Here is a 110891-nt window from a genome sequence, read left to right as displayed (position 1 = left end):
CACCCTTCTGGGAGAGACCGAAGAAGGCGTCCGCCCCGTCGAGCGCCTGGGCCAGGGTACGCCGGTCGGTGACGGCGGCGTGACCCGACTTCCACTGGTTCATGCCCTCGGTGCGGCCCTGGTAGATCACGCCCTTGGTGTCGCAGAGGATGACGTTGTCGGGCTTGAAGCCCATCGCCTTGAGCAGTTCGGTGCAGGCGATGGACGCAGCGCCGGCGCCGTTGATGACGAGGCGGGTCGATTTGATGTCTCGCCCGGTGATGTCGAGCGCATTGATCAGGCCGGCGGCGGCGATGATCGCCGTGCCGTGCTGGTCGTCATGGAAGACCGGGATGTCCATCAGCTCGCGCAGGCGCTGCTCGATGATGAAGCATTCGGGCGCCTTGATGTCCTCGAGATTGATGCCGCCGAAAGACGGGCCGAGATAGCGCACCGCCTCGATGAACTTGTCGGCATCCTCGGTGTCGATCTCCAGATCGATCGAATCGACGTCGGCGAAGCGCTTGAACAGCACCGCCTTTCCTTCCATCACCGGCTTGGAGGCCAGTGCGCCGAGATTGCCGAGGCCGAGGATCGCCGTGCCGTTGGTGATGACGGCGACGAGGTTGGCGCGCGCGGTATAATCATAAGCCTTGCTGGGATCCTCCGCGATCGCCAGCACAGGCACGGCGACGCCCGGCGAATAGGCGAGCGACAGATCCCGCTGCGTTGCCATCGGCACCGTCGCGACGATCTCGAGCTTGCCCGGACGTCCGTCCGAATGAAACAGCAGCGCTTCCTGGTCGGTGAAGGTCGGGCGGGCGCGCTTGATCGGCGTCTGATCGGTCATGGCATTGTTCTTTTTTGTGAGCGTTTCCTTGAGGAGGCGGACCATAGGCAAGCGCCCGCGCGGCTACAAGCCGCGCGGGTGGGAACCACTCATGCTGATGGGCCGGAATGGCAGCGCGAGCTTGTCTAGAGGCGCTTGCGCACCCCGCCGACGAATTCGCCGACATAGCGATCGAGCGCGGCGGTCTGCTCGTCGACCTTGCGGACGACATCGAGGACGCGCTGGGCCGCATCGCCGGTGAAGGATGCCTCGTGGCCGACCGAACCGACGCTGGCTGTCACGGCGCTGGTGCTGCCCGCGACCGCCTGAGCATCGGTCGTGATCGTCGAGGCGATGTCGGCCTGCCGGCTGACGACGTCGGCGATGGCGCCCGAGGTCCGCTCGATCGTCGTCATCGTACCCTCGATATGGACGACGGCATCGGTCGCCGCCGCCGCCGCACGCCGGATCTCCTCCAGTGTCGCCGCGATGTCGCGGGTCGCCTTCTGGGTTTGTTCGGCCAGGTTCTTGACCTCGCCGGCCACGACCGCGAAGCCGCGTCCCGCCGCTCCGGCGCGCGCGGCCTCGATTGTCGCGTTGAGCGCCAGCAGGTTGGTGCGCGAGGCGATATCCTCGATGAAGTCGAGCACGGAGCTGACCTTGTCCGCGGCCGCGCCGAGGCCGGCGACGTCCCTTCGGGTGGAGCGGACATAACTCGCCGCATCGCGCACGGTCTGATCGGCATGGGCCGTCTGGCGCGTCAGTTCGCGGATCGAGGCCTCGATTTCCTCTGCCGCGACCGCGACGCTGCCGACACGCCGTGAGGCGCCTTCCGCCTCGCGGGTGACCTCGCCGGCGCGCAGAGCCGTGTTGTTGGCGCTGCCCACCATTTCGTTGGCTGCCTGGTGCATGCTGCGAACCGAGGAAGCCACCTCCTGAAGCGCCTGGCCGACCGTGACCTCCAGCTGCACGGCGAGGCCCTCGAGCGCTGCCTTGCGTTCCTCGTCGAATTCCCGCCGCCTCTGTTCGAGTGTTCGCTCCGCCGTGACATCGGTCATGATTCCGTCCCAGCAGATCGAGCCATCAGCCAGGCGGCGCGGCGCGGCGTCGGTCCTCAGCCAGACCATCGAGCCGTCGTCCTTGCGGTGACGCCCCTCGAAGCGCCACGGCTTGAGGCTTCTTTCGGCGGCGGCCTGGGCATTGGCCTTCGCCAGGAATTCCCGGTCCTCGGGCACCAGCCATCGCAGCCAGCTGTCAGGGTCCCGCTCGACTTCCGCGCGCGTGATGTCGAGGAACTGCTCGATCTTGGAATTGGCCAGCTTGTGCTGGATCGTGCCGTCCGGCCTCAGGATCTTCTGGTAGAGGACGCCCGGCATATTGGCGGTGCAGGCCTCGAGGCGCAGCAGCGCCTCGATGCGCTGCTGGTCGCTCCTGATGATGTAGCCGATCAGAATGGCGCCCAGCACATTGACCACCGTGGCCCTAGGCCCGGATATCGTCACGATCAGGCCCCAGGCGCGCGGGAACGAGACGTAGGCCAGAATCATCGCGACCGGCATCCAGGCTGCGACCAGGCTGAGGGCGACAAGCCCACCCAGCGACATGGTGCGTCTCAGACGCTGAAGCCAGATCGCATAAGCCAACCCGATGAGCGAGCACAGCATGAGGCCGATGACGCCGGCCTCGGCTCCCGATCCCCCGAGATGGATCCGCACGGCCGACAGGCCGATCGCCGCGATGCCAGCTGCGATCGGGCCGCCCAGCGGACCGGCGAGAACTGCGGCGATGTTGCGGAAATCGAGCAGGATGCCGGGCTCGACGATAATCGGATCAAGCATGCTGGCGCATCCGCCCGCTGCAAAGATGATCCCGATGACGACCTGCCGCAGCCTGTGATATTCGCCAAGCCGCTGCGTCGCGACCGGCACGAGCACCGCAGCGACGATCAGGTAACCAAGACCTCTGGTGAGTTCCAGTAGCATATGGGCTTGCCCGCTGCGGCCGAGGACGGCGTCCATTCATCATCTACGTCATTTGCAGCTAACGAATGCTGAACCGTGTTGCACCGCCGGCACGTGCCGCGCGCATCCACATCAAAAAGCCGTCAGGCGCGTGTGCTCCGGGCTCCGCGGTTTCCAAGCCGGAGCCGAAACGCTAGCGTCGCGCGCCATGCATAGCGTCAGCCAAACTCTTCACGAGCGGGTCGATCCGCCCGCCCCTCCCGTCGTCGCTGCCAGGGACGATGCCGCCCGGGTCACGCCGATGATGGCGCAATATGTCGAGATCAAAGCCGCCAATCCCGACTGCCTGCTGTTCTACCGGATGGGCGATTTCTACGAATTATTCTTCACCGATGCCGAGATCGCCTCGCGCACGCTGGGAATCGTGCTGACCAAGCGCGGCAAGCATCAGGGCGACGACATCCCGATGTGCGGCGTGCCGGTCGACCGCGCCGACGACTATCTGCAGCGGCTGATCGCGGCCGGCCACCGCGTCGCGGTCTGCGAGCAGATCGAGGATCCGGCCGAGGCCAAGAAGCGTGGGCCGAAATCCGTGGTGCGGCGCGACGTGGTGCGTCTCGTCACGCCTGGCACGATCACAGAGGAGCGCCTGCTTGAGCCTGGCCGCGCGAGCCTGCTCGTGGCGGTGGCGCGGCGCAAGCTCGGCGATGCCAGCGCACTCTACGGCATCGCCGCGATCGACATCTCGACCGGTCGCTTTAGCGTGATGGAGGCGCCGCAGGAGCGGCTCGCGATCGAATTCGCCCGCCTCGAACCGCGCGAGATCGTCTGCCCCGACGCGATCCACGACGATCCGGATATGAAGGAGTTCTGGCGCGATATCGGCGTGCCAGTGACGCCGCTGGCACGCGAGGGGCTCGATGCGGCCTCGGCCGAGCGCCGGCTGAAGGAGTTCTTCGGCGTCGCCACGCTCGACGCCTTCGGCAGCTTCAGCCGGGCCGAGGTGGCGGCGGCTGGAGCTGCGTTGGCCTATGTCGCGCGCACGCAGTTCGGCGCCCGCCCGCCGCTGTCGCCGCCGGTGCGCGATGCCGGCTCCGACACCATGCTGATCGACGCAGCGACGCGCGCGAATCTCGAACTGACCCGGACGCTGTCGGGCGAGCGCGGCGGCAGCCTGCTCGCTGCGATCGACCGCACCGTGACGCCTGGCGGCGCGCGCCTACTCGCCGAACGCTTGGCCGGCCCGCTGACGAGCCCGGGGGCTATCGCCGAGCGCCACGACGCGGTCGAGGCTCTCGTTGCCGACAACGCGCTACGCGAGGATCTGCAGGCGGCGCTCGCCAGGGTGCCTGACATCGCGCGTGCGCTGGCGCGTCTCTCTCTCGATCGCGGCGGCCCACGCGATCTCGCCGCGCTGGGGGCGGGCTTGAGCGCGGCGCGCGCCATCGTCGGCATGCTGCTCGGCCGCGCCGCACTGCCTGCCGAACTGTCCAAGGCGTCGCGCGCCCTGTCGCAGATCGACCCCGACCTGCCGGCGCGGCTGGAGGCGATGCTCGCCGAGGAGCTGCCGCTGAACCGCCGCGACGGGCGCTTCGTGCGCGAAGGTCACGATGAAGCGCTCGACGAATTGCGGCTGCTGCAGGTCGATTCCCGCAAGGTCATCGCGCAATTGCAGGCGCGCTATGCTGCCGACACCGGCTGCCGCACGCTGCGGATCAAGCACAACTCGATGCTCGGCTATTTCGTCGAGGTGCCCCAGGCCGTCGGCGAGGATTTCCTGAAGGAGCCCTGGCGGGCGACCTTCGTGCATCGCCAGACGATGTCGGACGCGATGCGCTTCTCCTCGGTCGAACTGGGCGGTCTCGAGGCCAAGATCGCCTCGGCCGCCGACCGCGCGCTCAAGCTCGAACTCGGCATTTTCGCGGCGCTGACCGAGGAGGTTCTCTGCCACGCCGAACCGATCAAGCAGGCTGCGGCGGCATTGGCCGAGATCGACGTCGCGGCGGGATTGGCGGAACTGGCCAGCCGCGAAGGCTGGAGCCGGCCCGTCATCGACGACAGCGCAGCCTTCACCATCAAGGGGGCGCGCCATGCCGTCGTCGAGGCCGCGCTGAAGCGGGACGGCAAGCCCTTCGTCGCCAACGACACCGAGCTGTCACCGCCCGGAACCGGTGGCAAGGGTGGCCGCATTTGCCTGATCACCGGTCCCAACATGGCCGGTAAATCGACCTTCCTGCGTCAGAACGCGCTGATCGCGGTGCTGGCGCAGATGGGTGCTTTCGTGCCGGCGACGAGCGCCCATATCGGCATCGTCGACCGGCTGTTCTCGCGGGTGGGCGCCGCCGACGATCTGGCGCGCGGGCGCTCGACCTTCATGGTCGAGATGGTCGAGACGGCGGCGATCCTGAACCAGGCCGGCCCGCGCGCGCTCGTCATCCTCGACGAGATCGGGCGCGGCACCGCGACCTTCGACGGACTCTCGATCGCCTGGGCCGCGATCGAGCATCTGCATGAGGTCAATCGCTGCCGGGGCCTGTTCGCGACGCATTATCACGAGTTGACGGCGCTGGGGGACCGGCTTGACCGTGTTACCAATGCGACGGTGCGCGTCACCGAATGGAACGGCGAGGTCGTCTTCCTGCACGAGGTCGTGCCGGGCGCCGCCGACCGGTCCTACGGCATCCAGGTCGCCAAGCTCGCCGGCTTGCCGCCGGCCGTGGTCGAGCGCGCCCGCACCATCCTGAGCGAGTTGGAGAAGAGCGAGCGCGAGAAGCCCGTCGCCTCGCTGGTCGACGACCTGCCGCTGTTTGCGGCGCCGCTCAGGCGTTCAGCACCCGTGCCCGCCGTGCCGGCGGAGGATCCGCTGCGCCTGGCGCTCGATGGGCTCGACCTCGACGAGATGACGCCGCGCGAGGCGCTGGAGGCGTTGTACCGGCTGAAGGGGCTGGGGTGAGGCTCAAAGCGCTCGCTGCCAGTCGCGGCGGCGGTGAAAAATGCGCAGGACCAGGATGTCGTCGTCCTCGATCTCGTACACGACCAGATGACTGCCATGGGGATGAGCGCGGACGGGCTTTGAAATTTCGCTTCGTTCCGGCGCCATCGCTGGGTTTGCGGCTAGCAATTCGAGGCAGGCATCGAGAGCGTCGCTGTAACGCTCCGCCTGGGTGGTGCCGAATTGGAGAGCACCTCGAACATAGATGTCCTCGAGGTCCCGTTCCGCCTCTTGCGTCAGCCTAAGCGCCATCGGCGCCCGCCTCTCGGGCGCGCTCACGTGCCGCCTGGCGAATCTCGTCCAGGGTACGCGTACCGATGCCGCTGGCGCGGCCTTCATCAACCAGCCGCTGGAACTCCGCGATTTTTTCCTGCCGTTCCTGATCCCTGCGGATCAGGTCGCGGACATAGTCGCTGGCATTGCCATAACGGCCGCCATTGGCCTGCGTCTCGACCCAGGCTTTCATCTGGTCGGGCAGGGAAACGTTCATCGTCGCCATGTCGGCCTCCTGTCGCGGCAGGATAGCATTTTGGCAATCTTTGCCAAGATTATTTCAGCCGATCCGGCGGATGCTCGTGATCGCGCCGAAGCTCTTCGCCTGGATCCGGTCGCGGGCGCTGCGCAGCGGTTCGCTCATCACCGTCATCGAATAGGCGGTGGCGTGGAGCAGCGTGTCGGGGCCGGTCAGGATGCCGACATGGCCCTTCCAGAAGACCAGATCGCCACGCTGCAATCCCTGAAGGCCGTCGTCGAAGGTGACCAGCTCACCGATGCCGTTCTCCAGCATGTCCGAATCGCGCGGCGAGGCGATGCCGGCTGCGGCAAGCGCAAGCTGCGTCAGGCCCGAGCAGTCGAGCCCAAGGCTGGTCTTGCCGCCCCAGAGATAGGGCACGTTGAGGAACCGTTCCGCGACGGTGACGAAATCGGGCTCGGGCGCGTCGAGAGACGCCACATGAGCAGCGAAGACATAGCCGCTCGCGAACCGGCCAAACTCGGAGAGTACGACGAAATCGCCGGCTTCGCCCGCCACGCTGAGGCCCGCGCCGAGCGAGAGCGCGGCCAGTGGCGGCAGCTTCATCGAGGGGCCGGGATAGACGAAGGTCCGCAACGCGCTGACGCGATGCGTCGGGGCGAGCGCATCGCCACGCAGGGCATCGTCGGGGAGATAGCCGACATAGCCGTCGCTGCGGAGTTGAACCCAGGCCCAGCCCTCGAAGCTCTCATAAACATCGACGAGTTCGCCGCAGAGCGCCTCCGTGTCGAGAGGTGCATCCGGGCGCGGCTCGCGGCGCAGCGGCGCGGATGGCGCTACGACGCGCATCGGCATGGGATCGGCAAAGGCCCGCGCCTCGACCTGTCCGATCAGGTGGCGGGCGGCGAGATCGGGGCGGGCCGGCGTGATGCGGCGGTCGAGAATCGCAGTCATGGCAGCAATCTAGCCTCGCGGTGAGGATGCTGGAAATGGGTTGCATCAGCTTCCGCCCATTTCCCTGGCGCGCTCGACCACGAGATCGGCCAGGCGCTCGACGGCGAGCGCGCCGGCGACGGTGCGCTGGATCACGACGTTGCGGCGGTCGAAATCGTCGCGCTTGCGGGTGACCAGGCCAAGCTTGCCCATGGTGTCGAGCGCGCGGGTGATGACCGGCTTGGTGACGCCGAGCTGGGCTGCGAGGCCGCGCACCGTATGGGGTGGCAGCTCCAGATAAATCGTCAGCAGGATCGCGGTCTGTCGCGCAGAGAGATCGGAATCGCCATCCCGCACCAGATCGAGATGGACCTGCCGCCACAGCCTGAGCGCCTGAGAGGGCCTGATCTCCAATGGCATGCGAGTCTGCGGTCCCGATCGTTACGGACCCGTATCATTATCCCGCAAGCGCGAAGGCGCAATCGGGTTCTCGCGGCAGGCTTAACCGGCGGGGTAAAGCTGCTTCACGAGCGCGTAAGTCAGCCTCGCCGCCTGGCATTCGCCGCCCTCGGGCCGGCCGGGCTTGCCCGAAGGATTCCAGGCGTAGATGTCGAAATGAGCATAGGAGGCGGTCTTCTCGACGAATCGGTTCAGGAACAGCGCCGCCGTCACCGAGCCGGCGAAGCTGCCGCCGGAGACATGGTTGAGATCGGCGATCCGCGAGTCGAGCATCCGCTCGTAGTTCGGCCAGAGCGGCATGCGCCAGACAGGGTCGTTGACCGCCTCGCCCAGCCTGCCGATCTCGGCTGCCAGCCCCTCGTCATGGGTGTAGAAGGGCGGCAACTCCGGCCCCAGCGCGGTGCGGGCGGCTCCCGTCAGCGTGGCGTAGTCGATCAGCAGTTCCGGCGCCTCCTCATCGGCCAGCGCCAGAGCGTCGGCCAGGATCAGACGACCCTCGGCATCGGTGTTGCCGATCTCGACGGACAGCCCCTTGCGGCTGGCCAGCACATCGCCCGGCCGGAACGAGGACCCCGAGACGGCATTCTCCACGGCCGGCACGAGCAGCCGCAGCCGCACCGGCAGCTTGCCCAGCATGATCATGCGCGCCGCCGCGATCGCCGCAGCCGCCCCGCCCATATCCTTCTTCATCAGCAGCATGCCGGCCGAGGGCTTGAGATCGAGCCCGCCGGTGTCGAAGGCGACGCCCTTGCCGACCAGCGTGATCTTCGGATGGGCCGGATCGCCCCAGACCAGATCAATCAGCCGCGGGGCGCGCGGCGAGGCGCGGCCGACGGCGTGGATCATCGGAAAGTTGCGAGCCAACAGATCATCGCCGACGATCGCGGTCGCCGTGGCCCCGCATTCGGCGGCGAGAGTGCGGATCGCCGCCTCGATCTCGGCCGGCCCCATGTCGTTGGCCGGCGTGTTGACGAGATCGCGCGCGAGCCCGACCGATTGCGCGACCCGCGTCAGATCTTCGCCGTCTACACCCTCAGGCAACACGAGCCTTGCGGCAGCAGGAGCGGGCTTGCGGTAGCGCTCGAAGCGATAGCCCTGGAGCAGCCAGCCGAGCGCGGCGAGGCCGGGATCGCCGATTTCCCCAGCCAGCGCATAGTCGCCAGCAGGCAGCAAAGCGGCAAGCCGACCTGGCGCGAACGGGTCGCGGCGGCGTGCATCGGGCGCCTCGACCCCGAGCAGAACAGCTGTGATGGCGCCCGTCTCGCCCGGCAGGAGGAGATGCTGGCCCACGGAGGCCGAAAACCCCTGTGCCTCCGCAAAGCGCCGCGCGAGCGGAGCAAGCCCCGCCAGCAGACCCGCAAGCCCCGTCTTCGATACGCAATGGACGGGAATGGCGGCTGATGCCTGCGGAGACGAGGCTTGAACGATGAGGCTGTGCACGAGCGTCGGATACCTGGTCGGGAGGGTGCGGCCGGAGCCGGTTAAGGATGCGTTAGGGTTAACGTTTTATCACCGGAGCAACCAGATCTTCCATCGTGGCGAGGCGATGCGACCCATGTCTTCCAGTCATCCAGCTCTTTCGTCAGCACTCGCGCCAGCGCCCGCGCCCCGCTCGCGCCGGCTGTCGCGCGCGGCGCTGGGCCTTGCCGTCGGCCTCGCCGCCCTGGCGCTGGCCGGCTGCCAGGGCCGCGGCGGGGTCGGCGACATCACCGGCTCGATCGGCAAGAGCACGGCGCAGCCGCGCAGCCCAGCCGACTGGCATGCCGAGAGCGAACGTTGGGGCAAGCGCTACGACGCCAATCCGAAGGATCGCGACGCCGCCTTCTACTATGCCCGCGCGCTGCGTGCGCTCGACCAGAACGCCCAGACGCTGGCCGTTCTCCAGAACGCCGTGCTGACCCATTCCAACGATCGCGAGATGCTCGGCGCCTATGGCCGCTCGCTCGCCGACAACGGCCGGCTCAGGGAGGCCGACGAGGTGCTCTCGCGAGCGCATTCGCCGGAGCGGCCGGATTGGCGCATCTTGTCGGCGCAAGGCACCGTGGCCGACCAGCTCGGCGAGCATGCCCGGGCCCAGCAGATCTACCAGGCGGCGCTCAAGATCGCGCCGAACGAGCCGACCGTGCTCTCCAATCTCGGCCTGTCGCTGGCCCTCTCCAGGCAGTTGCCAGAAGCCGAGCGCGTGCTGCGCGAAGCGGCCGCTGCCGGCGGCGGCGATCCGCGCGTGCGCCAGAATCTCGTGCTGGTTCTCGGCCTGCAGGGCCGCTTCACTGAAGCCGAGACGCTGGCGAAGCAGGTCCAGAGCCCGGCAGAGGCTGCGGCCACGATCGCCTATCTCAAGCGCAGCGTCAGCCAGCAGAACAGCTGGGATATGCTCAAGACCGGCGGACCGAAGGGCAAGCCCAAGCCCCATGCCAGCGCGCCGGTCGCAGCCGCGCCGCAGGGCTGAGCCAGAGCGTCCGGCACAAATAGGCGTCCAGGCGACCTGTCCGGACCTTGAGAGCCCAAATGGCTCTCAAACCACCGCGCAATTCTGGCTCTTGCAAGGACCTTCGCCCCAAGGAGGCGAGAGCGATCTATGCTTGGCAGGATCGAGAACCGGAGGTTTTCCCGTCGCACGAGCATCAAGCGGCAGGTGAGCATCGATCCGCAGGAGCTATCGCGACGGCAGCAGGCCGCTCACTCCAGCTTCATCACCTGGATCACGGCCGGCATCATGATGACGACGAACAGCACCGGCAGGAAGAACAGAATCATCGGCACTGTGAGCTTCGGGGGCAGGGAGGCGGCCTTCTTCTCGGCCGCCATCATGCGCTGGTCGCGGCTTTCCTGCGATAGCGTCCGCAGCGCGGTTCCCAGCGGCGTACCATAACGCTCCGCCTGAATCAGCGCGGTCGATACCGATTTGACGCCTTCGAGCCCGGTGCGGGCCGCAAGATTCTCATAAGCCTGCCGACGCTCGGAAAGATAGGACAGCTCGGCCGTGCAGAGCGCGAACTCCTCGGCGAGCGACACCGACTGGCCGCCGATCTCGGTCGAGACCTTGCGGAAGGCGTGCTCGATCGACATGCCGGATTCGACGCAGATGAGCAGGAGGTCGAGGGCGTCGGGAAAGGCCATCCGCATCGAGGTCTGACGCTTGCCGATCTGGTTCGACAGGAAGAGCTCCGGTGCCTTGATTCCGAGATAGGCGGCCCCCACCGTTATTCCGATCCGGACGATCGTCGAGTAGCCGAAATCGTTGATCACGAAAAGATAGAGCAGGGCGAACAGGAAGAGGCCGATCGGCATCACCAAGCGGAAGAAGAGGAACGCCACCTCGGCCTGCTGACCGCGATAGCCGGCCATGGCGAGCTGCTTCTTGGCCGTTTCCGTTCCAAGCCAGTCGCCCAGCTTGAGCTGGTGGACGATGCGCCGCATGAACTCTTTCGGTTCCTGGCGCAGCGAGACCCGGTCGCTCTGGCGGTTCAGGCGTTCGCGTTCGCGGGCGCGGATTTTCTCGCGCTCCGTGGCGACGCTTTTCATACGCTTCTGGAGGCTCGACCCCTCCGTCAGCGGAATGGCGATGGTGAGAACCGTCGCTGCGGCGGCGACCGCGACGAGCAACGCCAGGAGGAATTGGCCGTCGACAGCTTTTTCCGCGATCAGGGAAATCATCGGCGCCGCCTCAGATGTTGAAGTTGATCATCTTGCGCATGACCAGGACGCCCATCAGCATCCAGATGGCGCAGCCGACGAGCGCGAATTTGCCTGCCTGCGTCAGCCACAGCAGCTCAATGTAGCGAGGGCTCGTCAGATAGACCATGCCGGCCACGGACGGCGGCAGGCAGGCAATGATACCCGCCGATGCCTTGGCTTCCATCGAGACGGCGTTGATCTTGTCGCGCATCTTGCGGCGGTCGCGAATGACGCGCGACAGGTTTCCGAGCGTCTCGGCCAGATTGCCGCCGGTCTTCTGCTGAATCGCCAGCACGATGCCGAAGAAATTCGATTCCGGGCAGGGCATGCGCTCATAGAGCTTTGCGACGGCGTCAGTGAGCGACAGTCCAAGCGCCTGGCTCTCGATGATCAACCGGAATTCGGTTTTCACCGGCTCGACCGCCTCGGTCGCGACGATGCGCAGGCAATCGTTCAGCGGCAGGCCGGCCTTGATGCCACGCGTGATGACGTCGATCGCATTGGGAAATTCGTTGCCGAATTTTTTGAGCCGACCGGTCCGGCAACGTTGCAGGAACCAGGCAGGTATGCCCAGCCCGCCGACGAACAGGCCCACCAGCGCGAGCACCGTGCTACCGCTCAGCAGGAACAGCACGAATGCCGTGCCGACCGACATGCCGGCACTGATCACGTAGAACTTCTTGCGGTTCCAGTTCAGCCCGGCCTGCAGGATGCGCTGTTCGAGCGTCAGCCTGTTGCGCGCGTTCTCACGGTTCTCGATCTCCTTCAGGCTCTGGGCGATCTGGCCGCGCTTGGCCCGGCTCTGCGCCTCGCGGTCGACGCCTCGGGCGGCCACCGGGCTGGCGAATTCCTTGCGGCGCTTCTCGGCCCGCGCCTGGCCGCTCAGCATCGGATAGAACAGGGCATAGGTGACGCCGCCGGCAGCCAGCGTCGCCAGCACGATAACGGCGATGAAGCTCAGATCCATCGCTGCCGCTCCGCGCGGCCGGTGCGTTCAGGCCGCATCGGCTTCCGCCTCCCCGAGCTCGTCGATCGCGGCGGCGAGCCTCTGCTCCTCGCCATAGTAGCGCGCGCGCTCCCAGAAGCGCGGCCGGCCGATGCCGCTCGAGCGATGGCGTCCGACCAGCTTGCCGTGGGCGTCCTCACCGATGATGTCGTAGTTGACGATGTCCTGCGTGATGATGACCTCGCCTTCCATGCCCATCACCTCGGTGATGTGGGTGATGCGGCGGGAGCCGTCGCGCAGGCGCTGCGCCTGGATGATGACGTCGATCGAGGAGCAGATCATCTCGCGCAGCGTCTTGGAGGGCAGCGAGAATCCGCCCATCGTGATCATGGATTCGATACGGCTGAGGCATTCGCGCGGCGTATTGGCATGAAGCGTGCCCATCGAGCCGTCATGGCCCGTGTTCATCGCCTGCAGCAGGTCGAAGGCCTCGGGTCCGCGCACCTCGCCGACGATGATCCGCTCGGGACGCATGCGCAGGCAGTTCTTGACGAGGTCGCGCATGGTGACCGCGCCGGTGCCCTCGAGATTGGGTGGGCGGGTTTCGAGGCGCACGACATGGGGCTGCTGGAGCTGCAGCTCGGCCGCATCCTCGCAGGTGATGACGCGCTCGTCGAGGTCGATGTAGTTGGTCAGGCAGTTGAGCAGCGTCGTCTTGCCCGAGCCGGTACCGCCGGAGATGACGATATTGCAGCGAACCCGGCCGATGATCTTGAGGATTTCTGCGCCCGCCGGCGAAATCGCGCCGAACTTGACGAGTTGGTCCAGCGTCAGCTTGTCCTTCTTGAACTTGCGGATCGTGAGCGCGGGGCCGTCGATCGCCAGCGGCGGCGCGATTACGTTGACGCGCGAGCCGTCGGCCAGGCGCGCGTCGCAGATCGGCGAACTCTCATCGACGCGGCGGCCAACCTGGCTGACGATGCGCTGGCAGATGTTCATCAGCTGCGCGTTGTCGCGGAAGCGGATGTTGGTCAGCGTGATCTTGCCGCCGACTTCGATGAAGGTGCGGGTGGCGCCGTTCACCATGATATCGGCGATGTCGTCGCGGGCGAGCAGCGGCTCGAGCGGGCCATAGCCCAAAACGTCGTTGCAGATGTCGTCGAGCAATTCCTCCTGCTCGGCGATCGACAGCACGACGTTCTTCAGCGAGATGATCTCGTTGATGATGTCGCGGATTTCCTCGCGGGCCGATTCACCGTCGAGCTTGGCAAGCTGCGACAGGTCGATCGCCTCGATGAGAGCACCGAAGATCATGCTCTTCATCTGGTAATATTCGTCCGAGCGCGGCTGCTCGGCGGGAGCAGCCGGCAGCGGCGCCCGGCGCGTCTCGGCGGCGGCCGGCGGCGGCTCGGGCGGGCGCGCCGGAGCGGCGGCAGCGCCCGGCGTCTTCATGGCCAGGGGCGGTGCGGCAGCTGCGCCGGGGGATCGCTTTCCGAACATCTCAATCCTCTTTCGCAGCCGTCAGCCGCGTAGCCGATTGGTCCGCGCTCACGCGGTCCCAAACCCTGATCCTGGTCCGGAGACGCCGCATCGCTCAGGCCTTGCGCCGCAACTTGGCGACAAGCGGTTCGAAGAGGCTGCGTTTGCTGCGCTTGGCCTCGCCGCGGCCGGTCAAACTGCTGGCGATCTGGACGAAGGCCTCGGCGACCTTGCCGGCGGGCTGGACCTCGGCGATCATCTGCCCGTTGTTGGCGGCCGTGCCGAAGAGCTGTGCGTCGAACGGGATCGAGGTCAGGACCTCGACGTTGAGCGCCTTCGCGAATTCGGCGGCGTCGATCTCCGGGCGCTTGGGCATGCCGACCTGATTCAGCACGAGCCTCGCACCGGAATCGTTTGGCCGGTTTGCGCGGGCGAGGTCGATCAGGTTCTTGGCGTTCCTGAGCGAGGCGAGTTCCGGTCCGGCGACGATGACGATCTCGTCGGCGCTGATCAAAGCGCGTCTGACCCAGCCGCTCCAGACATGGGGCACGTCGAGGACGACGCAGGGCACGGTGGCGCGCAAAAGATCGAAGAGCTGCTCGAAGGCATCCTCCGGCAGGTCCAGCGTACGGTCGAGCATCGCGGGCGCCGCCAGCAAGGCGAGATTGTCGCTGCACCGCGACAGCAGACGGTCGAGCATGTTGGCATCGAGGCGCTCCGGGGCGAACACGGCCTCGGCCACCCCTTGCGGTGGGTCTTGATTGAAGTCGAGCCCGGCCGTGCCATAGGCGATGTCGAGATCGACGATCACGGTCGAGGCGTCGAGGTTGCGAGCGATCGCCCAGGCGACGTTGTGCGCCACAGTCGAGGCGCCCACACCCCCCTTGGCGCCCATGACCGCGATGATCCTGCCGAGATTGCGGGCGCCCGGCGAAACATAAAGCTCCGACAGCGTGCGCAGCACGTCGAGCGTGCCGAGAGGCGCGATCAGATATTCGCTGACGCCGCGACGGATCAGGTCGCGGTAGAGCTGGACGTCGTTGACGTGGCCGATGACCACGACCTTGGTACCGGGGTCGCAGCTTTCCGAGAGGGTGTCGAGATGGCCGACGAGGGCGGCGGGATCGGACACCGTCTCCAGAACGATGATGTTGGGCGTTGGCGCGGCCCGGAAGGCCTCCACCGCGGCGGCCGGGCCGCCCATCTGGATGCGTGCATGCGCCTTGTCCATGCGCCGGTCGGCGATGGCCGCCTGCATCGTCGCGGCGACCGCCGGCGTCTCGCAGAAGGCCTGCAGGGTGATGCGCGGAAGCGGCGCGACGATATCCTCGGCCGCAGCGTCGCCCGAGCGCGTCTCGAAGTCCTGCCCGGCACTCATCAGCGGCCTCCGACCGTCGAATTGATCTGCGGCGTTTCCTGCCGGTACTGGGTCGACGGATCCTTGCCGTCGCGAATCTTGGCGATAGCGCCCATGCGCTTGGCGATGTCGGGGCGGCCCTCGCTGCGCGAGCGGACGAGATCGATCGGATCGGCCACCTGCGCGGCCAGCGTCGCCTGGCTGGAGCAGCCGAAGTTCCAGTAGGGCTCGTTGGTCATGTCCTCCTTCATGCTGGAGGCGCCGGTATCCGCCGGCCACTGCCCGCAATCATGCGGCAGGCCTGCCTGCAGCGAGGCGAAGGTGAGACGGATCGGCGAGGCGAGGCCCGGATCGGCGACGGAATAGGTCCGCACCGACAGCGCCGTTCCCGGCACGCCACCACGCGACAGCGCCGAGCGGATGCCGTTCAGCGTATCGTGGGCCGCCATCTCGCGCCGCGCGCCCGTCGGCACCTGGGCGACGAGCCCGCCCTTGCCCGAGCGGCGATATTCCCTGGCGAAATCCGCGACGTCTTCTTCCTGGCGGGAGTCGAGTCCGGCGCCGGAACGCCCGACGAAGACATCCAGCGAGCGCGGCGCATCCCGCAGCACGATCGGATGTCGCTCGCGCACGTCGACGGGTGCGCGCGAGCTGACGAGGTCGCCCTGCTTGGCGCAGGCGCCGAGCATCGTCGCCGCAGCGAGGACGATGCCGAGGCCGGCGTGGCGGAGCGTGGTCTTCTGTGATCGAGCCGTCATGGTCTCGTAATCCCTTACGCGTGCAGCTTCGCCATCAGGCACTTGCGCCATCAGTCGGCGATGAAGCCGACGCGGCCCTTGTAGGCTTGCGGCAGCGGCCCGCCGCTGGTTCCGTAGATCTTGTTCAGGCGCCCGAGCAGGATGGCCTGCGCGTCATGGGCATCGACGAAACCGTCATCGGGTCGCTGGACCTGGTTGGGTTCCATGGGCTTGGCGATGTAGGGCGTCGCCGTGATCATCAGCTCGGTCTCCTCGCGCTGGTAGTCGCGCGAGCGGAAGAGCACGCCGATGATCGGCAGGTTCATCAGGCCGGGAAAGCCATTGAGCGAGGATTTGGAGACCCGCTGGATCAGGCCAGCCGTCGCCAGCGTGCCGCCCGAAGGCAGCTCGACCGTGGTGTCAGACTTGCGGACCCGGAAGGCCGGGGCGTTGACGACCTGCTGGCTGCTGTTGCGGGTGTCGCTGAGGCGAAGCTGGTTCTCGAAGTCGAGCTCCGTCACCTCGGTGGCGATGCGCATGCTGATCTTGTTGTCGGACAAGACGATCGGCGTGAAGTTCAACGCCACGCCGATCGGGCGGTACTGGATGCCGAGCGTGCACAGGCCGCTGCCGTCGCAGGAATAGCCGCTGGGCACCGGCACTTCGCCGCCGGCCGTGAACTTCGCGCTTTCGCCGGAGATGGCGGTGACGGTCGGCTCGGCCAGGACGCGGGAGAGGCCGGCGCGTTCGAGGGCCCGCAGCGTGAAGTTGGACGAATTGCCGATACCGGCCGTAATCGCTGTCGCGGCGAGCGCTTGCGGCTGCAGCGGCAGCGGATTGTCGAGAGTCGGCAGGACCGAGAAATTACCGAGCTTCCACTCACCGGTCGAATTGATGCCGAGTTGCTTGATCGCCTTGCGCGAGACCTCGGAGACCACGACCTTGACCATGACCTGGTCGCGGCCACGGATCGTCAGCGAGTTGATGACGGCGCCCTTGGTGGAGGTGAACAGGCCACCGGTCACGCCGACGAAAGCGTTGGCGATATCCACGGCCTGGGTCGCTTCGGACGCGTTGGCGACGTTGCCGACGAGCAGGATCGAGTTGCCGGCGGGCTTGATCTCGATCTGCGCCTTGGGAAGCGCGCTGCGCAGGGTCTGGCGCAGGACGTTGAGATCACGGCCGACCTCGATTTCGAGCGCCGTGATCTGGCGGCCCTCACCGTCGATGACGAACATCGAGGTCGAGCCGTCGGCGATCCCGATGATGAAGAGCTTGCGCGCCGAGCGGACGACGGCATTGGCGACCTTCGGGTTGGCGACGAAGACCTCCTTGGCGTCGCGCGGCAGCTCGACGATCAGCGAGCGGCCGATCGACAAATCGAGCTTGCGGGCGATGGCATGCTCGCTCGTGCCGACGTTCAGGACAGGTGCCGGACCGCTGGACTGGGCAACCGCCTCGCCGGTCAGGAACAGGGCGAGAATGGCGGAGAGGACGATACGTTCCCGGCTCACTGGTTCGCACTCCTCATGGTGACGCCATATTTGACGATCGTCAGGGCTCCTTCGGAAGCAGTGCCGGGCGTCGTAACCTGCCCCGCATCCTTGAGGCTGCGCAGCGAGAGCGACAGGGTGCCCATCTTCTGGGCCCGGAACAGGGATTCGGCCTGGCCAGGATTGACTTCGAGGGTCGCGGTCTCGCCGATCACCACCTTCTCGCCGTTGCGCTCCTGGACATTTTGGCCGATGGCGAGCACCCGCAGATTCCGCAGGATCGTCTCGCTGAGGAACGCGTCGCCTTCGCCCTCGACGGCCGGACCCTTCATCGTCACGATGACGTCGACGCGGTCGTTGGGCAGGATGAAGCCGCCGGCCGTATTGGCGCCGCGGCTGTCGGTCGAGATCGCGACGGCGCGCATGCCGGACGGCAGCACTGCCGACAGAAAGCCTGTACCATCGGTCTTGATCAGCTTCTCGCGGCGGATCGGCTCGGCGGCGAGCATGCCGTAGCGAGCGACCTGACCCATGAGTTCCTGCTCGGCCTGGGGCGCCTCGTCCTTGCGCACGACGCCGGACGGCACGCTGGCGAGAGGCCAGTCGAGCCAGCGCATGTCTGCAGCAGCGACAACGTTACCGACGGGGATGTCGGCGGCGGCGACCAGGACCGGCACCGTCGGCGCCGCTTCGATCTGTGCTGCGGGCGCCGGCGTCTGCGACGGTTTGCTGATCAGCATGGCTGCGCCGACACCGGCAACCAGCGCGACCAGGAGAATGATGATGCGGGCGGGACTCATTGCGACTGACCCTCAGCCAAACCCAGTTGGCTCTCGCCGAGGATCGTGCGGGTGGAGTCGTCAACTTATGGTTAATCGGACGTATCTTTTTGTCACGTCCTGGAGTTCGGCGCTGGAATTGCTTCAGACGCCAATGGCGGCGCGCCAAATAGTCGTATTGGGCAGCACCAGCAGGGCGGCGAAGGCCAGCGCGATGCCATAGGGCACGCCCTCCTTCGGCGAATGCAGCCGGCGCGCCCAGGACCAGCCGCTCGCGACATCCGGCAGCGGGCCCGACCGCAGCTTGAGCATGGCGAAGGTCAGCACGCCGCCACCCAGGGCCGCGATGGTGAGATAGGGCATCAGTTGATCGAAGCCGAACCAGAGCGCGGTCACCGCGGCAAGTTTGGCGTCGCCACCACCGATCCAGCCCGCCGCGAACATGCCGAAGCAGACAGCGAGCACGAGACCCCCGGCAGCGAGATGCCAGCCGAGTTCGACCCAGCCGAAACCGAGCATGGCGGCGCAGACCGCGAAGGTCGCCATCAGGACGAGGCAGAGCCGGTTCGAGATCGTCATCGAGACGAGGTCGCTGGCCGCCGCATAGGCCATGGCAGCCGGGAAGACGAACAGCAGGGCAACGAGCGGGAGTGACATGAACATACCCTTGCGGGACCGGCGGCGTGTCTGGCGATCCTGGCGCAGGCGCCTCACCAAACCCTTACCGCAAATGGAACACTCCAGACGATCCGGAGCTTACCTTTGGGAATCAAAACGCCCCGGACCAGCCGGGGCGTTTCGCAATCGAGAGCCGCAGGCGCCGGAGCGCCCGCGTCGATCTCACTTGAGGCCAGTGTTGATGGCCTGGAACTTGGCCGACAGCGATGTGCCGACACTCGTCCAGACGGTGATGCAGACGACGGCGATCAGGGCGGCGATCAGGCCGTATTCGATGGCGGTCGCGCCGGACTCATCCTTGACGAAGCGAGCGAAAACATTGGTCATGTGAAACTCCTTTTGAACCACGGTTTGACGGCTGCCTTTGCTCTGAAGCGGCTTCGGTCAGCGACAAATGGACATTACCTCGCCCCTCTTGCCGATCAGTTAAGGCGATACAAGAATTCGCCCGATCTCGCAGACATCGTTTCGATGGTTAATGCTGGCTTTACAGGATTAATTCCTGTATATATATCTTCAGGAGAGAGAAAATGAGGGTTAAATCAAAGTTATTTCTATCTGTAATTGTAGATAAACTGCCACTTCTTTCCCTTGTTCTCTGCTGATAACATCTGCCGGCGCCGTCTTTCCCCTTGGGCATCGCATCGACGCCGCTATCAAATCCATCGTCGCGGCCGGCTTAGGGAATGATTCATCATTTTGCGCTTTCCTGAGCCGGTTGGAAATCTTGAGGCAGCGCCATGTCCACTCTCTCGGCCACGAAACGGGCGCTTGCCGGGGCCGCCTGCGGGGCGATCCTGGTCGCTGGACTGGTGCCAGCGCGTGCGGCTCCTGCGGTGAACAAGGCCGAAAGCGTCGTCGTCATGGTCGATCACGCCAAGGTCGTCAGGTTGCCCGAGAAGGCGCAGACCGTCATCATCGGGAACCCGGCCATCGCGGATGTCGCTGTCCAGAAGAACGGCATCATGGTCGTGACCGGCAAGAGCTTTGGCGTCACCAACCTGATCGCGCTCGACGCGAGCGGTACGCTGCTGGCGGAATCGCTCGTGCGCGTGGGCGCGGATTCCGATTCCGTTCTGACGGTGCAGCGCGGGCTCGAGCGGGAAAGCTATTCCTGCACGCCGGTCTGCCAGCCAGCCGTCCAGCTCGGCGACGCCCCGAAATATTTCGGCGACGTCGGCTCGCAGGCTACGACCCGCAACGGCAACGCATTGGGCGCCATAAAGCGCTAAAGCAGGTCCCGCGTGTTTCCGGCTCCCCGGGAGCGCAGGCAGGCCTGCTCGGGGAGAAGGCCTGCCCGAGGAGAAGGGATGCCGTCAGGAGATGCGGCGGGCGGATGCTGGTCCCGTCGCCACACGTCAGGCCAAGCAGGGTGAACGATCTCCTAACAGCCGCTCGACCGCGCCGAGCGGCACCCTAACGGATCGGAAATCCTTTGCCGCTATGACCTGAAGCTGTGATCGGGTGGCGCCGTGCCCGATGGCGGCCAGCGAGAGCCGGCTCGACTGCCAAGCGGCGAGGATCTGCGAAGCGACAACCGGACCAGGCGGCATGACACCTTCCCCGATCGCAACCGAAACAGACGCGGCCGTGCCCGCCAACTCCACCCGTCTCCGGCGACCGCATCTGCTCGCCCGCTTCCGCCGCGCGCAGGAGGGCGCAACTGCGGTCGAGTTCGGCTTCATCGCGCTGCCTTTCCTGATGCTGCTGGCTGCGATCATGGAAACGGCCCTGATGTTCTGGACGAGTCAGGTCCTTGAAGAAGCGGTGTCGCAGACCTCGCGCAGACTGCTTACGGGCGAATCGCAAACCCGCTATGTGGGCACCGGGCCGCAAAATACCACCAAGTTCCGCGAAGACGTCTGTGCCGTTGCGACCACTATGGTCGACTGCTCGAAACTGGTCATCGACGTCCGGACCTATTCCTCCTTCGCCGGGGCCAAGACCGGCGTCGACGGCAGCAACCCGATCAGCGCCGGCGGGCTGAACACGACCGGCTTCGGCTTCAACCAACCGCAACCCAGCCAGATCGTGGTCGTCCGTGCCGTGCTCGAATATTCGCTGTACTTCACTCAGTGGAGTTCAAGCCTCGCCAATATCGGCTCCGGCCGCCGCGGCATCGTGGCCTCGGCGACGTTCCGGACCGAGCCCTTCAACGCGCCCGCAACATGAGACCCCCGATGAACCGCGCATTCTCGGTCAAGCGCAACCGGGCCGCGCTGCGGCACCTGGCACGCCGGTTCGGCGGCAACCGTCGCGGCGTCGCTGCCGTCGAGTTCGCCATGATCCTGCCGGCGATGCTGGCGATCTATTTCGGCATCGTCGAAACCGGCCAGGCCATCATGATCGACCGCAAGGTCACGCAATTGACCCGCTCGCTGGTCGATCTGACGGCGCAGGCCAGCACGATCCCCAATACCGACATGAGCAACATCTTCGACGCGGCCCAGACGGTCATGATGCCGTTCACCACCGTGGCACCGAAGATGTCGGTCCACCACATCGTCATTGACAGCGCCGGCGTCGCGAAAGTCTGCTGGAGTGAGGAACGCAATTCAACCAAGTTCGCGCGCGGGGCGACCGTCACCATCCCGTCCGATCTGCGCCTCCCCAACACCTCGATTCTGATGGCGCAGGCGAGCTACGCCTTCACGCCGGTCGTCGGCTGGATCATCGAGGGCGGCGCGATCACCATCGGCGGCTCGCCGATCTATATGCGCCCGCGCCTCGGCAAGGCCGGCGGCACCGCCAACATCGAGCAGGTCGAGCGCTCCGGCGTCGCGATGTGCCCGGGCTTCAGCTGAGCCGCAGGACGGCCTTTATCCGTCAGATCGTCTGGTTGTAGGCGCCGACCTCCGGGTTCTGGCGCAGCACGCCGTCGATCGCGGCGAACATCTCGCGCATGCGCGCCTCCGAGACCGGGCTCTCGCAGACCACGACGAGCTCCGGCTTGTTCGAGGAGGCCCTGACGAGCCCCCAGGTGCCATCGGCATTGACGACACGCACGCCGTTCACGGTGATGACGTCGCGGATCGGCTGGCCGGCGATGGTGCCGCCGCTGGCATGAAGCGCCTCGATTGCCTTGGTGACGCGCTCGCTGACGCCGTATTTGGTCTCGTCGGCGCATTTGGCAGCCATGGTCGGCGTGCCCCAGGTCTTCGGCACGGCGGCGTAGAGCTCTGCCATCGACTTGCCCGGGTTGCGGTCGAGCATGTCGATGATCGCGATCGCGGTGACGACGCCATCGTCGTAGCCGCGCCCGACCGGCGCATTGAAGAAGAAATGGCCGGACTTCTCGAAGCCGGCGAGAGCGTTCAGATCACGCACCCGACGCTTGATGTAGGAGTGACCAGTCTTCCAGTAATCGGTCTTGACGCCAAGCGCCTGCAGCTCCGGATCGGTATCGAACAGGCCGGTGGATTTCACGTCGACGACGAACTGCGCGCCGGGATGAAGCTTGCCGAGGTCGCGCGCCAGCATGACGCCGATCTTGTCGGCGAAAATCTCCTCGCCATGATTGTCGACGACGCCGCAGCGGTCGCCATCGCCATCGAAGCCTAGCGCGATATCGGCGCCGTGCTCCTTCACGGCATCGGCCATGGCGTGGAGCATCTTCATATCTTCGGGGTTGGGATTGTAGCGCGGGAAGGTGTGGTCGAGTTCGGCATCCATCGGGATGACCTCGCAGCCGAGCGCCTCCAGAATCTGCGGCGCGAAGGCGCCGGCCGTGCCGTTGCCGCAGGCGGCGATGACCTTGAGCTTGCGCTTGATCTTCGGCCGGTCGGTCAGATCCTTGATGTAGAGCGCCGGAAAATCAGGAACGAAGACATAGGAGCCGCCGCCGACCAGGTCGAACTCGCCGGCCAGCACGATGTCGCGGAGCTGGCCCATCTCCTCGGGGCCGAAGGTGACGGGGCGCTGCGCACCCATCTTGATCCCGGTCCAGCCATTGTCGTTATGCGAGGCGGTGACCATCGCGACGCAGGGCACGTCAAGCGCGAACTGGGCGAAATAGGCCATCGGCGACATGGCGAGCCCTATGTCGTGGACCTTGCAGCCCGCCGCCATCAAGCCGGTGACCAGGGCCATCTTGATCGAGGAGGAGTAGCCGCGGAAATCATGGCCGGTGACGATCTCGGGCTTGATGCCCATGCGCCGGATCAGCGTGCCGAGCCCCATGCCGACGGCCTGGACGCCCATCAGGTTGAGCTCCTCGCCGAAGAACCAGCGCGCGTCGTATTCCCGAAAGCCGGTCGGCTTCACCATCGGCAAGGATTCATAGGCGAAGGTGTTGGGAAACAGCTCGGGCAGCGGTTTGGGGAACATCTGACCATCCATGGCAGCAGGGAGACTCCGCAGGGCGGGCTCTTGGGGTCGCATCACTATCGTCATGTTGCAACGCAAAAACGACGCCAATCGGCATAGCCGATTGGACGCCGCAGGAAAACCGCCGTGACGTTGGGTCGGGTAAGCGGCTGGGATCGAGGTTAAGGCGCGTGGCTCAACCGCGCAGGACCATGCGGCCGGTCTGGACCTCGTAGCCCTTGAGCTTGCCGAGGAAGGAGGTGCCGAGCAGGCTCATCGAGAGCGCGCCTTCGGGCAGAACGACCGCCTCGACATTGCGCACCAGGATCGAGCCGAGCCTGACCTCGCGCAGGTTGACGCGTGCGCCGCGGACCGTTCCGTTGGCGGTGCTCAGCGCCATCTTGTAGTCGGAGACCGACAATTGGATGCCAAGCGCGCGGGCGTCGCGCGCGGTCAGCGCCACCAGACTCGCCCCGGTATCGACCAGCATCTGGATGCGGAAATTGTCGATCGAGGGATGCACGACGTAATGCCCGCGATAATCGGCGGCAACCGTCAGGATCGGTGGTTCAGCCGGCTTGGAGGCGCCGGTCTTGCCCGCCTCGGTGCGAGCGCTCGAGGCCGGGCCTGCGGCTGTGACCGAGGCCGCACTCGGTGTGTCCATGCCGACGAGGCGCGCCAGCCGCGGACCGTAGCCCAGGGCGCTGAACGATGCCACGGCTGCAATACCAAGCGCCCAGATGATCGGCCTTTGGGCCATCGCGACCATGTCTCCACCAGTGACCTTGCGGAAACGATGCCCGGCAGTCCCTGCGGAAGCGTGAAGAGGCCTGCTCGGATTCGGCCGTTTGCCTGCCTTGGCCTCCTCCCGCGGGAAACAGGCTTAACGCCGGCTTGCCGCATTCCGCGACATGACGATGATCCGGGCGCTAAAGAAACGACTGCCCGACCAGTGCCTCGATCGCCTCGCGGCGCGGCACGCTGGGCTGCGCACCCGCCACCGTGCAGGCAAGCGATCCGGCCGCGAGACCGCGCTGGAGCGCGCCGGAAAAGCCATATCCGCTCGAGAGCGCCGCAGCGAAGGCGCCGGTAAAACTGTCGCCGGCCGCAACCGTGTCCACGACCGCGACGCTGGGTGCGGCAAGCCTGCGGCAGACGCCGCCATGCCAGCCGACCACGCCTTCGGCTCCGAGCGTGACGATGCAGGCGATGCCGCGCTGCGCGTCGCAGCGTCTGGCGATCGCATCGGGTTCGCGCTCGGGCCAGCCGAGGGACTGCGCCAGCACCAGCGCCTCATGCTCGTTGACGATCAGAATATCGAGGCAGCCGAGCAGCTCATCCGCAGGCGGGCCGGCCGGGGCAAGGTTCAGGATGACCCGCCCGCCCGCCCGATTCACCAGTTGCGCCGCCGCCAGGCATTCGGCCTCGGGAACCTCGCGCTGGAGCAGCAGGACGTCGCCTACGCCGAGCGAAAGGCTGGCGAGCGCGTCGGCGCGGGCGAGCGCATTGGCCCCTGCCGCGACGACGATCTGGTTGGAGCCTGCTGCATCGACCGCGATGAAGGCCGCGCCCGTGGGCGCCTCGACGCGGGCGACGAGGGACAGATCGACACCGTCCTCTGCTAGCAGTGACAGCGCGATGTCGGCGAAGGCGTCCCGTCCGACCGCGCCAACCAGCACGACATCGGCTCCGGCGCGGCGGGCCGCGAGCGCCTGGTTGGCACCCTTGCCGCCGGGGTGGAGGTCATAGGCCGGGCCGATCACCGTCTCGCCCGCGCCGGGCAGGCGCTCGACGGCTGTGACCAGATCGACATTGAGCGAGCCGAAGACGACGATCATGGCGAGACGCTTTCTGCGAGGCGGCGAACGCCGGCGACGAAGGCTGCTTCCGGCGTCGTCAGCTTTGCCGCGATCCCGGCAGCCGCCAGCGCCGCGCCATAGCTCTGCGCCAGAACGCCGTCGGCGACGAGATGAACCGTGTCGCTGCGGCCGAGAAGCGCCTGCGCGCCAGCGACCTCGTGCCCGACCAGCAGCGCCGAGAGATAGGGCCCGACCGCGCCGCCCGGCAGACGTCCGGCCAGGACCTCGGAGCGGGAGGCGAAGGCGGTGTTGAGCAGGCCGCCTGGACGGGCGGCGGCCGCCAGGCCGTCCGCGGTTCCGCGCGCCGCGTCATCAGCGGAGGGTTCCTCGGCCAGCCGCGACAGGATCGAATTCTGCCGCAGCAGGCCGTAGATTTCGCCCGTCATGAAGCTGGCGAAGCGGGTGATCCGGGCGCCTTCGATGCGCGCCCATTTCGAATGGGTGCCGGGCAGGCAGGCGATTCCATCCGCAAGCCCAAGGCCGACGATCAGCGTCTCCTCGCCGCGCATTACGTCGAAAGCACCCTCGTCGCAGGACAGGCCGGGCAGGATTGTCGCAGGCGACCCATCGGCCAGCGTCACCTTCATCCCGGCCGATGCAATCTCGTCGGGCGAGGCGGGGCATGGGACGTAATGCGCCTCGATCCAGCCATTGCGGCTGCCGACCATGCCGGCGAGCACGATGGCCGCATCGGGCGAGACCCGGCGCAAATCGCCCGCAATCGCCTCGAAAGCTGCCGGAAAGCCGCCGGCCGGAACCGACTGGATGCCCTGATCGGCGCTGCGGCGCTCCAGCACCTCGCCCGTTTCCGAGATCAGAAAGGCGCGGGCGCGCGTCGTGCCCCAGTCGAGAGCGATCAGGGGTTTGGGCATGGGCTGGGCTCCGGCAAAAATGACACGTCATCCCGGAGGCCGCGCAGCGGCAATTCGGGATCACCATCAGGATAGAGCATTCTCGTCCTGCGGTCCCGGATCGACCTTCGGTTGTCCAGGATGACCGGCGCTTTTCACGCCGCGAAGAACACTGTCTCGCCTTCGCCCTGCAGACGAATGACGAAGCGGAAGATGCCTGCCCCATCGCGCTTTGCGATCAGCGTGTCGCGCCGCTCGGCCGGGACCAGCGCCAGCACCGGATCGTCGGCATTGCCGGGATCTCCCTCGAAATAGATCCGCGTCGCCAGCTGGACCAGAAGCCCGCGGGCAAAGACGGAGACCGAGAGATGCGGCGCCTGCAAGCCGCCGCCGGGGCCCGGCAATGCGCCTGGCCGGATCGTCTCGAAGTAAAATGCACCCTCGGCCGTTGCCTCGGCGCGACCGAAGCCTGAAAAGCCGGCATTGCCGGAGGTGTTGAAGCGGCCCTGGGCGTCGGCCTGCCAGATCTCGATCATGGCATCGCTGACCGCCACGCCGTCGCCGTCATAGACATGGCCTTCGATGCGGATGCGCTCGCCTTCGACGCCGTCGCCTGCGACCTGTTCGGTGGCGAGCTCCGGTCCGCCATAGGCGCGTGGGGTCAGAGCATAGGCGAAGAAGGGGCCGATGGTCTGGGACGGCGTGATGCCGAAATCCGGCCCGGTCACCTGCGGTGCTTGCGTCTCAGTGATCATGAGGCTCTTCCAGCGGCGTCGCATTGCGGCCGCGCAGGACGATGTCGAACTGGTAGCCCAATGCCCATTCGGGCTCGGTCGTGCCGAGATCGAAGCGTGAGACCAGACGCTCGCGGGCGTTCTCATCCGTGACCGACTGGAAGATTGGGTCGTATTTGAACAGCGGATCGCCCGGGAAATACATCTGCGTGATCACGCGCGATAGGAAGCTCGGGCCGAACAGCGAGAAATGGATATGGGCCGGCCGCCAGGCATTGTGGTGGTTGCGCCAGGGATAGGCACCGGGCTTGATCGTGACGAAGCGATAGCGCCCCTCGGCATCGGTCAGCGCCCGGCCTGCGCCGGTGAAGTTCGGATCGAGCGGGGCCGGATGCTGGTCGCGGACATGGACATAGCGGCCGCCGGCATTGGCCTGCCAGATTTCGACCAGCGTGTGCGGCACCGGCCGGCCATCCTCGTCGAGGACGCGGCCGGACACGATGATGCGCTCGCCCAGCGGCTCGCCGTCATGCTGGCGGGTCAGGTCGGAATCACCGGCGGCGACGCCGACATGGCCGAAAACCGGCCCGGTCGTCTCCGACAGCGTATGCGGCAGCAGGATCAGCGGCTTCGACGGCGCGCGTTTCTGCGTCGAACCATAGGCGGGCGAGGCATTGAGCGGGTGCGCCTTCAGGCTGTCGCGGGGATAGATCAGGCTCATGCCGCCACTCCATGCGCTTGCCGCGTGCGGGCATGGAGGTCGCGCAACACGGAGAGTTCCTCTGCCGTCGCCGCGGGCGTCTCCGTCACCTCGGCCGCGAAGCGCAGCGGCCAGGCACAACCCGCCTGGACCTGCTCGCGCGATACGCCGGGATGCAGCGAGACGACGGTCAGTTCAGCCGTCTCGGGATCGGGCTCCAGCACGCAGAGATCGGTCATGATCTTGGTCGGCCCCTTGGTCTTGAGGCCGAGCGCGGCGCGGTCGCCCTTGCCCTTGCCGTGGCCGAAGGAGGTGATGAAGGGCAGCTTCTCGACGAAGGCGCGGGTGCCCATCGCCATGGTGATAAAGATTTGCCCGCAATTGCTGGCGATCTCGGGCGCGCCGCCGCCACCGGGCAAGCGCACCTTCGGGGCGTCATAGGGACCGACGACCGTCGTGTTGAGATTGGCGAAACGGTCGATCTGGGCGCCGCCGAGGAAGCCGATGGTGATGCGCCCCCCCTGCAGCCAGTAGCGGAACATCTCGGGCACGGCGACCGTGGTCAGCGCCGTGTCGCAAAGTTCGCCGTCGCCGATCGAGAGCGGCAGCACGGTCGGCCGCGTCGAGAGCGTGCCGGATTCGTAGATCAGTGTGATCTTCGGGGCATGGGTCAGCCGGGCGAGGTTGCAGGCGGCCGAGGGCGCGCCGATGCCGACGAAGCAGACATCGGTATTCGCAAGCAGCCGGGCCGCCGCGATGGTCATCATTTCGGTCGGCGTTGCGCTCATTACGCCGCCTCCCTCATTGCGAGCGCATGCCGCGCGAAGGCATCGGGCCCCTTGTCGAGCACGTTGTCCTTGATCCAGGCCAGGAACGTGTCGCGCTCGCGGGCGATCTTGTCCCAGGCGATGTAGAAGTCGTTGGCGCGCTTGTAATAGCCATGCGCGTATGACGGATAGGCGCCGCCCGGCACATGGGCGATGGCCGTGACGGCCCATGACGGCAGGATCACGGCATTGGCGTTGCGCGGCCCGAAATCGTCGACGATCTCCTCGACCGTAACGAGCGAGCGCTTCGCGGACAGGACCGCCTCCTTCTGCACGCCGACGATGCCCTCGAGCAGGACATTGCCTTCGCGATCGGCCTTGAGCGCGTGGATAATGGCGGCATCGGGACGGATCGCGGGGACGGTCGCCAGAACCTCGCCGGTATAGGGGCAGGTGACGGAGCGGATCTGCGGATTGACGCTGGGTAGGTCGACGCCCTTGTAGCCGCGGAAAACCGCGAAGGGCAGGTTCGCCGCGCCGGCCTCATAGGCATTGGCCATGGCGGCGTGGCTGTGTTCCTCGATCTCCAGCCTGTGCGGCCAGCCATTCTCGACCGCGTCGCGAAAGCGATGCAGCGAGCCGACGCCGGGGTTGCCACCCCAGGAGAAGACCAGCTTTTCGGCGCAGCCGGTGCCGATTAGCTGGTCGTAGATCAAATCCGGCGTCATCCGGATCAAGGTCAGGCGGCGCTTGCCCTGCCGGATCGTCTCATGGCCCGCCGCATGGGGAATCAGATGGGTGAAGCCTTCCATGGCGACAGAGCAGCCATCGCTCACGACCGCCTCGATTCCCTGAGCGAGGGAGACGAATTCAGCCACCTTGACATCTCCTCGATATGTGCGTTTATCGCACAACGTTCTGATAATCGAACTTTATGCCGCGGGGAGCAGCCGGTCAAGGATGGCAGGGGAAGCGCCCGACCGCGACCACATGGCGGCCCTCGAGAAGGGGCTGGCGGTGATCGAATGCTTCGACGCCGCCCATGACAAGCTGACCATCGCCGATGTCGCCCGCGCGACCGAGCTCTCCCGCGCCGCCGCGCGCCGCTGTCTGCTGACGCTGGCGCGCCTCGGCTATGCCGAATTCGATGGCAAGTTCTTCCGGCTGACGCCGCGCGTCCTGCGGCTCGGCCATGCCTGGCTCGCCTCGACCGCGCTGCCGCAGCTGGTGCAGCCTTTCCTCGAGCGGCTCTCTGAGGAGACACATGAATCCTCCTCGGCCTCGCTGCTCGACGGGCACGAGATCGTCTATATCGCACGCTCGGCGCAACGCCGGATCATGTCGGTCGGTCTCTCCGTCGGGACGCGGCTGCCGGCCTTCTGCACCTCGATGGGCCGCGTGCTGCTGGCCTTTCGCGACCCCGCCGATGCGCAGGCCCGCATCCTCGCCGGCAGGCCGCGCGCGCTGACGCCGCATACGGTCACGGACCCGGCGCAACTGGCGGATATCCTGGCGACCGTGCGCGAACAGGGCCATTGCATCGTCGATCAGGAGCTCGAACTAGGCCTGATCTCGCTGGCGATGCCGCTGTTCAATGCGCGCGGCGAGGTCATCGCCGCATTCAACATTTCCGGCCAGGTGCAGCGCAGTTCGGCCAGGGAGATGGCGGAGCATGTCCTGCCACGCATGCGCGGACTTCAGGCGATGCTGCGCCCGCTCATCACATAAGGCAGGAACGCCGCATGCTTGAACTGAAAGCCGGAAACCTGAGCGCCCGCATCTATCCGGAAGCGGGCGGCATCATCGCCGGGCTCGACTGGCGCTCCCCGGATGGACGCCTGCACAAGCTGCTGCATGCGCCCGACGGCGCCGTGCCCTCGACAGCCGCGCCGAACATGATGGGAAGCTGGGTGATGGCGCCCTTCGCCAACCGCGCCTTCGACGGCGTCGTCGATGACGGCGTCCAGCGCTTCATCGTGCCCGACAACAATCCGCGCGGCGGCGGCAATATCCACGGCTTCGGCTGGCAGTCCGCCTGGGCCATACTTGGCCATACCGACGGTCATACCGTGCTGGAACACCGCCGCAACGAGGGTCCGGACCCCTATCGCTACCGGGTCAGGCAGGAGATCAGCCTCGACCAGGCCGGTATGACCATCGCGCTGTCGATCACCAACGAGGCAGACCAGGCCCTACCCTATGGAATAGGCCATCATCCCTGGTTTCCCTGTGCGGCGGATACGCGGCTCGGTATGACCGCCAGCGGCGCGCTGATCTTCGGCGAGGCCTTCCGCGCGACCGGCTCCGAGGCGCTTGCCGGAGGCGGTCCCTATGCGGAGCGACCGGTCTTTGCCACCGGCCGCGAGACCGCCTGGAGCTTCCTCGGCTGGGACGGGACGGCGCGGATCGAGACGCCCTCGACCGGACTCGCGATCATGCTGACGGCAAGCGAGAGCCTGCGCTGCCCGGTGGTCTGGGCGCCGGCGGGCGCGGAGTTCCTCTGTGTGGAACCGCAGAGCCACGCCATCGGATCACCCAGCGAACTGGCGGCACGTGAGGCCGCGCCACTCATGCGGCTTGCGCCCGGCGAGACGCTGGACGGCTGGCTGCGGATCGCGCCGGAGACGATTTAGGCGCCTATCGCCACTGCGGACCGCTGCTCATATAGGGCTGGTAACCGAAGGCGCCGGTCGGCAGAGCAGGGCGCAACAGGATCTGCTCGCGGGCCGCATCCCAGTTCGGCGCCTTGCGCTGCTGGGCGATGGCCGCGCGCTCCTTCGCCTTGGCCTTGGCGAGCTTGGTCTTGGTACCGCCGGAAGCCTTGGCGAATTGGGACAGGCCGTCATTGGCCGCGCCGTTCAGCGCAATCTTCGTCTGGCCGGCGCCGTGCTTCTTGACCAATGCGAAGAGCTTGGCGGCATTGGTCGGGTGCAGGCGGATGCAGCCATGCGAAGCCGGGCGGCCGAGCGCGCCGACCGCGGTCGTGCCATGGATGGCATAGCCGCCGCGGAAGAAGACGGCGTTGGGCATCGCGCCACCATATTTGCGCGAATACCAGTTCTTCTCCAGCCGGGTCGGGCGATAGACGCCATTGGGCGAACGGAAGCCCTTGCGGCCCGACGAGATCGCCCAGTTATAGGCCTCGCCATCGGTCGTGGTGACCTGAATGCGCTGGGCGGCGATATCGACCCGGACATCGACGCCGGCCTGCGCGGAGGCCGGCACGGCGAGAGAACCGGCAAGGGACAGGATAAGGGCGGCCAGCAGGCCGAAGACGCGACGCATCACACCACTCCGAAGGACGCAACTGTTGAACGATGTGGCGTTGTCGTACTCTAGGCCCCCGCCATTCCAGCCAGAGAACGCCCCGGCCCGATCGTTGTAAAGCGCAAAGGCGAAATGTGGTTTCCGGCGTGCCGGCACTGCGACCATGTCCCGCGCTGCCGGACTTTGCCGCCGTCCTCGCGCGGTGTAGCAGGAGAGAACCATTCTCCCCAGCCAGCCCGGCTTCCGACATGCTCGATACGCTCCTGCCGGCCGGCGTCGCGCCCGCCATCGCGCTGCTGCTGATCGCGGTCAGCTTCATGACCTCGGCCTTCACCGCGGCCTTCGGCATCGGTGGCGGAATGGCAATGCTGGGCGCGCTCGCCGGAACCGTGCCGCCGTCGGTAATCATCGCCGTGCACGGGTTGGTGCAGGTCGGCTCCAATGTCGGGCGCACCTTCGTGCAGCGGGCCCATGCCGTCTGGCCGCTGGTCGGGCGCTTCACCATCGGTTCGGTGGTCGGCGTGCTGATCGGCGCCTGGCTGGTGGTCGAGCTGCCGGAGCGCATCCTGCTCGGCCTGCTCGGAATCTTCATCCTGGCGATGACCTGGCTGCCGAAGCCGCGCATTCCCGGCCTGGCATCGAGCGGCCTCGTCGTCGGCGGCGGCCTCTCCACCATCATCACCATGTTCGTCGGCGCGACCGGCCCCTTCGTTCAGGCGCTGCTGCTGCCGCTCGGGCTGGAGAAGCGCCAGCTGATCGCGACCCATGCCGCCTGCACGACGATCCAGCACCTGCTCAAGGTCTTCGCCTTCGGGGCGCTCGGCTTTGCCTTCGCCGACTGGCTGCCATTGATCGCGGCGATGATCGTCTCCAGCTTCGCCGGCACCATGGCCGGAACGAAGCTGCTGGAGAGCCTGCCGGAACGCTGGTTCCTGGCGGCGATCAAGGCCATCCTGACCATCGTCGGGATCGACCTGATCAGGCGCGGCGCAGGCTACTGAGGCTCCGGGCGGAGCCTCAGATCACGACCGCCTTACTTGACGAACTGGTTGTAGATTCCGGCGAACTCGCCGGTCGCCTTGGCGAGGTGCAGCCACTGGTCGACGAAGGCCTTGAAGGTGGCATCGCCGCGCGGCAGCATGTAGCCCATCTCGCCGTATTGCAGAGGCTCGTCGGGGTTGACCGCGCACAAGCCCGGCTTGGCCTTCTCCTGAACCTTCACCTCGATCGACTCGGCAATCATGATGTCGGCCTTGCCGGCGAGGATCTCGTCGAAGATCGTGACGTTGTCGGGATAGACGCGGATATCGGCTTTCTTGAAGTTGGCCCGCACGAAGCGCTCATTGGTGCCGCCCGGGTTGACCACGACGCGGGTCTCCGGCTTGTCGATGTCGGCGATCGTCTGGAACTTCGCCTTGTCGGCGCAGCGCACGATCGGGGCCTTGCCGTTGATCAGATAGGGCGAGGAGAAGAACACCTTCTTCTGACGGTCGAGCGTCACCGAAATGCCGCCCATCGCGACGTCACACTTGGCGGAACCCATATCGGTCAGCAGATCCGACCATTTGGTCTGCACGAACTTGGCCTCGACACCGAGCGCCTTGGCGAGCGACTTCGCCAGCTCGATGTCGATGCCCTCGAAGCTGCCGTCCTTGGCGAGCGTGAACGGCTTGTAGTCGCCGGTCGTGCAGATCTGCAGGGCGCCGCGGCTCTGGATCGCGTCGAGCTGGCTGACCGGGGCCTGCGCCTGCGCCAGATGGGACAGGCCAGCGATCAGGACGGTCGCGCCGGCGCGCAGCAGCGTCCGCTTCGTAGCGCGGAAACGGGGCAGGATCGACATGGCGGCCTCATGCGGTTGGGATGACGTCAGGTTCGGGACGACCTGGCCGCAGCAAAGCAAGGAACGCGCCTCCCGGCAACGCTTTCCGCGTCTTCTGCCATGTCGCGCTGCCGCCTCATTCCGCTTTGGCCGGCAATGCTCTAAGAGGAGCCAAGCCTTCTTGCCTCGCAAGCCTTGAACGATATCGTCTCATGACCTTGAAGATCCGCATCATCCCCTGCCTCGACGTCAAGGACGGCCGCGTCGTCAAGGGCGTGAAGTTCCTCGACCTCGTCGATGCGGGCGACCCCGTCGAGGCCGCCAAGGCCTATGACGCGGCCGGCGCCGACGAGCTCTGCTTCCTCGATATCACCGCAAGCCATGAGGATCGCGGGATCCTGTTCGATGTCGTGACCCGCACGGCCGAGGCCTGCTTCATGCCGCTGACCGTCGGCGGCGGCGTGCGCAAGGTCGAGGATATCAGAGGGCTCTTGCTGGCGGGAGCCGACAAGGTCTCGATCAACACGGCCGCCGTCACCAACCGGCAGTTCGTCAGGGAGGCAGCCGAGAAGTTCGGCGCCCAGTGCATCACCGTCGCCATCGACGCCAAGCAGGTCATGCCGGGCCGCTGGGAAATCTTCACCCATGGCGGGCGCAACCCGACCGGGCTCGAGGCCGTGGCCTTTGCCCGCGAGGTCGTCTCGCTCGGCGCCGGCGAATTGCTGGTGACCTCGATGGATCGTGACGGCACCAAGGTCGGCTATGATCTCGGCCTCACCCGCGCCATCGCTGACGCCGTCACGGTTCCGGTGATCGCCTCGGGCGGCGTCGGCGATCTCGACGATCTCGTCAACGGCGTCCGCGAAGGCCATGCCTCGGCCGTGCTCGCCGCTTCGATCTTCCATTTCGGCACCTACACCATCGGCCAGGCCAAGGTGCATATGGCGGCGGCCGGGCTGGCGATGCGACTGGACTGACGCAATGACCGCCTTCACCCTCACCGATCTCGAAGCCCGCATCGCCGAGCGCGCTGCCGCTTCGCCCGATGAATCCTGGACGGCGAAGCTGCTCGCCGCCGGGCCGGAGCGTGCCGCCAAGAAGTTCGGCGAGGAGGCTGTCGAGGCCGTCATCGCCGCCGTGAAGGGTGATCGCGCGGAACTGATCGCGGAGAGCGCGGACGTGCTCTATCATCTCTTGGTTGTACTCAGGGCCCGCGATGTTGCATTGCAGGACGTCTTGAGCCAGCTTGAGGCCCGCACTGTGCGCTCCGGTCTGGCGGAGAAAGCCGCACGGCCCCTTTGAGATCGAGGCTAGTCCCGCGTTGAACCTCGAAGCCTGGAATGCGGGTCGCATCATGGACCAGCGCGTGATTCCCGCCCCGCATGATCCCGATCTCGGCTCGCCCTATCGCACCTTCTCGCGCGACGAGTGGGCGCATCTGCGCGCCGACACGCCATTGACGCTGTCGGTCGACGACCTGACCAAGCTGCAATCGATCAACGATCCGATCTCGCTCGACGAAATCGTCGCGATCTATCTGCCGCTGTCGCGCCTGCTCTCGCTGTATGTCGCGGCGACGCAAGGGTTGTTCAAGGCGACGCAGCGCTTCCTGCTGGCCGAGGCCGAGGTCAAGGTTCCCTATATCATCGGCGTCGCCGGCTCGGTCGCGGTTGGCAAGTCGACCACGGCGCGCGTGCTCAAGGCGCTGTTGTCGCGCTGGCCGAACACGCCCAAGGTCGAGCTCGTCACCACCGACGGCTTCCTCCTGCCCAATGCCGAGCTCGACCGGCGCGGCCTGATGCAGCGCAAGGGCTTCCCCGAGAGCTATGACGGCGCGGCGATCCTGCGCTTCCTCTCCGACGTCAAGGCCGGCAAGCCCCAGGTCGCGGCGCCGGTCTATTCGCACCTCGTCTACGACGTGGTGCCGGGCGAGACCGTCACGGTCGAACGGCCCGATATCCTGATCCTGGAGGGGCTGAATGTGCTCCAGCCGAGCCGGATGCCCAAGGACGGCACGGTCATCCCCTTCGTCTCAGATTATTTCGATTTCTCGGTTTATCTCGATGCCGACGAGAACGATCTGCACCGCTGGTACGTCAATCGCTTCATGACGCTGCGCCAGACGGCTTTCCGCGATCCGCGCTCCTTCTTCCGCAAATACGCCGAGATCGGTGAGGACGAGGCGTTCTCGATCGCCGAGAGCCTCTGGACCGGGATCAACCTGCCGAACCTGCAGGAAAACATCCTGCCGACCCGCCAGCGCGCCAGCCTGATCCTGACCAAGGGGGCCAGCCACCGCATCCAGCAGGTCGCGCTGCGCCGGCTCTGATGGAGGCGTTCTGGTCGCTGGCCGGGATGGCGGGCGCGGCCTTCGTCGCGGCGACGCTTCTGCCGGCGCAGTCGGAGGCCGTCTTCCTTGGCCTGCTGGCGGCGCGCACGGTCGATCCGCTGTCGCTGTTCCTGGTCGCCAGTCTCGCCAATACGGCGGGTTCGGTCGTGAACTGGTGGCTTGGCCGGCTGATCACACGGCATGGCGTCGAGAAGCTGCCAAGGCGGCTGCGGCCCGATCCCGCACGGCTTATGCAGGCGCAGGGCTGGTTTGCCCGCTTCGGCTGGCCCTCGCTGCTGTTCGCCTGGCTGCCGATCGGCGGCGATCCGCTGACGCTCATTGCCGGCACGCTGAACTATCCGCTGGGGCGTTTCGTGCTGCTGGTCCTGATCGGCAAGGCGGCCCGCTATGCCGCGCTCTGGGCCGGCTGGAGCGCCATCGCCTGAAGGCCGGGTTTTGGGTTTGCGAAAGCCTTCGGCACGGGCTACCAGCAAGCGCCCTTTTCCAGGAGATTTGATCATGAGCATTCAGCGCATCGCCGCCGGCCCGCGTATGGCCAAGGCCGTCGTCCATGGCGACACCGTCTATCTGGCTGGCCAAGTTGCGGGCGAGGCCGCCGGCAAGAGCGTGGGCGAGCAGACCGCCGACATCCTCGGCATTATCGACGGCCTGCTGGCCGAGGCCGGCACCGACAAGAGCAAGCTGCTGATGGTCAACATCTGGCTGTCGGACATCTCGACCTTCGCCGAGATGAACGCTGTCTGGGACAAGTGGGTCGTCGCCGGCCAGACCCCGGGCCGCGCCACGGTCGAGGCCAAGCTTGCCGCGCCGCAGTTCACCGTCGAGATCGCGGTCATCGCCGCGAAGTAGTAGCGGCCAAGTAAGATATGCGCTGTGGGTGACGTTCGCGGACCCACTGCTATTTGTCAGCCGGCCAAGCGATATTGGCCGGCTGACACGATTGGACGAACTCGGCGGGGGCCTGAGGAACGGTATTATTGTGACGAAGCCGGACGATTTGGCGGCGCTCATCGCGCTCATCGCGCAGCGGCATGCCGTGCCGCCGCCGATCCTGCTCGCCATGGTCGCGCCGCAGGTCAAAGCCGCGGCCGCAACCGATCTGGCCGCGCTGGAGCGGCTGCTGGCGCGTCGCGCGGCGGATGCCGCGGCCCTGCGCAACAGCCTTGCGGCCCCCGTGCCGGACGCCACGCTTGCGGCTTGGCGGTCGCGAGCCGCCGCTGCCCTTGAAATCGGCAACTTCGCCGAGGTCGACAAGGCGCTCGCCCAGGCCGAACTGCAGATTCTCGGCGAACTGACCAATCTCTCGGACCTTCCGCCGGAACGCCGCATCGCGACCGGCGAGACTCGCGCCGACCGTGGCGCCGTGAGCCAGCTCGATCTGGCGCCGCAATCCTGCCGCGAGGCCGCAAAGCGCTACGCCGAAGCCTCCGCGATCGTCGGTCTGGCCGACCGCGCGCGTAGTTTCGAACTGGCCTTGCTCCAGGGCGACGCGCTGACGCGGCTGGGCGAGGAATTCGGCGACCGGTCCGGTTTCGACGGCGCGATCGCGCATTACCGGGTGCTTCTGGCCGGGCTCGACAATTTCGAGGACACCGTTGCCTGGGCCTCCGTGCAGGAGCGGCTGGGCATTGCTCTCGCCTCGCTCTCTGCCCTGATTGGTGACGGGTCGCTGCTCGACGAGGCCTCATCCTGCTATCTCACCGCGCTGGAGGATCTCAGACGCGAACAGGCCCCGGCGCTCTGGCGCTCGCTGAAGGTTCGGTTCGCCCAAATCGCCGTTTCGCTCGGCGAATCACGCGAGGACGAAGCCCTGCTGGAGGAGGCGATCACGGCGCTTGGCACCGCGCTGGCCGTCTGGGACCGCAAAAGCGACGAGGCGCGCTGGCTCGTGGCCGAGCAACTCACGGCGCGCGCCCGCGCCGCGCTCGGTCGGCACCAAAAAGACCTCGCCTTGCTCGAGCGCGCCTTCAACGGCTTCAATCGGGTCGCCCAAGCGGTCGACCGCGCCCAGGAGCCGCTGCGCTGGGCCGAGCTGCAGGATCATATGGGCGGCGTGCTTGCGGCCATGGGCGAGCGCTACAGCGAGCCCGTGGTGCTGGAGGAGGCGATCGCCGCCTTCGGCTTCGCGCTTGAAGAGCGTCGCCGCGAAACGAGCCCGCAACTCTGGGCGACGAGCTCGGTCAATCAGGGGTTGGTCTCGATGAAGCTCGCTGCGCGCCTCCAGGATCGGGAACTGGCGCAGCGGGCCCTCATGCAGATCGCCGTCGCCGTCGAGGCGATGCGCGGCGCCGGCCACACGGCCGACGCCACCGCGCTGCAGAAGAAGCTCGTCATCGCCGGCGGCATGGCTGAGGCGCTGGGCAAGGCCGGTACGGTGCACAAGACCTGAATCCAGCCGACCGGATCAAGCCGCCGAACTGGTCTTTCGCCAGGCGGCCAGCCGTTCCAGCGCCGCATCCAGCGTCGCGTCGCGCTTGGCGAAGCAGAAGCGCACCACTGTCCTGACCGCACCTTGCGCATAGAAGGCGCTGACCGGGATCGCGGCGACGCCGTTCTCCATGACGAGCCTCTTGCAGAAATCGACATCGTCGCTCTTCCCCAGTGGAGCGATGTCGACATTAAGGAAATAGGTCCCGACGCTGGGCAGCACGCTGAAGCCGAGCTCGGTAAGGCCCTCGGCGAAACGGTCACGCGAGCGCTGGAAATCGGTTCGCATCCCCTCGAAATAGCTGTCGTCCTTACCCAACCCATAAGCGACGGCGGCCTGCAGGTTCGGCGGCGTGGTGAAGGTGATGTACTGATGCGCCTTGGCCAGCACCTTCATCAGCGCCGGCGCCGCCATCACCAGCCCGACCTTCCAGCCCGTCAGCGAGAAGATCTTGCCGGCTGACGAAATCTTGACGGTGCGCTCGCGCATGCCGGGCCGGCCCAGCATCGAGACATGACGGTGACCGTCGAATACGACATGCTCCCAGACCTCGTCGCAGATCGCCACCGCATCATGGCGGATGCAGAAGGCGGCCAGCAGGTCGAGATCGGCCGGGCTGAAGATCGTCGCGGTCGGGTTCAGCGGATTGTTGAACAGCACCGCCTTCGTCCGGGGCGAGAAGGCCTTCGCCAGGGCCTCCTCGCTCAGCCCGAAATGCGGCGGCGTCAGCGTCACGAATTTCGGGATGCCGCCGGCGCGGCGCACGAGCGGGACATAGGCATCGTACATCGGCTCGAACAGCACGACCTCGTCGCCGGGCGAAATCAGCGCCATCAGCGCACCGGCGATCGCCTCGGTCGCACCCGACGTCACCATGATCTCAGCGTCGGGATCGAGATCGAGCCCCTGCCAGCGCTTGTAATGCGCCGCCGTCGCCTGGCGCAGTTCGGGCAGGCCCATCATCGGCGGATACTGGTTCCAGCCATTCACAACCGCCTCGGCGGCTTTCTGACGGACGTCGAGCGGGCCCGCATCATCGGGAAAGCCCTGCCCGAGATTGACCGCGCCGGTCTCGCGCGCCAGTTGCGACATGACCTCGAAGACACTGGTCGGAAGGGCTGAGAAGATCGGATTCATCGCGGTTCGTCGCCTGCGGCAAAGAAAAACTGGCCGCGCGTGTAGCATGGCGTCATGCTGGACGCACGCTGCATGGGGTGGCTTCGAGCGCAGGCGGGCAGCCCAAGAAATACGAACTGATGATTATTGACATTCATCAGCGGTCAGTATCTATTCGTCAAAGCCGGTTCACGGCGAGCACCCGTTGCGACTTCGCCCCTTTGGCGTAGCGGGATTTGGCGTGAACCGGTGACCCTCCCCTTCATCGCCGGATCGACGCGCTGGCCGGTTGCTCCGGGCAGATCGGTTGCTCGTGGTAGGCTTGGCGCATAAGCAGGCGCATGGTCCAGCCTCGCACACCCGCTATCATGATCCTCGGCACCGGCTCCAATGTCGGAAAGTCGCTGATCGTCGCGGGCCTGTGCCGGCTCTTTGCGGATCGCGGGCTTAAGGTCCGGCCGTTCAAGCCCCAGAACATGTCGAACAACGCCGCCGCCACAGCAGCCGGCGAGATCGGCCGGGCGCAAGCGCTGCAGGCCCGTGCTGCCCGGGTCGCGCCGCATGTCGACATGAACCCGGTACTGCTGAAGCCCGAAGGCGAGGCCGGCAGCCAGATCATCCTGCAGGGCCGGGTCGCCGGGCATCTCGCCTCGGGCGATTTCGCCCGGCGCGGCGATTTCCTGCCCAAGGTCCTGGAGAGTTTCGAGCGGCTCTGCACTGACGCCGATCTCGTCATCGTCGAGGGCGCCGGTTCGCCGGCCGAGACCAATCTGCGCGCGCGCGACATCGCCAATCTCGGCTTCGCCCGCGCGGCCGACGTGCCTGCGGTCCTCGTCGGTGACATCGACCGCGGCGGCGTCATCGCCAGCCTCGTCGGCACCCATGCCGTGCTCGACGAAGCCGACCGCAGCATGATCCGGGCCTTCGCGGTCAACCGCTTCCGGGGCGAGGTCGCGCTGTTTGCCGACGGCGTCGAGACCATCCGACAGGCGACCGGCTGGCCCTGCCTCGGTGTCGTGCCCTGGTTTGCCGACGCCGCGCGACTTCCGGCCGAGGACGGGCTCGATCTGCGCCCAATCGCCGCCAAGCCCGGAGCGCGGCTGAAGATCGCTGTCCCGATTCTGCCCGGCATCGCAAATTTCGACGATCTCGATCCGCTGAAGCTCGAACCGGCGATCGACCTCGTCATGGTCCCGCGCGGAGAGGCGATGCCGGGCGATGCCGAACTCGTCATCCTGCCGGGCTCGAAGACGACGCTCCGCGACCTCGCGGCCCTGCGTGCGGAAGGCTGGGACATCGACATTCTGGCCCATCGCCGACGCGGCGGGCATATCCTCGGCCTTTGCGGCGGCTATCAGATGCTCGGCCGGGTGGTGCGTGACCCGCTCGGGCTGGAGGGCCCGGCCGGCGAAGCGCCGGGCCTCGGGCTGCTCGACGTCGAGACCGTGCTGGAGGGCGCCAAGACGGTACGCGAGGTCGATTTCGTCCATGTGCCCAGCGCATCGACGGGCCGCGCCTACGAGATCCATCTCGGACGGACGGAAGGCTCCGATTTGGCCCGCGCCCCGTTCCGGGTCGGCGACCGAGCCGAGGGAGCGGCCAGTCCCGACGGGCGCGTAACGGGCAGCTATCTGCACGGCATCTTCTCGTCGGACACAATCCGAGCAGCCTGCCTGGCCGCGGTGTCGGGCGCGCGACTGCCGTCGACGCTGTCTTATGAAGGCGACGTCGAGGCGACGCTGGACCGGCTTGCGGCCCATCTCGCCCGCCATCTGGATATCGAGGCCATCCTGCACCTAGCCGCTACACGCGCTGCGCGGGGGTGATCCGCGTTGCGCCGGCGGAACCCCGCCGCGGCCAGACGCGTTGCGATCGCTCGGGCTTCCGGTTCCGCGCCGCCGCCACCGGTCGACCGTTTAATCCAGATCAATGCATGACCGCATGTGGCAGGATATCGTATTGAAAGACGTTATTCTCCAAAATGTTGACGAATGACGAAATTCGTCATAACGATCAATTCCCGCCGACAGCCGCGACAACACGACAGGCAAAAGCCGTGAGTCTTCCCGAGCGCGATACCAGGCAGAGCATCGTCGATACGGCCGAGCGCTTCTTCCGCGACATCGGCTACCAGAAGACGACTGTCGCCGACATCGCCAAGTCGCTGCGCATGAGCCCGGCCAATGTCTATCGCTTCTTCGATTCAAAAAAGTCGATCAACGAGGCGGTGCTGGCGCGGTTCAAGGGCGAACTCGAGGAATCCCTGTCGCTGATCATGGCGGAGCCGCGTTCCGCCGGGAGCCGCCTGCGCGACATGCTGCTCACCGCGCACCGGATCAACCAAGCGCGCTTTGCCGATCAGCACCGCATGCAGGAGATGGTCTGCGCGGCGATGGAGGAAAGCTGGGACGCCATTCTCGGACATATCGAGCGTTTCGACGCGCTGCTCGGCGGTGTCGTCGCCGAGGGCGTCGCCAATGGCGAGTTCCGCGCCATTGATCCGATCGAGGCCACGCAATGCATCCGCACGGCGATGTTGCGCTTCCAGCATCCGCTGCTGATGGAACAATGCGAGCGCATTCCTGGCCCGTCCGCCGAGGAGATGATCGCCTTCATCATGGCGGCGCTGGAGCAACCGAAGGCCGGCGGCTGACACACGCCTGATCCGGTCCGCCGGCTGGCCGCGTTGACAAGCCGCCAAGGGAGCGGGATACCCCGCCTGTCATGGCCAATCTCCCCAAGCAGAGCTTCAAGAAGCTCGCCGTCATCCTCCACGATCTCGTGGTCACGGCGCTCGCGATTTGGCTCGTCTTCGTCGTCCGTTTCGAGGGCTGGCAGCTCGCCGAGCATCTGCGCTATCTGCCGCGCTTCCTGCCGGTGTTTGTCGTCTATGCCGGCCTGGTCTACTGGTTCTTCTCGCTTTACCGCTCGAAATGGCGCTTCGCCTCGCTGCCTGACCTGTCGAATATCGTCAGGGCCGTCTCGATCCTGACGCTGACGCTGCTGGTGGCCGACTACGTCCTCGTCGCGCCGAATTTCTACGGCGCCTTCTATTTTGGCAAGATCACCATCGCGCTCTATTGGCTGGTGCAGATCGCGCTGCTCGGCGGGCCGCGCCTCGGCTATCGCTATTTCAAATATTCCCGCTCGCGCCGGAATGCCGCCCGCGAAGCGTCCCTCCCGGCACTGCTGCTCGGGCGCGGTTTCGAGGTCGAGATGGTGATCCGTGCCATGGAGGCCGGGACGATGCGCAAGCTCCGGCCCGCCGGCATCCTGTCGCCGCGCATCGACGATCTCGGCCAGTCGATCCGGGGGGTGCCGGTGCTCGGCCTGCTCTCCGAGATCGAGCGCATCGCGGGTGACGCGGCCGAACGCGGCGAGGGCTTTCGCCGCATCGTCGCAACCCCGAGCGCGCTTCTGCCTGAGGCCGAGCCCGACAAATGGCTCGCCCGCACCCGCAAGCTCGCCTTGCCGATCTCGCGCATCGAAACGCTCGGCGAAGGCGTGCGCGACACGGAACTGGCTCCGCTCGAGATCGAGGACCTCTTGGTGCGCTCGACCGTCAGGATCGACCGCGACCGGCTCGGCGCCTTCCTGAAGGGCAAGCGCGTCATCGTCACCGGCGGCGGCGGTTCGATCGGCTCGGAGATCTGTCTGCGCTGCGCCACTTTTGGGGCCGCCGAGCTGCTAATCGTCGAGAGTTCAGAGCCCGCCCTGTTCCAGGTGACCGAGCAGCTCATCGCCCAGGCGCACGACACGATTGTCTCCGGCGCGCTCGCCGATGTGCGCGACCGCGCCCGGATCACGCCGCTGTTCACGGCGTTCCAGCCCGATATCGTCATCCATGCCGCAGCGCTGAAGCATGTGCCCTATCTCGAGGCGGACTGGAGCGAGGGCGTCAAGACCAACATCTTCGGCTCGGTCAACGTCACCGATGCCGCGATCGCCGCCAATGCCAAGATCTTCGTGCTGATCTCGACCGACAAGGCGATTGAGCCGGTCTCGATGCTGGGCGCGACCAAGCGCTTCGCCGAGATGTATGCCCAGTCGCGCGACGCCGAATTCGTCGCGGCCGCCGCCGGCATGCGGCTTGTCGCCGTGCGCTTCGGCAATGTGCTGGGCTCGGTCGGCTCGGTGGTTCCGAAATTCAAGGCGCAGATCGCGCGCGGCGGGCCGCTGACGGTGACCAGCCCCGACATGATCCGCTATTTCATGACCATCCGCGAGGCCTGCGACCTTGTTCTGACGGCGGCTTCGCATGCCCGCTCGGACGGGCCGGAAGCCGAGCGCGCCGCCGTCTACGTGCTCAAGATGGGCCAACCGGTCAAAATCATAGATCTGGCCGAACGCATGATCCGGCTCGCGGGCTTCGAGCCCGGCGAGGATATCGAGATCGCCGTTACCGGCGTGCGGCCTGGCGAGCGCCTGAACGAGATCCTGTTTGCCCGCGACGAGCCTATGGCCGAGACCGGGCTGGACGGCGTCATGGCGGCCAAGCCCGTCTTCGCCAACCGTGCCCGGCTGCAGGCTTGGCTCGCCCGGCTCGAGGCGGCGCTGAAGGCCGATCATCGTGCCGCGGCCGACGCCGTGCTCGACGAGGCGATCCCCGATTTCAGCCAGCGCCAGAAGACGCTGCCAGCCGCACTAGCGCAGCCTTCGACTCGGCCGGCGGCCGCCAGCCTGCCCTGAGCAGCCCCTCGGGCAGGGCGACGAGACTGCCGCTCAACTTGACGAAGGCGTCCCCGCGACCGGCAAGACGTGCCGCCAGCCGCAGAAGACCGGTCGGCACGGCGATCAGGCCCGGCCCGCGGCCAAGCCCCGCCCGCAAGGCGGTCAGGATGCCGGCCACGCTGATCGGCTCGGGATCGGCGACGATGAAGGCGCGCCGTGCCGGGCAGCTTTGCGACAGCGAAAACACCACGGCATCCGCAAGATTCTCGACCGCGAGCAGCGAGCGCGGCGCGGTCAAAGCGCCGAGCGGCAGCGGCACGGGCAGGCGCGCCAGCCTGAGCAGCGCCGCCATATTGGCCTTCACGCCCGGCCCATAGACCAGCACAGGCCGCAAGGCGATCCAGTCGAGGTCGATCCCGGCCAAGCCCTGTTCCGCTGCGAGCTTCGAGCGGCCATAGGCGTCGTCGGGCGCAGGCGCGTCGGTCTCGCGCAGCGGCGGCCCGTCGAAGGCCCCGCTCTGCGCCTTGATCGAGGAGATGTAGACGAAGCGTGCGACGCCAGCGCGATAGGCTGCCTGGGCGAGTTCCAGTGTCGCATCCGTGTTGATGCGCCGGTACAGCACCTCGTCGAGGCCGGGGCCGGCATGGGCGAGGCCGGCGAGGTGGACGACATATTGGACCCCGTCGAGCGCGCCGCTCCAGTCGATCGGGGATGCGAGATCGCCGGTCACGACGGACTCGGTGCCGTCCGAAGCCGGACCGGAGGCGCGCTGCGTGACGCGGACGCGATAGCCGGCCGTCTTGAGCGCGGCGACGACATGGGGCCCGATGAAGCCGCCAGCGCCGGTGACGAGGACGCGCTCGCCGTTCACGAGGCGGATGCCTGTCGCGAAAAGCGCCGCAGGAGCAGGGCGGTCAGGGCGATCGCGGCAGCGATGCAGCTGAATTGCACGATCGTCGCCGGCATCAAGATGCTGAGCCCCGCCAGCCCGACCAGAGCCAGGTTGAGCAGCGCGACCTGCGTGACGACGGCGAGCACGCTGTGCCCGTTGGTTGTCGCCTGCTGGTAGAAGTGCGAGCGATGCGCCTCCCAGACTTTTTCGCGGCGCGCCATCCGGCGCAGCAAGGTGATGGTAGCATCCGCCACATGATAGAGCGGCAGGATCAGCGCCGCCGCGAGCGCGCCCGTGCCTGCCAGCCGGTAGAGCAGATAGGCGCCGAGCAGGCCGATCGGCAGCGAGCCGACATCGCCGAGGAAAAGCCGTGCGGTTGGCTTGTTGAAGGGCGCAAAGCCGAGCAGTCCGCCGCACAGCGCTGCCGCCAGCAGGCCGGAGGCCGGATCGATGACGCCGGTGCTGCCGGCGAGCGCCAGCGCGCCGGCCAGGGGCACGAAGCCGGCGACCGTGATCCAGTCGATGCCGTCCATGAAATTGGTCAGGTTGACGAACCAGATGCCGGCGAGCAGCGCCAGGCAGCGCTCGATGGCAAGCGGCATCAGTTCGGGAAACAGCCTCACATCAGGCGCCGCATAGACGATCACCACCGCGACGCAGAGCGCCTGCAGGCCGAGCCGCAAACCGGCCGAAAGCGGGCGGATATCGTCCCAAGCGCCCACCACGGCCAACACAATGCTCGCTGTGATGACGAAGACGAGGCTGGCGCTGCCCGGCAGAGGCGGTAGGGCTTGCAACGCCAGCCCGATCGCGAGGAAGGCACCGGCGAGTACGGCGATGCCACCGCCCTGCGGCGTCGGCACGCGATGGCTCGAGCGCGCATTGGGCCGCGCCAGCGCATAGCGCGCCAGCAGCGGCCGCAGCAGCACGCAGAGCAGCGCCGAGATGGCGGCTGCCGCGAGCAGGATCAGGAGAGGTGAGAGAGCGGTTTGCAAGGTGGGCGTGTACCATGGCGGCATCGCGCCTTCCTAGAGCATGACGCTGGAAAGCGGGAGCCTGCTTTTCAGCCCTGGTTCCGCGCCTCTGCCCTTGCCTTGACCGGCACAAAGAGGGAACATGACGTCATGCCCGTTGCCAATCCCGCGCTCAACCCGCCGCCCGCGCGGCCCGATATCACCCGCGCCGTCTGCCGTGGCGCCGGTCGGCACCTGCGGGAGCGCGGCTATGGCGTGGTCAAGGAAATGACCTTCGCCAATGGCCGGCGCGGCGACATCGTCGCGCTGTCGCCCTCGGGCGAATTGCTGGTGATCGAGGTCAAGTCGGGGATCGAGGATTACCGCGTCGACGGCAAATGGCCGGATTACCGCGATTATTGCGACGGCTTCCTCTTCGCCGTCGCGCCCGAATTTCCCCAGGAGATCCTGCCCGACGATGTCGGCCTGATCGTCGCCGACGCCTATGGCGGCGAGTTGATCCGCGAGCCGCCGCGACACCCGTTGGCGCCGGCACGGCGCAAGGCCCTGACCATCGCCTTTGCCAAGCTGGCGGCGGGCCGGCTGGCGCTGATCGAGGATCCGGCAGTCTAGGCCGGCACGGGCTTCGCCGTCGGCGCGGCTTGGGCGACCCGCCTGCGATCGGCCGTCGGTGGCGCGGTTAGATCGACGGTCTCGACCAGGAAATCGATGAAGGCGCGGACGCGGGCCGGCAGCTTGCCGCCATGGCCGACATAGACCGCGTGGATCGCCTCGACATCGCCGGGGTTGAAGGCCTCCAGCACCGGCACCAGCCGGCCGGCGGCAATGTCGGGGCCGACATGGAACAGCGACAGCCGCGCCAGCCCCTGCCCGTTGAGCGCGAGCAGGCGGGCGCTCTCGCCGTCTCCGACCGCGACGCGCCCCTGAGCCGGCACCGAGATGAGCCTGCCATCGTCGCGAAACGACCACTGGTCGGTATGGCGGGCGAAATTGAAGGTGATGAGGTCGTGCCCGGCCAGATCGTCCCAATGCCGGGGGGCGGATTTTCGCGCGAGATAATCCGGCGAGGCCACGATCGCCATCGCGGCCTCGCCGAGCTTGCGCGCCACGAGTTGCGAGGACCGCAGCGGCCCGACGCGGATCGCGATCTCGGCGCGCTCATCCATCAGGTCGATGACCTGGTCGGTGATGGTGATGTCGAGCTGGACCTGCGGATAGGCCGCCGCGAAGCGCGGTACCAGCGGCAGCAGATAGAGCACGCCAAAAGGTACGTTCGAATTGACCCGCAGCTTGCCGCGCGGAATCTGGCAGGCGGCGACGGCGCGCTCGGCCTCGTCGAGATCGCTGAGCACGCGCAGCGCATGCCGGTGGAACGTCGCGCCCTCCTCGGTGAGCTGGAGCTTGCGCGTCGAGCGGATCATCAGCCGGACGCCGAGCCTGGCCTCCAGCCGGGCGACGAGCTTGCTGATGGCTGACGGCGTCATCCGCAGCGCACGCGCCGCCGGCGAGAAACCGCCGAGCTCGACGATGCGCGCGAAGACCTCCATCTCGCCGGAGCGGTTAATCTCGGGCCGTGGCATGTGACTTCACCTCACAATTGCATGTCCTCTCGGCAATCTAATTCACAGGCGGCGCATGCGCCATCTTGCAGGCTCATTCGTATCCGTCCGGAGCCGGCCATGCCGATCGCCCTCTATGCCCTGACCGTCGGTGCCTTCGGCATCGGCGTCACCGAATTCGTCATCATGGGCCTGCTGCTGCAGGTCTCCGCCGATCTCGGCGTCACCATCCCCGTCGCCGGCCTGCTGATGTCGGGCTATGCGCTCGGCGTCTTCGTCGGCGCGCCGATCCTGACCATCGCGACGCGCTCGCTACCGCGCAAGACGACGCTGCTGGTGCTGATGGCGATCTTCACACTCGGCAATCTCGCCGCCGCCTTGGCACCGAGCTTCGCTTGGCTGATGGCGGCTCGCATCGTCACGGCACTCGCCCATGGCACCTTCTTCGGCGTCGGCGCGATGGTCGCGACCGGCCTCGTCGCGCCGGAGCGCAAGGCCTCGGCGATCGCGCTGATGTTCACCGGGCTCACGCTGGCGACGCTGCTCGGCGTGCCTTTCGGGTCTTGGCTCGGCCTCGCCTATGGCTGGCGCGCGACCTTCTGGGCTGTGGCCGGGATCGGGCTGGTCGCGCTCGCGGTTCTCGCCATCTTCGTGCCGGCAGAGCGGGAGCGCGTCGTACCCGGCCCGCTCTCGGAGGAGTTCCAGGTTCTGGCCCGGCCGCAGGTGCTGCTCGGGCTTGCCATGACGGTGCTCGGCTTCGGCGGTATCTTCGCGGTGTTCACCTATATCCAGCCGCTGCTGGTCGAGCTTGCCGGTTTCAGCGAGGCGGCGGTGTCGCCGATCCTGCTGGTCTTCGGCGCTGGCCTCGTCGTCGGCAACCTGCTCGGCGGGCGCTGGGCGGATCGCAGCCTGTCGCCGGCGCTGGTCGGGACGCTGATCGTGCTGACGGTCGCGCTGTTTGCGGCGGGCTTTGCCTTCCACGACAAGATCGGCGCGGTGGTGGCGGCCTTCGTGCTCGGCGCCGCCGCCTTCGCCACGGTCGCCCCGCTGCAGATGTGGGTGCTGCAGCAGGCCGGCGGCGCCGGCCAGGGCCTCGCGTCCAGCCTCAACATCGCCGCCTTCAACCTCGGCAACGCCTTCGGCGCCTGGCTTGGCGGTATCGTGATCTCGCATGGGCCGGGCCTGGCCGGCATCGCGCCGATCGCGGCGCTGGTGCCGCTCGCCGCGCTGGCCCTTGCCTGGCTGGCGCTGACCCTCGACCGGCGCGCGACGCGTGCGCTGGCCACCTGCTGAACCCGCTCGACCCGTCCGACAGGAGACCATCATGGATTATCGGCAACTCGGCGCATCCGGCCTGAAAGTGCCCGCCCTCAGCTTCGGCTGCGGCACGTTTGGCGGCAAGGGACCGCTGTTCAGCGCCTGGGGCGACACCGACACGGCCCAGGCGAAGCGCCTGATCGACATCTGCCTCGAGGCCGGGCTGACGCTGTTCGACACGGCGGACGTCTATTCCGACGGTGCCTCCGAGGCGATCCTCGGCGAGGCGCTGGAGGGACGGCGCAATGAGGCGCTGATCTCGACCAAGCTCGGCCTGCCCGCGGGCGATGGCCCGCTGCAGGCGGGCACCTCGCGGCTGCGGCTGATCGAGGGCGTCGAAGCGGCGCTGAAGCGCCTGCGGACCGACCGCATCGACCTGCTCCAGCTCCATGCCTTCGATGCCGGCACGCCGGTCGACGAGGTTCTGAAGGCGCTGGACGATCTCGTGAGCGCCGGCAAGCTGCGCTATGTCGGCGCCTCCAACTTCTCCGGTTGGCAGATGATGAAGTCGCTGGCCGCCTCCGAGCGTCATGGCTGGCCGCGCTATGTCGCCCATCAGGTCTATTATTCGCTGGTCGGCCGCGACTACGAGTGGGAGCTGATGCCGTTCGGCCTCGACCAAAATGTCGGCGCGATGGTCTGGAGCCCGCTTGGCTGGGGCCGGCTCACCGGCAAGATCCGGCGCGGGGTGGCGATGCCCGAAAAAAGCCGCCTGCACGACACCGCGGCCTTCGGCCCGCCGGTCGATGACGACAGGCTCTACGCGATCGTCGATGTCCTCGACGAACTCGCAGCCGAGACCGGCAGATCCCTGCCGCAGATCGCGCTGAACTGGCTGCTGCGTCGCCCGACTGTGTCGAGCGTCATCATCGGCGCCCGCAACGAGGAGCAGCTGCGCCAGAATCTCGGTGCCGTCGGCTGGGCTCTCAGCGCAGAGCAGGTCGCGCGGCTCGACGCGGCGAGCGCGACGACACCCGCCTATCCCTATTACCCGTACTGGCGCGAGGGCGGCTTCCGGCAGATCAACCCGCCGCCGGTGTGATCAGCGCGGCGCGCGCTTCGCCAGGATGCGCTGCAACGTGCGCCGATGCATGCCGAGCCGGCGCGCCGTCTCGGAGACGTTGCGGTTGCAGAGCTCGTAGACGCGCTGGATATGCTCCCAGCGCACCCGGTCGGCCGACATCGGGTTTTCCGGCGGCAGCGGCCGGGCATCGCGGGCTGCCGCCAGCGCGGCATGGATCTCGTCGGCATCGGCCGGCTTGGCGAGGAAGTCGAAGGCGCCGAGCTTCACCGCGCTGACGGCGGTGGCGATGTTGCCATAGCCGGTCAGCACGATGCCGCGCGCGTCGGGACGGCGTTCCTTCAGCCGCGCGATGACGTCGAGGCCGTTGCCATCGCCGAGGCGCAAATCGATCACGGCGAAGGCTGGGGCGGACTCGTCCACCGCAGCAATCCCGGCGCTGACGCTCTCGGCCATGCGCACGGAATACCCCCGGATCTCCATGGCGCGGGCGAGGCGGGTCAGGAACGGCTTGTCGTCGTCCACCAGCAACAGCGACATGTCCGCAGCCGGCATGGTGGGGGCGGTTTCGATCAGCGTATCCTGCATCACATTCTCCTCCCGCCGGGCATTCCCCGGAGGACCTTTAGCGCAGCTTCAGCCGCGACGCATCCGGGATGCGCGTTCATCAGCTAACCCCATGTGGTATCTTTGGTTCCGGGTTTGTAGGCCCGGGCTGGGGCAGATCGGCCTCGAAGAGCTCACGCGGCCAGGTCATCCTGACCGACGCACCGCTGGCCGGGGCGGGCAGGTTCGAGAATTCCATCAGCGCACCGCCACGCTCGAGCAGCGTCTTGGCGATGAAGAGGCCGAGGCCGAGCCCGCCGCCGGCGCGGCTCTCATTGGCGCCATGGGTGAGATAAGGGTCGCCGGCGCGCAACAGCACGTCGGGCGGAAAGCCCGGCCCGTCATCGGCGATCGTGAGCGTGACATCGGCTTGGTCCCATTGCGCGGTGATCGTGACGGTCGAGCGGGCGAAATCCACGGCATTGTCGACGATATTGCCGAGACCGTAGATCATGCCGGGATTGCGCCGGCAGACCGGCTCGGGCTTCTCGCCTGACATCACGATCGCGAAGGGAACCCCGAAGGGACGCTGGGGACCGGCCGCTTCCTCGATCAGAAGGCGCAAGGACAGCTGATCGAGCGGGCCGGCGTCGTCGTCCTGCAGCGAGGCGAGCTTGCCGAGGATGCCGCGGCAGCGCTCGACCTGCTCGCGCAGCAGCGTGATGTCCTCCGCCATCTCGCCCTCGGCCGGCGCCAGCCGGGACAACTCGCGGGCGACGAGTGCGATCGTGGCGAGTGGCGTGCCGAGTTCATGGGCGGCGGCGGCGGCGAGCCCGTCGAGCTGCGAGAGATGCTGCTCGCGCGCCAGCACGAGCTCGGTGGCGGCGAGCGCGTCCGAGAGATCGCGTGCCTCCTTGGCGACGCGCCAGGCATAGATCCCGGTGAAGCCGAGGCCGAGGACGAGCGCAGCCCAGTTCCCGGCCTGGTAATAGGGCGGCAGCACCGGCCGGTCGGCCCCCGCCCAGGGCAGCGGCAGATGGAAGACGCTGAGCAGGGTCGCCAGCGCGATCGCGAGCACGCCGAGCACCAGCGTCCGCTGCGGCGGCAAGGCGGTGGCCGAGATCATCACCGGCGCCAGGAACAGGATCGAGAACGGATTCTGCAGGCCGCCCGTCAAATAGAGCAGGGCCGCGAGCTGGATGATGTCGAAGGCGAGCAGGGCGGTCGCGGGGCCGGCATGCAGCCGATGGCTGAGCGGAAAGCGGATGCGCAGCGCGATGTTCAGCCAGGACGAGACCGCGATGGCGGTGAAGCACCAGCCGAAGGGCAACGGGAAGCCGAGGCCGAAATGCACGCCCGCCACCGCCAGGCTCTGCCCGGCGATGGCGAGCCAGCGCAGCCGGACCAGCGTGTCGAGCCGCAGATGGCGGTTGGTGCGGCCGAACACCGGTGTCGAGAAATCCGGAAAGGTCATGATGCAGCAGGGCTCATGGGCGCGAAAGGCATCTGGACGCGACAGGCATCAGTCGAAGCACTCCGGCAGGGCAATTATCTGTGACATATCGGTGTCGGAGTGAATTCTTAGCCCTTTGCAGGATTGAATGAGAACAAATTAGGCATACGGTGCGTTCTGTTGCGACGCGGCATCGGATGTTGCGGCGCCAGAAGCACTCAACACTGCATGAACGGGGCTCCCATGTCGTTTGCCTACCATGCCTTCGAAGCGGTTCACATGCTGCTCAGTCCCGCGAGGGGCATGTCGGATGCGATGCATCTGGCCTTCAGGAATCCGGCCAATCCGCTGAGCTATACACCGATGGGCCGCACCATCGCCGCCTCCTGCGAACTCTTCGAACGCACGACGCGACGTTATGGCAAGCCGGCCTTCGGGCTCTCGGAGACGACGATCAACGGCGTCAAGACTGCGGTCGAGGAGCGCGTCGTCTGGGAGCGCCCCTTTGGCAGGCTGGTCTATTTCGACCGCAAGATCGAGGGACGTCGCAAGCCGCAGCCCAAGGTGTTGCTGGTCGCGCCGATGTCGGGGCATTACGCCACGCTGCTGCGCGGCACGGTCGAGGCTTTCCTGCCCGGCCATGAGGTCTACATCACCGACTGGACCGATGCCCGTGTCGTGCCGCTCTCGGCCGGACGCTTCGATCTCGACGATTATATCGACTACGTCATCGCCATGCTGCAGATGCTGGGCCCGGAGACGCATGTCATGGCGGTCTGCCAGCCTGCCGTGCCGGTGCTCGCCGCCGTCGCCCGCATGGAGGCCGAGGGCGACCCCTGCGCGCCGCGTTCGATGACGCTGATGGGCGGGCCGATCGACACCCGCCGCTCGCCGACCGCGGTCAACAAGCTCGCCATGGATCGCGGCATCGACTGGTTCCGCAACAATTGCCTCACCAGCGTGCCCTTCCCGTTGCAGGGCGCGTTCCGGAAGGTCTATCCCGGCTTCCTGCAGCTCTCCGGTTTCATGGCGATGAACCTCGACCGCCATGTCACGGCCCATCACGACATGTTCAAGCACCTGATCCGGGGCGACGGCGATTCCGCCGAAAAGCATCGCGATTTCTACGACGAATACATGGCGGTGATGGACCTGACCGCCGAGTTCTATCTCCAGACGGTCGAGACCGTCTTCATCGAGCACGGTTTGCCGAAGGGCACGATGATGCATCGCGACAAGCTGGTCGATTGCACGGCGATCCGCCGCGTCGCGCTGATGACCGTCGAGGGCGAGAACGACGACATCTCGGGCGTCGGCCAGACGCAGGCCGCCCATGACCTCTGCTCGAACATCCCCGACGACAAGCGCGTGCACTATCTCCAGAAGGGCGTCGGCCATTACGGCGTGTTCAACGGCTCGCGCTTCCGTTCCGAGATCGCCCCGCGCATCTCGGACTTCATGGTCAGCCTCGACATGGAGGCGGCCAAGAGCCGTCGCGAGACGAGCGCAACCGAGGCCCGCAAGGCGCTGAAGGTCGCAAGCTGAGGGAATGCGGCGGCTTAATCCGCCTCGCCATTATTCTCGGAACAACGCCGTCATCCTGGACAAGCCGCGCAGCGGCGCAACTCCGGGATCCATCGTAGGGCCATGCCCTGCCCTATGATGGATCCCGGGACGGCCTGCGGCCGCCCAGGATGACAGCGCGTTTCAACGCAGCCGCCTACCGGAAGAAGATCAGCGTCTGCAGCAGGAAGAGCGGGATCAGGATCGCGCCCGACCAGAGCATGTAGCCGAAGAAGCTTGGCATCGCGACCTTGCGGTCCTTGGCGATGGCGTAGACCATGAAGTTCGGTGCGTTCCCGATATAGCTGTTGGCGCCCATGAAGACGGCGCCGGCCGAGATCGCCGTCAGCGTCAGAGCGCCCGTCGTCATCAACTGCACGGGATCGCCTCCCGCCAGCTGGAAGAAGACGAGATAGGTCGGTGCGTTGTCGAGGAACGACGACAGGATGCCGGTCAGCCAGAAATAGGCGGCCGCATTGGCGCTGCCATCCGCATTGGTGACGAGCGCGACCAGCGGGGCGAAGGCGCCGTTCCGGCCCGCCTGGAGCATCGCCAGCACCGGAATCATGCAGACGAAGATGCCGGCGAAGAGCTTGGCGACCTCCCTGATCGGCCCCCAGCTGAACTCGTTGCCGGCGCGCACGGGGCCTGGCGTCAGCTTGAGCGAAATCCCGGCCAGCGCCAGCAGGATCACGTCGCGCACGAGGTTCTGCAGCTCGACCGGAATACCGTGCACGTCGAAGACGATACCCGGCTTCCAGCTCGCCGACATCAGGATGGCGAGGATGACGCCCCCCAACAGCGCGATATTGACCTTGCCGTAGAGCTTGATGGCGCGATCCGGCGTTGGATCCTTGAGCGGCGGGAGGCCGTCCTCCTTGCGGTAGAGCCAGCTGTCGAGCGCGAAGAACAGCCCGAGCAGCATGACGACGGCGAAGCTGGTTTCGGGCAGCAGATGCGTCGTCGTCCAGAAGAAATCCACGCCCCGCAGGAAGCCGAGGAAGAGCGGCGGATCGCCCAGCGGCGTCAGCGAGCCGCCGATGTTCGAGACCAGGAAGATGAAGAATACCACGACATGGACGTTGTGGCGGCGGGCGTCGTTGGCGCGCAGGACGGGGCGGATCATGATGATCGATGCACCGGTCGTGCCGACGAAGCTCGCCAGCACGGTGCCGATCGCCAGCAGCACGGTGTTGGTCGCGGGCGTGCCGTGCAAATTGCCCATGATCAGGATGCCGCCCGCGATCGTGAACAGCGCGAAGAGCAGGATGATGAAGGGCACGTAGTCGAGCAGGCCGGTGTGCAGCAGCGCGCCCAGCGCCGGATCAAAGCCGCGAAACAGCACCAGGGGGACCAGCACGAGCATGGCCCAGAAGGCCGCGAACTTGCCGTAGTTGAGCTCCCAGAGATGCGGGAACAGGACGGGCCCGAGCGCGATCGACAGCAGCATGCCGGCGAAGGGCAATGCCCATGCGACGCCGAGCGTCGCCCCGCCGATATCGCCGGCAGCGAACGCCGCGCTCGAGGCCAGACAGGCGGCGACGGCCGCGCCGATCCGCGTCAGAACGATTTTCAAAGCCATTCCCCGCCCAATCCTTGCATGCGTGCCGCCATTTTCGGCGTGCGTGCCGCCAATCCCTTGCCAAGGACGGTTATACGACGGCTATCGGGCTCGCAACCGCCGGACGTCCTGGCGGCTGACCGGCGTTGTGTCGTTGTTCATGATCCGAGAATAATCTTCTCCTTGCGGTATCCGCCGCGCCTGATTCGGACAGCGTGCATGTGCCGTTTCCTTGCCTATTCCGGTGTCCCGGTCTTTCTCGAGGATCTCGTTGCCGCGCCCTGCCATTCGCTGATCCACCAGTCGCTTCATGCGACGGAGGCCAAGACGGGGACCAATGGCGACGGCTTTGGCGTCGGCTGGTATGGCGACCGGTCGGAGCCCGGCCAGTATCGCGAGGTCCGTCCCGCCTGGTCCGACGAGAACCTTTTGTCGATCGCACGGCAGGTCCGCTCGCATCTGTTCTTCGCCCATGTCAGGGCTGCGACGGGAACCGCTACGACGCGGGCCAATTGCCACCCCTTCGCCCATGGCCGGCATCTCTTCATGCATAACGGCCAGATCGGTGGCTACGGCCTGATCCGGCGCAGGCTTGAGGCCCTGATCCCGGACTCGCTCTATTCCGCACGGGTCGGCACGACGGATTCGGAAGCCCTTTTCCTGCTCGCCTTGGCGCGCATCGAAAGCGGGTTTGCGCCGGGCGCGGCGCTGGCGGCCGCTCTCGGCGACGCGCTCGACCTGATGCGCCAGTCCGGCATTCGCGAGCCGCTGCGCTGCGCCGCCGCGATTGCCGATGGCGACACGATCCATGCGGTGCGCTGGTCCTCGGATGCGCGGCCGCCGAGCCTTTATCTGTGCGATCGCGGCGACAGCGTCGTCGTCGCCTCCGAGCCGGTGGATGCCTCGCGCGACTGCTGGCAGGCCCTGCCCTGCAACACGCTGGTCAGCATTCGCGCCGGCACAGTGGCGCTGACGCCCTTCGAGGTCGGGCTCGAACGGGCGGCCTGACGCAGCACGGACCTTTCACTGCCAGTCATCAGAATAGATGATGCAAACGCCAATTTTAACGCTACGTTAGCCACCGCGACGCGGCCTCGAGGCTGTCGTCAGACTGCGACATACTGGTCGCGGCCTGACGCGATCAAGAGCTGATATCGCCTGTCCGTCCGGGCAGAATCCCTATCGGAGGTTTGTCATGTCTCAGGTTGCAGCAAGCGGAATCCAGGATATCGACGGCCTTCTGTGGGGCTATAAATGGGACGCCCTCGACCTGACCTATTCGATGCCGACGACCGCGACGGAATACACCAATGGCGGCTATCAGGCCGTGAACGGCTTTCAGCAGATGAACGCGGCACAGATCACCGCGATCCACCGCGTCATGGCGAATTTCGGGAATGTTTCGGGCCTGAATTTCACGCATACGACAGGCACCGGTGCTGCCATCCGTTTTGCCGAGGCGACATCGATCGATGCCGGGGCCAATGACACCCTCCACTCCATTGGTACCGCGCAAGGCACGCCACCGGATCCGGGCTTCGACGGCAATTCATGGGGCGACACCTGGTACAATCAGACAAGTTACAACGCCCCCTCTGTCGGCAGCTTCGCCTATTCCGCCGGCTTCCTGCATGAGGTGGGCCATGCCGTCGGCCTGAAGCACGGACACTCGCCGCAATCGGGCCTGCCGGCCCTGCCGACGGATCATGACTCGTACGAATACTCGGTCATGACCTATCGGCAATATGTCGGTGACAACCCGGGGAACGGCGACAATGCTCCGCACCATCCGACGACGCTGATGATGAACGACATCGCGGCACTGCAATACATGTACGGCGCCGACAACAGCTACAACAACGGCAATACGACCTATACCTTCAGCACCACGACCGGCGAGATGTTCATCAACGGCGTCGGCCAGGGCGCCGCGATCGCCAATTACATCCTGCTGACGGTTTGGGATGGCGGCGGCAACGACACCTACGACTTCTCCAACTATGCCACCAATGCGGCGATCAACCTGATGGCCGGCAGCTATTCCAGCCCCTCGAGCGCGCAGCTTGCCAATCTCGGTGACGGCCGCACGGCCAGAGGCAGCATTTTCAACGCCTATCAGAACGGCGATTCCCTGATCGAGAACGCCTTCGGCGGGTCGGGCAATGACGCCATCGTCGGCAACCACGCCAACAATGTGTTGCGCGGCAATGGCGGCAATGACGGCGTCATGGGCGGTGACGGCAACGACACGATCCTTGGCGACGCCGGCAGCGACACGCTGATGGGCGAGAACGGCAACGACGCGATCGCGGGAGGGACGGAAGTCGACTTCATCCTGTGCGGCGAGGGCGCGGACGTTGCTTTCGGCGGCGCCGGCAACGACGCGATCCTCGGCCAGGGTGGCGACGATGTGATCTGGGGCGAAGACAATTCGGGCGCCCCCGCAGGCGATGACGGCATCGACGGCGGCGACGGCAACGACACGCTGCTAGGTCAGGGCGGCAGCGACACCATCATCGGCGGCAATGGCTACGACTCCATCGCCGGCGGCGATGGCAGCGACCGGCTCTACGGATATGCAGATGCCGACGTCATCTTCGGTGGCACCGGCAACGACCTGATCTATGGCGGCCAGGGCGGCGACGTGCTGAAGGGCGAGGGCGACGCCGACCTGTTCTGCTTCGGGCTCGGTGATGGCGGCGATCTCATCATGGACTTCAATTTCGGCGGCGTGCGCGATGGCATCGATCTGCGTTCGATGTTCGACGTTGCCGGCTTTACCGGAACCAATCCGCGCGCGGCCGGTATCCTTGGCGTCTTCCAGAGCGGTGCCGACACTGACGTCTATGTCTACGGCGTCTTTACATTCCGCCTGCAGAACGTCGTCGCCGCCGCGGTCGACGACAGCTACTTCCTGTTCCAGTAGGTTTCATCGTGCCGCGCGCCGCCATTTTGCGGCATGCGGCGGTCCGTTCTCCCGAAGCGGGGATTTATTCGAGCCCTGTGAACCTTGCCCCCGGCTGCGGCGACAGATGATTGGGTCGCAGCCTCGCGGCTCGAACTTCGCCGCTCCGGTCTTCACACCTCCCAAAGGCTACCGGAGCGGCGATATCTCTTTGGCAGAAGGCCCGAAGGGTCAATTGCCGGCCGACGTCGCCAGAACCAGGTTCAGGGCCGAAGTCAGCGACGTGGTCTGCGGGCCGAGTTGCAGGCAGGTTCCAGCGATGCTGCGCCATTCGTCGCGATTGCGATCCGCGCCGGCCGTCTCGAACTTGGCGAGGAGTTCGGCGTCGCTGAGCGGTTCGGCCGGATCACCCCGCGCCGCTGTGACATCCGAAACGAACTGCTCGCCCGTCAGCGTCGTGATCCGGGCGACCGCTAGCCTCTGCTGCGGGAATGCGGCGGAGAGGTCGGCCCGCTCCTGCAGAGTGATCCGCCCGAGCATCGCCGCGATGCTGGGATCGGCAAGCCCGCCGGGACCGATCTCGTCGGCCCCGAGCCTCCCGCGAACCAGGAAGGCCGCGAGCGGAAAACCGAGCGCATACTGCGCCGCTTCCGTGGTCGATGGACGCGCCGTTCCCAGGCTGACGCCAGCCGCGAAGGTCTCGCCCACAACCGTCGCGATGCTTTCAGGCGCGATGGCATGGCGCGAGACCAGCGTGGCGGCGGCCTGAATGGCCGGCTGGGCCCAGCGGCAGACCGGGTGTGGCTTGAAATACTGCTCCATGATTCGCCAGTGCGCGCCCAAATCGCTCCAGATCTCGGCCTGATCGGGAGCCTCGATCGTGATGGCCGGCGCGCCGGTGAAGTCGTCCTGCGCCAGATAGGCGGCTGAGACGCCGGCGAAGGCCCCCCAACCGGAACCGTCCTTCAGCATGGTCGGATAGGCGATGCAGCGCATCATCTGGCTGCGCGGACCATGATACTCGGCCGTGCCCAAGGCGTGGCGGGTGGTCTCATGGTCGAGCTTCAGCAGGCGCGCCGCCACGGCGGCACAGGCCAGCGCGTTCCAGGCACCGGAGGCGTGGTAGTCGGAGACGCTGCCATGCAGCGCGATGCCGGCCCGGGTCGCGATCTCGTAGCCGATCACCAAGGCCGTCAGCAGTTCGCCGCCATCGAGGCCCTCTGCCGACAGCATTCCCTCGGCGTCGGCGACAGCCAGCAGCGCCGGCAGGATCGCAACGCCGGCATGGCCCTTGGTCAAAGCGTGGCCGTCATGCGCGTCGAAGGAATCGATCGTGGACGCCCCGGCAAAGGCCGCGCCGGCTGCACTCGCGCGGCGTCCATCGAAGATCAGCCGCGCGCCGCCTTCGCCCCTCATCTGGCGGATGGCGAAGCCATGAACGACGCGCGAGAGTTTTGCCCAGTTCAAGGCCCTGATGGATGCCAAGACGGCGCAATGGGATGCGCTGGGGCTGCCTCACAAGCCGGCCGATGGCGGCCAGGAGTTCCGCTGCATCCGCCTGCCCTTCCATGAGGGCGCGGTCTCCTTCACCATGGATGGCGGCCCGGCCTGCCGGAAGCTGCTAGCGGATTTCACGGAAGCCGATCTCGGTTCGGTCAGGATGTTCCGCGCGCCCAACAACTGGAACCACTTCCTCTCCGACAACATCCTCCATTTCAGGGTGCTGCCGCTCGGCCAGGACCGCATCGCCGTGCGCACCACCTGGCTGGTGCATGAGGATGCGGTCGAGGGCGTCGATTACGACATCGCGCGCCTGACCGAGGTCTGGATCGCCACCAATGCGCAGGATGCCGAGCCGGCCGAGGTCAATCATCGCGGCATCCGCTCGATGGCCTATCGGCCGGGCCCCTATGCGCCTTCAGAGTTCATGCTGACGAATTTCGCCAACTGGTACGCTGGCAAGATGGCGGATTTCGTCGCCGGGCCGTCGCCGGCCAGGATGGCGGCGGAATGAGCGCGGCTGTTCTCGATGCCCCTGCTATGGCGACACCAGCGGCAGAGCGTCTGACGCTGACCGTGGTCGAGATCCGGCCCGAGACGCATGACGTGAAGACCTTCATCTTCCGGCCGGAGGGCGGCATGCCCCTATTCCGCCGGCCAATCGATGACTCTGAAACTCTCGTTGGGGGGCGAGACCCTGTTCCGCACCTTCTCGCTGGCCTCGGCCCCGGACGCGTCGGGCACGCTGGCGATGACGATCAAGGCCCATCCCATGGGCCGCGCGACACGGTGGCTGCGTGAGGAACTCGCGGTTGGCGATATCATCGAAAGCCGTGCCCCCAAGGGGCGCTTCATTATCGACGCCCGCGCCACGCAAAAGCTCGCCTTGGTCTCGGCCGGCTCTGGCGCCAGCCCGCTGATGGCGATGCTGCGCCATCTGGCGGCGACCGCGCCCGATAGCGATGTCTGCTGGCTCCACGCCGCCCGCACGCCCCGCGACATCCTGTTCGCGCGCGAACTCGCGGCTTTGCAGGCGAGCATGCCGAACCTTGCTGTCGCGATGATCGCCAGCCATCCCGAGCCAGGCTGGTTCGGCTTCAGCGGCCGGCTCCATCGCCGGCTGGCCTCGGTCGCGCTACCGGATTTCGGCCGGCGCGAGGTGTTCTGCTGCGGCCCGGACGGCTTCATGGACGAGGCAAGGCTGATCCACGCCGCCGAGGGTGGCCAGCGCGCGCATTTCCACATCGAGCATTTCGGTGCGGTCGCGCCGGCGGCCCTGGTCGCCATTCCCGACAACGCGCTTGAGACGGGCTTTTCCATCCAGATGGGCGAGAAGCGCTTCCTCGCCCGCGCCGATGAGACGCTGCTGGAGGCGGCCACGCGCCAGACCATCGTCATCCCCTGCGGCTGCGCCTCGGGCATGTGCGGCACCTGTCGCGTCACGCTGGTCGAAGGCTCGGTCGCGATGCAGCACGAGGGCGGGATCTCGGCCGAGGAAGAAGCGCAGGGCTATATCCTGGCCTGCTCGTCGAGGCCGCGCTCGGATGTGACGATCGCGTAGTGGATCGCTTGGGCCCGCAGACCCTCCAGGACGCGTCCCGGAACATCCCCTCGTCCGTCCAGGCCCCCAAGCCCTGCCTGTCACCCCGGGAACAGCGCCGTGGTCGGAGCTTGCCTATTCCTGATTGCAACGGGGCGGCGCTGGGCTCCCCGTCTCATCGGGAGGCAATCATGGCTAAAGTCATATCCTATGGGGAATCCGGCTGCATGTTCCTGGTCGAAATGGGTGTCGGCCCCGGCCGCGCCAACAACCGCGACGACGTCACGCTGGTCCAGTACTTCCTGAATCTGTGGTTCGCCCATCCGGACAATGCCGTGGCGCGTGCGGTGGCCGGGGTACCGCTGAAGGTCGATGGCCTGATCGGTCCCAAGACCAAAGTCCGGATCAAGACCTTCCAGAGCATGATGAAGGCCCATGGCCTGCCCCTCCTCGCCGATGGCTGCATCGATCGGATGAGGGACGAACAATGGATCATTGTCGACGACGGCAAAGGATCGATCTATGCGATCTACTGCCTCAATGCCGAGATCATGCGTCTCTATGACGAGAATCTGGTAAACCTCTACCACCGGGCGGATTACCCGAAGCGGCTGGAGCCGATGCTGATGAAATATGTCGCGCGGGTGCTTGATGAGGCTGCCTGAGGGCAGCGTCGGCGCAGGCGCCGAGCAAAAAGCAAAGGGCGCCTCGAGGCGCCCTGCATAACCTAAACAACCGAATTTCTGAGGGTGGAGATGGTGGAGCCAGGCGGAATCGAACCGCCGACCTCTTGAATGCCATTCAAGCGCTCTCCCAACTGAGCTATGGCCCCACGTCTCAACCAGCTGAACTTTGGGGGTCAGCCGGGGTCTTTCAGGCTCCAATCCGCTCGCCATCCGGCGAGGGCGGGATCGGCACCCGGTCGCCGCGTCAGCGGCGAAGCGCTCTATAGGCGGGAGCGGCGGAAGACTCAAGCGCCGATTGTCGCCTGATCGTCATTCTCTTGCGGCCCGCCTCCGGGAAGAGTCAGACGTCCTCGTCGCCCTCGATGTCGCCATCGATCAGGTCGGCGACGTCATCGTCGCCTTCCTCGTCCTCTTCGAGGAAGGTGTCGTCATCGGGCGCGACATCGTCTTCGACCTCGATGTCGTCCTCGCTGGTGACGACGGCTTCCTTCTCGCTCGCCTCGGCATCGGCCTCGTCGAGCGAGACGAGCTCGACCGCCTCGTCGGCGGCCTCGACCTCATCCTCGTCATCGGCGGGCTTGGCCGCGGCCACGGCTGCAGACGCCTTGGCCTGCGGCTCGAAGACCGAACGCGGATAGGATTGTCCCGTGTAAGGCGAGACGATCGGGTCCTTGTTCAGGTCGTAGAATTTGCGGCCCGTGACCGGGTCAACGCGCTTCGTTCCAAGTTCCGGTTTCGCCACTGCGTCGGACCTTCAATCATTCATGTTCTGAAAAGCAGGCGCGTCCGTTAGTCGGGGCAGACGGCCCTGTCAAATGCTCATTTCACGCGGGCACGCCACGCACGGACCGTAGAAGCCCATTTCGGCTGCCCTGCACACGGTCCGGCGCCTGCAACCCGGACGTGACGCATGACCGGGGCGCGTGCTAGGGCACGCCATTCCCGATCGACCAGCCGGCAGAAACCCCTTGGCCCACGCACAAACCCCCGTTCCCGTCACCGCACGCCGTTCCGGTCCGCTTCGCGGCAGCGTCCGCGTGCCCGGCGACAAATCGATCTCGCACCGGGCGATGATCTTCGGCCTGCTCGCCATCGGCGAGACCGCGGTCACCGGCCTGCTGGAAGGAGAGGACGTGATGCGCACGGCCGATGCCGCCCGCGCACTGGGCGCGATCGTCCATCATGACGGGCCAGGCGCCTGGCGTGTTCGCGGCGTCGGCGTCGGGGGCTTGCGCGAGCCGGCGGGGCTGCTCGATTTCGGCAATGCCGGCACGGGCTCGCGCCTGATGATGGGCGTCTGCGGCGCACATCCGATCACCACGACCTTCGACGGCGACGCCTCGCTGCGCAAGCGCCCGATGCGGCGCATTCTCGATCCGCTTGAACTGATGGGGACCGTGATCGTCTCGCAGGGCGAGGGCGGGCGCGTGCCGCTGACCCTGCGTGGGCCGAAGGAAGCCCTGCCGATCACCTACCGCACGCCTGTCGCCTCGGCGCAGATCAAGTCGGCGGTGCTGCTGGCCGGCCTTGCCGCGCCCGGCGAGACCACCGTGATCGAGACGGAAGCGACGCGCGACCACACCGAGAAGATGCTGATCCATTTCGGCGCCGATGTCGTCGTGACGCCCGAGGGCGAGCATGGCCGGCGCATCGTGCTGAAGGGCCAGCCGGAGCTTCAGGCCGCGCCGATCGTCGTCCCGGCCGACCCGTCTTCCGCGTCCTTCCCGCTGGTCGCCGCGCTGATCGTGCCGGGTTCCGACATCCTGATCGAGAGCGTGATGACGAATCCGCTGCGCTCGGGCCTCCTGACCACGCTGCGCGAGATGGGCGCCGACATCACCGTCGAGAGCGAGGCCAATGAGGGCGGCGAGGCGGTCGCGACCTTGCGGGTGCGCGCCGGCACCCTGAAGGGCGTCGTGGTGCCGCCCGAGCGGGCGCCCTCGATGATCGACGAGTATCCCGTGCTGGCGGTGGCGGCGTCCTTCGCGACCGGGACCACGCGAATGCGCGGCTTGCAGGAACTGCGCGTCAAGGAATCGGACCGGCTCGCGGCGGTCGAGGCCGGACTGAAGGCGGCGGGCGTCACCTGCGCGATCGAGGGTGACGATCTTGTCGTCGAGGGTTCGGGCGGGGCGGTCGCTGGCGGCGGCATCGTCGCGACCCATCTCGACCATCGCATCGCCATGAGCTTCCTCGTCATGGGGCTGGCGACGCAAAAGCCGATGCAGGTCGATGACGGCGCCATGATCGCGACCAGCTTCCCGAGCTTCATTGCGCTGATGAACGGGCTCGGAGGCGAGATCGCATGAGCCGCGAACAGGCTCCTGTGGGGCTCGTCATCGCGGTTGACGGCCCGGCCGCATCGGGCAAGGGCACGCTGGCGCGCCGGCTCTCGGCGCATTACGGCCTGCCCTATCTCGATACCGGCCTGCTCTACCGCATGGTCGCCCGGGCGATGCTCGATGCCGGCCACGACATCCGAGACCCGGAAGCCGCGGCAAGGCTCGTCTCGACCTTCCGGGAAGACGCGTTCGCCGAGGACAGCCTGCGTGGCCGCGAGATCGGCGAGGCGGCCTCCGTTGTCGCGGCGATGCCGGCGGTGCGCAGCGGGCTGATCGCGCGCCAGCGTTCCTTCGCGGCTCAGCCCGGCGGCGCGGTCCTCGACGGGCGCGACATCGGCACGGTGATCTGCCCGCAGGCGCAGGCCAAGCTCTTCGTCACCGCGACGCCTGAGGTGCGGGCCGCGCGACGTCACAGGGAGCTCGCGGGACGCGGCGAGGCTGCCACTTTCGAAGGCATCCTGGCCGATATCCGCCGACGCGACGCGCGCGATTCCGGCCGCAGCGACGCGCCGCTGAAGGCGGCCGAGGACGCGGTGATCCTCGATACCTCGGCGCTCAATGTCGAGGAAGCGGCAGCTGCGGCGATCTCCATCGTCGAGCGGCGCAATACGGCGCGATAATCGGCGCCGCTGCCCAGCTTTCGCCCTTGGAACGAATCGAAAGCAGGCGCACACTTCCGTTGCGACATGATGACGGAGGAAGCGATGCGGCGTTGGCTGTACGGTCTCTTGAGTCTGGCTGCGATGGGTCTATGGACCGGTGCGGCCTCCAACGCCCAGCAAGCGACGACCCCGCCCGAGGAGGTCGATGTCGCGCTCGTGCTTGCGGTCGACGTCTCCTTCTCGATGGATCTCGACGAACTCGCCTTGCAACGGAATGGCTATATCGAGGCCTTCCGCTCGAAGCAGTTGCATGAGGCAATCGGCAAGGGCGCGATCGGCAAGATCGCGGTGACCTATTTCGAATGGGCCGGCGGCAATTTCCAGCACATCGTCAAGCCCTGGACGATCATCGATTCACCCCAGTCGGCCATGGCCTTTGCCGAGGAGCTCGGCGAGGCGCAGACGCGGCGCGGCCGCCGCACCTCGATCTCGGCAGCGATCGATCTCGGCGTCGCCCTGCTGGAGCAGGCCAATGTCACGCCGCTGCGCAAGGTGATCGACATCTCCGGTGACGGCGCCAACAATGACGGGCGCGCCGTCACCACCGCCCGCGACGAGGCCGGCGCCAAGGGCATCAGCATCAACGGGCTGCCGGTGATGCTGAAGCAGGCGAGCTATTTCGACATCGACAATCTCGACGTCTATTATCAGGACTGCGTCGTCACCGGTATCGGCGCCTTCGTGATCCCGATCCGCGAACGCCACCAGTTCGTCGACGCGACCCGCACCAAGCTGGTCCGCGAGATCGCCGAGATGCCGCGCGATGGCGAGGCGCTGGTGCAGAAGGCACAGGCGACCGGCGGCAACAATGCGACCTGCCTTGCCGGCGAGCGCCAATGGCGCGACCGGATGGGGAATTGAGACCGGCTCACGTCCCGCGGGGCTTGGCCCGGGTCGTCGGCGGCGCGGCGGCGGGGTCGTCGGGCCAGGGATGGCGCGGATAGCGGCCCTTCATCTCGGATTTCACCGCGGCCCATGAGCCGCGCCAGAAGCCCGGCAGGTCGCGCGTGATCTGGACGGGCTTGTGTCCCGGCGAGAGCAGTTCCAGCACCAGCGGCACCCGTCCGCCCGCGAGCGCAGGATGTTTCGCGAGTCCGAAGAGTTCCTGCACCCTGACCGAGATCGTCGGCCCGGCCTCGGCAGCATAGTCGACGGCGAGGCTGGAGCCGGTCGGCGCGGTGAAATGCGTCGGCGCCTCGCTGTCGAGCCGGCGCTTCATCTCCCAGGGCAGGAGGTCGCCGAGCGCGGCATCGAGATCGCCCGGCTGGATCGTGTCCAGCGACGTGCGCCCGATGACATGCGGCGCGAGCCAGAGTTCCGGCGCCGTGGCGAGCCCTTCATCCGACAGATCCGGCCAACCCTGCTCCGGCTCGGCCCGGCGCAGGAAATCGACGCGCTCACGCAATTGCCGCTGCGCTTTCGTCCAGGGCAGCAGGCCCATGCCGAGCCCCGCGATGCCCTTTGCGAGAATGTCGGCATTGGCCGCCGAGGCCTCGGCCGGCAGCGGCCGTTCCGACAGGCTGAGCGCGCCGTATCGCCGTACAGACCGGACGCGCAAGGCGCGGGCGGTGCGGTCGAAGCTGGTTTCGTTGTGCTCCTCCATCGCGAACGGCGACAGCTCGTTGCCGACCAGCCAGGCGATGGCCCCCTCCGCGATCGCGGCAGCCGAGAGGATGCGCGATTGCTGGGCGGCGCCGGTCATCTCGGCGACGACGATATGGCTTTCGCGCGCCAGACGCTGCGCGGGCTCGATCGTGGCGCCGCGGCCATTGGCGAGCAGATACAGCCCCGAGCCCGGATTGCGCGCCCTGGCGACCCGGTCGGGATAGGCGAAGGCGAGCAGCAGGCCGGGCGCCAGAGGCTCAGCCCCGGTCTGCTGCCTTGCGGCTTGCTGCGCCGCGCGGGCCCAACCCTCGGCGAGGCGGCGCATATCGGCGGCACGGCCGCCGCGCTCGCGCTCGAAGCGATCCAGCCGTTCGGCAAGATCGGGCGCATCGCCGCCCAGTCCGCGCTCGACCAGGATCGCGGCCAGCATGGCGGCCGCGCCGGCCTGTCCGAAGCGCGCGGCGACGACGACCATGCGGGCAAGACGCGGCGGCAGCGGCAGGGTCTGGAGCGTGCGCCCTTCCGGTGTAATCCGGCCATCGGCATCGAGCGCACCGATGCTGGCGAGCAGGCTGCGCGCCTCCTTGAGGGCGGGCGCGGGCGGCGGATCGAGGAAGGCGAGACTTGTCGGGTCGGAGACGCCCCAGGCCGCGCAGTCGAGCAGAAGCGGCGCGAGATCGGCGGAGAGGATTTCCGGCCGGGCGAAGGCCTCGAGCGCGCCGTTGCCGGCCTCCTCCCACAGGCGATAGCAGATGCCGGGCTCGGTGCGGCCAGCACGGCCACGGCGCTGGTCGGATGCGGCCCGGCTGGCGCGGCGCGTCTCCAGCCGGGTGACGCCGAGGTCGGGCTCGTAGACGGGAATGCGGGCGAGGCCTGAATCGATCACCACCCGCACGCCCTCTATCGTCAACGAGGTTTCGGCAATGGCCGTCGCCAGCACGACCTTCCGACGACCGGGCGGGGCCGGCAGCACGGCGCGGTCCTGCTCCGTCTGGTCGAGCGCGCCATAGAGCGGCGCGATCTCGACGGTGTTGTCACGGATCCGCTCGCGCAACCGCTCCTCGACCCGTCTGATCTCGCCCTGTCCGGGCAGGAAGACGAGCTGCGACCCGGGCTGCTCATTCAGCGCCAGCAGCACGGCATCGGCGACCTGGTCCTCGATGCGCTTCAGCGGCTCGCGGCCGAGATAGCGCGTCTCGACGGGAAAGGCCCGGCCCTGGCTCTCGATCACCCTCGCTTCGCCGAGGAGCCTCGCGACCCGCGCGCCGTCGAGCGTTGCCGACATCACCAGAATCCGCAGATCCTCGCGCAGGCCCGATTGCGCATCGAGCGCCAGCGCCAGCCCGAAATCGGCGTCGAGCGAGCGCTCGTGGAATTCGTCGAACAGCACGGCGGCGATGCCGTCCAGCGCGGAATCGTCGAGGATCATCCGGGCGAAGACGCCCTCCGTGACCACCTCGATGCGCGTCTTCGGGCCGATCTTCGAACCGAGCCGGACGCGCAGGCCTACCGTCTCGCCAACGCGCTCGCCCAGCGTCTGCGCCATGCGATTGGCCGCGCCGCGCGCCGCGAGCCTTCGCGGCTCCAGCACGATCAGCTTGCGCCCTAGCGTCCAAGGCTCGTCGAGCAAGGCGAGCGGCACGCGCGTTGTCTTGCCTGCGCCAGGCGGGGCGACGAGCACGGCATTGGGCCCCGCACGCAGGGTGGCGGCGAGATCCCCGAGGACGGCGTCGATAGGCAGGGGCGTGTCGAAGGCGCGCATGACCCGTGGCATGTGGCGCAGCCCGCCATCACACGCAAGCGCAACCCTCTCGCCAGCCCGCGCGCGTCATGCTAACCGCTCAAATCATGACTGATCCCAATATCCCCGACACCCAGACAGCCACCGGCCAGGCTCGTATCCAGGCCCGCTTTCAGGCCTGCGCCAACGAGGGCCGCGCCGCGCTGGTGACCTTCGTCACCGCCGGTGACCCCGACTTCACCACCGCGAGCGCGATCCTCGCCGCCCTACCCGGCGCAGGCGCCGACCTGATCGAACTCGGCGTGCCCTTCACCGATCCGATGGCCGACGGCATCCCGGTCCAGCTCGCCGGCCAGCGCGCGCTGCATGGCGGCCAGACGCTGAAGAAGACCCTGGCCATGGTCGCGGAGTTCCGCGCCAAAGGTCATGACACGCCGATCGTGCTGATGGGCTACTACAATCCGATCTACGCTTATGGCGTCGAGCGCTTCCTGCCGGACGCGCGCAAGGCCGGCGTCGATGGCCTGATCGTGGTCGACCTGCCGCCGGAGGAAGACGTCGAGCTCTGCCTGCCGGCGCTGGCGGCGGGCTTGAGCTTCATCCGCCTGGCGACGCCGACGACCGACGACAAGCGCCTGCCCAAGGTGCTGCAGAACACCTCGGGTTTCGTCTATTATGTCTCGGTCACCGGCATCACCGGCGGTACGATCACCAATTACGACGCGGTCGGCGATGCGGTCGCCCGCATCAAGCGCCATACCGACCTGCCCGTCGCTGTCGGGTTCGGCGTCAAGACGGCACAGGATGCCGCCACCATCGCCAAGGGCGCGGATGGCGTCGTCGTCGGCTCGGCCCTGGTCGAGCGCGTCCGGCTCTCGCTGGACGCAGACGGCAAAGCCACGGAAAAGACGGTTTCGGCTGTCACCTCGCTGGTTTCCGAATTGGCCGCAGGCATCCGCTCGGTCGCGAAGGCGGCCTGAGGCCAGGTCCTCGCCCGCCTTCCGCGCCAGAATCGTAAAGGTCGATCCATGAACTGGATTTCCGAAGTCGTCCGGCCGCGCATCAAGACGCTGTTCAAGCGCGAGAGCCCGGAGAATCTCTGGATCAAATGCCCTGATTCCGGGCAGATGGTCTTCCACAAGGATGTCGAGGCCAATGGCTTCGTCATTCCCGGTTCCGACCACCATATGCGCGTCACCGCGCAGGACCGGCTGCGCCTGACCTTCGACGAAGGCAAATGGCTCGATGTGCCGCTGCCCGAGGTCGCGACCGATCCGCTGAAGTTCCGCGACGAGAAGCGCTATATCGACCGGCTCAAGGACGCCCGGACCAAGACCGGCGCCATCGACGCCTTCAAGGTCGGCTATGGCCGGGTCAAGGGCCTGGCGCTGACCATCGCGGTGCAGGATTTCCACTTCATGGGCGGCTCGCTCGGCATGGCGGCCGGCGAGGCTTTCATCAAGGGCGCCGAGACCGCGCTCGAGAAGAAGACGCCCTATGTCGTCTTCGCCGCGTCGGGCGGGGCCCGCATGCAGGAAGGCATTCTCTCGCTGATGCAGCTGGCGCGCACGACGGTGGCCGTGCGCCGCCTGCGGGCTGCCCGCCTGCCCTATATCGTCGTGCTGACCAACCCGACCACCGGCGGCGTCACCGCCTCCTATGCCATGCTCGGCGACATCCACATCGCCGAGCCCGGCGCGCTGATCGGCTTCGCCGGCCCGCGCGTCATCGAGCAGACGATCCGCGAGAAGCTGCCCGAGGGCTTCCAGCGCTCCGAGTATCTCAAGGATCACGGCATGGTAGACATGGTGGTGCACCGCCACGACCTGCCCGAGACCCTTGCGCGCCTCGGCCGGCTTCTGACCAAGCAGCCGCTCCAGAGCGCTGCGCCTGCCACCGCGGCGCCGCCGCGGCCCATCGTCGAAGCGATCTGACGCGACGGCGGCCCGGGGCATCATGGGATCGTCCGATACGGTGCTGGCGCGCCTGCTGGCGCTGCATCCCAAGCTGATCGACCTCTCGCTCGGGCGCATCCTGACCCTGCTGGAGCGCCTCGGCGATCCGCAGAAGCGCCTGCCGCCGGTGATCCATGTCGCCGGCACCAACGGCAAGGGCTCGACCATCGCCTTCATGCGGGCGATCCTCGAGGCGGCGGGCTTGTCCGTCCATGTCTACACCTCGCCGCATCTGGTGCGTTTCCATGAGCGCATCCGGCTGGGCGCCCCCGGCGGCGGTCGCTTCGTCGACGAGGCCGTGCTGGTCGAGGCCTTGGAGCGCTGCGAGCGCGCCAACGCCAGCGATCAGATCACCTTCTTCGAAATCACCACCGTCGTGGCCTTCCTGCTCTTCGCCGAGCACAAGGCCGATGTCGTGCTGCTCGAAGTCGGCCTCGGCGGGCGCTTCGACGCGACCAACGTCATCGCCAACCCGGCCTGTACGGTGGTGACGCCGGTCTCGTTCGACCATTCCGAATATCTCGGCGACAGCGTCACCAAGATCGCGGCTGAGAAGGCCGGCATCTTCAAGCGTGGCGCGCCGGCTGTGATCGCCCCGCAGGAGCCTGAGCCGACGGCGGTGCTGGAGGCGGCGGCCGAACGTGTCGGCGCATCGAAGATCCTGATCGGCGCTCAGGATTTTTCCGTCCATGAGGATGGCGGGCGGCTGGTCTATGAGGATGGCGACGGCCTGCTCGACCTACCCCTGCCGCGCCTCTCCGGGCGTCACCAGCATGTCAATGCCGGGACCGCGATCGCAGGCTTGCGTGCCGCCGGCTATGGCGGCCTTCGGAGCTACGCCTTCGAGCAGGGCATGCTCAATGCGGACTGGCCGGCGCGGCTGCAAAGGCTGGCGCGCGGCAAGCTCGCCGATCTCGTGCCGGGCCGCGCCGAACTCTGGCTCGACGGCGGCCACAATCCCGATGGCGGCCGCGTGCTGGCGCAGGCGATGGCCGATCTCGCCGACCGCAACCCGGCGCCGCTGGTGATGATCGCCGGCCTGCTCTCGACCAAGGACGCGAAGGCCACGCTCGGCCATTTCAAGGGGCTGGCGCAGTTGCTCTTCGCCGTGCCGATCCAGAACCAGCTCGTCGCGCGCCCGGCCGAGGAGGTCGCAGGGCTTGCCCGTTCGGCGGGGCTCGTGGCCGAAACCGCCGGCTCGGTCGAACAGGCGCTGCGCGAGATTTCGGCACGCGACTGGTCTGCGCCGCCGCGCATCCTGATCTGCGGCTCGCTCTATTTGGCGGGCGAGGTTCTGTCGGCGAACGGCACGCTGCCGGCGTGAGACTATGAGTTATCGCGTATAAAGCCAGGGATTGAACACGGGTACGCCGCAGGCCTCAAAATCCCTGATGTTTCGCGTTGCGACCGTCAGACCATGAACCGATGCGGTCGCCGCGATCATGCTGTCTCGATCGGGCTTCGGGTCGGGAACATGCATCGCGGCACAGCGCAATGCGGCAACGGTATCGAAGGCCAGCACCCGCGCCTCGAACCGGGGCAGAAAGTGCTCGGCCATCCAAGATCTCAGAATACCCGCCTGCCGATGGTCACGGCGCCCCACGAGGAGAATCCCCTGTTCGATCTCCATGATCGTGACGACCGACACATAGAGATTCTCAAGCGGAACGGCTTGCGACCACGCATAGACATTTGCATCGAACTGGTTCTTGCGACGCAATTCCGAGATCACATTGGTGTCGAGTAGAAACATCACTCGAAGTCGGCAGGCTTGAAGCTAAACCCGCGAAGCCTCGGAGGATCGAACTCGAAATCCGCTTCCGGTCTCGGATCGGCGATAGCCTCCGCCAGAGTCATGCCCTTCGATGACAGCTTTTGGTAATTCTCGATGGACAGCAGCACATGTGAAGGTCGCCCGCGATCGGTTATGAACACCGGCCCATCATGCGCCGCCTTCTTGGCCTTCCCGGTGTCCTGATTGAATTCACGGCTGGAGAGCGTGGTCTGCATCGGCAAACCTCCTCTTTTGTACAAGAACGACTTACAATGTAGAGATGTTTCTACATTTTTGGAAGAGCGTTGATGAAACTGTCGCCAGACAGCCGAGGGAGCAGATGACGACGAGGCCATTCGGAACGGCCGGTCGCGAGATCACGGCCATCGGACAAGGCACCTGGTATATAGAACAGGGCGACAAGCGCTCGGCGGTCGCGGCCCTGCGGCGCGGTCTCGATCTCGGGTTGTCCCATATCGACACCGCCGAGATGTATGGCGATGGCCGCTCCGAGGCGATCATCGGCGAGGCCATCGCCGGCCGCCGCGACGATGCCTTCCTGGTCTCGAAGGTATTGCCGCACAACGCCTCGAAGAGTGGCACCCGCGCCGCCTGCGAGCGTTCGCTGCGCTATCTGAAGACCGATCGGCTCGACTGCTATCTGCTGCACTGGCGCGGCCCGCATCCCCTGGCCGAGACCTTCGCCGCCTTCGAGGCGTTGAAGGCCGAGGGCAAGATCCTGTCCTGGGGCGTCAGCAATTTCGACGTGGACGACCTCGACGAGGCGCTGTCCGTCGCCGGTCCCGGCGCGATCGCCTGCAATCAGGTGCTCTACCATCTGCGCGAACGCGCGATCGAACATGCCGTCATCCCCTGGTGCGAGCGCAACGGCGTCGCTGTCACTGCCTATAGCCCGTTCGGCCATGCCGACTTTCCGTCGCCAGGCAGCGCGGAGGGGCGGGTTCTGGGCGAGATCGGAGCGGCCCATGGCGCCACCGCCCGTCAGGTCGCACTCGCCTTCCTGACACGGCGGCCCGGCGTCTTCGCGATCCCGAAGGCGGCCGGCACCGCCCATGTCGAGGACAATGCCGGGGCGCTGCATCTGGCGCTCACGGAAGACGACCTTGCCCGGATCGAGGCGGCTTTCCCGCGCGGCCCGAAGCCGCGCTCGCTGCCGATGCTTTAGGCAAGCCGCGTTCCAGAGCGGCGACTGGCACGGGCCGTGCTAGAACGCGGGCTTCCGCCTGCTGGAGTGCTGCCCATGCATCGCCGTCAATTCCTCAAGACCTCCGCCGCCGCTTCGGCCCTGCTCGCCGCTCCGAACCTGGCGCTCGGCCAGGGCAGCAACGTCCTGCGCTTTGTGCCCTATGCTGATGTCGCGGTCATCGACCCGATCTGGACGACGGCCTATGCGACGCGCACCCATGCGCTACTGGTCTTCGACACGCTGTTCGGGCTCGACGAGAACCTGCAGCCACAGCCACAGATGGTAGAGGGCCATCTTGTCGAGGACGGCGGCAAGCGCTGGACGCTGACGCTGCGGCCCGGCCTCGTCTTCCATGACGGCACGAAGGTGCTGGCGCGCGACTGCGTCGCCAGCCTCAAGCGCTGGGGCGTGCGCGATGCCTTTGGCCAGGCGGTGATGGCCGCGACTGATGAGATCGTGGCGACCGACGACCGCACCATCGTGTTCCGGCTGAAGCGGCCCTTCCCGCTGCTGGCGCATGCGCTGGCCCGGCCGAGCTCGCTGATCCCGGTGATGATGCCGGAGCGGCTGGCGCTGACCGATCCGTTCAAGCAGGTGCCCGAAGCGATCGGCAGCGGCCCGTTCAGCTATGTGATGGGCGAGCGCGTTCCCGGCGCGAGGCACTTCTATGCCAAGCATGCCGGCTATGTGCCGCGGCAGGGCACGCCGAGCTTCACGGCAGGCGCCCGCACCGCGCATTTCGACCGCGTCGAGTTCCAGGTCATTCCCGATGCGGCGACGGCTGCGGCAGCGCTGCAATCGGGCGCCGTCGACTGGGTCGAGCAGCCCTTGATCGACCTGCTGCCCGTGCTGAAGGCCAATCGCGACATCGTCGTCGAGATCAAGGACCCCTTCGGCTGGTGCGGACAGGTCCGGCTCAACCACACGCAGCCGCCCTTCGACAACCCGGCGATCCGCCGCGTCATCCTGAAAGGTCTGAACCAGACCGAGTGCATGCAGGCGGTCGCAGGCGCCGACAACTCGCTCTGGAAGGACCGCACCGGCTTCTTCGGCGCCGTCTCCGACATGGCGACCGAAGCGGGGCTGGAGGCGATCGGCTCCTCCTCCGACTATGCCGCGCTCAAGAAGGAGCTGATCGAGGCCGGCTACAAGGGCGAGCGCGTCGTCTTCCTGTCGGGGCAGGACGTCGCCCGCATCAGTGCGGTCTGCGAGGTTGCGGCCGAGATGATGCGCAAGATCGGCATGAACGTCGATTTCGTGCCGGCCGACTGGGGCACGGTGATCCAGCGCATCACCAAGCGCGGGCCGGTCGAGGAGGGCGGCTGGAGCTGCTACGTCACCTATTGGTCCGGCCTCGACCTGGCGACGCCGGCGACGAACACGCCCCTGCGGGCCAATGGCGCCAAGGGCGCGACCGGCTGGCCCGACAGCCCCGCGATCGAGGCCTTGCGCGACAAATGGCTCACGGCGGCCGATCTCGCCGAGCAGAAGACGATCGCGCGAGATCTCCAGCTCCAGGCGCTGAAGGACGTGCCCTTCGTGCCGGCCGGGCAATATTTCCAGCCGGTGGCCTATCGCAAGAACCTGACGGGCATGCTCAAGGGCGTGCCAGTCTTCACCAATATCCGGAAGGTCTGAAGGCTCAGCCGGGGTTGGAGTGGCCACCGGCCGCTCAGGCGGCCCGCGCCAGCCGCTCCAGCGCGGCGGCCGGGTCGATGCGCCCGTCATAGAGCGCCCGGCCGGTGATGGCGCCTTCGAGGATCGCCGCGTCGGGCGCCATCAGGCGCTCGATGTCGGCCATCGAGGCGAGCCCGCCCGAGGCGATGACGGGGATGGTCAGCGCCTTGGCGAGCGCGATCGTGCCGTCCCAGTTGATGCCCTGGAGCATGCCGTCGCGGGCGATGTCGGTGTAGACGATCGCCGCAACGCCGGCATCCTCGAAGCGCCGGCCGAGATCATCGGCGGCCAAGGCCGAGGTCTCGGCCCAGCCTTCGACCGCGACAAACCCGTCGCGGGCATCGATGCCGACCGCGACCTGGCCCGGAAAGGCCTTTGCCGCCTCGCGCACGAAGGCGGGGTCACGCACGGCGGCCGTGCCGATGATGACGCGGGCAATGCCCTTGGAGAGCCAACCCTCGACCGTCCCAATGTCGCGGATGCCGCCGCCGAGCTGCACCGGAAACGCGACCCGCTTCAAAATCGCCTCGACCGCCGCGGCGTTCATCGGCTTGCCGGCGAAGGCGCCGTCGAGATCGACCACATGCAGCCATTGGAAGCCCTGGGCCTCGAAGGCGGCAGCCTGCGCGGCGGGATCGTCGTTGAACACCGTCGCCTGGTCCATGTCGCCCTGCTTCAGGCGCACGCACTGGCCATTCTTGAGATCGATGGCGGGAAAGAGGATCACGGCTTCCATCCGAGGAAATTGGCGATCAGCCTGAGACCGAGCTTCTGGCTCTTCTCGGGGTGGAATTGCGTGCCGGCGATATTGTCGCGCCCGACCATCGCCGTGACGGGGCCGCCATGATCGGTCACGGCGAGCACATCGCCGGGCCTCTGCGCCGCCAGCGCGTAGGAATGGACGAAATAGGCGTGCAAGCCATTGGGGCCGGTCTCGATGCCGTCGAGCAAGGCGTGGTCGTTCTGCCTGGCTAGGGTGTTCCAGCCCATATGCGGAATCTTGAGCCCTTCGCCTTCCGGCACGATCAGCGTGACATCGCCCGCGATCCAGCCGAGGCCCGGCGTGACCGTGTATTCGAGCCCGCGCGAAGCCAGAAGCTGCATGCCGACGCAGATGCCGAGGAAGGGTCGGCCCTTTTCGCGAACGACCTCCTCCAGCACCTCGACCATGCCGGGCACGGCATCGAGGCCCCGCCGGCAATCGGCGAAGGCACCGACGCCGGGCAGCACGATGCGGTCGGCGGCGCGGACGTCGTCGGTGTCGCTGGTGACGCGGATGGTCGAGGCGATGCCGGACTCCGATGCCGCACGCTCGAAAGCCTTGGCCGCCGAGTGCAGATTGCCGGAACCGTAGTCGATGATGACGACGGACTGGCTCATCGGCCCCGCGCCTCGGGAAAGAGGCCGATGATTGGCACCGGCCCGGCCGGCTGCGGACGGGCCGCCGGCAGCGGCAGGCGCGGCGGCGCGGCCTCGCCGGCCAACGCGCGCTCGAAATAACGCCGCTCGGCCTCGGGCAGGTCGCGCGCCTCGACGACATCGGCCAGGCGCCAGCCCTGGCGCGCCAGCTTGCGGGCGATCAGGTTCTGGCCTTCCAGACCGAGAAAGAACGCGATCGTCCAGTGCGACAGCAGCAGCGCGCCGCTGGTGAGACCGAACTGGCTGCGCGCATAGAACAGCGCGCCCCAGAGCAGGGCGTAGATCAGCGTCGCCAGCCAGAGCCGCTTGCCGAGCAGCCACAGGCCGCCGAAAATGAACGCCGGCCAGGTGAACGTCTCGGGCAACAGCCGCGCCTGTTCGATCTCGTCACGCGCGCCGCCGGAACCCGGCGGCGGGATCATCACCGTGTAGAATGCCATGGTCCGACCCTTTCAGAGCGCGCCCTTGGTCGAGGGCACGCGGCCGCCCTCGCGCGGATCGACCTCGAGCGCGATGCGCAGCGCCCGTGCCAGCCCCTTGAAGCAGCTCTCGGCGATATGATGGGCGTTGTCGCCATAGAGCGTTTCGACATGCAGCGTGATGCCGGCATTCATCGCGAAAGCCTGGAAGAACTCGCGCACCAGTTCGGTATCGAACGAGCCGATCTTCTGCGCCTCGAAGCGCGTGCGGAAGACGAGGAAGGGCCGGCCCGAGACGTCGACGGCGACGCGCGTCAGCGTTTCGTCCATCGGCAGATGGATGTCGGCATAGCGGCGGATGCCCTTCTTGTCGCCGAGCGCCTGCTTCAGAGCTTCGCCGAGCGCGATGCCGGTGTCCTCGACCGAGTGGTGGTCGTCGATCTGGGTGTCGCCCTTTACCGCGACCTTCAGGTCGATCAGCGAATGGCGAGCGAACAGGTCGAGCATATGGTCGAAGAAGCCGACGCCCGAGGCGATCTCGGACGTGCCGGTGCCGTCCAGCACGAGCGAGACCGCGATGTCGGTCTCGTTGGTACGGCGCTTCACTTCGCCAGAACGCATGATAGCCCCTGTTTCCCAAGCAATCGGGAGGCTTTAGCAGGCGGGCACGGTGAAGGCCATCACATCTGATGTCCGACCGACTTGACGGTCGTCATCCCGGACAAGCCGCATCGCGGCGCCGCTCCGGGATCCATCGTAGGGCAGGTCCGGCAATCGCTATGCTCTACGATGGATTCCGGGTCTGCGCTGCGCTTGCCCGGAATGAGGCAGCTGCACGACCACGCTCGTGAACATCCTCAAACCCCCGCCAGTGCCACTGCGAGATCGGCTACGAGGTCGTCGGCGTGTTCGAGGCCGACGGACAGCCGGATCAGCCCTTCGGAAATGCCCATGCTGGCGCGGATCTCCGGGCTGAAGCGCTGATGCGTCGTCGTCGCCGGATGGACGATCAGGCTCTTGGCGTCGCCGAGATTGTTGGAGATGCGGATCAGCTTCAGCCCGTTAAGGAAGCGGAAGGCGCCGGCCTTGCCGCCTTCGACCTCGAAAGCGACCAGCGTGGACGGGCCGGTCATCTGGCGGGCGATGATGTCCGCCTGCGGGTGGGATTTCAGACCGGGAAAGATGACCTTGGGCAGCTTGGACTGCGCCACCAGCCAGTCGGCGACGATAGCGGCGTTATGCGCCTGCTGGCGCACGCGCAGCGGCAGGGTCTCCAGGGCCTTCAGCATGACCCAGGCGTTGAAGGGGGAGATCGCCGGGCCGGTCTGGCGGAGATAGGTCTGGACATGGGTTTCGATGAAGGCCTGCGAAGCCAGGATCAAACCGCCCAGACAGCGGCCCTGGCCGTCGATGTGCTTGGTCGCGGAGTAGACGACGCAATCGGCGCCGAGTTCCAGCGGGCGCTGGAAAAGCGGCGTCGCAAAGACATTGTCGACCACCAGCGTCGCGCCGACCTCCTTCGCCAGCGCGGCGACGGCGGCGATGTCGATGACCTCCAGCGTCGGGTTGGAGGGGCTCTCCAGGAAGAACACCTTGGTCTGCGGCGTCACCGCCCGGCGCCAGGCGTCGATGTCGGGACCGTCGACCAGCGTCGAGGTCACGCCATAGCGCGGCAGATGCTCCTCGACGACATAGCGGCAGGAGCCGAATAGCGCCTGTGCTGCGACGACATGATCGCCCTGGCGGACCTGGCCCATGATGGCTGCGGTGACGGCGGCCATGCCGGTGGCCGTGGCACGACAGGCCTCGGCGCCCTCGAAGGCCGCCATCCGGGCTTCCAGCATCGCGACCGTCGGGTTCGAGAAGCGGGCATACTGGAAGCCCGGATCCTTGTTCAGGAAACGCGCTTCGGCCTGCTCGGCGCTGTCATAGACATGGCCCTGCGTCAGGAAGAGCGCCTCCGAGGTCTCGCCGAACTGCGAGCGCATCGTGCCGGCATGGACGAGACGCGTCTCGGGATGAAGGCTGGCCGCGCCGCCGTCGAATGCCGACATGATGAAAACTCCAAAGCGTTCGTTATAACGAACCCACGGCGTATCATCCTGTGTGACGTCCGTAAAGAAGAACGGTTTTGCTGCTTTGCCGCTTTTGGCTAGGTGCGGGCCAGCGGCGTCAGGAAACCGGTCAGGTCGGACGTGACATGGTGGACGTGACCGGCCTCGATCGCAGTCTGTTCCCAGGCCTCGCGGAAGGGATCGGGCGTTCGCGGGATAATCAGCACCGTCTTCATGCCCAATGCGCTCGGGACGATCAGGTTCTTCTCGATATCCTCGAACATCGCCGCCCGGCCGGGATCGACGGAATGCTTGGCGAGAAACAGCTCATAGGTCGAGCGCTCCGGCTTGGGCGTGAAGCCGGCGGCGACGATGTCGAAGACATCCTCGAAATGCTCGAGGATGCCGAGCTTGCCGGCGACATTGCGGGCATGGCCGACCGAGCCATTGGTCAGGATCAGCTTGCGTCCGGGCAGCGCGGCGATCGCCGCGCCCAGCGCCGGGTCGGGCTCGAGCAGGCTAAGGTCGATGTCGTGGGCGAAGTCGAGAAAATCGTCGGGATCGACATCGTGTTCGACCATCAGCCCGTTCAGGGTCGTGCCATAGCGATGGTAGTAGTAGTTCCGCAGGGCGTGGGAGGAGAGGCCGTCGAGCCCGAACAGCTCCTGCAGGAATAGGGTGATACGCTGGTTGACCTGCGGCCAGACCCGGCACTCATGCGAATAGAGCGTGTTGTCGAGGTCAAAGACCCAGTGGTCGACATGCGCGAAGGCCTCGACCTGGAGTGGCGGGGTCGCGACGGGCGGGGCATCGTCGGGGATGGCGGCGTGCGTGTTCATGGGACGGACTCATGTGGCGAGCCAATCCTGACATGCAAGAGTTCTGCTAGCGGTTAACGGGCAATGTGGCTGTCGAAAATCGTCATGCTCGCCCTCGTGGCGAGCATCCACGTCTTGACCACCGCACTCGCCAACGAAGACGTGGATGGTCGGGACAAGCCCGACCATGACGGAGAGGCGCTCAACGCCGGATGATCGTGCCCGAGCCCGTGTCGGTGAAGAGCTCGATCAGCACCGCATGCGGCACCTTGCCGTCGAGGATGACGACCGCCTCGACGCCCTTTTCGAGCGCGTAGATGCAGGTCTCGATCTTCGGAATCATGCCGCCCGAGATCGTGCCGTCGGCGATCAGGCGCCGGCATTCCTCGACCGTCAGCTCGGGGATCAGCACCTTGTCCTTGGTCAGGACGCCCGGCACATCGGTGAGCAGCAGCAGGCGCTTGGCGTTGAGCGCGCCGGCGATGGCGCCAGCGAAGGTGTCGGCATTGACGTTGTAGGTCTGGCCGTCGGCCGCCGAGCAGACCGGCGCCAGCACAGGGATCAGCTCGGCCTTGAGGACAGCGTCGAGCACGGAGGTATCGACCTTGTCGGGCTCGCCGACGAAGCCGAGATCAAGCACCTCCTCGATCTTCGAATCGGGATCGACGATGGTGCGCGTCACCTTGCGGGCCGTGACCATGTTGCCGTCCTTGCCGCAAAGCCCGATCGCCTTGCCGCCCTCGCGCGAGATGTAGCCGACGATCTCCTTGTTGACCGAACCGGCCAGGACCATCTCGACGACATCGACGGTGGCGGCGTCGGTGACACGCAGGCCCTGCTTGAACTCCGACTGGATGCCGAGCTTGCTCAGCATGCGCGCGATCTGCGGCCCGCCACCATGGCAAACCACGGGCTTGAGGCCGGACTGCTCGAGCAGGACGATGTCCTCGGCGAAGTCCTCGGCCGTCGCCGCGTCACCCATGGCGTTGCCGCCATATTTGATCACGATGATCTCCTGATCGTAACGCTGCATGTGCGGCAGCGCCTGAACCAGCAGGTCGGCCGATTGCGACGGCGTCATGTGGGCGGGAGGAATCATCGGGCAAGGTCCACAGAGCCGCAGGAAGGGTGCGGCGCGCTTCTAGCCGAAGATCGTGCGATGCGGAAGCGTTCAGGCGCGCGGCGCGAACACGGCCGACAGCGCGAGCAGGAGCCAGCCACCGAGCATGCCGAAGCCGCCGATCGGTGCGGCACGCGGAAACAGCGCCTCGTTGGTGAACCCACGCCGCGCCAGATCAGCGGCGAACAGCGCTGCACCGAGGATCAGGATGGAAAGTCCGAGGCGGGCGAGCCAGTCGAGAAGATAGCCGCCCTTGCGGGCGACGGTCGCGCCGAACACCAGCGGCGCGTGGAAGAGCAGCATCTGGCCCGCGATCTGGACATTGGTCGTACCGGTGACATGAGCCGCGGCGGCGAGCAGAGCGACGCCCGCCAGCCCCATCAGGGCGGCCAGCACGAGATGGATCTTCGCTGCGTTCATCTCAATTCTCGATCGCGAGTTCGACGAACCCGGCCGGGTCGGCACAAAATTCCCGCATGATCCGGAAATGGGTGGTGTCCTGAAGCGTGATGGGCTCCAGCCCGTACTTCGACAGGCTCAGCAGGCGCGCCCCGGGAAACGCCATCAGCATGGGCGAATGAGTCGCCATGATCACCTGCGTGTGTCCCGCCCGCTCGATTTGCTGCAGCAGCTTGAGAAAGATCATTTGACGCGCCGGTGACAGCGCCGCCTCCGGCTCGTCGAAGATGAAGAAGCCCTGCCGCATGCAGCGCTCCTCGAAGAAGCGCAGAAACCCTTCGCCATGGGAATGGGACAGAAAGTCCGGGGGCGGCCCGGAGCCGATCGCGGCCTCGTCAAGATAGCGAGCGACGGAGAAAAAGCTCTCGGCGCGGAAGAACCAGCCATTTGTGATCTTCGGCAACCAACTCGCTCGCAAGGCCGGTCCAAGCGCGCCACCCATCGCCTCGACGGCGCTGGAATGATCGACCGGGCGGTAGCCTTTGCCACCACCCGCCTCGTCATAACCGGCCAGAGCTGCGATCCCTTCGAGAAGGGTCGATTTCCCGGTCCCGTTCTCGCCGACGATGATCGTGATCGCGCGGTCGAAATCCAGTTCGAAGCCGCGAGCCAGGAAGGGCAGACAAAACGGGTAAAGCGAGGGATCGGCGACCCTGTCCTCGTCGAGCCAAACCCGCTTGAGGAAAGGAGCCGGCAGACGTGTGGGTCGAGATCCTCTCATTTCCGGAACTTTCCACTCATGGCGCGTCGAGCCAGGCTTTCGGCCGCCGCGTCCAAAGATCAGTGGCCGGTCGTGAAGTGCCTCTCACTCCCGCTCCGACAGCACGCGCCCGACCGCCGCGCGCAGTTCGGGGATGCCCAAACCCGTCTCGCTCGATGTCAGCAGCACTTCGGGGAAGGCGGCCGGGCGGCGCTTGATCTCGTCATAGGTCGCCTCGCGCATGAATTTCTGGTCGGCGGCCTTGATCGCGTCGCCCTTGGTCAGCACGACCTGATAGGACATCGCCGCCTTGTCGAGCGTCTCGAGCACGGCATTGTCGACGTCCTTGAGGCCGTGGCGGGCGTCGATCAGCAGGTAGACCCGCATCAGATTGGGCCGGCCGCGCAGGTATTCGTGGATCAGGTTGGTCCAGGAGGCGACCTTGGCGCGGCCGACGGCGGCGTAGCCATAGCCCGGCATGTCGACGATGGTCAGCCGTTCGTCGCCGCCGACCTGGCGGAAGAAGTTGAGCTGCTGCGTGCGGCCGGGCGTATGCGAGGTCCGCGCCAGCGCGTTGCGGCGCGTCACGGCGTTGATCAGGCTCGACTTGCCGACATTGGAGCGGCCGGCGAAGGCGATCTCGTGCCCCACCATCTGCGGCAGGTCGTCGACATGGGTCGAGGCCCAGACGAAATCCCATGGCCCCTCGAAGAGCTTGCGGGCGGATTCGATCTCGTCGTCGGTGAAGGGTGTCGTCGTGCTCGTGGTCATGGTGGTTACGCCTACACGGCGGCGCGCAGCGCGTCGATGTCCGCGCCCGCGATCGCCGCGACATTGCGGCCGATCTTGTCGGCATCCCAGTCCCACCAGGCGATCGACAGCAGCGCGGCGACGATCTCGTCGGGAAAACGCGTCCTGACGACGCGGCCGGGATTGCCGACGACGACCGCATAGGGCGGCACGTCCTTCACCACCTGCGCGCGCGTGCCGATGATGGCGCCGTCGCCGATCGTCACGCCGGGCATGATCACCGCCTCGCGCCCGATCCAGACATCGTTGCCGACCCGCGTGTCGCCGCGATGGGCGTGGCCGGTGACGTCGGGTGCGCCTTCGATGCCGAACATCTGGAAGGGGTAGGTCGAGAAGCCTGACATCGGGTGGTTGGCGCCGTTCATGATGAACTGCGCGGCTTGGGCGATCGCGACGAATTTGCCGATGATCAGCCGGTCGCCGACGAAATCGAAATGGTAGCGGACGCAGCGCGCGACGAAATGCTCGGGCCCGCGCGAGTCGTCATAGTAGCTGTAGTCGCCGACCTCGATCAGCGGATGATCGACGATCGCCTTCAGGAAGGCCGTGCCCTTCCAGCCTTGGATGGGGTGGCGCGTGAGCGGATCGGGCAGCGGCATCGGCTCTAAAGGCAAAGGGCGGGAAACCCGCCCTTTGCTGTCTCATTTCTTGTTGCTGTTGGCGGGCTTGCCTGGCACGGGCACCGCCGCGGCGGGATCCGGTTTCTTGCCCATCATGCCCTTGAGGTTGTCGAACAGCTCGATCTTCACGCCGTGCTTGCGCATGATGTAGCCCTGCTGCATCACCGAGAGCAGGTTGTTCCAGCTCCAGTAGATCACCAAGCCGGCCGGGAACGAGCCGAGCAGGAAGGTGAAGAACACCGGCATCCAGGTGAACATCATCTTCTGCACCGGGTCCGGCGGCTCCGGGTTCATCTTCATCTGCACGAACATCGTGATGCCCATGATGATCGGCCACAGGCCGAGATGCAGCATCGCGGGCGGCGTGAAGGGCAGCACGCCGAAGAGGTTGAACAGGTTCGTCGGATCGGGCGCCGCGAGATCGCGAATCCAGCCGAAGAACGGCGCATGCCGCATCTCGATGGTGATGAACAGAATCTTGTAGAGCGCGAAGAACACCGGGATCTGCACCAGCACCGGCCAGCAGCCGGCGAGCGGGTTGATCTTCTGGGTCTTGTACAGCTCCATCAGAGCCTGCTGCTGCTTCATCTTGTCGTCGGCATAGCGCTCGCGCAGCGCCAGCATCTCCGGCTGCATCGCCTTCATCTTCGCCATCGAGGCGTAGGACTTGCTGGCGAGCGGGAAGAAGACGCCCTTCAGCAGCAGCGTGACGACCAGGATCGCGATGCCGAAATTGCCGACATGCTTGTAGATCCAGTCGAGCAGGAAAAACATCGGCTTGGTGATGAAGTAGAACCACCCCCAGTCGATCATCAGGTCGAAGCGCTTGATGCCGAGATTCTGCTCATAACCGTTGATGGCGGCGACTTCCTTGGCGCCCGCGAAGAGGCGCGCGGTGCTCGCGGCGCCGGCGCCGGGGGCGACCGTCACGGCCTCGGCGAGGAAATCGGCCTGGTAGGCGCGGCTGCTGCCGGTCTGCACCGAGGAGAAGCGGCCCTCATATTTGCGCGACTGGTCCGGCACGACGGTCGCCGCCCAGTACTTGTCGGTGATCCCGACGAAACCGCCGACGACATCCTTCCAGACCCGGCCATTGGTGCCGGCCGAGAGCAGCGGCTCCTTGTCGACATGGTCGTAGGTGAATTCCTGGAGGCCCTGTTCGCCGAGAACCCCGATCAGGCCCTCATGCAGGACGTAGTAGCCCAGCGTCGGCGGGCGGCCGTGACGGACGACCTGCGCATAGGGGAATAGCGTGACGGCGGCCGCGCTCTTGTTGTCGACCTCGTCCTTGACCTGGAACATCGCGTTCTCGTCGACGGTGACGATGCGGCGGAAGAGCAGGCCCTGGCCGTTGTCCCAGGTCAGGGTCAGCGGCTTGGCCGGCGTCAGAACCTGCGCGTCCGGCGTCCAGACGGTCGTCGCATTCGGCAGCGGCACGCTGGTGCCCGGCGCCGCGACCCAGCCGAAATCGGTGTAGTAGCCATTGGGGCCGCCCAGCGGCGAGAGCAGCACGATGATCGGGCTGTTGGGATCGACGGTCTCGCGATAGGCCTTGAGCGAGACGTCATCGATGCGCGCGCCGGTGAGCGCGATGGAGCCCGCGATCTTGGGCGTGTCGATGCGGATGCGCGGGCTGGCCGCCAACGCCTGGTCGCGTGTGCCGGCCACCGGGGTCGCGGGAACGCTGCCGGGAACCGTCGTCGTCGCGGGCTGGCCCGGCACGCTCGACGGTGCGGGAGCGACTGCTGTGCCCGGAGCGGGCGTCGGGCTGGTCGCCTGCTGGTTCTGCTGCGCGATCTGCTTCTGCTTCTCCATCTGCGGCACGCCATAGAAGTACTGCCAGCCGAAGAGGACGACCACGGAGAGCGTGATCGCCAGAAGCAGATTGCGGTTGTCTTCTTTCATCATGATGGAAAACAGATCTCGCTCACGCCCGTCGGGCTTTAGGGATTCAGGGCTCTAGGATGGCTTGCGGGCGCCGCCGACACGGGCCGGGCCGGCGCGCGACGTATCCGCAGCAGGCGTGCTGGTCTTGGATTTACCGGAGGAGCGGGGCTTTCGGCCCGGCCCGGCCGGCCGGGCGCGATCGATGGCGATGGAGAGTTCGCTGACCAACATCCGGAAGCCGGCGGTCAGTGTCTCCGCCCGTGCGACGATGACGACGTCGCAGCGCCGGTCGGCCTGGGTGGCAAGGGCCTCCGCCGCCGCGACGCGCAGGCGCCGGCGAATGCGGTTGCGCTTGACGGCATTGCCGACCTTGCGTGACGCGGTCAGCCCGAGGCGCAGGCCGGCAGGCTCGCGCGTCTCGTCGGGCTCGGCATCACGCACCTGGACGGTGAATGCGGACGAACGAAAACGGCGGCCGTGATCGGCCGCCGCCAAAAACTGTTTGCGTTGCTTCAGACGGGCGAGGCGCATGGCGATTGGCCAGTCTTCTGCAAAAGGCGCGCGGTGGTCACGCGCCCGTGGCTCAGGCCGAGAGCTTCTTGCGGCCGTGGGCACGACGAGCGGCGATGACCTTGCGGCCGCCGGTCGTTGCCATGCGGGCGCGGTAGCCGTGGCGGCGCTTGCGAACCAGCTTGCTGGGTTGATAGGTTCTCTTCATCGTCCGTCTCCGGGGCCTTGTCAGCGCGGCGGTCGCGGCTTCCCGTGAGAAGCGTGGCCATCCGAGCCTGTCATGCGAAAGGTTCCGCGCCGCCCTTTGCGGGTAGCGCAAGTGGCGGGCTTATGACGGATGACCCGATCCAAGTCAATGCCGAACTCGGGCCGTGACGGCGCCTGCGGCGAGGCTTTGCGGCGATTTTTACCGCGCGGCACGCGCGGGCGCGCTTGCGCTTGATGGTCTTATCCCCGATATAGCGGCCGGGAGGTTGGCGAGGGACGTCTCACTCGCCAACCGGGTCAGGTCCGGAAGGAAGCAGCCCTAACGAGACCGAACGGGTCTTCGTCCAGCCTCCCACCTTTGCAAAGCGCGCCATTCCCAGCGCTCCTGCCAGACTGCGGGCGTCACCCCCGAAACGGGCGTTGACCCCCACGCGGCGAACCGCCAAACCAGATCGATGAGCGACGACACGAACGCAAGCCCGCCCGCCGACGAGCTAGGCTTTGCCGGTTTCGACCCGGCGCCCGTTGCTGCGCCCGCGGCAGCTCCGGCCGCGCCGACATCCGCTTCGCCCTATCGCGTGCTGGCGCGCAAATACCGCCCGGCCCATTTCGGCGACTTGATCGGCCAGGACGCGATGGTGCGGACCCTGACCAACGCCTTCGCTGCCGGGCGCATCCCGCAGGCCTGGATGTTGACCGGCGTACGCGGCGTCGGCAAGACCACGACCGCCCGCATCCTCGCCCGTGCGCTGAACTATCAGACGCCCGAGGGCGGCGGCGGACCGACGACCGATCTCAGGGAATTCGGCATCCACTGCAAGGAGATCATCGAGGGCCGGCACATCGACGTGCAGGAGATCGATGCCGCCTCCAACAACGGCGTCGACAACATCCGCCAGATCAACGACGCAGTGCGCTATGCGCCGGTCTCGGCCCGCTACAAGGTCTATATCGTCGACGAGGTGCACATGCTCTCGACGGGGGCCTTCAACGCCTTCCTGAAGACGCTGGAGGAGCCGCCACCGCATGCGCGCTTCATCTTCGCGACGACCGAGATCCGCAAGGTGCCGGTGACGGTGCTGTCGCGCTGCCAGCGTTTCGACCTGCGCCGCGTCGATGCCGGGCTTTTGGTCTCGCATCTGTCGGGCATCTGCAAGGCCGAAACCGTCGAAGCCGAGGACGAGGCGCTGGCCGCGATTGCGCGCGCCGCCGAAGGCTCGGTGCGCGATTCCCTGTCGATCCTCGACCAGGCCATCGCCCATGCGGCCGGCACGATCACGCTCGACGATGTCCGCTCGATGCTCGGCCTGGCCGACCGGGCGCGCGTCATCGACCTGTTCGAGGCGGTGATGAAGGGCGACATCGCGGCCGCGCTCGGGGAACTCAGGGCACAATACGATGCCGGCGCTGACCCGACCGTGGTGCTGACCGACCTCGCCGAGTTCACCCATCTGGTGACGCGGCTCAAGCTCGTGCCCGACGCGGTCAAGGACAACAGCCTCGCCCAGGCGGAGCGGGTGCGCGGCGGCGATTTCGCCCAGCGCCTGTCGATCCGCATCCTCGCCCGGACCTGGCAGATGCTGCTCAAGGGCCTCGGAGAGGTGAAGCAGGCCGACCGGCCGATCATGGCAGCCGAGATGGTGCTGGTGCGGCTCGCTCATGCCGCCGACCTGCCGACGCCGGACGAAGCGTTGCGGATGCTGCGCGACGGCTCGGGAAGCGTCGGCAGCGGCCAGGGCATGCCGTCCGCGCCGCGCCCGCCGTCCGGCGGTGGCAACACCGCGCTGGCGGCAAGGCCGATCCTCGCCAGCGCCAACCCGATGCCGGAGATGGCGGCGGCACCGCGCGCGCAGGCGCAGCCCGCCGTGATGGTGGTCTCGCTGGAGGACGTCGTGGCGCTCGCCTCGCAGCATCGCGACATCACGCTGAAGCTGGCGCTGGAGCGCGATGTCCGCCCGGTGCGCTTCGAGCAGGGGCGGATCGAATTTTCGCTGGGCGCGGGCGCCTCGCGGACGCTCGCCACTGATCTGTCGCGCCGCCTGAAGGAATGGACCGGCCAGACCTGGATGGTCGCGGTCGTGAATGCCGAGGGCGGGGCGACGCTGCGCGAGCAGGCGGAGGCCGTGAAGGGCCAGCGCGAGAACGATGCCGCCTCGCATCCGGCCGTCAAGGCGGTGCTGGAGCGTTTTCCGGGCGCCCGCATCGTCGATGTGCGCGATCCCCGCGCCGCCGAAGCCGACACGCCCGCGACGGCAGCGGCAGAGACCGAATATCTGCCGGATGGCGAGCCGCTCTTCGACGACAGCGAGCCGGATTTCGACGGAATCGACTTCTGACATCCACAGGGAGACTGACCCGATGCGCGACATGATGGGCCTGATGAAGCAGGCGCAGGACATGCAGCAGAAGATGGCCAATGTTCAGGCCGAGCTCGACACGATCGAGGTCGAGGGCGCAGCCGGCGGCGGCATGGTCACGGTGACGATGACGGCCAAGGGCGCGCTCAAGGCGGTGAAGATCGACCCGGCGCTGATGCTGCCCGACGAACGCGAGATCCTCGAGGATCTCATCGTCGCCGCCAGCAGCGACGCCCGCAACAAGGCCGAGCGCGTCATGCAGGAGCGCATGGCGGAGATCACCAAGGGCCTGCCGATCCCGCCGGGCATGAAGCTGTTTTAGGATCCGCCGCCTTAGGACTTGCCGTCATGCCCGGGCCTGACCCGGGCATCTCCTGCCGGAAGAGGCATCCTGCCTGAGATGGTCGGATCAAGTCCGACCGTGACGCCCCTCGAAAGAAGACCATGTCCCGCGCCATCGCCGGCCCCGAGATCGAGCGGCTGATCCAGCTTCTGTCCAAGCTGCCGGGCCTCGGGCCGCGCTCGGCAAGGCGCGCGGCGCTGCATCTGGTCAAGAAGCGCGAGGCGCTGCTGGGGCCGCTGGCCGAGGCGATGGCCGTGGCGAAGGAGCGCATCGTCGTCTGCTCGACCTGCGGCAATGTCGATACCAGCGATCCCTGCTCGCTCTGCCGCGACCCGCGTCGCGACGACAGCCTGATCGTGGTCGTCGCCGATATCGCCGATCTCTGGGCGCTGGAGCGTTCGGGAGCGGTGGCGGGCCGCTACCATGTGCTCGGCGGCGTGCTGTCCGCGCTCGACGGCGTCCGGCCCGAGCATTTGACGCTCGACGCGCTGGTGGCGCGCGCCTCAGATCCGGCCGTCAAAGAAATCATCCTGGCGCTCAGCGCCACGGTTGACGGCCAGACCACGGCGCATTTCATCACCGATCTGCTGTCGCATCTGCCACTGAAGGTCACCAAGCTCGCCCATGGCGTGCCGGTCGGCGGCGAACTCGACTATCTCGACGACGGCACGTTGGCCGCCGCGATCCGCCAGCGCACCGGCTTCTAGGTCAGAACTTGTAACCGGCGCTGACGCGCAGGGCATGCGTCGTCGGCTCGTGGCGCACGGTCAGCCCGAGCGCCGGGCCGCGTCCCGTCTCGTTGACCTTGCCGAAATCGGTATAGCGGTATTCGGCGCCGAGGATCAGGTTGTCGGTATAGGCGAAATTGACGCCGGCGCCCGCGGTCCAGCCGGTCGCCGAGCGCGTCGCGCTCTCGGACAGGCCCGTGGCGGCATTCTGCAGGTGATAGTCGAAATCGGTGAAGGCCGCGCCGCCGGTTGCGTAGATCATGAAGCGGTCGAGAGCGAAGCCGACGCGGCCGCGCACCGAGGCCTGCCAGTCGCGCCCGATGCGCGCCGCGATGCCGGGTGCGATCAGCGTCTCGCTGGCATCGACCGCCTCGATATCACCCTCGATGCCGAAGACGATGCTGCCGGTCTGGTAGTTGAAGCCGGCATGCGCGCCGCCCAGCGCGGAATCGCTGCTCTGGCGGAAGGCGGCGCCGTTGAAGGCGCGCCCCAGCGTGTCGGAGAAGGTGGTGCGGTCCTGACCCCAGGCATAGCCGGCCTGGGCGCCGAGATAGACGCCGGTCCAGGAATAGAACGGCGGCAGTGCCGGCGCCGGTGGAAGCAGCCTGGAGGAGGGCAGGTCGGCAGCGCCGGCCGGGGCCGTGCCGAGGATGCCGGCGCACAGGACAAGAAGACTCGCCAAGCCGGCCTTGAGATGCTGCGTTGCCATCGCGGTCTCTACTCGTGAACGAAACTGTCCGATGCGCGCCCGGCTCATCGTGATGGTCATGATCAGAAAGCATTAAGGTTAATGATCGGCTAAGGTCGCTCCCGCAGCCCTCCCGTGCGGAACAATCGCGCCGGCCTAATGTTGCATCGCGGTGCCGTCGCGCCGAGGCTGGACGCGGCAGCGGAGACCATCCTGAATGTCCCTCCTGAAACGGATCACGGGTGCGGCCGGCCTGGGCGTAGCGCTCGGCTATGTCTCCGAGGCGGTGACGCGCAGGCTGACCCGTGAAAAGCGCGAGGCGGCGCGGGGGCGCATGGCGAAGACGCCGCTGCAGATGCCCTGGCTCGGCTGGAAGGACGTGCTGCTGCGCTTCGCCGGCAACCTCGCCGACAACCGGATTAGTTCGCTCGCCGGAGCGGTCGCCTTCTTCACGCTTTTGTCGCTGGTGCCGGCGCTCTCGCTGCTCGTGACGATCTACCGCTACCTGACCGACCCCGCGACCATCGCCGAACAGCTCGACGCAGTGACGACGGTGTTCCCGCAGGCCGCGCGGGAACTGATCCACGAACAGGCGATGCGGCTCGCGGGCCAGAACATCTCGGCCCTGTCGCTGACCTTCCTGATCAGCTTCCTGGTGGCGGCCTGGTCCGCCAATGCGGCGGTGAAGGCGGTGTTCGACGCGCTCAACATCATCTATCGCGAACAGGAGAAGCGCAGCTTCCTGAAGCTCAACCTGATCTCGCTGGCGACGACGATCAGTGGCGTCGTTCTGCTGGTGGTGGCGCTGGTGGTCATCGCCAGCCTGCCCGTGGTCACGGCACTGTTCCCCTTCGCCTTCGAGCTCGAACGGCTGATCCGGCTGGTGCGCTGGCCGTCCTTCTTCGTCATCGCGACGCTGTCGATCGCCTGCCTGTACTGGGTCGGGCCGAGCCGGGAGCGGGCCCGCTTCGTCTGGGTGATGCCCGGCGCAGTCGCGGCGGCGCTGCTCTGGGCGGCGGCGTCCTTCGCCTTCTCCTGGTATGTCGGCACGCTCGGCAACTACACCGCCACCTATGGCTCGCTCGCCACCGTCGTCGTGTTCATGACCTGGCTCTGGCTGTCGGCGATGATCGTGCTCGCCGGTGCCGAACTCAATGCCGAGCTCGAACACCAGACCGCGCATGACACCACCACCGGTCGCCCCAAGCCGCTCGGCCTGCGTGGCGCCACGATGGCGGACAGGATCGGCCCTCCGGCTGCCTGACGCGGCTTTTCACCTGCATTGGCTTTCCGTCCGTCGCGCCCGGACGTTTCCCCATCCCGCACGACCCCGAGGACCCCCGGCATGCTCGACCCCGACAGCACGCGGCAAAACGATCTGCGTAGCGGCCGCGGCCCCTGGCTCGCAGGCCCGCCGCGGCCGGCGAGCGAAGGCCTCGACAGCGATATCCGCTGCGATGTCGTCATTGTCGGCGGGGGCATCACCGGCGCCTTGGCGGCCGAGCATCTGACTGCGCTCGGCCATGACGTCGTTCTGGTCGACCGTGAGCGCGAAGGCTTCGGCAGCACCGCCGCCAGCACGGCAATGCTGCAATGGGAGATCGACCTGCCGTTGCGCCGACTGGCCGCGCTCTACGGCTTCGAGACGGCAGCGGACGTCTACCGCCGCAGCTTCAAGGCCGTGGAGGGCCTGCGCGAGCGGATCGCGCAACTGGAGGTGAATTGCGGGTTCGTTCCGCGCGACACCGTCTATCTGGCGGCAGGCGAGGTCGGCCCGCGCGAACTGCGCGACGAATGGAGCCTGCGCGAGAAGGCTGGCCTGCCCGGCACATTGCTCGACCATGCGGCGCTGCTTGGTACCTTCGGCTTCGACCGCGCGGCGGCGATCGTGTCGCCTGGGTCTGCCGAGGCCGATCCCTTGAGTCTGTGCCACACCTTGCTCCGGGTCGCGGCGGGTCGCGGCGCGCGGCTGATTCGGGATGAGGCGATCTCTTATGATGCGACGCCGGGAAGCGCGGCCGTGCAACTCGCCGGCGGCTGCACGATCGAGGCCGGCCATGTCGTGCTGGCAACCGGGTATGCCATGCCCGATTGCGTCAGCAGCGAGCTGCATCGCGTCGCGTCGAGCTGGGCGATCGCGACGCTGCCGCAACCGCCCGCCCTGCTCTGGCCGGGCCGCTCGCTCGTCTGGGAAGCCTCGGAGGATTACGTCTATTGCCGCACCACGATTGACGGCCGCATCGTGCTCGGCGGCGAGGATGAGGAGACCGACGACCCCGAGGAACGTCAACGCCTTGGTCCGGAGAAGACACAGGCGCTTCTGGGCAAGCTGCGTGCGCTGCTTCCGGGCGCCGAACCGACGCTCGGCCATGCCTGGTCGGGCGCGTTCGGGCAGACGGTCGACGGGCTGCCGCTGATCGGGCGCGTGCCGGGTGCGCCGCGCATGCTCGCGGCCTATGGCTATGGCGGGAACGGAATTACCTTCAGCTTTCTCGCCTCGCGTATGATCGGCGCGCTGATCGGCGGCAAGGACGCGTCCTGGTTCGGGCATTTCGCCATCGACAGGCCTGATCCTGCGAAGCTCTGACGGCGTGCATGATTGCGATGGTGCAATCGTAGCTTTGCGGGAGCCGGGGGAGACAAACCGACCCCGGAGGGACATCCATCAAGGATGCGGCCCTGACGCCGCGAACAGATGGAGGCTGCCATGCTCGCGGTCCAGGACACCAAGGCCACCAAGCCCGGCGCGGTGGAAGCACTCGATGCGCCCTTCCATATCGGGGCTGTGACGCTGCGCGTGCATGACCTGTCCACGCTCACCGCCTTCTACCGCGAAGGCATCGGCCTGGCGGTGATCGAGGCCGGTGCAGGATTCACGACGCTCGGCGTCGATGGCGAGGTGCTGGTGCGGCTCGAACAGGGCGCGACGCGCCCGACCTCGCCCGCCGGCCTATTCCACATCGCGATCCTGCTGCCGTCGCGCACCGATCTTGCAGACTGGCTCGGGCGTGCCGCCGCGACGCGCATCGCGCTCGAAGGCGCTTCCGACCATCTCGTCAGCGAGGCGCTTTATCTGTCGGACCCGGAGGGCAACGGCATCGAGATCTATCGCGACCGCCCGCGAGCCGACTGGCCGCGTCGTGACGGCGCGATCAAGATGGCGACCGACCGTCTCGATCTGGAAGCGTTGCTCGCCGAAGCCCGGTCCGGCAACTATTCCGGCATGCCGAGTGGCACGCGGATCGGCCATATCCATCTGCGCGTCGGCGACACGGGGCAGGCCGAGAGCTTCTATGTCGGTCTGCTCGGCTTCGACCTGATGGTTCGCTATCCCGGCGCCAGCTTCATGGCGAGCGGCGGCTATCACCATCATATCGCCGGCAATGTCTGGAACAGCCGCGGCGCCGGCCTGCGCCAGGCGGGCGAAGCGGGACTTGCTTCTTTCGAACTGGTTGCCCGCGCCCCCTCGGATTTCGAGGCCATGCGCGGACGCATGCTCGCGGCTGGCGGCGATGAGATCCGTCACGGCGCGACGATCGCCGATCCGTGGGGCAACCGGCTCATTCTGCGGGCGGCTTAGGCGCTTTACGCGTTCTCGGATGCCGCGACCGCGTCCGAAACGAACCGCGCGATTTCGCGCGTCGAGAACGGCTTGCGCAGGAAACGCACGGCGCGCAGATCTTCCGGGACATCGCTGGGGGTCGAGCCCGAGACGAACGCGAACGGCGTGCCGTTCTGCAGCAGGTTGGCCGCGACGTCGAATGTCTTGCCGCCCACGACGTCGATGTCGAGCAACGCGCAGGACAGCTTCGACGCCGAGACATGGCGAGCCTGCGCGAGGGATTCGACGACGATCAACTCGGCGCGAGCGCCAAGCTGCTCTGCCACCGCGGACTCGATGTCCATGGCGATGAACGGGTCGTCTTCGACGATCAGGACGCGGATATCAGACATGAGCTGACGCTGCTTTCCTACTGGGAACTCCAAAACGTATCGATCGGACAACGTTATGGGGATCGCGAGGTTCCTGAGAATACCGAAAGCAGCCCGGTTTTGCGTCAAATTCGATGCAATACGGTTAGCAAACGGTAAGCTCAGGACATCATCGCGGATTGCTGGAGCCGCGTGCTAGCGGCGCCGGCCGGGCCGCACCAAGGTGAGTTCGAAGCCGGTCACTCCCAGCGCGACATTGACGCCGCGCGACCCCTGGAGCGACAGCGGCTGCAGCGTGACCTCGTTGTTGTTGCCGCCGACCAGCAGGTTGGCGCTTCCGCCGACCCCTGCCGAGGCACCGGCCGTCGCGCCGGCATACTGCCCCGAGAGCGCCCCGAGCGGGGCGCGGGCATAGGGGCCGTAGACGCGCCAGGACATGGTGCTGCTGCGGATCGTCCCGAGGTCGAGCCCGAAATTGCGCACGACACCGACATAGCGCTGCAAGGGGCCGCGACGTGGCGCGAAGGTGCAGTTCATCGGCCGCTGAGACGTCACGACGAGGCCGAGGCCGGCGCCGACATTGCAGCTCAGGCGACCGGTGGGCGGGCCGGACTGGGCAAATGACGGAGCGGTTGAAACCAGAAGGCCAGCTGCGGCGACTACAGCAGCAAGGACGGGCCGGGATTGGCGAATGTTCATCTGGGAGCTCCTGACATGAAGGTGACGATCAAACGCCGTACAGCCACCACAGTTCCGCGCAAGCTGGAACTGGTTAACGTCGGTTGCGTTGAGACGTCAGCATCGCAGGAGGGAAGGCCGATGATCGTGAGCCAGGACCGGGCCGCAAATCAGACCTCGCTGCTGCCCTTTTTCGGCGGTGCCGACACTCCGACGCCCTTCTGGGAGTTAGAGGAATTGATCGCTCGCGGCTTCACCCATGAGACGGCCCTCGCCCTCATGGCTGCAAGGCGAGCCGGGCAAGACGCCACGATTCAATCTCCTGACACGCACGCACCCTTCATACCCCAACAGCCGGCAGGCAAGGATCTCCTGAACGAGTCTGCGACGGCCCTTCCCACCGGGCACTGAAGCGGAGTTCGGGAGCCTGCCCTCACGGGTCATTGACAGAACCGGCTAGATGGCGCGCGTCGCGGCTGGATATCGATATGCAGGTGATTGGCGTGGGCGGCGTCAGAGCCAGGGCCGAGGCTGGTAATGAAGGCGCCGCAGGCCGACTGCCGTACCGCTGCCAGAAAGCGTTCCTGGGTTGTGTCGTGGGGCTTCTCGACCACGACCGTTCCATCCAGTTTGCCGTCTCCGAGCACGAAGGCGAATATATCGAGCGCCTGCCCGGTCGAATGCTCGCTCAGCGGACCATTCGCCGTTCTGTTGCGGCGACGGCATTCGTGACCCCCGCCGACCCGCAATGCGGTAAGTTCCCGGGCAAAATAGCCTTTCGCCAAAGGCTGGACGCTTGTCTCGAGCCATTGCGCGACGGACTTTGCCATGGTGCAGCTTACGGTCGCAGGCGGCTGCAGGGTGATCCGTAGCGGCTCGGCCCCCGCCCGCACGATCAAAGCCTCGACCACGATCGGCTCGACGACCGAGCATGCTGCCTCGTGACCGGGCTTGATCTCGGCCGCGCGCACGCCGCCGCCGTGAACGGCGACCAGGGCCGCCAGGCACCCGGTATCGGGCGCGGGCACAGCGTCCGGCTTGCCAGAGACGTTCCGCTCTGGAGAGGGCTCTGCAGTCGTTTTGCCGGCGGGAGCAGCCCCAGGCACTTCGGATGCGCGCGGTTTTTCCGGCACGATGGCCGGCGCCCGCGGAAGATCCGGCGGCCGACGCGGCGGCAGAGGCGCCTCAACCGTCAGCCGAGGTCGCGGCGCGGCTTCACCTCTGGAGACGAGGCCCGCAAGCACAAGAACGCTCGATATGGCAGCCGCCCAAGCTCTGGCACCGCGCCAGCTTGCGCGCCCGGTTTGTCGCCTGATCAGGGATGGGTTCAGCTGTCGAGTGCCGATGCGCTCGCAACCGCGACAGCGGTGACGCCGGCAAGCCCCAGCGACAGGACCTCCGAGACGAGCGCGCCTTGCTGCACCATCCCGCCGAACAGCGCTGCTCCCATCGAAGTCGCGGTGATCACCGCTGCGATGAACGTCATGGCCATGGCTTCACACCCTCCCAGATGCCGAACCGAAGCTTTGTTTTTGGAACTCGCGCGGACGAAACGTAGAGGCGGCACTCTTGTTCCGCATCTGCGCGTCGATTTTTTCCGAATGTATGACCTGAAGGAATGCACGGCCTCGGTGCCGCTCCGGACTGCCGGTCCAAGCGCAAAAAAGCCCGCGACGCCAGGCGTCGCGGGCCGAAACAGATGGCCGAATGCGGCGACGTCAGGCGGCCTTGCGGCCGGCGCGCCGGTCGAAAAACAGTGCCTGGCTGATCGCAGCCTTCACCGCCTCGGGCTGGAACGGCTTGGTGATCAGGAAGGCCGGTTCCGGCCGGTCGCCCGTCAGGAGCCGCTCTGGATAGGCGGTGATGAAGATCACAGGCACATCGATGGTCGCGAGGATTTCGTTGACCGCATCGAGGCCCGAGCTGCCATCTGCCAGTTGGATATCCGCGAGAACGAGGCCGGGACGCTTCTTGGCGACGAGCGCGATCGCCTCGCGCTGGGTGCGCGCCACGCCTGTCACGGTGTGGCCGAGTTCCTCGACCATGGTTTCGATGTCGAGGGCGATGATCGGCTCGTCCTCGATGATTAGGACATCCGTCGCGACCTGTTCGGCGATCTCCTGGCCCGCGGTCTGGACGAGGTTGGCTGCGTCCGCCGCAGACACGTCCATGATGCTCGCGACCTCGTCGATCGAAAAGCCCTCGACGGTGCGCAGCAGGAACGCCTGCCGCGGACGCGGCGTCAGCGCTTCAAGATTACGCTCCACCGGGGAAGGGTTGAGCGAGGCCGCAGTGCCGGATTCGGCCGTGTTGAGGCCGACGGAGGACCACAGCTTGAGGAAGGTGCGGTACAGCCCGAGCCGCGGGTTGAGATCGCGTGGGAAGGCGCTGGGATCGAGCACCAGCGCTTCCAGCATCGCCACGACATAGGCGTCGCCGCTGTTCTGCGTGCCGGTCAGAGCGCGTGCGAACCGGCGCAGATAGGGCAAATGCGGCGCGATTTCCTTGGCAATCGACATAGATATGTCCTCTTCAAACGTGCCGGAAATGAGCATTGGGCGGGGCCTGCTGACAAGCGATTTATTTTTGGAGGAGGCCGGAACATTTTGCCGGAAACCCTGTTGAAGGGGAGTACGAGTGTCGGTATCGCCCATCGCGTGGCATCGGGACTTGATGAGTAGGATGTCAGGACCCGCTGGAAAAGCAGGCCTGGTTTTTGCGCGAGGGCTGACATGAGCGACGCAGGTACAGCGATGGACGATTCCGATGGGAGCGAAAGCGAGCTGATGCTCGATCCAAAGGTGCAGGAGTCGATTGGTCGCTCGCTAAAGGCCCATTACGACGACATCGTCAATTCGCCCGTGCCGGACAAGTTTCTGGTCCTGCTGGCCCAACTCGAGGCAACCGAACACCGCGCTGTCGGAGCACCCTCAGATGAGCGCAACTGAGTTCAAGGACGGCCTCATCAAGGAGATCCCGAACCTGCGAGCCTTCGCGGCTTCGCTTTCGGGCTCGATGCAACTGGCCGACGATCTCGTTCAGGACACGCTGCTGAAGGCCTGGGGCAACTCGGAGAAATTCGAGCCTGGCACCAGCCTGCGCGCCTGGCTTTTCACGATCCTGCGCAACACTTATTATTCGCTCTATCGCAAGCGCGGCCGCGAGGTGCAGGACAGTGAGGGCACCTATGCCGAGCGCATGGCGACTCACGGCAACCAGGAAAGCCATCTCGACCTGGCCGATTTCCGTAAGGCCCTGGCGAAACTGCCAGAGGAGCAGCGCGAGGTCCTGATCATGGTTGGCGCCACGGGCCTCTCTTATGAGGAGACGGCCGAAATCTGCGGCGTCGCGATCGGTACGATCAAGAGCCGGGTCAACCGGGCCCGCACGAAACTGGCCGAACTCTTGTCGATCGGGAGCCTTGATGACCTCGGACCCGATCGCAAGAGCGCGGCCGCGATGCAAAGGGTCGGCTCCGAAATCGTCGGGCTCTAATGCGCCTGGCGCGCTTCAAGACCGTTCGAGGACGACTTCTCGCGCTTCTGGTGGCGATCGCCTTGCCGATCGCATGCCTGACCGCGCTGGCCGCGCTCACGACCTATCGAACCGTGATCGCCGCCATCGAGGTGTCCCAGGCGCGGGCTGCGGACGACTTCGCGGTGCGCACGCGCGTCTGGTATCGGGGCGCCCTGCGGTCGTTGCTGGCCTCGGGCGCCGTGATGACCCGCAGCGGCGCGGACGCGGATTGCGCTGTCACGGGCCGCGCCTTGTTGGACCAGGTTGAGGGTTATCGTGCGTTTCAGCTGCTGACGGAGGACGGACGGAACTGCGCAGCCTCGCTCGATCCCGGCCTGACAACTGAGGGCATGGCGGCGCTTTCGGCCCGGCTGAGAAGCTTGCCCCCCGTCAAGGTCTGGGGTGGCGCCGAACTCGCCCAGGTTCGCTACGACTACGTGACGTTGGCGGAGCGGAAGTATCTGGCGATCTATGCCAGGAATTCCGATGCCGGCAAGGTTTCGCAGGAAGCGCTTCTTCTCGTCGATCCGAAGCTGCTCGATCAGGTTTTCGATCTCGGCGAAGGTGGCGAAGGCATGAATGTCGCTCTCATCTCGAGCGGCGGCACGGTCGTGACCAGCCGAAACAGCGCGACCAGCGACGACGATGCCTGGTTGCCTCGCCGCGAGGTCGTTCCGCAGGGCCAGATGCGCTGGGAGGCGCCCAGCCGCACGGGAAAAGTGCGGACCTATGCGGCGCGGCTGGTGGCGGAGCCCGACCTTTACGTCATCGCGAGCTTCGACGACGCGCCGGCACGGGCGGCGCGGGTGCAGTTCCTCGTCCTGCTCTTCGCGCCGCTGCTGACGCTGCTGCTGCTCTGCATCGTCTATCTGCGCGCGATCGATCGGCATTGCGTCTTCTGGCTGCGCGGCATCGAGGCGACCGCGCGGGCGCGCTCGACGCACCCCAATGCCAGAGCTGTCATCGCCGAGGATATGCCGACGGACATCCGCAACGTCGCCGAGGCGTTCAACACGATGGTGGACGAGCAGGAGGTGCGCCAGCGCCGGCTCCAGACCGCGCTCGACGACAATCGCTTCCTCGTGCGCGAACTGCATCATCGGGTGAAGAACAGCCTCCAGGTGGTGCAAAGCTATATCGGCCTGACCAAGCGCGACTATCGCGACGAGGCCAGGCTGGCGCTGGCCGATGCGGAATGCCGCGTCCACGTCCTGTCCGCCGCCTATCGCTTCACGCTGGCCGATGGCGAGATGCAGCCGGTGCGCGTCGACCTGTTCATCGAGGACGTGGTGACGATGATCGACAATCTCATACGTCGCCGCGACCAGTGGGTCTCGAGCCGGCTGGAGACGGAGGCGACCCTGTCGGTCGACCGGATCATTCCACTCGGTTTCCTGGTCGTGGACGTCGCCTCGCGCATGCTTCGCACCACACCGGGGGTCAGCCTCACGATCATCGTGCGCGATGTCGATGCATCGACGATCGCGATCACGCTCGAGGCGGATCGCGATATCGCCCCGAGCGAACCGCCCAAGCTCTTCGCAGGTCTGGTGGCGCAGATTGAGGCCGTTCAGGTCGAGCCAGCCGAGGGCCGCAGACTCGGCAGCTGGCACGTCAGTCACAAGGTCTGACTGCCTAGGCCAAGGCCCGCTGAGGTCCGGCTGCCGTGCAGGACACGTTGGTGCCGGTCAGCCAGGCTCCTCAACGGTCTCGATGGTGACGCCGACACCGAGGCCCAGAAAGGAGCCGGTCAGTCCGGTGAAGCTGCCCGACACAGGCGAGGCATCCTCCGGAACGCGCGCGACGGCGACCCGCAGGAGCTGGCGATCGGCGACGAGGTCATTGGTCGGATCGAACTCGACCCAGCCATCGCCGGGAATGAAGACATCGGCCCAGGCATGGGTCAGGCCGACCGTCGAGACCAGCCCGGCCGCATCGGGCGTCCGGTCATGGATATAGCCGGTGACGAAGCGCGAGGCGAAGCCCATGCGACGAGCAAGCTCGATGAACAGCCAGGCATAGTCACGGCACGACCCCGCCTGCTGGCGAAGCGTATCGGCGGGATGCTGCGTGCCCTCGTCATAACGAACTGAATAGTTCAGGCCCGTATAGATCGCATGCGCGAGATCACGCAGCAGATGGCCGGACCCGCTGCCGATCCGGGCGCGGAAGTCGCTCAGCCACTGGTCGAGCAGGCCGTCTGGATCGGCGGCTGCCAGATCGAGATAGGGTTGCAGCACCAATCTTTCGCCATCGCTGTAGACGACACCGGTGACGGCCGTCATCGGCTCGACCTCGGTGCGCGGCAAGGCGGATCCGAAGCGCTGGATCAGCAGCTCGCTGACGATGTCGAGTTTATCAGCCGGTGCGTCGAAATTCGCGACCGCTACCGAATTGCCATAGACGTCGTGCATCCAGCGCAGCCGCGCCTGAGGGGAGATCGACAGCGCAGTATCGACGACGCGCAGATCGAAACTGTCCCGCGGGCGCAGCATCAGCCGATGCGGCCCGAACTGCACGGGGCCGGCATAGCTGTAAGTGGTCGAATGCCGAATGCGCAGATACATGGTCGTTCCCAGTGGGCGAAGCGCCTCGACTGCGATCAGCCGGAGGACGCGACAAAAAACAAGCCGCCCGAAGGCGGCCTGGGAGTGTGATGCGAGGGGAGCATCGCGGGATCAATGCGGAGCGGACTGTATTGTTCCCGACCGCCCGTCACCGATGCGCGATTTATCAGCGGGTTACGGTGCCCTCAGTGCGCGGCAGCATGGCCTGCTGCGTGCCGCCGATGGCGCGCCTGGTCACGCCGACCGAGCGCTGCGAGGGATCGACCGCCGCCAGGCGGGTGTCGGAGGGAAGCTGACGCTCGATCTTGGACTGCGCGATCGCCGCGGAGCTGTCGCGGTTGGTTTCCTGGAGGCCGGAGCCGAAGGTGAGCGCGAACACCGCAGCGCCCATGAATCCGAAGAAAAGGCCGGCGCGCTTGATGGGGGCAAGGCTGTTCGTCAACATCTGTCTCTCCCGTCGCCTTGGCCGGGCGAGAACGACCGGCTTCGGGGAAGTTAACGCAAGGATGCCGGGAGGGTTCCATTTCGGGACCGGACGGAGACGGCCGGCACATCACATCGGCGCGAGCAAGGTCGAGGCCCGCGTCAGGTATTGACGAGGACGTACTCAGGCCGCCTCGTCATTGGCCGCGATCCTTGTCTTAAACAGCCGCCAGAGCGACTTGCCGAGACGGCGCGAGGTCAGATGGGCGCCGGCATGGCGCTTCTCCAGGGTGATCTTCCGGTCGTGGAAATCTTCCAGCCCAGGCCGGTGGCCGACGCTGATCACCGTCGCATGGGCAAGTTCGGCCTCGAACAGGCCCAGCAACGAATTCTGGCTGTCCTCGTCGAGGGCCGAGGTCGCCTCATCCATGATGATGATGTCCGGCCGCTGGATCACGAGACGCGTGAAGGCGACGCGCTGGCGCTCGCCGCCCGACAGGATGCGGTCCCATTTGTCCTCGTCGTCGAGACGCTTGGCCATATAGGACAAGCCGCAGCGCCGGAGCGCGGCGATGACGGTTTCGTCCGGCACTGGCTTGTCGGCCTCGGGGTAGAGCAGCACGGTGCGCAAGGTCCCGATCGGCAGATAGGGCTTCTGCGGCACGAAGGCGAGCGACTTGCCGGCCGGCAGCGCAATAGAGCCCGAGCCCCAGGGCCAGAGCCCTGCCAGCGCGCGGATCAGCGTGCTCTTGCCGGTGCCGCTCTCGCCGACGATCAGCACCTTCTCGCCGAGCCCGATCACCACCGAGGCATCGGCGATCACGGCCCGGCCATTGCTGTGGGCGATCGAGAGCTTGTCGAGGTGAATCGCGCCATCGGCACTCTCCTTCATCTCGATATGGGTCTCGCCCTCCATGATCGTGCCGATATCCAGCCCTTCCAGCGCTTCCTGCAATTCGTCGACGCGGGTGACCGAGGCGAACCATTCGGCGAGGCGGACGAAGTTGTCGACGAACCAGATCAGCGCCGCCTGCACCGCGCTGAACGCCGCCACGACCTGCATCACCGCTCCCAGCGAGACATCGCCGGCCAGGTATTTCGGCGCGATCAGAAGCAGCGGCACGATCGGGAAGAGCGCGCCATTGGTGTTGAGCACGAGCGCGATGACGCCCTGCTGCCTGATGACGCGCAGCCAGGCGGCGACGACGCGGCCGTAGTTCTCGCCGACCGAGCCGCGCTCGTCGGCATCGCCGCGGATCAGCGCGATGCTCTCGGCATTTTCTCGAAGCCGCGTCATTTCGGCGCGAAACTGTGCCTCGGCTTCGTTCTTGGCTGCAATTCTGGCGACCAGCGGCCGCCCCGTCAGATAGGCGGCGAGCGAGGCGATGAGCGCATAGCCGATCGCGGCGAGCGCCATGTAGCTGGGTATCACGACCTCGACGCCCGCCAGCGTGAAGCGGGCGGAGCCCGCGACATGCCAGAGGATCGCGGCGAAGGTCGCGGCCGTCACCGCCGCGCTGATCAGCCCGATCGCGAATTCGACGAGGGGCTCGATCGCGAGCCGGACGTCCTCGGCGATGCGGTATTCCGGCGCCGCCTGCTCCTTGGCGATGAATTGCAGCCGGTAATAGCGCTGGTCCGCGATCCACCAGCCCGCGAGCCGGCGCGTGAGATATTCGCGCCAGCGCATCTGCAGCAGCATTCGGCTGATCACCAGGGCAGACAGGCTGAGCGCGGAGGCCGCGATCAGCAGGGGCAGCCACGCCGCCACGCTCCAGGCGGCAGCGACATCGCGCTTTTCGAGAGCATCGAAGAACAGGCGGTTCCAGGCATTGACGCCGACGGCTGTGGCGATTTGCGCGGCGACGAAGGCCAGGACGACCAGCGTCAGGCCCCAGGCGCGCAGCCGGGTCTCGCCGCTCCAGAACGGCAGTGCCACGACGAAAAAGCGTCGCATGCGCGAGCGCTTGGCAACCGGCGGCGTTTCAGTCATCGGGATGGTAACTCCACGCCAGCGCCCGCCTTCGCCGCAGATGCGGAGCGCAGCGTCCAGCTAACGTGCTGCCGCGGTTACGGTTCCCCAAAACTGCGCCAGATGCTGCGTTGCACAATGGCAAAGCTTTCTAAACTGGGCGAAGGTTTTTAACTGGGGATCGAATTGCAGACGGCGCGGCCCGCGTGACCGTTCTGCGCCGGGAGATCGAGCGAGGCATGACGGATACCGCCCAAAATGGCCGCAACGGTGTGCCTTGCCTGGCATGTCCGCTTCGCCTGAAGCCCGCTTTCAAGGACAAGACCGACGACGAGGTTCGCTTCATCCAGTCGATGAAGGTTGAGCATCGTCATCTGGCGCCTGGAGCCGACATCATCCATCCTGGCCAGGAGGACGCGGAACTCTATACCTTGTTTTCCGGCTGGGCCTTTCGTTACCAGCTTTTGCCCGACGGCCGCCGCCAGATCCTGAACTTCCTGCTGCCGGGTGACCTCGTCGGCTTGCAGGCCTCCCTGCTGAGCGCCGCCCAGCATGGCATCGAGGCCCTCACCGATGTCGAGCTCTGCGTATTCCCGCGCAAGCGCGTCTGGGATCTGTTCGTGCGCATGCCCAGCTTGTCCTACGAGATCGCCTGGCTCGGCTCGCGCGAGGAGAGCCTGATCGACCAGAACCTGACCTCGGTCGGCCAGCGCAATGCCGGCGAGCGCATCGCCGCGCTGGTGATCTCGCTCTATCGGCGGGCCGATGCGCTCGGGCTGGTCGCCGAGAACAGCTTTCGCTTCCCGCTTTCCCAGCAGCAGCTGGCGGACGCGCTCGGCCTGTCTCTGGTCCATACCAGCAAGACCTGGTCGCGGCTGCGCAAGGCAGGGCTTTTCTCGACATCGGATGGCCGCCTGACCTTGCTCAATCCGCGCCTGACCTCCCGGATGGCCCTGCTCTACGAGCGGGAGGTGGAGCCGAGACCGCTGATCTGAAAACCGATCAGCCTTCCGAGCTGGATTAAGACTTGGCTCCGGAGCACTCTTGACCCCATATGACGCGCAGGTAACGTTCGCCGTAACGCCGTGGTCGTCCCCGTGGGGCGATGTCAGAGGTATCATGTCACTCACGACCCGCAGCCGGTCCTCGCATGGTCAATCGCTGGCGGCCCGTATCGGGCAGTCGCGCGTTGCCTTGCGCATCGAGGACGAGATGCGGGTCACCGCCGCCGATCTGGTCGACACCGTGGCGGAAGCCCGGCTGAAGGTCGCGACCGTGCGCTACAAGGTCCAGGACGAGGTTCGCAGCAAGACCGAGAAGCTGCGGTCGCGGGTCAATGAGGCGCGGGCGAAGCTCGGTGACGAGGCCCGCTTCATCAAGTCCTGGATCGACGATCCGATGCGCACCGGCTCGGTGACGCCGTCGGGTCCGGCGCTGGCGCGGCGCATGGCCTCCTTCGTCGATCCGACCCTGCCCGGACCGGTCATCGAGATCGGCCCCGGTACCGGGCCCGTCACCGAAGCGCTGATCGAGCGCGGCGTCAGCGAGGACCGGCTGATCCTGGTCGAGTACAGCCCGGAATTCTGCAAGCTTTTGCGCCAGCGCTTTCCGCAGGCGACGGTGGTCGAGGGCGATGCCTACGCCCTGTCGACGACCCTGGCAGGGCATCTCGAAGGCAAGGCGATCGCGGTCGTCTCGAGCCTGCCCCTGTTCAACCAGCCCCCGGCGATGCGCACCGCCCTGGGCAAGGACGCCTTCACCCTGCTGGCCGAGGGCGCGCCCTTCATTCAGTTCACCTATTCGGTGGTCTCGCCGCTGCCGCGCAAGGGTTCCGGTCTGAAGGCCTTCGTCTCGGATTGGGTTCTGCGGAATATTCCCCCCGCCCGCGTCTGGGTTTATCGCCAGGCGAGCTGACGGAGGCGCTGATTAAAACTGCGACTTCAAACCGAATCGCAACAATCGCCCCGCAGATGCATTGACCGGCAGGCCTGGTCACTCAGACGGCTATTCGATCCGGCAGGCATCGCTCGCCGGGCTCAGCCGCCAGATGCCGTCATCGGGCTTGGCGGGAATCGCGACCGCGTTGTCGGCGATCTCCTCGGCATCATAAGGGTTGGGGTTGGCGACGATGCCGCCATTGCGGATGTCGAGCGTGCCCTGGGGGCCGCGCTCGATACGCCAGCTCCCGGCTTCCCATTCCGGCACGCAGTGGACGCCCTGGCCGCGTGGCTTGCAGAAGCCGCTGAGCTGATAGTCGTAATCCGACGTCGCCTTGGTGCGCTGGCGCAGGTTGATGTAGAGCACGACGAAGAAGCTCTTTGACGGCTCGGTCTTCCAGTCGTCGGGCAGATGCACGAGGCGAATCCGGCTGACCTTCTGCTGCGGGTGAGTCGCGAGATGGGCCGCGTCGTAGTTGCGCTCCCAGCAGGCGGCGCGCTTCGGTGGCAGTTCGGTTTCCAGCGGCCGCGCGAAGGCCGGGACGGCCAGCGCAAGACCAATGGGCAGCGAGACGATAAGGCCGAGGCTCGCGATCTTGGCTCCACGCATGATGTCGGCCCCTTTCCGGCAAGGATCCTGCCGGCCAAGCGCTGAGATCAGCGCAGTTGCCGCTCCAGTGCAAATGCTTTTGCTGAGCGGCGCTTGACCTGCGCCAGGCGCTCGGGCTTGGTTCGCGCTGCCGCCGCGGGGTGAGAGACAGCGTGACTGACATTGCGCGGCTCGTCGCCGACATCGCAGACGAAATGGCGGCCCTGCCCGAGCGCGGCGAGGTCGCGACTTATATTCCGCCGCTCGCGGCGATCGACCTGCGCCATTTCGGACTCTGCATCGTGACGGCCGATGGGGCCGTGCACATGGCCGGCGATGCGCTCGAGCCGTTCTCGATCCAGAGCATCTCGAAGGTCTTCGCGCTGACGCAGGCGCTCGGCAAGATCGGCGAGGCGCTGTGGAACCGCATCGGGCGCGAGCCGTCGGGCACGGCGTTCAATTCGATCGTCCAGCTCGAACGCGAGCAGGGCATTCCGCGCAATCCCTTCATCAATGCCGGTGCGCTTGTCGTCGCCGACGTCAATCTCGGTGGACACGAGCCGCGCGTGGCGATCGGGGAGTTGCTGCGCTTCGTGCGCTATCTCGCCGATGACGACACGATCGCTATCGACGAGGCGGTCGCGCGCGCCGAACAGGCCACCGGCTTCCGCAACATCGCGCTCGCCAACTACATGAAAGCCTTCGGCAATATCAGGCATGCGCCGGAGCTGACGCTCGGCGTCTACTTCCATCAATGCGCCATCGCCATGAATTGCCGGCAGCTCGCCATGGCCGGCCGTTTCCTGATGCATGGCGGGCGCCATGATTCGGCCGGCTCCCGCGTCGTCTCCGCCCAGCGTGCGCGCCGGATCAACGCGCTGATGCTGACCTGCGGCCATTATGACGCTTCGGGCGACTTCGCCTTTCGCGTCGGCCTGCCGGGCAAGTCCGGCGTCGGCGGCGGCATCCTGGCGATCGCTCCGGGAAAGGCCTCGATCGCGGTCTGGTCACCCGGCCTCAACGCCAGCGGCAACTCGAAGCTCGGAACCCTGGCGCTGGAGCGGGTCGCCGAGGCGACGGGCTGGTCGGTATTCGCAGCGGGATGACGCCGCCGGGTACGCCGTGTCGGGACTCCCGCAGGGGAAGCCGATTCACGACGGCTGCCCTTGTTTTGGTAAACGCTACGTCAACCCTTTTGCGCGAAAATATATCAACTCTGCGCGACCATAGCGCAGAGAAGGGGGGGCGATGTTCATGCGGATGGTTCTTGGGCGGGCATCGATCAGGCACATCCTGATCGGCCTGATTTGCGCGATGGCGCTGGTGAGCAGCGGTCTGGCGCTTCAGGGAATCTGGTCAGCAGCCAAGCGCTATGGCGTCGCCCAGCAGGTCGTCGGGCTGGCGGGCCTGAACAAGAATCTGTTCGATGCGCTCGGGGCCTTCCGGCTCGAGCGCGCCTCGATGCAGAGCGCCGTCATCCTCGCAGCCGATAAGAACCAGACGTCGATCAACACCTATCTGCAAAGGCGCAAGCTGGTCGACGACGCCATGGCGCAGGCGAACGCGACGTTCGCGACGACGGCCCGGCCGGCGCTGGCAGGCGTCCACAGCGATTTGACCGCCATCTACAGCGAGAACCAAGCCTTGCGCCAGAACGTCGAGAAGGAGGTCAAGCTCCCGCTCGAAAGCCGCGACAAGCAGATGCCTGACCGGATTCTGGACACCGGCGAGAAGCTCCTTCGCAGCCTCGACAAGGCCTCGCTGGCGGTGGACAGCGAGATTCGCGCGCTCAACCCGGCTCTGACCGAACTCGTGGTCGCACGCGCTCTTGCCTGGGCCACCCGTACCTATGCCGGCACCTCCGGCGTGATGATCAGCACGATCACGGCGCAGCAGCGCCCCTTCGACGCCAGAGAGGCGCGCATCCTGCTGAACAACGACGCCAGCGCACTGGCGAGCTGGCAGGCCCTGCGCGACATGGCCGATACGGCGCAGACCGACCCGACGATCAAGGCTGCGATCGCCAAAGGTCACGCCGTCTATTTCGCAGGCCCGGTCAAGGAGATGCGCGATGCGCTGACCAGTTTGACGACGACGGGGGGCAAGCCCAACGTCTCGGTCGATCAGTGGCGCGCCGAGATCGTGCCGGCGCTCGAAGGCATCGCGGCCGTCGCCAATACGGCGCTCGATCAGGCGATCGCCCTGGCCAACGCCGCGGCGCGCGACGCCTTCGTCGCGATCGGCGAATACGCCGCGATCCTTCTGGTTTCCATCCTGATCGCCATCGCCGGCTATGTCGTGGTGCGTTCGCGCGTCACGATCCCGCTCGCGCAGATGACGGCATCTATGACGAGGCTGGCCGATGGCGATCTCGCCACCGCGCTGCCGCGGATTGACCGTCAGGACGAGATCGGCGCGATGGCCGCGGCCTTGTCGATCTTCCGGGACAATCTGGTCAAGATGCGTGACCTGGAGCAGCAGGAACGGGCGGAGTCGGCAGCCCGCTCGGCCCGGGCCCAGTCGATGGAAGCCGTGGTGTCGGATGTCGGCGAGGTCGTGGCGGCTGCGGCGGCCGGCGATTTCTCGGCGCGGCTCCAGATCGACCATGCCGACGCGCAGATGCAGAAGCTCGTCGCGGGTATCAACGAGATCAACGCGGTGGTGGACGGCGCGACCAGCGACTTCTCCAATGCGCTGCAGGCGATCGCCGCCGGCGACCTGACTCACCGCGTCGACGGAGCCTATCACGGCCGCTTCGCCGATCTGAAGAACGCCATCAACGAGACGGTCGAGCGCCTGTCCTCCACCGTGAAGACGATCCAGACAACGACAGCCGATGTCGGCCTGGCCGCCCGCGAGATCAATATGGGTGCCGACGATCTGTCGAAGCGCACCGAGGAGCAGGCTTCCTCGCTCGAGGAGACCGCCGCCACGACCGAGCAGCTCGCGGCTTCGGTGAAGGCCACCGCCCAGGCTTCGCGGCAGGCGGCGTCGGTCGCCGACGAGGCGATGCAGGCAGCCCAAAGCGGTGGCGAGATCGCCGGTCAGGCGGTCCAGGCCATGGCCCGGATCGAGACCGCCTCGACCAAGATCTCCGACATCATCCGCGTCATCGACGACATCGCCTTCCAGACCAATCTGTTGGCGCTGAACGCGGCGGTCGAGGCGGCGCGGGCGGGCGATGCCGGCAAGGGCTTTGCCGTCGTGGCCTCCGAGGTGCGCACGCTGGCGCAGCGTTCGAGCGAGGCCGCCAAGGACATCTCGGCACTGATCTCCTCCTCCAACAGCGAAGTCGGCGATGGCGTCAAGCTGGTGCGCCAGGCTGGTGAGCAACTCGACCAAATCCTGACGGCCTCCCGCAAGGTCGCCGCCACCATCGCCGAAATCTCGGCGGCGTCGGGCGAGCAGGCTAGCGGCATCGACGAGATGAGCCAGGCGGTGGCCCATCTCGACGAGATGACGCAGGCGAATGCAGCTCTCGCCGAACAGAGCGCAGCCTCGGCCGCCTCGCTTTCAGGCCGGATCGGTGAACTCAACGACCTCGTCGCGGCCTTCAGGACCGGGCAGGAGGATGCGGGCGCAGGCCACGCCTACCCGCAGCCTGGCAGTATGCGCCGCGCCGCGTGATCTGATCGATGCCTTACGCCTGCGCAGGTGTAAGGCATCGACGGCACCGGGGGCTGCGAGCTTGCGGCGCCGTTCGGCAAGAAGAACCTCAAAGACACCGCTGGGTTAGGCGTCATTCCGCATGAGCTGATGCATCCGATGGTATGGTTATCGCTTTCAAACAGAAAATCTTAATCATCGGAAGGCAAGGTCTGTCGCAGGAATTTCCGGCGAAGTCGCAACAACCAACGCTGTAGCGATCGATGCCGCTGTGACCTGGATGGTGCCTGTGCAGCTCTTCCCCGCCTCGATCAAGAACTACCTCGTCGCCACCATGGCATGCCTCTGCATTCCAGGCGTCGGGGCGCTGGCCTATATGGCGAACCAGTCCGTGGCCGACGTCCGGACCAATATGCGTCTGACCCAGCTCGTCGAGGCCGACCGTGCGCTGCTGCTCGCTGGCAACCTGATCCGGAGCAATCGCGGTCAGGCCCAGACCGCCATCCAGGCCGCAGACGACCCGAAACCCGTCATCCAGAAGGTCGAGCAGGTCAGCAAGGCGGAGCTGGCCAATGCCGTGGCGCGGCTCAGGGCGACCGATCTCACTGAGCGCGAGACGTTCATCGATGCAATCGTCCGCCAGGAGAAGGCGACCGAGGCCAAGATGGCCGACATGCATGCCGAGGCCGCCAAGCCGAAGGCGCAGCGCAGCCTGGCCGCGACGATGCCCTGGTACAACGGCGTCGGCGAGATCGAGTCCGCGATCGTCAAGGCGTCGGACGCCACCTCCAACGCTGTGCGGCTGGCTGATCCAGTCCTGGCCGATCTGCAGGGCTTCAAGGCGGCCGGCTGGCGCGTGCGTTCCAGCTACGGCACGCAGTGCTCGCTGCTTCGTCCGGCGCTGGGCTCCGGCAAGGCGCTCGAGCCGGCCCAGTTGCGGGCGCTCGGCGAGCTGCGCGGGGCCTCGAGCGCCGGCGTCTCCCAATTGCAGCAGTTGAGCGCGCGCCCGGGCGTCGGCGCCGAGCTGGTACGGAAGGTCGGCGTGGCCGCCAATGAGGTCCAGGCCGCGAACCGCTTCATGGACGAACTGGTCGGCCGCCTCGGCTCGGGAACCGGCCCGGTGATCTCCGCGGAGGACTGGACGAAACAGTGCAACGCGCCGTTCACGGCGATCGTCGGTGCCGTCGAGCAATCGCTCGACGACATGGCGGACGCGACCCAGGCGAAACTCAGCCAAGCCTGGATCGGCTTGTCGGTCATCGGCGCGCTTCTGGCCTCGCTTCTGGCGGTCTGCGTGCTGAGCTGGCGCGGCGTCCAGCGCCGGATCGCCAAGCCCGTCGTCGCGCTGAAATCGGCGCTCGACGTGATGCAGGCCGGCGACTTCTCCCAGCCGATCCCGGCACCGACGTCCCCCGACGAAATCGGCGCATTGAGCGGCGCGCTCGAGGCCTACCGCGAAAACGCGCTCAGCCTTGAGGCCAACCGGCGCGACCGTGAACTCACCATGCTTGCCGACAGCGAGCAGGCGGCCAATGTCCAGAAACTGCTGGCGGAGGTCGCGACCATCGTCGCCGCCGCACAGGACGGCGACTTCTCGGGCCAGGCCTCGGTCGGCGATGTCGGCGGTGCGCTCGGCGATCTGGTGTCGGGCATCAACGAGATCAATGCCGTGGTCAACGGCGCCACGAGTGAGTTCGCCACCGCCTTGCAGGCCGTCGCGGGCGGCGACCTGACGCATCGCGTTGACACCGCCTATCGCGGCCGCTTCGCCGATTTGAAAGACGCGATCAACGACACGGTCGATCGTCTTTCGACGACGGTGCGGACGATCCAGGTAACCTCGGCGGATGTCGGGCTGGCGGCGCGCGAGATCAATATGGGCGCCGACGATCTCTCGAAGCGCACCGAGGAGCAGGCCTCCTCGCTGGAGGAGACCGCCGCCACGACCGAGCAGCTCGCAGCCTCGGTGAAGGCCTCGGCCCAGGCCTCGAAGGACGCAGCCGCGATCGCCAATGACGCGATGCAGGCGGCCCAGTCGGGCGGGACCATCGCCGGCCAGGCGGTCGACGCGATGGCGCGCATCGAGAGCGCCTCGCAGAAGATCTCCGACATCATCCGGGTGATCGACGACATCGCCTTCCAGACCAACCTGCTGGCCTTGAACGCGGCGGTGGAAGCGGCCCGGGCGGGCGATGCCGGCAAGGGCTTCGCCGTCGTGGCCTCGGAGGTGCGCACCCTGGCGCAGCGCTCAAGCGCCGCCGCCAAGGACATCTCCGGCCTGATCTCGTCCTCGAACATGGAGGTCGGCGAGGGCGTCAAGCTGGTGCGCCAGGCCGGCGACCAGCTGAGCCAGATCCTCGGCCATTCCCGCAAGGTCGCCGCCACCATCGCCGACATCTCCTCGGCCGCCGG

General features: G+C 66.7%; 111 protein-coding genes, 1 tRNA gene, 1 other RNA gene and 1 pseudogene (1 of these 114 running past the window's edge). 51 read left to right on the top strand and 63 right to left on the bottom strand.

What is annotated here, in order from left to right:
• Positions 1–829 carry the 5' portion of an NADP-dependent malic enzyme gene (locus AC1DYU_RS19095; RefSeq protein ID WP_158484876.1) on the bottom strand. Its footprint begins 1457 nt before the window's first position, so 829 of the gene's 2286 nt are visible here — the first part of the coding sequence; it begins with the start codon at positions 827–829; the stop codon falls past the left edge of the window.
• Between the two features lie 125 nt (positions 830–954).
• Positions 955–2826 carry a methyl-accepting chemotaxis protein gene (locus tag AC1DYU_RS19090; protein WP_476792995.1) on the bottom strand — a complete coding sequence of 624 codons (1872 nt, stop codon included), beginning with the start codon at positions 2824–2826 and terminating at the stop codon, positions 955–957.
• Between the two features lie 151 nt (positions 2827–2977).
• On the opposite strand from AC1DYU_RS19090, the gene mutS reads away from it, so the two are divergent.
• Positions 2978–5722: a DNA mismatch repair protein MutS gene (gene mutS, locus AC1DYU_RS19085; protein ID WP_476792994.1), complete on the top strand. Its 2745-nt coding sequence runs from the start codon at positions 2978–2980 to the stop codon at positions 5720–5722.
• Positions 5723–5725: 3 nt separating this feature from the next.
• Here the strand turns inward: mutS and AC1DYU_RS19080 are convergent, their stop codons facing one another.
• The 5 genes from AC1DYU_RS19080 to AC1DYU_RS19060 all read right to left on the bottom strand — a co-directional run bounded on the left by AC1DYU_RS19080 (position 5726) and on the right by AC1DYU_RS19060 (position 9053).
• Positions 5726–6013, bottom strand: a complete 288-nt coding sequence (locus AC1DYU_RS19080) for a type II toxin-antitoxin system RelE/ParE family toxin (RefSeq protein ID WP_476792993.1) — start codon at positions 6011–6013, stop codon at positions 5726–5728.
• Complete coding sequence (locus AC1DYU_RS19075; RefSeq protein ID WP_158484880.1) at positions 6003–6260, bottom strand: type II toxin-antitoxin system ParD family antitoxin; 258 nt, start codon at positions 6258–6260, stop codon at positions 6003–6005. Before AC1DYU_RS19075 ends, AC1DYU_RS19080 begins: the two co-directional genes overlap by 11 nt.
• A gap of 54 nt (positions 6261–6314) precedes the next feature.
• Positions 6315–7187, bottom strand: coding sequence for a C40 family peptidase (locus tag AC1DYU_RS19070; protein ID WP_476792992.1), 873 nt, complete (start codon positions 7185–7187; stop codon positions 6315–6317).
• Between the two features lie 45 nt (positions 7188–7232).
• Positions 7233–7586 (bottom strand): MarR family transcriptional regulator, encoded by a 354-nt coding sequence (locus AC1DYU_RS19065; RefSeq protein ID WP_158484882.1) that lies wholly within the window; start codon positions 7584–7586, stop codon positions 7233–7235.
• A gap of 81 nt (positions 7587–7667) precedes the next feature.
• Positions 7668–9053 carry a leucyl aminopeptidase family protein gene (locus AC1DYU_RS19060; RefSeq protein WP_476793072.1) on the bottom strand — a complete coding sequence of 462 codons (1386 nt, stop codon included), beginning with the start codon at positions 9051–9053 and terminating at the stop codon, positions 7668–7670.
• 127 nt (positions 9054–9180) lie between these two features.
• Here AC1DYU_RS19060 and AC1DYU_RS19055 point away from each other — a divergent pair, with 127 nt between their 5' ends.
• A complete protein-coding gene (locus AC1DYU_RS19055) occupies positions 9181–10074 on the top strand; it encodes a tetratricopeptide repeat protein (RefSeq protein WP_476792991.1) in 894 nt (297 codons plus the stop codon).
• Between the two features lie 230 nt (positions 10075–10304).
• On the opposite strand, the gene AC1DYU_RS19050 is transcribed toward AC1DYU_RS19055, so the two are convergent.
• The 9 genes from AC1DYU_RS19050 to AC1DYU_RS19010 all read right to left on the bottom strand — a co-directional run bounded on the left by AC1DYU_RS19050 (position 10305) and on the right by AC1DYU_RS19010 (position 19099).
• A complete protein-coding gene (locus AC1DYU_RS19050; protein WP_158484883.1) occupies positions 10305–11282 on the bottom strand; it encodes a type II secretion system F family protein in 978 nt (325 codons plus the stop codon).
• 10 nt (positions 11283–11292) lie between these two features.
• Entirely contained in the window at positions 11293–12270 is a 978-nt protein-coding gene (locus tag AC1DYU_RS19045; protein ID WP_476792990.1) for a type II secretion system F family protein, read from the bottom strand.
• A gap of 27 nt (positions 12271–12297) precedes the next feature.
• Positions 12298–13749, bottom strand: a complete 1452-nt coding sequence (locus AC1DYU_RS19040; protein ID WP_158484885.1) for a TadA family conjugal transfer-associated ATPase — start codon at positions 13747–13749, stop codon at positions 12298–12300.
• A gap of 94 nt (positions 13750–13843) precedes the next feature.
• Positions 13844–15106, bottom strand: a complete 1263-nt coding sequence (locus AC1DYU_RS19035) for a P-loop NTPase (RefSeq protein ID WP_158484886.1) — start codon at positions 15104–15106, stop codon at positions 13844–13846.
• On the bottom strand, positions 15106–15843 hold the full coding sequence (locus AC1DYU_RS19030) for a CpaD family pilus assembly protein (RefSeq protein ID WP_476792989.1): 738 nt from the start codon (positions 15841–15843) through the stop codon (positions 15106–15108). The genes AC1DYU_RS19035 and AC1DYU_RS19030 overlap by 1 nt, the downstream gene beginning before the upstream one ends.
• 50 nt (positions 15844–15893) lie before the next feature.
• Entirely contained in the window at positions 15894–17336 is a 1443-nt protein-coding gene (locus AC1DYU_RS19025) for a type II and III secretion system protein family protein (protein ID WP_476792988.1), read from the bottom strand.
• Positions 17333–18115 carry a Flp pilus assembly protein CpaB gene (cpaB, locus tag AC1DYU_RS19020; RefSeq protein ID WP_158484889.1) on the bottom strand — a complete coding sequence of 261 codons (783 nt, stop codon included), beginning with the start codon at positions 18113–18115 and terminating at the stop codon, positions 17333–17335. Before cpaB ends, AC1DYU_RS19025 begins: the two co-directional genes overlap by 4 nt.
• Before the next feature lie 123 nt (positions 18116–18238).
• Positions 18239–18751, bottom strand: coding sequence for an A24 family peptidase (locus AC1DYU_RS19015; protein ID WP_158484890.1), 513 nt, complete (start codon positions 18749–18751; stop codon positions 18239–18241).
• Between the two features lie 183 nt (positions 18752–18934).
• Positions 18935–19099 (bottom strand): Flp family type IVb pilin, encoded by a 165-nt coding sequence (locus tag AC1DYU_RS19010; protein ID WP_476792987.1) that lies wholly within the window; start codon positions 19097–19099, stop codon positions 18935–18937.
• 413 nt (positions 19100–19512) lie between these two features.
• On the opposite strand from AC1DYU_RS19010, the gene AC1DYU_RS19005 reads away from it, so the two are divergent.
• From AC1DYU_RS19005 to AC1DYU_RS18995, 3 genes are all read left to right on the top strand, one after another.
• Positions 19513–20004 carry a pilus assembly protein N-terminal domain-containing protein gene (locus tag AC1DYU_RS19005; protein ID WP_158484892.1) on the top strand — a complete coding sequence of 164 codons (492 nt, stop codon included), beginning with the start codon at positions 19513–19515 and terminating at the stop codon, positions 20002–20004.
• Between the two features lie 247 nt (positions 20005–20251).
• Positions 20252–20944 carry a TadE/TadG family type IV pilus assembly protein gene (locus tag AC1DYU_RS19000; RefSeq protein WP_476792986.1) on the top strand — a complete coding sequence of 231 codons (693 nt, stop codon included), beginning with the start codon at positions 20252–20254 and terminating at the stop codon, positions 20942–20944.
• Between the two features lie 8 nt (positions 20945–20952).
• Positions 20953–21576 (top strand): TadE/TadG family type IV pilus assembly protein, encoded by a 624-nt coding sequence (locus tag AC1DYU_RS18995; RefSeq protein ID WP_476792985.1) that lies wholly within the window; start codon positions 20953–20955, stop codon positions 21574–21576.
• A 22-nt stretch (positions 21577–21598) separates the two neighbouring features.
• Here AC1DYU_RS18995 and AC1DYU_RS18990 read toward each other — a convergent pair whose 3' ends face one another.
• The 8 genes from AC1DYU_RS18990 to AC1DYU_RS18955 all read right to left on the bottom strand — a co-directional run bounded on the left by AC1DYU_RS18990 (position 21599) and on the right by AC1DYU_RS18955 (position 28866).
• On the bottom strand, positions 21599–23098 hold the full coding sequence (locus AC1DYU_RS18990) for a phosphomannomutase/phosphoglucomutase (protein WP_476792984.1): 1500 nt from the start codon (positions 23096–23098) through the stop codon (positions 21599–21601).
• Between the two features lie 175 nt (positions 23099–23273).
• Complete coding sequence (locus tag AC1DYU_RS18985) at positions 23274–23837, bottom strand: retropepsin-like aspartic protease family protein (RefSeq protein ID WP_476792983.1); 564 nt, start codon at positions 23835–23837, stop codon at positions 23274–23276.
• A gap of 169 nt (positions 23838–24006) precedes the next feature.
• Positions 24007–24915 carry a ribokinase gene (locus AC1DYU_RS18980; protein ID WP_476792982.1) on the bottom strand — a complete coding sequence of 303 codons (909 nt, stop codon included), beginning with the start codon at positions 24913–24915 and terminating at the stop codon, positions 24007–24009.
• Complete coding sequence (locus tag AC1DYU_RS18975; protein WP_476792981.1) at positions 24912–25808, bottom strand: 2-dehydro-3-deoxygalactonokinase; 897 nt, start codon at positions 25806–25808, stop codon at positions 24912–24914. The genes AC1DYU_RS18980 and AC1DYU_RS18975 overlap by 4 nt, the downstream gene beginning before the upstream one ends.
• A gap of 134 nt (positions 25809–25942) precedes the next feature.
• Positions 25943–26542: a protocatechuate 3,4-dioxygenase subunit alpha gene (gene pcaG, locus AC1DYU_RS18970; protein ID WP_158487403.1), complete on the bottom strand. Its 600-nt coding sequence runs from the start codon at positions 26540–26542 to the stop codon at positions 25943–25945.
• On the bottom strand, positions 26532–27242 hold the full coding sequence (pcaH, locus tag AC1DYU_RS18965; RefSeq protein ID WP_158487405.1) for a protocatechuate 3,4-dioxygenase subunit beta: 711 nt from the start codon (positions 27240–27242) through the stop codon (positions 26532–26534). The genes pcaG and pcaH overlap by 11 nt, the downstream gene beginning before the upstream one ends.
• On the bottom strand, positions 27239–28009 hold the full coding sequence (locus AC1DYU_RS18960) for a CoA-transferase subunit beta (protein ID WP_476792980.1): 771 nt from the start codon (positions 28007–28009) through the stop codon (positions 27239–27241). The genes pcaH and AC1DYU_RS18960 overlap by 4 nt, the downstream gene beginning before the upstream one ends.
• Positions 28009–28866: a CoA transferase subunit A gene (locus tag AC1DYU_RS18955; protein WP_476792979.1), complete on the bottom strand. Its 858-nt coding sequence runs from the start codon at positions 28864–28866 to the stop codon at positions 28009–28011. The genes AC1DYU_RS18960 and AC1DYU_RS18955 overlap by 1 nt, the downstream gene beginning before the upstream one ends.
• A gap of 112 nt (positions 28867–28978) precedes the next feature.
• On the opposite strand from AC1DYU_RS18955, the gene AC1DYU_RS18950 reads away from it, so the two are divergent.
• Positions 28979–29716, top strand: coding sequence for an IclR family transcriptional regulator domain-containing protein (locus AC1DYU_RS18950; protein WP_476792978.1), 738 nt, complete (start codon positions 28979–28981; stop codon positions 29714–29716).
• A 14-nt stretch (positions 29717–29730) separates the two neighbouring features.
• Positions 29731–30621, top strand: coding sequence for an aldose epimerase family protein (locus AC1DYU_RS18945; RefSeq protein ID WP_476792977.1), 891 nt, complete (start codon positions 29731–29733; stop codon positions 30619–30621).
• Between the two features lie 4 nt (positions 30622–30625).
• Here the strand turns inward: AC1DYU_RS18945 and AC1DYU_RS18940 are convergent, their stop codons facing one another.
• Positions 30626–31273 (bottom strand): L,D-transpeptidase, encoded by a 648-nt coding sequence (locus AC1DYU_RS18940; RefSeq protein ID WP_476792976.1) that lies wholly within the window; start codon positions 31271–31273, stop codon positions 30626–30628.
• A gap of 230 nt (positions 31274–31503) precedes the next feature.
• Here AC1DYU_RS18940 and AC1DYU_RS18935 point away from each other — a divergent pair, with 230 nt between their 5' ends.
• On the top strand, positions 31504–32256 hold the full coding sequence (locus AC1DYU_RS18935) for a sulfite exporter TauE/SafE family protein (protein ID WP_476792975.1): 753 nt from the start codon (positions 31504–31506) through the stop codon (positions 32254–32256).
• 32 nt (positions 32257–32288) lie between these two features.
• Here the strand turns inward: AC1DYU_RS18935 and AC1DYU_RS18930 are convergent, their stop codons facing one another.
• Positions 32289–33095, bottom strand: coding sequence for a transporter substrate-binding domain-containing protein (locus AC1DYU_RS18930; RefSeq protein WP_158487419.1), 807 nt, complete (start codon positions 33093–33095; stop codon positions 32289–32291).
• Positions 33096–33286: 191 nt separating this feature from the next.
• On the opposite strand from AC1DYU_RS18930, the gene hisF reads away from it, so the two are divergent.
• From hisF to AC1DYU_RS18900, 6 genes are all read left to right on the top strand, one after another.
• A complete protein-coding gene (gene hisF / locus AC1DYU_RS18925) occupies positions 33287–34051 on the top strand; it encodes an imidazole glycerol phosphate synthase subunit HisF (RefSeq protein ID WP_476792974.1) in 765 nt (254 codons plus the stop codon).
• Positions 34052–34055: 4 nt separating this feature from the next.
• Entirely contained in the window at positions 34056–34376 is a 321-nt protein-coding gene (locus tag AC1DYU_RS18920; protein ID WP_476792973.1) for a phosphoribosyl-ATP diphosphatase, read from the top strand.
• Between the two features lie 52 nt (positions 34377–34428).
• Entirely contained in the window at positions 34429–35403 is a 975-nt protein-coding gene (coaA, locus tag AC1DYU_RS18915) for a type I pantothenate kinase (protein ID WP_476793071.1), read from the top strand.
• A complete protein-coding gene (locus AC1DYU_RS18910) occupies positions 35403–35849 on the top strand; it encodes a YqaA family protein (RefSeq protein ID WP_158487427.1) in 447 nt (148 codons plus the stop codon). Before coaA ends, AC1DYU_RS18910 begins: the two co-directional genes overlap by 1 nt.
• Positions 35850–35922: 73 nt before the next feature.
• Complete coding sequence (locus AC1DYU_RS18905; RefSeq protein ID WP_158487429.1) at positions 35923–36273, top strand: RidA family protein; 351 nt, start codon at positions 35923–35925, stop codon at positions 36271–36273.
• A complete protein-coding gene (locus AC1DYU_RS18900; RefSeq protein ID WP_476792972.1) occupies positions 36224–37813 on the top strand; it encodes a hypothetical protein in 1590 nt (529 codons plus the stop codon). Before AC1DYU_RS18905 ends, AC1DYU_RS18900 begins: the two co-directional genes overlap by 50 nt.
• Positions 37814–37828: 15 nt before the next feature.
• Here AC1DYU_RS18900 and AC1DYU_RS18895 read toward each other — a convergent pair whose 3' ends face one another.
• Positions 37829–38989 (bottom strand): aminotransferase, encoded by a 1161-nt coding sequence (locus AC1DYU_RS18895; RefSeq protein ID WP_476792971.1) that lies wholly within the window; start codon positions 38987–38989, stop codon positions 37829–37831.
• A 320-nt stretch (positions 38990–39309) separates the two neighbouring features.
• Here AC1DYU_RS18895 and AC1DYU_RS18890 point away from each other — a divergent pair, with 320 nt between their 5' ends.
• The 3 genes from AC1DYU_RS18890 (at position 39310) to AC1DYU_RS18880 (ending at position 43657) form a co-directional block, all read left to right on the top strand.
• A complete protein-coding gene (locus AC1DYU_RS18890) occupies positions 39310–40794 on the top strand; it encodes a cobyric acid synthase (protein WP_476792970.1) in 1485 nt (494 codons plus the stop codon).
• Between the two features lie 230 nt (positions 40795–41024).
• Positions 41025–41621, top strand: coding sequence for a TetR/AcrR family transcriptional regulator (locus AC1DYU_RS18885; protein WP_476792969.1), 597 nt, complete (start codon positions 41025–41027; stop codon positions 41619–41621).
• Positions 41622–41692: 71 nt separating this feature from the next.
• Positions 41693–43657: an SDR family NAD(P)-dependent oxidoreductase gene (locus AC1DYU_RS18880; RefSeq protein ID WP_476792968.1), complete on the top strand. Its 1965-nt coding sequence runs from the start codon at positions 41693–41695 to the stop codon at positions 43655–43657.
• Here AC1DYU_RS18880 and AC1DYU_RS18875 read toward each other — a convergent pair.
• Both AC1DYU_RS18875 and AC1DYU_RS18870 read right to left on the bottom strand, forming a co-directional pair.
• Positions 43581–44510 carry an NAD-dependent epimerase/dehydratase family protein gene (locus AC1DYU_RS18875; RefSeq protein WP_476792967.1) on the bottom strand — a complete coding sequence of 310 codons (930 nt, stop codon included), beginning with the start codon at positions 44508–44510 and terminating at the stop codon, positions 43581–43583. The genes AC1DYU_RS18880 and AC1DYU_RS18875 overlap by 77 nt on opposite strands.
• Positions 44507–45550, bottom strand: coding sequence for an MraY family glycosyltransferase (locus tag AC1DYU_RS18870; protein ID WP_476792966.1), 1044 nt, complete (start codon positions 45548–45550; stop codon positions 44507–44509). The genes AC1DYU_RS18875 and AC1DYU_RS18870 overlap by 4 nt, the downstream gene beginning before the upstream one ends.
• 105 nt (positions 45551–45655) lie before the next feature.
• Here AC1DYU_RS18870 and mmcB point away from each other — a divergent pair, with 105 nt between their 5' ends.
• Positions 45656–46117 (top strand): DNA repair putative endonuclease MmcB, encoded by a 462-nt coding sequence (gene mmcB, locus AC1DYU_RS18865; RefSeq protein ID WP_476792965.1) that lies wholly within the window; start codon positions 45656–45658, stop codon positions 46115–46117.
• Here mmcB and AC1DYU_RS18860 read toward each other — a convergent pair.
• On the bottom strand, positions 46114–47085 hold the full coding sequence (locus AC1DYU_RS18860; protein ID WP_476792964.1) for a LysR family transcriptional regulator: 972 nt from the start codon (positions 47083–47085) through the stop codon (positions 46114–46116). The genes mmcB and AC1DYU_RS18860 overlap by 4 nt on opposite strands.
• A 99-nt stretch (positions 47086–47184) precedes the next feature.
• On the opposite strand from AC1DYU_RS18860, the gene AC1DYU_RS18855 reads away from it, so the two are divergent.
• Together AC1DYU_RS18855 and AC1DYU_RS18850 are read left to right on the top strand one after the other, a co-directional pair.
• Positions 47185–48357: an MFS transporter gene (locus AC1DYU_RS18855; RefSeq protein ID WP_476792963.1), complete on the top strand. Its 1173-nt coding sequence runs from the start codon at positions 47185–47187 to the stop codon at positions 48355–48357.
• A gap of 31 nt (positions 48358–48388) precedes the next feature.
• On the top strand, positions 48389–49423 hold the full coding sequence (locus tag AC1DYU_RS18850; protein ID WP_476792962.1) for an aldo/keto reductase: 1035 nt from the start codon (positions 48389–48391) through the stop codon (positions 49421–49423).
• On the opposite strand, the gene AC1DYU_RS18845 is transcribed toward AC1DYU_RS18850, so the two are convergent.
• Both AC1DYU_RS18845 and AC1DYU_RS18840 read right to left on the bottom strand, forming a co-directional pair.
• Entirely contained in the window at positions 49424–49990 is a 567-nt protein-coding gene (locus AC1DYU_RS18845; RefSeq protein WP_476792961.1) for an ActR/PrrA/RegA family redox response regulator transcription factor, read from the bottom strand. It abuts the gene before it with no gap.
• Between the two features lie 79 nt (positions 49991–50069).
• Positions 50070–51422: an ActS/PrrB/RegB family redox-sensitive histidine kinase gene (locus AC1DYU_RS18840; protein WP_476792960.1), complete on the bottom strand. Its 1353-nt coding sequence runs from the start codon at positions 51420–51422 to the stop codon at positions 50070–50072.
• Positions 51423–51644: 222 nt separating this feature from the next.
• Here AC1DYU_RS18840 and AC1DYU_RS18835 point away from each other — a divergent pair, with 222 nt between their 5' ends.
• Complete coding sequence (locus AC1DYU_RS18835) at positions 51645–52946, top strand: polyhydroxyalkanoate depolymerase (RefSeq protein WP_476792959.1); 1302 nt, start codon at positions 51645–51647, stop codon at positions 52944–52946.
• Positions 52947–53121: 175 nt separating this feature from the next.
• Here the strand turns inward: AC1DYU_RS18835 and AC1DYU_RS18830 are convergent, their stop codons facing one another.
• Positions 53122–54546 carry a sodium:proton antiporter gene (locus tag AC1DYU_RS18830; RefSeq protein ID WP_476792958.1) on the bottom strand — a complete coding sequence of 475 codons (1425 nt, stop codon included), beginning with the start codon at positions 54544–54546 and terminating at the stop codon, positions 53122–53124.
• A 198-nt stretch (positions 54547–54744) separates the two neighbouring features.
• Here AC1DYU_RS18830 and AC1DYU_RS18825 point away from each other — a divergent pair, with 198 nt between their 5' ends.
• The gene (locus tag AC1DYU_RS18825; protein ID WP_476792957.1) at positions 54745–55533 is read left to right on the top strand and encodes a class II glutamine amidotransferase; all 789 of its coding nucleotides are present in this window, start codon (positions 54745–54747) and stop codon (positions 55531–55533) included.
• A gap of 187 nt (positions 55534–55720) precedes the next feature.
• Positions 55721–57451 (top strand): M10 family metallopeptidase C-terminal domain-containing protein, encoded by a 1731-nt coding sequence (locus tag AC1DYU_RS18820; RefSeq protein ID WP_476792956.1) that lies wholly within the window; start codon positions 55721–55723, stop codon positions 57449–57451.
• Between the two features lie 210 nt (positions 57452–57661).
• Here the strand turns inward: AC1DYU_RS18820 and AC1DYU_RS18815 are convergent, their stop codons facing one another.
• Complete coding sequence (locus AC1DYU_RS18815) at positions 57662–58897, bottom strand: MmgE/PrpD family protein (protein ID WP_476792955.1); 1236 nt, start codon at positions 58895–58897, stop codon at positions 57662–57664.
• A gap of 7 nt (positions 58898–58904) precedes the next feature.
• On the opposite strand from AC1DYU_RS18815, the gene AC1DYU_RS18810 reads away from it, so the two are divergent.
• The 4 genes and pseudogenes from AC1DYU_RS18810 to AC1DYU_RS18795 all read left to right on the top strand — a co-directional run bounded on the left by AC1DYU_RS18810 (position 58905) and on the right by AC1DYU_RS18795 (position 61135).
• Positions 58905–59444, top strand: a complete 540-nt coding sequence (locus AC1DYU_RS18810; protein ID WP_476792954.1) for an SRPBCC family protein — start codon at positions 58905–58907, stop codon at positions 59442–59444.
• Between the two features lie 144 nt (positions 59445–59588).
• Positions 59589–60116, top strand: a pseudogene (locus tag AC1DYU_RS18805) (FAD-binding oxidoreductase); the annotation flags it as partial.
• Positions 60117–60491: a 2Fe-2S iron-sulfur cluster-binding protein gene (locus tag AC1DYU_RS18800; protein ID WP_476793070.1), complete on the top strand. Its 375-nt coding sequence runs from the start codon at positions 60117–60119 to the stop codon at positions 60489–60491. It abuts the pseudogene before it with no gap.
• A 170-nt stretch (positions 60492–60661) separates the two neighbouring features.
• Positions 60662–61135: a peptidoglycan-binding domain-containing protein gene (locus AC1DYU_RS18795; protein WP_476792953.1), complete on the top strand. Its 474-nt coding sequence runs from the start codon at positions 60662–60664 to the stop codon at positions 61133–61135.
• 91 nt (positions 61136–61226) lie between these two features.
• Here AC1DYU_RS18795 and AC1DYU_RS18790 read toward each other — a convergent pair.
• Both AC1DYU_RS18790 and AC1DYU_RS18785 read right to left on the bottom strand, forming a co-directional pair.
• Positions 61227–61302: transfer RNA gene (locus AC1DYU_RS18790), tRNA-Ala, on the bottom strand.
• 194 nt (positions 61303–61496) lie between these two features.
• Positions 61497–61898, bottom strand: a complete 402-nt coding sequence (locus tag AC1DYU_RS18785) for a TIGR02300 family protein (RefSeq protein WP_158486682.1) — start codon at positions 61896–61898, stop codon at positions 61497–61499.
• 226 nt (positions 61899–62124) lie between these two features.
• Here AC1DYU_RS18785 and aroA point away from each other — a divergent pair, with 226 nt between their 5' ends.
• The 3 genes from aroA (at position 62125) to AC1DYU_RS18770 (ending at position 65021) form a co-directional block, all read left to right on the top strand.
• Entirely contained in the window at positions 62125–63465 is a 1341-nt protein-coding gene (aroA, locus tag AC1DYU_RS18780) for a 3-phosphoshikimate 1-carboxyvinyltransferase (RefSeq protein WP_476792952.1), read from the top strand.
• Positions 63462–64118, top strand: coding sequence for a (d)CMP kinase (gene cmk / locus AC1DYU_RS18775; protein WP_476792951.1), 657 nt, complete (start codon positions 63462–63464; stop codon positions 64116–64118). The genes aroA and cmk overlap by 4 nt, the downstream gene beginning before the upstream one ends.
• Before the next feature lie 123 nt (positions 64119–64241).
• Entirely contained in the window at positions 64242–65021 is a 780-nt protein-coding gene (locus AC1DYU_RS18770; RefSeq protein ID WP_476792950.1) for a DUF1194 domain-containing protein, read from the top strand.
• A 7-nt stretch (positions 65022–65028) separates the two neighbouring features.
• On the opposite strand, the gene hrpB is transcribed toward AC1DYU_RS18770, so the two are convergent.
• Positions 65029–67527, bottom strand: a complete 2499-nt coding sequence (gene hrpB, locus AC1DYU_RS18765) for an ATP-dependent helicase HrpB (protein ID WP_476793069.1) — start codon at positions 67525–67527, stop codon at positions 65029–65031.
• Between the two features lie 86 nt (positions 67528–67613).
• Here hrpB and trpA point away from each other — a divergent pair, with 86 nt between their 5' ends.
• Genes trpA through AC1DYU_RS18750 form a run of 3 tightly spaced genes read left to right on the top strand, consistent with a single transcriptional unit; the run spans position 67614 to position 70785 of the window.
• Positions 67614–68486, top strand: coding sequence for a tryptophan synthase subunit alpha (gene trpA / locus AC1DYU_RS18760; protein ID WP_158486686.1), 873 nt, complete (start codon positions 67614–67616; stop codon positions 68484–68486).
• 48 nt (positions 68487–68534) lie between these two features.
• On the top strand, positions 68535–69440 hold the full coding sequence (gene accD, locus AC1DYU_RS18755) for an acetyl-CoA carboxylase, carboxyltransferase subunit beta (RefSeq protein ID WP_476792949.1): 906 nt from the start codon (positions 68535–68537) through the stop codon (positions 69438–69440).
• Between the two features lie 22 nt (positions 69441–69462).
• A complete protein-coding gene (locus AC1DYU_RS18750) occupies positions 69463–70785 on the top strand; it encodes a bifunctional folylpolyglutamate synthase/dihydrofolate synthase (protein ID WP_476792948.1) in 1323 nt (440 codons plus the stop codon).
• Positions 70786–70794: 9 nt separating this feature from the next.
• Here AC1DYU_RS18750 and AC1DYU_RS18745 read toward each other — a convergent pair whose 3' ends face one another.
• Both AC1DYU_RS18745 and AC1DYU_RS18740 read right to left on the bottom strand, forming a co-directional pair.
• Positions 70795–71214, bottom strand: a complete 420-nt coding sequence (locus AC1DYU_RS18745) for a PIN domain-containing protein (RefSeq protein WP_476792947.1) — start codon at positions 71212–71214, stop codon at positions 70795–70797.
• Positions 71214–71471: a type II toxin-antitoxin system Phd/YefM family antitoxin gene (locus AC1DYU_RS18740; RefSeq protein WP_476792946.1), complete on the bottom strand. Its 258-nt coding sequence runs from the start codon at positions 71469–71471 to the stop codon at positions 71214–71216. Before AC1DYU_RS18740 ends, AC1DYU_RS18745 begins: the two co-directional genes overlap by 1 nt.
• Positions 71472–71575: 104 nt before the next feature.
• Between AC1DYU_RS18740 and AC1DYU_RS18735 the strand changes: the two genes are divergently transcribed.
• Positions 71576–72421, top strand: coding sequence for an aldo/keto reductase (locus AC1DYU_RS18735; protein ID WP_476792945.1), 846 nt, complete (start codon positions 71576–71578; stop codon positions 72419–72421).
• A 75-nt stretch (positions 72422–72496) separates the two neighbouring features.
• Positions 72497–74080, top strand: coding sequence for an ABC transporter substrate-binding protein (locus AC1DYU_RS18730; protein ID WP_476792944.1), 1584 nt, complete (start codon positions 72497–72499; stop codon positions 74078–74080).
• A gap of 34 nt (positions 74081–74114) precedes the next feature.
• Here the strand turns inward: AC1DYU_RS18730 and hisA are convergent, their stop codons facing one another.
• The 14 genes from hisA to rpmH all read right to left on the bottom strand — a co-directional run bounded on the left by hisA (position 74115) and on the right by rpmH (position 85143).
• Positions 74115–74855, bottom strand: coding sequence for a 1-(5-phosphoribosyl)-5-[(5-phosphoribosylamino)methylideneamino]imidazole-4-carboxamide isomerase (gene hisA / locus AC1DYU_RS18725; RefSeq protein WP_476792943.1), 741 nt, complete (start codon positions 74853–74855; stop codon positions 74115–74117).
• Entirely contained in the window at positions 74843–75499 is a 657-nt protein-coding gene (hisH, locus tag AC1DYU_RS18720; protein ID WP_158486693.1) for an imidazole glycerol phosphate synthase subunit HisH, read from the bottom strand. Before hisH ends, hisA begins: the two co-directional genes overlap by 13 nt.
• Positions 75496–75978, bottom strand: coding sequence for a DUF2628 domain-containing protein (locus AC1DYU_RS18715; RefSeq protein WP_476792942.1), 483 nt, complete (start codon positions 75976–75978; stop codon positions 75496–75498). Before AC1DYU_RS18715 ends, hisH begins: the two co-directional genes overlap by 4 nt.
• A 12-nt stretch (positions 75979–75990) precedes the next feature.
• On the bottom strand, positions 75991–76578 hold the full coding sequence (gene hisB / locus AC1DYU_RS18710; RefSeq protein WP_476792941.1) for an imidazoleglycerol-phosphate dehydratase HisB: 588 nt from the start codon (positions 76576–76578) through the stop codon (positions 75991–75993).
• A gap of 236 nt (positions 76579–76814) precedes the next feature.
• The gene (locus AC1DYU_RS18705) at positions 76815–78011 is read right to left on the bottom strand and encodes an O-succinylhomoserine sulfhydrylase (protein ID WP_476792940.1); all 1197 of its coding nucleotides are present in this window, start codon (positions 78009–78011) and stop codon (positions 76815–76817) included.
• 98 nt (positions 78012–78109) lie between these two features.
• Positions 78110–78850 (bottom strand): pyrimidine 5'-nucleotidase, encoded by a 741-nt coding sequence (locus tag AC1DYU_RS18700; protein WP_476792939.1) that lies wholly within the window; start codon positions 78848–78850, stop codon positions 78110–78112.
• A gap of 181 nt (positions 78851–79031) precedes the next feature.
• Positions 79032–79928 carry an acetylglutamate kinase gene (gene argB / locus AC1DYU_RS18695; protein ID WP_476792938.1) on the bottom strand — a complete coding sequence of 299 codons (897 nt, stop codon included), beginning with the start codon at positions 79926–79928 and terminating at the stop codon, positions 79032–79034.
• Positions 79929–80000: 72 nt separating this feature from the next.
• Complete coding sequence (locus AC1DYU_RS18690; protein ID WP_476792937.1) at positions 80001–80369, bottom strand: DUF423 domain-containing protein; 369 nt, start codon at positions 80367–80369, stop codon at positions 80001–80003.
• A gap of 1 nt (position 80370) precedes the next feature.
• Entirely contained in the window at positions 80371–81129 is a 759-nt protein-coding gene (locus tag AC1DYU_RS18685) for an AAA family ATPase (protein WP_476792936.1), read from the bottom strand.
• Between the two features lie 84 nt (positions 81130–81213).
• A complete protein-coding gene (gene yihA / locus AC1DYU_RS18680; RefSeq protein ID WP_476792935.1) occupies positions 81214–81879 on the bottom strand; it encodes a ribosome biogenesis GTP-binding protein YihA/YsxC in 666 nt (221 codons plus the stop codon).
• 11 nt (positions 81880–81890) lie between these two features.
• On the bottom strand, positions 81891–82517 hold the full coding sequence (locus AC1DYU_RS18675; RefSeq protein ID WP_476792934.1) for a CatB-related O-acetyltransferase: 627 nt from the start codon (positions 82515–82517) through the stop codon (positions 81891–81893).
• Positions 82518–82559: 42 nt separating this feature from the next.
• The gene (yidC, locus tag AC1DYU_RS18670; protein WP_476793068.1) at positions 82560–84443 is read right to left on the bottom strand and encodes a membrane protein insertase YidC; all 1884 of its coding nucleotides are present in this window, start codon (positions 84441–84443) and stop codon (positions 82560–82562) included.
• Positions 84444–84497: 54 nt separating this feature from the next.
• Positions 84498–84956 carry a ribonuclease P protein component gene (gene rnpA / locus AC1DYU_RS18665; protein ID WP_476792933.1) on the bottom strand — a complete coding sequence of 153 codons (459 nt, stop codon included), beginning with the start codon at positions 84954–84956 and terminating at the stop codon, positions 84498–84500.
• 52 nt (positions 84957–85008) lie between these two features.
• Complete coding sequence (gene rpmH / locus AC1DYU_RS18660; RefSeq protein ID WP_054210375.1) at positions 85009–85143, bottom strand: 50S ribosomal protein L34; 135 nt, start codon at positions 85141–85143, stop codon at positions 85009–85011.
• A 259-nt stretch (positions 85144–85402) separates the two neighbouring features.
• Between rpmH and ffs the strand changes: the two genes are divergently transcribed.
• The 4 genes from ffs to recR all read left to right on the top strand — a co-directional run bounded on the left by ffs (position 85403) and on the right by recR (position 88549).
• Positions 85403–85499, top strand: an RNA gene (ffs, locus tag AC1DYU_RS18655) — signal recognition particle sRNA small type.
• A gap of 98 nt (positions 85500–85597) precedes the next feature.
• A complete protein-coding gene (locus AC1DYU_RS18650; protein WP_476792932.1) occupies positions 85598–87478 on the top strand; it encodes a DNA polymerase III subunit gamma/tau in 1881 nt (626 codons plus the stop codon).
• Positions 87479–87500: 22 nt separating this feature from the next.
• Positions 87501–87821 carry a YbaB/EbfC family nucleoid-associated protein gene (locus AC1DYU_RS18645; RefSeq protein ID WP_476792931.1) on the top strand — a complete coding sequence of 107 codons (321 nt, stop codon included), beginning with the start codon at positions 87501–87503 and terminating at the stop codon, positions 87819–87821.
• A gap of 122 nt (positions 87822–87943) precedes the next feature.
• Positions 87944–88549 carry a recombination mediator RecR gene (gene recR, locus AC1DYU_RS18640; RefSeq protein ID WP_476792930.1) on the top strand — a complete coding sequence of 202 codons (606 nt, stop codon included), beginning with the start codon at positions 87944–87946 and terminating at the stop codon, positions 88547–88549.
• A gap of 1 nt (position 88550) precedes the next feature.
• Here recR and AC1DYU_RS18635 read toward each other — a convergent pair whose 3' ends face one another.
• Entirely contained in the window at positions 88551–89279 is a 729-nt protein-coding gene (locus AC1DYU_RS18635; protein ID WP_476792929.1) for an outer membrane protein, read from the bottom strand.
• A 196-nt stretch (positions 89280–89475) separates the two neighbouring features.
• On the opposite strand from AC1DYU_RS18635, the gene AC1DYU_RS18630 reads away from it, so the two are divergent.
• The 3 genes from AC1DYU_RS18630 (at position 89476) to AC1DYU_RS18620 (ending at position 92838) form a co-directional block, all read left to right on the top strand.
• Positions 89476–90522 carry a YihY/virulence factor BrkB family protein gene (locus AC1DYU_RS18630; RefSeq protein WP_476792928.1) on the top strand — a complete coding sequence of 349 codons (1047 nt, stop codon included), beginning with the start codon at positions 89476–89478 and terminating at the stop codon, positions 90520–90522.
• 81 nt (positions 90523–90603) lie between these two features.
• On the top strand, positions 90604–91845 hold the full coding sequence (locus tag AC1DYU_RS18625) for an NAD(P)/FAD-dependent oxidoreductase (RefSeq protein ID WP_476792927.1): 1242 nt from the start codon (positions 90604–90606) through the stop codon (positions 91843–91845).
• Between the two features lie 120 nt (positions 91846–91965).
• The gene (locus AC1DYU_RS18620; protein WP_476792926.1) at positions 91966–92838 is read left to right on the top strand and encodes a VOC family protein; all 873 of its coding nucleotides are present in this window, start codon (positions 91966–91968) and stop codon (positions 92836–92838) included.
• A gap of 5 nt (positions 92839–92843) precedes the next feature.
• On the opposite strand, the gene AC1DYU_RS18615 is transcribed toward AC1DYU_RS18620, so the two are convergent.
• Entirely contained in the window at positions 92844–93320 is a 477-nt protein-coding gene (locus tag AC1DYU_RS18615; protein ID WP_476792925.1) for a response regulator, read from the bottom strand.
• Positions 93321–93386: 66 nt separating this feature from the next.
• Positions 93387–93890, bottom strand: a complete 504-nt coding sequence (locus AC1DYU_RS18610; RefSeq protein WP_158486711.1) for a DUF992 domain-containing protein — start codon at positions 93888–93890, stop codon at positions 93387–93389.
• 15 nt (positions 93891–93905) lie between these two features.
• Here AC1DYU_RS18610 and AC1DYU_RS18605 point away from each other — a divergent pair, with 15 nt between their 5' ends.
• Positions 93906–94280, top strand: coding sequence for a hypothetical protein (locus AC1DYU_RS18605; RefSeq protein WP_476792924.1), 375 nt, complete (start codon positions 93906–93908; stop codon positions 94278–94280).
• Between the two features lie 29 nt (positions 94281–94309).
• On the opposite strand, the gene AC1DYU_RS18600 is transcribed toward AC1DYU_RS18605, so the two are convergent.
• From AC1DYU_RS18600 to AC1DYU_RS18590, 3 genes are all read right to left on the bottom strand, one after another.
• The gene (locus tag AC1DYU_RS18600; RefSeq protein WP_476792923.1) at positions 94310–94897 is read right to left on the bottom strand and encodes an extensin-like domain-containing protein; all 588 of its coding nucleotides are present in this window, start codon (positions 94895–94897) and stop codon (positions 94310–94312) included.
• Between the two features lie 299 nt (positions 94898–95196).
• The gene (locus AC1DYU_RS18595) at positions 95197–95361 is read right to left on the bottom strand and encodes a hypothetical protein (protein ID WP_476792922.1); all 165 of its coding nucleotides are present in this window, start codon (positions 95359–95361) and stop codon (positions 95197–95199) included.
• 226 nt (positions 95362–95587) lie between these two features.
• Positions 95588–96388, bottom strand: coding sequence for a response regulator (locus tag AC1DYU_RS18590; protein ID WP_158486727.1), 801 nt, complete (start codon positions 96386–96388; stop codon positions 95588–95590).
• A 213-nt stretch (positions 96389–96601) separates the two neighbouring features.
• Here AC1DYU_RS18590 and AC1DYU_RS18585 point away from each other — a divergent pair, with 213 nt between their 5' ends.
• From AC1DYU_RS18585 to AC1DYU_RS18575, 3 genes are all read left to right on the top strand, one after another.
• Positions 96602–96817, top strand: coding sequence for a NepR family anti-sigma factor (locus tag AC1DYU_RS18585; protein WP_476792921.1), 216 nt, complete (start codon positions 96602–96604; stop codon positions 96815–96817).
• Positions 96804–97364: a sigma-70 family RNA polymerase sigma factor gene (locus tag AC1DYU_RS18580; protein ID WP_158486714.1), complete on the top strand. Its 561-nt coding sequence runs from the start codon at positions 96804–96806 to the stop codon at positions 97362–97364. Before AC1DYU_RS18585 ends, AC1DYU_RS18580 begins: the two co-directional genes overlap by 14 nt.
• Positions 97365–97426: 62 nt before the next feature.
• A complete protein-coding gene (locus AC1DYU_RS18575) occupies positions 97427–99016 on the top strand; it encodes a histidine kinase dimerization/phosphoacceptor domain -containing protein (protein ID WP_476792920.1) in 1590 nt (529 codons plus the stop codon).
• 57 nt (positions 99017–99073) lie between these two features.
• Here AC1DYU_RS18575 and AC1DYU_RS18570 read toward each other — a convergent pair whose 3' ends face one another.
• From AC1DYU_RS18570 to AC1DYU_RS18560, 3 genes are all read right to left on the bottom strand, one after another.
• On the bottom strand, positions 99074–99952 hold the full coding sequence (locus AC1DYU_RS18570) for a transglutaminase family protein (protein WP_476792919.1): 879 nt from the start codon (positions 99950–99952) through the stop codon (positions 99074–99076).
• A 166-nt stretch (positions 99953–100118) separates the two neighbouring features.
• Complete coding sequence (locus tag AC1DYU_RS18565; RefSeq protein ID WP_476792918.1) at positions 100119–100397, bottom strand: hypothetical protein; 279 nt, start codon at positions 100395–100397, stop codon at positions 100119–100121.
• Positions 100398–100559: 162 nt separating this feature from the next.
• A complete protein-coding gene (locus AC1DYU_RS18560) occupies positions 100560–102368 on the bottom strand; it encodes an ABC transporter ATP-binding protein/permease (RefSeq protein WP_476792917.1) in 1809 nt (602 codons plus the stop codon).
• Positions 102369–102586: 218 nt separating this feature from the next.
• Here AC1DYU_RS18560 and AC1DYU_RS18555 point away from each other — a divergent pair, with 218 nt between their 5' ends.
• Together AC1DYU_RS18555 and AC1DYU_RS18550 are read left to right on the top strand one after the other, a co-directional pair.
• Complete coding sequence (locus tag AC1DYU_RS18555; RefSeq protein WP_476792916.1) at positions 102587–103342, top strand: Crp/Fnr family transcriptional regulator; 756 nt, start codon at positions 102587–102589, stop codon at positions 103340–103342.
• 124 nt (positions 103343–103466) lie between these two features.
• On the top strand, positions 103467–104261 hold the full coding sequence (locus AC1DYU_RS18550; protein WP_476792915.1) for a class I SAM-dependent methyltransferase: 795 nt from the start codon (positions 103467–103469) through the stop codon (positions 104259–104261).
• 90 nt (positions 104262–104351) lie between these two features.
• Here AC1DYU_RS18550 and AC1DYU_RS18545 read toward each other — a convergent pair whose 3' ends face one another.
• Positions 104352–104894 carry a hypothetical protein gene (locus AC1DYU_RS18545; RefSeq protein ID WP_158486720.1) on the bottom strand — a complete coding sequence of 181 codons (543 nt, stop codon included), beginning with the start codon at positions 104892–104894 and terminating at the stop codon, positions 104352–104354.
• A 152-nt stretch (positions 104895–105046) separates the two neighbouring features.
• On the opposite strand from AC1DYU_RS18545, the gene AC1DYU_RS18540 reads away from it, so the two are divergent.
• From AC1DYU_RS18540 to AC1DYU_RS18530, 3 genes are all read left to right on the top strand, one after another.
• A complete protein-coding gene (locus AC1DYU_RS18540; protein WP_158486721.1) occupies positions 105047–105979 on the top strand; it encodes a glutaminase in 933 nt (310 codons plus the stop codon).
• Between the two features lie 148 nt (positions 105980–106127).
• Entirely contained in the window at positions 106128–108500 is a 2373-nt protein-coding gene (locus AC1DYU_RS18535) for a methyl-accepting chemotaxis protein (protein WP_476792914.1), read from the top strand.
• 268 nt (positions 108501–108768) lie between these two features.
• Positions 108769–110891: methyl-accepting chemotaxis protein (locus AC1DYU_RS18530; protein ID WP_476792913.1), on the top strand; the 2123-nt coding region annotated here is incomplete at its 3' end.

This window comes from Allobosea sp. P2_B12 (genome assembly GCF_056404835.1).
This window is presented reverse-complemented; position numbering and strand designations above follow the sequence as displayed.

Coding starts and splice junctions, on each gene's coding strand:
- argB (WP_476792938.1), bottom strand. CDS start 79,928: ATGATTCCTCCCGCCCACATGACGCCGTCGCAATCGGCCGACCTGCTG.
- AC1DYU_RS18795 (WP_476792953.1), top strand. CDS start 60,662: ATGGCTAAAGTCATATCCTATGGGGAATCCGGCTGCATGTTCCTGGTC.
- AC1DYU_RS18870 (WP_476792966.1), bottom strand. CDS start 45,550: ATGCCGCCATGGTACACGCCCACCTTGCAAACCGCTCTCTCACCTCTC.
- AC1DYU_RS18910 (WP_158487427.1), top strand. CDS start 35,403: ATGGAGGCGTTCTGGTCGCTGGCCGGGATGGCGGGCGCGGCCTTCGTC.
- AC1DYU_RS18880 (WP_476792968.1), top strand. CDS start 41,693: ATGGCCAATCTCCCCAAGCAGAGCTTCAAGAAGCTCGCCGTCATCCTC.
- AC1DYU_RS19000 (WP_476792986.1), top strand. CDS start 20,252: ATGGCGGCCAGCGAGAGCCGGCTCGACTGCCAAGCGGCGAGGATCTGC.
- AC1DYU_RS18740 (WP_476792946.1), bottom strand. CDS start 71,471: ATGCAGACCACGCTCTCCAGCCGTGAATTCAATCAGGACACCGGGAAG.
- yihA (WP_476792935.1), bottom strand. CDS start 81,879: ATGACCACGAGCACGACGACACCCTTCACCGACGACGAGATCGAATCC.
- AC1DYU_RS18560 (WP_476792917.1), bottom strand. CDS start 102,368: ATGACTGAAACGCCGCCGGTTGCCAAGCGCTCGCGCATGCGACGCTTT.
- AC1DYU_RS18995 (WP_476792985.1), top strand. CDS start 20,953: ATGAACCGCGCATTCTCGGTCAAGCGCAACCGGGCCGCGCTGCGGCAC.
- yidC (WP_476793068.1), bottom strand. CDS start 84,443: ATGAAAGAAGACAACCGCAATCTGCTTCTGGCGATCACGCTCTCCGTG.
- AC1DYU_RS18985 (WP_476792983.1), bottom strand. CDS start 23,837: ATGGCCCAAAGGCCGATCATCTGGGCGCTTGGTATTGCAGCCGTGGCA.
- AC1DYU_RS18945 (WP_476792977.1), top strand. CDS start 29,731: ATGCTTGAACTGAAAGCCGGAAACCTGAGCGCCCGCATCTATCCGGAA.
- AC1DYU_RS18605 (WP_476792924.1), top strand. CDS start 93,906: ATGAAGGTGACGATCAAACGCCGTACAGCCACCACAGTTCCGCGCAAG.
- AC1DYU_RS18810 (WP_476792954.1), top strand. CDS start 58,905: ATGGATGCCAAGACGGCGCAATGGGATGCGCTGGGGCTGCCTCACAAG.
- AC1DYU_RS18745 (WP_476792947.1), bottom strand. CDS start 71,214: ATGTTTCTACTCGACACCAATGTGATCTCGGAATTGCGTCGCAAGAAC.
- AC1DYU_RS18930 (WP_158487419.1), bottom strand. CDS start 33,095: ATGTCGATCCTGCCCCGTTTCCGCGCTACGAAGCGGACGCTGCTGCGC.
- AC1DYU_RS18580 (WP_158486714.1), top strand. CDS start 96,804: ATGAGCGCAACTGAGTTCAAGGACGGCCTCATCAAGGAGATCCCGAAC.
- AC1DYU_RS18890 (WP_476792970.1), top strand. CDS start 39,310: ATGGTCCAGCCTCGCACACCCGCTATCATGATCCTCGGCACCGGCTCC.
- AC1DYU_RS18730 (WP_476792944.1), top strand. CDS start 72,497: ATGCATCGCCGTCAATTCCTCAAGACCTCCGCCGCCGCTTCGGCCCTG.
- AC1DYU_RS18980 (WP_476792982.1), bottom strand. CDS start 24,915: ATGATCGTCGTCTTCGGCTCGCTCAATGTCGATCTGGTCACAGCCGTC.
- AC1DYU_RS18860 (WP_476792964.1), bottom strand. CDS start 47,085: ATGCCACGGCCCGAGATTAACCGCTCCGGCGAGATGGAGGTCTTCGCG.
- pcaH (WP_158487405.1), bottom strand. CDS start 27,242: ATGAGCCTGATCTATCCCCGCGACAGCCTGAAGGCGCACCCGCTCAAT.
- hisH (WP_158486693.1), bottom strand. CDS start 75,499: ATGAGCCAGTCCGTCGTCATCATCGACTACGGTTCCGGCAATCTGCAC.
- hrpB (WP_476793069.1), bottom strand. CDS start 67,527: ATGCGCGCCTTCGACACGCCCCTGCCTATCGACGCCGTCCTCGGGGAT.
- AC1DYU_RS18635 (WP_476792929.1), bottom strand. CDS start 89,279: ATGGCAACGCAGCATCTCAAGGCCGGCTTGGCGAGTCTTCTTGTCCTG.
- AC1DYU_RS19035 (WP_158484886.1), bottom strand. CDS start 15,106: ATGAGTGCCGGGCAGGACTTCGAGACGCGCTCGGGCGACGCTGCGGCC.
- AC1DYU_RS18690 (WP_476792937.1), bottom strand. CDS start 80,369: ATGAACGCAGCGAAGATCCATCTCGTGCTGGCCGCCCTGATGGGGCTG.
- AC1DYU_RS18645 (WP_476792931.1), top strand. CDS start 87,501: ATGCGCGACATGATGGGCCTGATGAAGCAGGCGCAGGACATGCAGCAG.
- AC1DYU_RS18535 (WP_476792914.1), top strand. CDS start 106,128: ATGCGGATGGTTCTTGGGCGGGCATCGATCAGGCACATCCTGATCGGC.
- AC1DYU_RS18675 (WP_476792934.1), bottom strand. CDS start 82,517: ATGCCGCTGCCCGATCCGCTCACGCGCCACCCCATCCAAGGCTGGAAG.
- AC1DYU_RS18565 (WP_476792918.1), bottom strand. CDS start 100,397: ATGTTGACGAACAGCCTTGCCCCCATCAAGCGCGCCGGCCTTTTCTTC.
- AC1DYU_RS18715 (WP_476792942.1), bottom strand. CDS start 75,978: ATGGCATTCTACACGGTGATGATCCCGCCGCCGGGTTCCGGCGGCGCG.
- hisF (WP_476792974.1), top strand. CDS start 33,287: ATGACCTTGAAGATCCGCATCATCCCCTGCCTCGACGTCAAGGACGGC.
- AC1DYU_RS18800 (WP_476793070.1), top strand. CDS start 60,117: ATGGACGAGGCAAGGCTGATCCACGCCGCCGAGGGTGGCCAGCGCGCG.
- AC1DYU_RS19005 (WP_158484892.1), top strand. CDS start 19,513: ATGTCCACTCTCTCGGCCACGAAACGGGCGCTTGCCGGGGCCGCCTGC.
- AC1DYU_RS18625 (WP_476792927.1), top strand. CDS start 90,604: ATGCTCGACCCCGACAGCACGCGGCAAAACGATCTGCGTAGCGGCCGC.
- AC1DYU_RS18545 (WP_158486720.1), bottom strand. CDS start 104,894: ATGCGTGGAGCCAAGATCGCGAGCCTCGGCCTTATCGTCTCGCTGCCC.
- rnpA (WP_476792933.1), bottom strand. CDS start 84,956: ATGCGCCTCGCCCGTCTGAAGCAACGCAAACAGTTTTTGGCGGCGGCC.
- AC1DYU_RS18650 (WP_476792932.1), top strand. CDS start 85,598: ATGAGCGACGACACGAACGCAAGCCCGCCCGCCGACGAGCTAGGCTTT.
- cmk (WP_476792951.1), top strand. CDS start 63,462: ATGAGCCGCGAACAGGCTCCTGTGGGGCTCGTCATCGCGGTTGACGGC.
- AC1DYU_RS18835 (WP_476792959.1), top strand. CDS start 51,645: ATGTCGTTTGCCTACCATGCCTTCGAAGCGGTTCACATGCTGCTCAGT.
- trpA (WP_158486686.1), top strand. CDS start 67,614: ATGACTGATCCCAATATCCCCGACACCCAGACAGCCACCGGCCAGGCT.
- AC1DYU_RS18750 (WP_476792948.1), top strand. CDS start 69,463: ATGGGATCGTCCGATACGGTGCTGGCGCGCCTGCTGGCGCTGCATCCC.
- coaA (WP_476793071.1), top strand. CDS start 34,429: ATGGACCAGCGCGTGATTCCCGCCCCGCATGATCCCGATCTCGGCTCG.
- rpmH (WP_054210375.1), bottom strand. CDS start 85,143: ATGAAGAGAACCTATCAACCCAGCAAGCTGGTTCGCAAGCGCCGCCAC.
- AC1DYU_RS18940 (WP_476792976.1), bottom strand. CDS start 31,273: ATGCGTCGCGTCTTCGGCCTGCTGGCCGCCCTTATCCTGTCCCTTGCC.
- AC1DYU_RS19030 (WP_476792989.1), bottom strand. CDS start 15,843: ATGACGGCTCGATCACAGAAGACCACGCTCCGCCACGCCGGCCTCGGC.
- AC1DYU_RS18975 (WP_476792981.1), bottom strand. CDS start 25,808: ATGCCCAAACCCCTGATCGCTCTCGACTGGGGCACGACGCGCGCCCGC.
- accD (WP_476792949.1), top strand. CDS start 68,535: ATGAACTGGATTTCCGAAGTCGTCCGGCCGCGCATCAAGACGCTGTTC.
- recR (WP_476792930.1), top strand. CDS start 87,944: ATGTCCCGCGCCATCGCCGGCCCCGAGATCGAGCGGCTGATCCAGCTT.
- AC1DYU_RS18700 (WP_476792939.1), bottom strand. CDS start 78,850: ATGAACACGCACGCCGCCATCCCCGACGATGCCCCGCCCGTCGCGACC.
- AC1DYU_RS18960 (WP_476792980.1), bottom strand. CDS start 28,009: ATGAGCGCAACGCCGACCGAAATGATGACCATCGCGGCGGCCCGGCTG.
- AC1DYU_RS19090 (WP_476792995.1), bottom strand. CDS start 2,826: ATGGACGCCGTCCTCGGCCGCAGCGGGCAAGCCCATATGCTACTGGAA.
- AC1DYU_RS18830 (WP_476792958.1), bottom strand. CDS start 54,546: ATGGCTTTGAAAATCGTTCTGACGCGGATCGGCGCGGCCGTCGCCGCC.
- AC1DYU_RS18590 (WP_158486727.1), bottom strand. CDS start 96,388: ATGTCGATTGCCAAGGAAATCGCGCCGCATTTGCCCTATCTGCGCCGG.
- AC1DYU_RS18735 (WP_476792945.1), top strand. CDS start 71,576: ATGACGACGAGGCCATTCGGAACGGCCGGTCGCGAGATCACGGCCATC.
- AC1DYU_RS18950 (WP_476792978.1), top strand. CDS start 28,979: ATGGCGGCCCTCGAGAAGGGGCTGGCGGTGATCGAATGCTTCGACGCC.
- AC1DYU_RS18585 (WP_476792921.1), top strand. CDS start 96,602: ATGAGCGACGCAGGTACAGCGATGGACGATTCCGATGGGAGCGAAAGC.
- AC1DYU_RS19050 (WP_158484883.1), bottom strand. CDS start 11,282: ATGATTTCCCTGATCGCGGAAAAAGCTGTCGACGGCCAATTCCTCCTG.
- AC1DYU_RS18820 (WP_476792956.1), top strand. CDS start 55,721: ATGTCTCAGGTTGCAGCAAGCGGAATCCAGGATATCGACGGCCTTCTG.
- AC1DYU_RS18990 (WP_476792984.1), bottom strand. CDS start 23,098: ATGTTCCCCAAACCGCTGCCCGAGCTGTTTCCCAACACCTTCGCCTAT.
- mmcB (WP_476792965.1), top strand. CDS start 45,656: ATGCCCGTTGCCAATCCCGCGCTCAACCCGCCGCCCGCGCGGCCCGAT.
- AC1DYU_RS18620 (WP_476792926.1), top strand. CDS start 91,966: ATGCTCGCGGTCCAGGACACCAAGGCCACCAAGCCCGGCGCGGTGGAA.
- AC1DYU_RS18825 (WP_476792957.1), top strand. CDS start 54,745: ATGTGCCGTTTCCTTGCCTATTCCGGTGTCCCGGTCTTTCTCGAGGAT.
- AC1DYU_RS18570 (WP_476792919.1), bottom strand. CDS start 99,952: ATGTATCTGCGCATTCGGCATTCGACCACTTACAGCTATGCCGGCCCC.
- AC1DYU_RS18705 (WP_476792940.1), bottom strand. CDS start 78,011: ATGTCGGCATTCGACGGCGGCGCGGCCAGCCTTCATCCCGAGACGCGT.
- AC1DYU_RS18905 (WP_158487429.1), top strand. CDS start 35,923: ATGAGCATTCAGCGCATCGCCGCCGGCCCGCGTATGGCCAAGGCCGTC.
- AC1DYU_RS18895 (WP_476792971.1), bottom strand. CDS start 38,989: ATGAATCCGATCTTCTCAGCCCTTCCGACCAGTGTCTTCGAGGTCATG.
- AC1DYU_RS18840 (WP_476792960.1), bottom strand. CDS start 51,422: ATGACCTTTCCGGATTTCTCGACACCGGTGTTCGGCCGCACCAACCGC.
- AC1DYU_RS18595 (WP_476792922.1), bottom strand. CDS start 95,361: ATGGCCATGACGTTCATCGCAGCGGTGATCACCGCGACTTCGATGGGA.
- AC1DYU_RS18550 (WP_476792915.1), top strand. CDS start 103,467: ATGTCACTCACGACCCGCAGCCGGTCCTCGCATGGTCAATCGCTGGCG.
- AC1DYU_RS19065 (WP_158484882.1), bottom strand. CDS start 7,586: ATGCCATTGGAGATCAGGCCCTCTCAGGCGCTCAGGCTGTGGCGGCAG.
- AC1DYU_RS18920 (WP_476792973.1), top strand. CDS start 34,056: ATGACCGCCTTCACCCTCACCGATCTCGAAGCCCGCATCGCCGAGCGC.
- AC1DYU_RS19010 (WP_476792987.1), bottom strand. CDS start 19,099: ATGACCAATGTTTTCGCTCGCTTCGTCAAGGATGAGTCCGGCGCGACC.
- pcaG (WP_158487403.1), bottom strand. CDS start 26,542: ATGATCACTGAGACGCAAGCACCGCAGGTGACCGGGCCGGATTTCGGC.
- AC1DYU_RS19045 (WP_476792990.1), bottom strand. CDS start 12,270: ATGGATCTGAGCTTCATCGCCGTTATCGTGCTGGCGACGCTGGCTGCC.
- AC1DYU_RS18770 (WP_476792950.1), top strand. CDS start 64,242: ATGGGTCTATGGACCGGTGCGGCCTCCAACGCCCAGCAAGCGACGACC.
- AC1DYU_RS19055 (WP_476792991.1), top strand. CDS start 9,181: ATGTCTTCCAGTCATCCAGCTCTTTCGTCAGCACTCGCGCCAGCGCCC.
- AC1DYU_RS18845 (WP_476792961.1), bottom strand. CDS start 49,990: ATGCAGGATACGCTGATCGAAACCGCCCCCACCATGCCGGCTGCGGAC.
- cpaB (WP_158484889.1), bottom strand. CDS start 18,115: ATGAGTCCCGCCCGCATCATCATTCTCCTGGTCGCGCTGGTTGCCGGT.
- AC1DYU_RS18630 (WP_476792928.1), top strand. CDS start 89,476: ATGTCCCTCCTGAAACGGATCACGGGTGCGGCCGGCCTGGGCGTAGCG.
- mutS (WP_476792994.1), top strand. CDS start 2,978: ATGCATAGCGTCAGCCAAACTCTTCACGAGCGGGTCGATCCGCCCGCC.
- AC1DYU_RS18850 (WP_476792962.1), top strand. CDS start 48,389: ATGGATTATCGGCAACTCGGCGCATCCGGCCTGAAAGTGCCCGCCCTC.
- AC1DYU_RS18555 (WP_476792916.1), top strand. CDS start 102,587: ATGACGGATACCGCCCAAAATGGCCGCAACGGTGTGCCTTGCCTGGCA.
- AC1DYU_RS18935 (WP_476792975.1), top strand. CDS start 31,504: ATGCTCGATACGCTCCTGCCGGCCGGCGTCGCGCCCGCCATCGCGCTG.
- hisB (WP_476792941.1), bottom strand. CDS start 76,578: ATGCGTTCTGGCGAAGTGAAGCGCCGTACCAACGAGACCGACATCGCG.
- AC1DYU_RS18685 (WP_476792936.1), bottom strand. CDS start 81,129: ATGAGAGGATCTCGACCCACACGTCTGCCGGCTCCTTTCCTCAAGCGG.
- AC1DYU_RS18855 (WP_476792963.1), top strand. CDS start 47,185: ATGCCGATCGCCCTCTATGCCCTGACCGTCGGTGCCTTCGGCATCGGC.
- hisA (WP_476792943.1), bottom strand. CDS start 74,855: ATGGAAGCCGTGATCCTCTTTCCCGCCATCGATCTCAAGAATGGCCAG.
- AC1DYU_RS18610 (WP_158486711.1), bottom strand. CDS start 93,890: ATGAACATTCGCCAATCCCGGCCCGTCCTTGCTGCTGTAGTCGCCGCA.
- AC1DYU_RS19015 (WP_158484890.1), bottom strand. CDS start 18,751: ATGTCACTCCCGCTCGTTGCCCTGCTGTTCGTCTTCCCGGCTGCCATG.
- AC1DYU_RS19080 (WP_476792993.1), bottom strand. CDS start 6,013: ATGGCGCTTAGGCTGACGCAAGAGGCGGAACGGGACCTCGAGGACATC.
- AC1DYU_RS19075 (WP_158484880.1), bottom strand. CDS start 6,260: ATGGCGACGATGAACGTTTCCCTGCCCGACCAGATGAAAGCCTGGGTC.
- AC1DYU_RS19040 (WP_158484885.1), bottom strand. CDS start 13,749: ATGTTCGGAAAGCGATCCCCCGGCGCAGCTGCCGCACCGCCCCTGGCC.
- AC1DYU_RS19070 (WP_476792992.1), bottom strand. CDS start 7,187: ATGACTGCGATTCTCGACCGCCGCATCACGCCGGCCCGCCCCGATCTC.